Origin of the sequence: Aurantiacibacter marinus (assembly GCF_001021555.1) — a bacterium.
Classification (GTDB): Bacteria; Pseudomonadota; Alphaproteobacteria; order Sphingomonadales; family Sphingomonadaceae; genus Alteraurantiacibacter; species Alteraurantiacibacter marinus.
Genome location: NZ_LDCP01000002.1, coordinates 114,089 through 227,274 on the forward strand (window position 1 = coordinate 114,089; position 113,186 = coordinate 227,274).

General features: G+C 58.4%; 116 protein-coding genes and 1 tRNA gene (2 of these 117 running past the window's edge). 63 read left to right on the forward strand and 54 right to left on the reverse strand.

Going from position 1 to position 113,186, the window contains the following annotated elements:
• Window positions 1-91, reverse strand: the start of a protein-coding gene (locus AB731_RS13650; protein WP_082126410.1) for a pilus assembly protein TadG-related protein. Its footprint begins 1,502 nt before the window's first position; only the first 91 of its 1,593 coding nucleotides appear in the window; its start codon is at window positions 89-91; its stop codon lies beyond the left edge, outside the window.
• Window positions 92-323: 232 nt separating this feature from the next.
• Between AB731_RS13650 and AB731_RS06885 the strand changes: the two genes are divergently transcribed.
• A complete protein-coding gene (locus AB731_RS06885; RefSeq protein WP_047093946.1) occupies window positions 324-980 on the forward strand; it encodes a hypothetical protein in 657 nt (218 codons plus the stop codon).
• A gap of 29 nt (window positions 981-1,009) precedes the next feature.
• Window positions 1,010-1,480, forward strand: a complete 471-nt coding sequence (locus AB731_RS06890; protein WP_047093745.1) for an EF-hand domain-containing protein — start codon at window positions 1,010-1,012, stop codon at window positions 1,478-1,480.
• A 2-nt stretch (window positions 1,481-1,482) separates the two neighbouring features.
• On the opposite strand, the gene trmFO is transcribed toward AB731_RS06890, so the two are convergent.
• Complete coding sequence (gene trmFO / locus AB731_RS06895) at window positions 1,483-2,850, reverse strand: methylenetetrahydrofolate--tRNA-(uracil(54)-C(5))-methyltransferase (FADH(2)-oxidizing) TrmFO (RefSeq protein WP_047093744.1); 1,368 nt, start codon at window positions 2,848-2,850, stop codon at window positions 1,483-1,485.
• Between the two features lie 81 nt (window positions 2,851-2,931).
• Here trmFO and AB731_RS06900 point away from each other — a divergent pair, with 81 nt between their 5' ends.
• Complete coding sequence (locus AB731_RS06900; RefSeq protein WP_047093743.1) at window positions 2,932-3,618, forward strand: lysoplasmalogenase family protein; 687 nt, start codon at window positions 2,932-2,934, stop codon at window positions 3,616-3,618.
• Between the two features lie 14 nt (window positions 3,619-3,632).
• Here AB731_RS06900 and AB731_RS14120 read toward each other — a convergent pair whose 3' ends face one another.
• A complete protein-coding gene (locus AB731_RS14120) occupies window positions 3,633-3,806 on the reverse strand; it encodes a hypothetical protein (protein WP_164474694.1) in 174 nt (57 codons plus the stop codon).
• 76 nt (window positions 3,807-3,882) lie between these two features.
• Window positions 3,883-6,726 carry a DNA gyrase subunit A gene (gene gyrA, locus AB731_RS06905; RefSeq protein WP_047093742.1) on the reverse strand — a complete coding sequence of 948 codons (2,844 nt, stop codon included), beginning with the start codon at window positions 6,724-6,726 and terminating at the stop codon, window positions 3,883-3,885.
• 299 nt (window positions 6,727-7,025) lie between these two features.
• Here gyrA and AB731_RS06910 point away from each other — a divergent pair, with 299 nt between their 5' ends.
• Window positions 7,026-8,297 (forward strand): tetratricopeptide repeat protein, encoded by a 1,272-nt coding sequence (locus tag AB731_RS06910; protein ID WP_047093741.1) that lies wholly within the window; start codon window positions 7,026-7,028, stop codon window positions 8,295-8,297.
• Between the two features lie 138 nt (window positions 8,298-8,435).
• A complete protein-coding gene (locus tag AB731_RS06915; RefSeq protein ID WP_047093740.1) occupies window positions 8,436-9,326 on the forward strand; it encodes a DUF2167 domain-containing protein in 891 nt (296 codons plus the stop codon).
• On the opposite strand, the gene ychF is transcribed toward AB731_RS06915, so the two are convergent.
• Window positions 9,316-10,416: a redox-regulated ATPase YchF gene (gene ychF / locus AB731_RS06920; protein WP_047093739.1), complete on the reverse strand. Its 1,101-nt coding sequence runs from the start codon at window positions 10,414-10,416 to the stop codon at window positions 9,316-9,318. The two genes, AB731_RS06915 and ychF, sit on opposite strands and share 11 nt — an antisense overlap.
• Window positions 10,417-10,566: 150 nt before the next feature.
• Here ychF and AB731_RS06925 point away from each other — a divergent pair, with 150 nt between their 5' ends.
• Complete coding sequence (locus tag AB731_RS06925; protein ID WP_047093738.1) at window positions 10,567-12,084, forward strand: tetratricopeptide repeat protein; 1,518 nt, start codon at window positions 10,567-10,569, stop codon at window positions 12,082-12,084.
• A gap of 87 nt (window positions 12,085-12,171) precedes the next feature.
• Here the strand turns inward: AB731_RS06925 and AB731_RS06930 are convergent, their stop codons facing one another.
• Window positions 12,172-12,915: a cistern family PEP-CTERM protein gene (locus AB731_RS06930; protein ID WP_047093945.1), complete on the reverse strand. Its 744-nt coding sequence runs from the start codon at window positions 12,913-12,915 to the stop codon at window positions 12,172-12,174.
• A gap of 161 nt (window positions 12,916-13,076) precedes the next feature.
• On the opposite strand from AB731_RS06930, the gene AB731_RS06935 reads away from it, so the two are divergent.
• Window positions 13,077-14,198, forward strand: a complete 1,122-nt coding sequence (locus tag AB731_RS06935; protein WP_047310202.1) for a tetratricopeptide repeat protein — start codon at window positions 13,077-13,079, stop codon at window positions 14,196-14,198.
• Here AB731_RS06935 and pth read toward each other — a convergent pair.
• From pth to AB731_RS07005, 15 genes are all read right to left on the reverse strand, one after another.
• Window positions 14,195-14,773: an aminoacyl-tRNA hydrolase gene (gene pth, locus AB731_RS06940; protein WP_047093736.1), complete on the reverse strand. Its 579-nt coding sequence runs from the start codon at window positions 14,771-14,773 to the stop codon at window positions 14,195-14,197. The two genes, AB731_RS06935 and pth, sit on opposite strands and share 4 nt — an antisense overlap.
• A gap of 93 nt (window positions 14,774-14,866) precedes the next feature.
• A complete protein-coding gene (locus tag AB731_RS06945; RefSeq protein WP_047093735.1) occupies window positions 14,867-15,565 on the reverse strand; it encodes a 50S ribosomal protein L25/general stress protein Ctc in 699 nt (232 codons plus the stop codon).
• Between the two features lie 102 nt (window positions 15,566-15,667).
• On the reverse strand, window positions 15,668-16,543 hold the full coding sequence (locus AB731_RS06950; RefSeq protein ID WP_082126411.1) for a TraB/GumN family protein: 876 nt from the start codon (window positions 16,541-16,543) through the stop codon (window positions 15,668-15,670).
• The gene (locus tag AB731_RS06955) at window positions 16,537-17,481 is read right to left on the reverse strand and encodes a TraB/GumN family protein (protein WP_047093733.1); all 945 of its coding nucleotides are present in this window, start codon (window positions 17,479-17,481) and stop codon (window positions 16,537-16,539) included. Before AB731_RS06955 ends, AB731_RS06950 begins: the two co-directional genes overlap by 7 nt.
• 42 nt (window positions 17,482-17,523) lie before the next feature.
• On the reverse strand, window positions 17,524-17,952 hold the full coding sequence (locus tag AB731_RS06960) for a hypothetical protein (RefSeq protein WP_047093732.1): 429 nt from the start codon (window positions 17,950-17,952) through the stop codon (window positions 17,524-17,526).
• Window positions 17,949-18,260, reverse strand: coding sequence for a hypothetical protein (locus AB731_RS06965; protein WP_047093731.1), 312 nt, complete (start codon window positions 18,258-18,260; stop codon window positions 17,949-17,951). The genes AB731_RS06960 and AB731_RS06965 overlap by 4 nt, the downstream gene beginning before the upstream one ends.
• Window positions 18,244-18,441 (reverse strand): helix-turn-helix transcriptional regulator, encoded by a 198-nt coding sequence (locus AB731_RS06970; protein WP_047093730.1) that lies wholly within the window; start codon window positions 18,439-18,441, stop codon window positions 18,244-18,246. The genes AB731_RS06965 and AB731_RS06970 overlap by 17 nt, the downstream gene beginning before the upstream one ends.
• On the reverse strand, window positions 18,438-18,863 hold the full coding sequence (locus tag AB731_RS06975; RefSeq protein WP_047093729.1) for a hypothetical protein: 426 nt from the start codon (window positions 18,861-18,863) through the stop codon (window positions 18,438-18,440). The genes AB731_RS06970 and AB731_RS06975 overlap by 4 nt, the downstream gene beginning before the upstream one ends.
• Window positions 18,864-18,909: 46 nt before the next feature.
• Window positions 18,910-19,362, reverse strand: a complete 453-nt coding sequence (locus AB731_RS06980; protein ID WP_047093728.1) for a hypothetical protein — start codon at window positions 19,360-19,362, stop codon at window positions 18,910-18,912.
• A gap of 1 nt (window position 19,363) precedes the next feature.
• A complete protein-coding gene (locus tag AB731_RS06985; RefSeq protein ID WP_047093727.1) occupies window positions 19,364-19,807 on the reverse strand; it encodes a hypothetical protein in 444 nt (147 codons plus the stop codon).
• Window positions 19,807-20,262, reverse strand: a complete 456-nt coding sequence (locus tag AB731_RS06990) for a hypothetical protein (RefSeq protein ID WP_047093726.1) — start codon at window positions 20,260-20,262, stop codon at window positions 19,807-19,809. The genes AB731_RS06985 and AB731_RS06990 overlap by 1 nt, the downstream gene beginning before the upstream one ends.
• Entirely contained in the window at window positions 20,262-20,672 is a 411-nt protein-coding gene (locus AB731_RS06995; protein ID WP_047093725.1) for a hypothetical protein, read from the reverse strand. The genes AB731_RS06990 and AB731_RS06995 overlap by 1 nt, the downstream gene beginning before the upstream one ends.
• Before the next feature lie 79 nt (window positions 20,673-20,751).
• On the reverse strand, window positions 20,752-20,901 hold the full coding sequence (locus AB731_RS13980; RefSeq protein WP_156167405.1) for a hypothetical protein: 150 nt from the start codon (window positions 20,899-20,901) through the stop codon (window positions 20,752-20,754).
• 115 nt (window positions 20,902-21,016) lie between these two features.
• The gene (locus tag AB731_RS07000) at window positions 21,017-21,346 is read right to left on the reverse strand and encodes a UrcA family protein (RefSeq protein WP_047093724.1); all 330 of its coding nucleotides are present in this window, start codon (window positions 21,344-21,346) and stop codon (window positions 21,017-21,019) included.
• Between the two features lie 274 nt (window positions 21,347-21,620).
• On the reverse strand, window positions 21,621-22,634 hold the full coding sequence (locus AB731_RS07005; RefSeq protein ID WP_162199473.1) for a TraB/GumN family protein: 1,014 nt from the start codon (window positions 22,632-22,634) through the stop codon (window positions 21,621-21,623).
• 93 nt (window positions 22,635-22,727) lie between these two features.
• On the opposite strand from AB731_RS07005, the gene AB731_RS07010 reads away from it, so the two are divergent.
• The 3 genes from AB731_RS07010 to ppdK all read left to right on the forward strand — a co-directional run bounded on the left by AB731_RS07010 (window position 22,728) and on the right by ppdK (window position 28,570).
• Window positions 22,728-23,627, forward strand: a complete 900-nt coding sequence (locus AB731_RS07010; protein ID WP_047093722.1) for a glycine--tRNA ligase subunit alpha — start codon at window positions 22,728-22,730, stop codon at window positions 23,625-23,627.
• Window positions 23,624-25,750: a glycine--tRNA ligase subunit beta gene (glyS, locus tag AB731_RS07015; RefSeq protein WP_047093721.1), complete on the forward strand. Its 2,127-nt coding sequence runs from the start codon at window positions 23,624-23,626 to the stop codon at window positions 25,748-25,750. Before AB731_RS07010 ends, glyS begins: the two co-directional genes overlap by 4 nt.
• Window positions 25,751-25,888: 138 nt before the next feature.
• Window positions 25,889-28,570 (forward strand): pyruvate, phosphate dikinase, encoded by a 2,682-nt coding sequence (gene ppdK / locus AB731_RS07020; RefSeq protein WP_047093720.1) that lies wholly within the window; start codon window positions 25,889-25,891, stop codon window positions 28,568-28,570.
• Here ppdK and AB731_RS07025 read toward each other — a convergent pair.
• On the reverse strand, window positions 28,553-29,320 hold the full coding sequence (locus tag AB731_RS07025; protein ID WP_047093719.1) for a methyltransferase domain-containing protein: 768 nt from the start codon (window positions 29,318-29,320) through the stop codon (window positions 28,553-28,555). The two genes, ppdK and AB731_RS07025, sit on opposite strands and share 18 nt — an antisense overlap.
• A gap of 43 nt (window positions 29,321-29,363) precedes the next feature.
• On the opposite strand from AB731_RS07025, the gene AB731_RS07030 reads away from it, so the two are divergent.
• Together AB731_RS07030 and hisI are read left to right on the forward strand one after the other, a co-directional pair.
• Window positions 29,364-30,134 (forward strand): ComF family protein, encoded by a 771-nt coding sequence (locus AB731_RS07030; RefSeq protein WP_047093718.1) that lies wholly within the window; start codon window positions 29,364-29,366, stop codon window positions 30,132-30,134.
• A gap of 363 nt (window positions 30,135-30,497) precedes the next feature.
• The gene (gene hisI, locus AB731_RS07035; RefSeq protein WP_269429526.1) at window positions 30,498-30,884 is read left to right on the forward strand and encodes a phosphoribosyl-AMP cyclohydrolase; all 387 of its coding nucleotides are present in this window, start codon (window positions 30,498-30,500) and stop codon (window positions 30,882-30,884) included.
• A 9-nt stretch (window positions 30,885-30,893) separates the two neighbouring features.
• Here the strand turns inward: hisI and AB731_RS07040 are convergent, their stop codons facing one another.
• The 5 genes from AB731_RS07040 to tyrS form a co-directional block, all read right to left on the reverse strand.
• Window positions 30,894-31,730, reverse strand: a complete 837-nt coding sequence (locus tag AB731_RS07040) for an FkbM family methyltransferase (protein WP_047093716.1) — start codon at window positions 31,728-31,730, stop codon at window positions 30,894-30,896.
• Between the two features lie 73 nt (window positions 31,731-31,803).
• Window positions 31,804-32,724, reverse strand: coding sequence for a cysteine synthase A (gene cysK, locus AB731_RS07045; RefSeq protein ID WP_047093715.1), 921 nt, complete (start codon window positions 32,722-32,724; stop codon window positions 31,804-31,806).
• Window positions 32,725-32,727: 3 nt separating this feature from the next.
• The gene (locus tag AB731_RS07050) at window positions 32,728-34,041 is read right to left on the reverse strand and encodes an MFS transporter (protein WP_047093714.1); all 1,314 of its coding nucleotides are present in this window, start codon (window positions 34,039-34,041) and stop codon (window positions 32,728-32,730) included.
• Between the two features lie 62 nt (window positions 34,042-34,103).
• Window positions 34,104-34,442, reverse strand: coding sequence for a PilZ domain-containing protein (locus tag AB731_RS07055; protein WP_047093713.1), 339 nt, complete (start codon window positions 34,440-34,442; stop codon window positions 34,104-34,106).
• Between the two features lie 68 nt (window positions 34,443-34,510).
• The gene (gene tyrS / locus AB731_RS07060; protein WP_047093712.1) at window positions 34,511-35,746 is read right to left on the reverse strand and encodes a tyrosine--tRNA ligase; all 1,236 of its coding nucleotides are present in this window, start codon (window positions 35,744-35,746) and stop codon (window positions 34,511-34,513) included.
• 56 nt (window positions 35,747-35,802) lie between these two features.
• Between tyrS and AB731_RS07065 the strand changes: the two genes are divergently transcribed.
• The 3 genes from AB731_RS07065 to AB731_RS07075 are packed head-to-tail and all read left to right on the forward strand — an operon-like array spanning window position 35,803 to window position 38,510.
• Window positions 35,803-36,348, forward strand: coding sequence for a DOMON-like domain-containing protein (locus AB731_RS07065; protein ID WP_047093711.1), 546 nt, complete (start codon window positions 35,803-35,805; stop codon window positions 36,346-36,348).
• Window positions 36,345-37,547 carry an exo-beta-N-acetylmuramidase NamZ family protein gene (locus tag AB731_RS07070; RefSeq protein WP_047093710.1) on the forward strand — a complete coding sequence of 401 codons (1,203 nt, stop codon included), beginning with the start codon at window positions 36,345-36,347 and terminating at the stop codon, window positions 37,545-37,547. The genes AB731_RS07065 and AB731_RS07070 overlap by 4 nt, the downstream gene beginning before the upstream one ends.
• Before the next feature lie 54 nt (window positions 37,548-37,601).
• Window positions 37,602-38,510 (forward strand): class I SAM-dependent methyltransferase, encoded by a 909-nt coding sequence (locus AB731_RS07075; protein ID WP_047093709.1) that lies wholly within the window; start codon window positions 37,602-37,604, stop codon window positions 38,508-38,510.
• A 2-nt stretch (window positions 38,511-38,512) separates the two neighbouring features.
• Here AB731_RS07075 and AB731_RS07080 read toward each other — a convergent pair whose 3' ends face one another.
• The 4 genes from AB731_RS07080 to AB731_RS07095 form a co-directional block, all read right to left on the reverse strand.
• The gene (locus AB731_RS07080) at window positions 38,513-39,226 is read right to left on the reverse strand and encodes a hypothetical protein (RefSeq protein ID WP_047093708.1); all 714 of its coding nucleotides are present in this window, start codon (window positions 39,224-39,226) and stop codon (window positions 38,513-38,515) included.
• A 129-nt stretch (window positions 39,227-39,355) separates the two neighbouring features.
• On the reverse strand, window positions 39,356-40,642 hold the full coding sequence (locus tag AB731_RS07085; protein ID WP_047093707.1) for a serine hydrolase: 1,287 nt from the start codon (window positions 40,640-40,642) through the stop codon (window positions 39,356-39,358).
• 154 nt (window positions 40,643-40,796) lie between these two features.
• Window positions 40,797-42,773, reverse strand: coding sequence for a DNA topoisomerase IV subunit B (parE, locus tag AB731_RS07090; protein ID WP_047093706.1), 1,977 nt, complete (start codon window positions 42,771-42,773; stop codon window positions 40,797-40,799).
• A gap of 60 nt (window positions 42,774-42,833) precedes the next feature.
• Entirely contained in the window at window positions 42,834-44,000 is a 1,167-nt protein-coding gene (locus tag AB731_RS07095) for a penicillin-binding protein activator (RefSeq protein WP_047093705.1), read from the reverse strand.
• A gap of 38 nt (window positions 44,001-44,038) precedes the next feature.
• On the opposite strand from AB731_RS07095, the gene rsmI reads away from it, so the two are divergent.
• From rsmI to AB731_RS07115, 4 genes are read left to right on the forward strand one after another with little or no spacing between them, the layout of a single operon-like run.
• Window positions 44,039-44,881, forward strand: a complete 843-nt coding sequence (rsmI, locus tag AB731_RS07100; RefSeq protein ID WP_047093704.1) for a 16S rRNA (cytidine(1402)-2'-O)-methyltransferase — start codon at window positions 44,039-44,041, stop codon at window positions 44,879-44,881.
• Window positions 44,878-45,228, forward strand: coding sequence for a YraN family protein (locus AB731_RS07105; RefSeq protein ID WP_047093703.1), 351 nt, complete (start codon window positions 44,878-44,880; stop codon window positions 45,226-45,228). The genes rsmI and AB731_RS07105 overlap by 4 nt, the downstream gene beginning before the upstream one ends.
• 10 nt (window positions 45,229-45,238) lie before the next feature.
• A complete protein-coding gene (gshB, locus tag AB731_RS07110; protein ID WP_047093702.1) occupies window positions 45,239-46,201 on the forward strand; it encodes a glutathione synthase in 963 nt (320 codons plus the stop codon).
• Between the two features lie 22 nt (window positions 46,202-46,223).
• Complete coding sequence (locus AB731_RS07115; RefSeq protein WP_047093701.1) at window positions 46,224-46,838, forward strand: DedA family protein; 615 nt, start codon at window positions 46,224-46,226, stop codon at window positions 46,836-46,838.
• On the opposite strand, the gene AB731_RS07120 is transcribed toward AB731_RS07115, so the two are convergent.
• Window positions 46,835-47,734, reverse strand: coding sequence for a tyrosine recombinase XerC (locus AB731_RS07120; protein WP_047093700.1), 900 nt, complete (start codon window positions 47,732-47,734; stop codon window positions 46,835-46,837). The two genes, AB731_RS07115 and AB731_RS07120, sit on opposite strands and share 4 nt — an antisense overlap.
• A complete protein-coding gene (gene hemW / locus AB731_RS07125; protein ID WP_047093699.1) occupies window positions 47,731-48,882 on the reverse strand; it encodes a radical SAM family heme chaperone HemW in 1,152 nt (383 codons plus the stop codon). The genes AB731_RS07120 and hemW overlap by 4 nt, the downstream gene beginning before the upstream one ends.
• Here hemW and AB731_RS07130 point away from each other — a divergent pair.
• Complete coding sequence (locus tag AB731_RS07130; RefSeq protein WP_231638876.1) at window positions 48,859-49,455, forward strand: CAP domain-containing protein; 597 nt, start codon at window positions 48,859-48,861, stop codon at window positions 49,453-49,455. The two genes, hemW and AB731_RS07130, sit on opposite strands and share 24 nt — an antisense overlap.
• Before the next feature lie 17 nt (window positions 49,456-49,472).
• On the opposite strand, the gene rdgB is transcribed toward AB731_RS07130, so the two are convergent.
• Window positions 49,473-50,099, reverse strand: coding sequence for an RdgB/HAM1 family non-canonical purine NTP pyrophosphatase (gene rdgB / locus AB731_RS07135; RefSeq protein WP_407921641.1), 627 nt, complete (start codon window positions 50,097-50,099; stop codon window positions 49,473-49,475).
• Window positions 50,099-50,812: a ribonuclease PH gene (gene rph, locus AB731_RS07140; RefSeq protein WP_047093697.1), complete on the reverse strand. Its 714-nt coding sequence runs from the start codon at window positions 50,810-50,812 to the stop codon at window positions 50,099-50,101. Before rph ends, rdgB begins: the two co-directional genes overlap by 1 nt.
• Window positions 50,813-50,889: 77 nt before the next feature.
• Between rph and AB731_RS14310 the strand changes: the two genes are divergently transcribed.
• The 3 genes from AB731_RS14310 (at window position 50,890) to grpE (ending at window position 52,812) form a co-directional block, all read left to right on the forward strand.
• Window positions 50,890-51,012, forward strand: coding sequence for a hypothetical protein (locus tag AB731_RS14310; RefSeq protein WP_269429513.1), 123 nt, complete (start codon window positions 50,890-50,892; stop codon window positions 51,010-51,012).
• Between the two features lie 149 nt (window positions 51,013-51,161).
• Window positions 51,162-52,205 carry a heat-inducible transcriptional repressor HrcA gene (hrcA, locus tag AB731_RS07145; RefSeq protein WP_047093943.1) on the forward strand — a complete coding sequence of 348 codons (1,044 nt, stop codon included), beginning with the start codon at window positions 51,162-51,164 and terminating at the stop codon, window positions 52,203-52,205.
• A 10-nt stretch (window positions 52,206-52,215) separates the two neighbouring features.
• Window positions 52,216-52,812 (forward strand): nucleotide exchange factor GrpE, encoded by a 597-nt coding sequence (gene grpE / locus AB731_RS07150; RefSeq protein ID WP_047093695.1) that lies wholly within the window; start codon window positions 52,216-52,218, stop codon window positions 52,810-52,812.
• A gap of 72 nt (window positions 52,813-52,884) precedes the next feature.
• Here grpE and AB731_RS14125 read toward each other — a convergent pair whose 3' ends face one another.
• The 4 genes from AB731_RS14125 to AB731_RS07170 all read right to left on the reverse strand — a co-directional run bounded on the left by AB731_RS14125 (window position 52,885) and on the right by AB731_RS07170 (window position 56,031).
• Window positions 52,885-54,324, reverse strand: coding sequence for a hypothetical protein (locus AB731_RS14125; RefSeq protein ID WP_064971819.1), 1,440 nt, complete (start codon window positions 54,322-54,324; stop codon window positions 52,885-52,887).
• Window positions 54,325-54,446: 122 nt separating this feature from the next.
• Window positions 54,447-55,025 (reverse strand): hypothetical protein, encoded by a 579-nt coding sequence (locus AB731_RS07160; protein WP_047093694.1) that lies wholly within the window; start codon window positions 55,023-55,025, stop codon window positions 54,447-54,449.
• Window positions 55,022-55,525, reverse strand: coding sequence for a vgr related protein (locus AB731_RS07165; protein ID WP_231638877.1), 504 nt, complete (start codon window positions 55,523-55,525; stop codon window positions 55,022-55,024). The genes AB731_RS07160 and AB731_RS07165 overlap by 4 nt, the downstream gene beginning before the upstream one ends.
• A complete protein-coding gene (locus AB731_RS07170; protein WP_047093693.1) occupies window positions 55,522-56,031 on the reverse strand; it encodes a copper chaperone PCu(A)C in 510 nt (169 codons plus the stop codon). The genes AB731_RS07165 and AB731_RS07170 overlap by 4 nt, the downstream gene beginning before the upstream one ends.
• A gap of 174 nt (window positions 56,032-56,205) precedes the next feature.
• Between AB731_RS07170 and dnaK the strand changes: the two genes are divergently transcribed.
• Together dnaK and dnaJ are read left to right on the forward strand one after the other, a co-directional pair.
• On the forward strand, window positions 56,206-58,140 hold the full coding sequence (gene dnaK, locus AB731_RS07175; RefSeq protein ID WP_047093692.1) for a molecular chaperone DnaK: 1,935 nt from the start codon (window positions 56,206-56,208) through the stop codon (window positions 58,138-58,140).
• 72 nt (window positions 58,141-58,212) lie between these two features.
• Window positions 58,213-59,343: a molecular chaperone DnaJ gene (dnaJ, locus tag AB731_RS07180; protein ID WP_047093691.1), complete on the forward strand. Its 1,131-nt coding sequence runs from the start codon at window positions 58,213-58,215 to the stop codon at window positions 59,341-59,343.
• Window positions 59,344-59,345: 2 nt separating this feature from the next.
• Here dnaJ and AB731_RS07185 read toward each other — a convergent pair whose 3' ends face one another.
• On the reverse strand, window positions 59,346-61,658 hold the full coding sequence (locus tag AB731_RS07185) for a patatin-like protein (protein WP_047093690.1): 2,313 nt from the start codon (window positions 61,656-61,658) through the stop codon (window positions 59,346-59,348).
• 109 nt (window positions 61,659-61,767) lie between these two features.
• Here AB731_RS07185 and radA point away from each other — a divergent pair, with 109 nt between their 5' ends.
• The 8 genes from radA to AB731_RS07225 all read left to right on the forward strand — a co-directional run bounded on the left by radA (window position 61,768) and on the right by AB731_RS07225 (window position 69,747).
• Entirely contained in the window at window positions 61,768-63,135 is a 1,368-nt protein-coding gene (gene radA, locus AB731_RS07190; protein WP_047093689.1) for a DNA repair protein RadA, read from the forward strand.
• Between the two features lie 10 nt (window positions 63,136-63,145).
• Window positions 63,146-63,685: a CvpA family protein gene (locus AB731_RS07195; protein WP_047093688.1), complete on the forward strand. Its 540-nt coding sequence runs from the start codon at window positions 63,146-63,148 to the stop codon at window positions 63,683-63,685.
• Window positions 63,682-64,113, forward strand: coding sequence for an iron-sulfur cluster assembly scaffold protein (locus tag AB731_RS07200; RefSeq protein WP_231638878.1), 432 nt, complete (start codon window positions 63,682-63,684; stop codon window positions 64,111-64,113). The genes AB731_RS07195 and AB731_RS07200 overlap by 4 nt, the downstream gene beginning before the upstream one ends.
• Window positions 64,114-64,144: 31 nt before the next feature.
• Window positions 64,145-65,779 (forward strand): MFS transporter, encoded by a 1,635-nt coding sequence (locus tag AB731_RS07205; protein WP_047093687.1) that lies wholly within the window; start codon window positions 64,145-64,147, stop codon window positions 65,777-65,779.
• Entirely contained in the window at window positions 65,779-66,825 is a 1,047-nt protein-coding gene (gene alr, locus AB731_RS07210) for an alanine racemase (RefSeq protein ID WP_047093686.1), read from the forward strand. Before AB731_RS07205 ends, alr begins: the two co-directional genes overlap by 1 nt.
• Before the next feature lie 76 nt (window positions 66,826-66,901).
• Complete coding sequence (gene phaR / locus AB731_RS07215) at window positions 66,902-67,474, forward strand: polyhydroxyalkanoate synthesis repressor PhaR (RefSeq protein WP_047093685.1); 573 nt, start codon at window positions 66,902-66,904, stop codon at window positions 67,472-67,474.
• A gap of 113 nt (window positions 67,475-67,587) precedes the next feature.
• Window positions 67,588-69,132 carry an aminoacyl--tRNA ligase-related protein gene (locus tag AB731_RS07220; RefSeq protein ID WP_047093684.1) on the forward strand — a complete coding sequence of 515 codons (1,545 nt, stop codon included), beginning with the start codon at window positions 67,588-67,590 and terminating at the stop codon, window positions 69,130-69,132.
• A gap of 24 nt (window positions 69,133-69,156) precedes the next feature.
• Entirely contained in the window at window positions 69,157-69,747 is a 591-nt protein-coding gene (locus AB731_RS07225) for a DUF805 domain-containing protein (RefSeq protein ID WP_052769001.1), read from the forward strand.
• A gap of 28 nt (window positions 69,748-69,775) precedes the next feature.
• Here the strand turns inward: AB731_RS07225 and AB731_RS07230 are convergent, their stop codons facing one another.
• Window positions 69,776-71,767, reverse strand: coding sequence for a M3 family metallopeptidase (locus AB731_RS07230; protein WP_052769000.1), 1,992 nt, complete (start codon window positions 71,765-71,767; stop codon window positions 69,776-69,778).
• Between the two features lie 116 nt (window positions 71,768-71,883).
• On the opposite strand from AB731_RS07230, the gene AB731_RS07235 reads away from it, so the two are divergent.
• From AB731_RS07235 to AB731_RS07245, 3 genes are read left to right on the forward strand one after another with little or no spacing between them, the layout of a single operon-like run.
• A complete protein-coding gene (locus AB731_RS07235; RefSeq protein ID WP_047093683.1) occupies window positions 71,884-73,314 on the forward strand; it encodes a M28 family peptidase in 1,431 nt (476 codons plus the stop codon).
• A gap of 18 nt (window positions 73,315-73,332) precedes the next feature.
• Complete coding sequence (rnr, locus tag AB731_RS07240; RefSeq protein ID WP_047093682.1) at window positions 73,333-75,636, forward strand: ribonuclease R; 2,304 nt, start codon at window positions 73,333-73,335, stop codon at window positions 75,634-75,636.
• Between the two features lie 48 nt (window positions 75,637-75,684).
• Window positions 75,685-76,200 (forward strand): redoxin domain-containing protein, encoded by a 516-nt coding sequence (locus AB731_RS07245; protein ID WP_047093681.1) that lies wholly within the window; start codon window positions 75,685-75,687, stop codon window positions 76,198-76,200.
• 3 nt (window positions 76,201-76,203) lie between these two features.
• On the opposite strand, the gene AB731_RS07250 is transcribed toward AB731_RS07245, so the two are convergent.
• On the reverse strand, window positions 76,204-76,656 hold the full coding sequence (locus AB731_RS07250) for a universal stress protein (protein WP_047093680.1): 453 nt from the start codon (window positions 76,654-76,656) through the stop codon (window positions 76,204-76,206).
• Window positions 76,657-76,799: 143 nt separating this feature from the next.
• Between AB731_RS07250 and AB731_RS07255 the strand changes: the two genes are divergently transcribed.
• The 5 genes from AB731_RS07255 to AB731_RS07275 all read left to right on the forward strand — a co-directional run bounded on the left by AB731_RS07255 (window position 76,800) and on the right by AB731_RS07275 (window position 81,616).
• Window positions 76,800-78,080 carry a pyruvate dehydrogenase complex dihydrolipoamide acetyltransferase gene (locus AB731_RS07255; RefSeq protein WP_047093679.1) on the forward strand — a complete coding sequence of 427 codons (1,281 nt, stop codon included), beginning with the start codon at window positions 76,800-76,802 and terminating at the stop codon, window positions 78,078-78,080.
• A 26-nt stretch (window positions 78,081-78,106) separates the two neighbouring features.
• The gene (locus AB731_RS07260) at window positions 78,107-78,454 is read left to right on the forward strand and encodes an acyl-CoA thioesterase (protein WP_047093678.1); all 348 of its coding nucleotides are present in this window, start codon (window positions 78,107-78,109) and stop codon (window positions 78,452-78,454) included.
• Between the two features lie 69 nt (window positions 78,455-78,523).
• Complete coding sequence (lpdA, locus tag AB731_RS07265; protein WP_047093677.1) at window positions 78,524-79,939, forward strand: dihydrolipoyl dehydrogenase; 1,416 nt, start codon at window positions 78,524-78,526, stop codon at window positions 79,937-79,939.
• A gap of 16 nt (window positions 79,940-79,955) precedes the next feature.
• Window positions 79,956-80,897, forward strand: a complete 942-nt coding sequence (locus AB731_RS07270) for an aminotransferase class IV (RefSeq protein ID WP_047093676.1) — start codon at window positions 79,956-79,958, stop codon at window positions 80,895-80,897.
• On the forward strand, window positions 80,894-81,616 hold the full coding sequence (locus AB731_RS07275) for a sulfotransferase-like domain-containing protein (RefSeq protein WP_052768999.1): 723 nt from the start codon (window positions 80,894-80,896) through the stop codon (window positions 81,614-81,616). The genes AB731_RS07270 and AB731_RS07275 overlap by 4 nt, the downstream gene beginning before the upstream one ends.
• An 8-nt stretch (window positions 81,617-81,624) precedes the next feature.
• On the opposite strand, the gene AB731_RS07280 is transcribed toward AB731_RS07275, so the two are convergent.
• Window positions 81,625-81,714, reverse strand: a tRNA-Ser gene (locus AB731_RS07280).
• A gap of 164 nt (window positions 81,715-81,878) precedes the next feature.
• Between AB731_RS07280 and AB731_RS07285 the strand changes: the two genes are divergently transcribed.
• The 10 genes from AB731_RS07285 (at window position 81,879) to mazG (ending at window position 90,995) form a co-directional block, all read left to right on the forward strand.
• A complete protein-coding gene (locus tag AB731_RS07285; protein WP_047093675.1) occupies window positions 81,879-82,913 on the forward strand; it encodes a lytic murein transglycosylase in 1,035 nt (344 codons plus the stop codon).
• A 13-nt stretch (window positions 82,914-82,926) separates the two neighbouring features.
• Window positions 82,927-84,015: an SPOR domain-containing protein gene (locus AB731_RS07290; RefSeq protein ID WP_162199471.1), complete on the forward strand. Its 1,089-nt coding sequence runs from the start codon at window positions 82,927-82,929 to the stop codon at window positions 84,013-84,015.
• Between the two features lie 43 nt (window positions 84,016-84,058).
• On the forward strand, window positions 84,059-85,210 hold the full coding sequence (locus tag AB731_RS07295; RefSeq protein ID WP_047093673.1) for a D-alanyl-D-alanine carboxypeptidase family protein: 1,152 nt from the start codon (window positions 84,059-84,061) through the stop codon (window positions 85,208-85,210).
• A complete protein-coding gene (gene tmk / locus AB731_RS07300) occupies window positions 85,207-85,842 on the forward strand; it encodes a dTMP kinase (protein WP_047093672.1) in 636 nt (211 codons plus the stop codon). Before AB731_RS07295 ends, tmk begins: the two co-directional genes overlap by 4 nt.
• Window positions 85,839-86,810, forward strand: a complete 972-nt coding sequence (locus tag AB731_RS07305; RefSeq protein WP_269429516.1) for an AAA family ATPase — start codon at window positions 85,839-85,841, stop codon at window positions 86,808-86,810. Before tmk ends, AB731_RS07305 begins: the two co-directional genes overlap by 4 nt.
• A 13-nt stretch (window positions 86,811-86,823) precedes the next feature.
• Complete coding sequence (metG, locus tag AB731_RS07310) at window positions 86,824-88,386, forward strand: methionine--tRNA ligase (protein WP_047093670.1); 1,563 nt, start codon at window positions 86,824-86,826, stop codon at window positions 88,384-88,386.
• Window positions 88,386-89,162: a TatD family hydrolase gene (locus AB731_RS07315; RefSeq protein ID WP_047093669.1), complete on the forward strand. Its 777-nt coding sequence runs from the start codon at window positions 88,386-88,388 to the stop codon at window positions 89,160-89,162. The genes metG and AB731_RS07315 overlap by 1 nt, the downstream gene beginning before the upstream one ends.
• Window positions 89,159-89,926 (forward strand): MBL fold metallo-hydrolase, encoded by a 768-nt coding sequence (locus AB731_RS07320; RefSeq protein ID WP_047093668.1) that lies wholly within the window; start codon window positions 89,159-89,161, stop codon window positions 89,924-89,926. The genes AB731_RS07315 and AB731_RS07320 overlap by 4 nt, the downstream gene beginning before the upstream one ends.
• Window positions 89,927-89,938: 12 nt before the next feature.
• On the forward strand, window positions 89,939-90,115 hold the full coding sequence (locus AB731_RS14130; RefSeq protein ID WP_164474693.1) for a hypothetical protein: 177 nt from the start codon (window positions 89,939-89,941) through the stop codon (window positions 90,113-90,115).
• A gap of 127 nt (window positions 90,116-90,242) precedes the next feature.
• A complete protein-coding gene (gene mazG / locus AB731_RS07325) occupies window positions 90,243-90,995 on the forward strand; it encodes a nucleoside triphosphate pyrophosphohydrolase (RefSeq protein ID WP_047093667.1) in 753 nt (250 codons plus the stop codon).
• Here the strand turns inward: mazG and hflX are convergent.
• The 7 genes from hflX to dusB all read right to left on the reverse strand — a co-directional run bounded on the left by hflX (window position 90,992) and on the right by dusB (window position 100,302).
• Window positions 90,992-92,269: a GTPase HflX gene (hflX, locus tag AB731_RS07330; protein ID WP_231638879.1), complete on the reverse strand. Its 1,278-nt coding sequence runs from the start codon at window positions 92,267-92,269 to the stop codon at window positions 90,992-90,994. The genes mazG and hflX overlap by 4 nt on opposite strands.
• A gap of 68 nt (window positions 92,270-92,337) precedes the next feature.
• Window positions 92,338-92,916 carry an RNA chaperone Hfq gene (hfq, locus tag AB731_RS07335; protein WP_047093936.1) on the reverse strand — a complete coding sequence of 193 codons (579 nt, stop codon included), beginning with the start codon at window positions 92,914-92,916 and terminating at the stop codon, window positions 92,338-92,340.
• A 172-nt stretch (window positions 92,917-93,088) separates the two neighbouring features.
• On the reverse strand, window positions 93,089-94,474 hold the full coding sequence (gene ntrX / locus AB731_RS07340; RefSeq protein ID WP_047093665.1) for a nitrogen assimilation response regulator NtrX: 1,386 nt from the start codon (window positions 94,472-94,474) through the stop codon (window positions 93,089-93,091).
• A 20-nt stretch (window positions 94,475-94,494) separates the two neighbouring features.
• On the reverse strand, window positions 94,495-96,723 hold the full coding sequence (locus tag AB731_RS07345; protein WP_231638880.1) for a sensor histidine kinase: 2,229 nt from the start codon (window positions 96,721-96,723) through the stop codon (window positions 94,495-94,497).
• Between the two features lie 58 nt (window positions 96,724-96,781).
• Window positions 96,782-98,188, reverse strand: a complete 1,407-nt coding sequence (locus AB731_RS07350; RefSeq protein WP_047093664.1) for a sigma-54-dependent transcriptional regulator — start codon at window positions 98,186-98,188, stop codon at window positions 96,782-96,784.
• A 24-nt stretch (window positions 98,189-98,212) separates the two neighbouring features.
• Window positions 98,213-99,283 carry a two-component system sensor histidine kinase NtrB gene (locus tag AB731_RS07355; protein WP_047093663.1) on the reverse strand — a complete coding sequence of 357 codons (1,071 nt, stop codon included), beginning with the start codon at window positions 99,281-99,283 and terminating at the stop codon, window positions 98,213-98,215.
• Complete coding sequence (gene dusB, locus AB731_RS07360; protein WP_047093662.1) at window positions 99,280-100,302, reverse strand: tRNA dihydrouridine synthase DusB; 1,023 nt, start codon at window positions 100,300-100,302, stop codon at window positions 99,280-99,282. The genes AB731_RS07355 and dusB overlap by 4 nt, the downstream gene beginning before the upstream one ends.
• 75 nt (window positions 100,303-100,377) lie before the next feature.
• Here dusB and AB731_RS07365 point away from each other — a divergent pair, with 75 nt between their 5' ends.
• Window positions 100,378-101,553: a bifunctional 2-C-methyl-D-erythritol 4-phosphate cytidylyltransferase/2-C-methyl-D-erythritol 2,4-cyclodiphosphate synthase gene (locus AB731_RS07365; RefSeq protein ID WP_047093661.1), complete on the forward strand. Its 1,176-nt coding sequence runs from the start codon at window positions 100,378-100,380 to the stop codon at window positions 101,551-101,553.
• Window positions 101,550-102,047: a CinA family protein gene (locus AB731_RS07370; RefSeq protein WP_047093660.1), complete on the forward strand. Its 498-nt coding sequence runs from the start codon at window positions 101,550-101,552 to the stop codon at window positions 102,045-102,047. The genes AB731_RS07365 and AB731_RS07370 overlap by 4 nt, the downstream gene beginning before the upstream one ends.
• Here the strand turns inward: AB731_RS07370 and AB731_RS07375 are convergent.
• Window positions 102,008-102,469, reverse strand: a complete 462-nt coding sequence (locus AB731_RS07375; RefSeq protein ID WP_047093659.1) for a type II toxin-antitoxin system RatA family toxin — start codon at window positions 102,467-102,469, stop codon at window positions 102,008-102,010. The genes AB731_RS07370 and AB731_RS07375 overlap by 40 nt on opposite strands.
• The gene (lipA, locus tag AB731_RS07380; protein WP_047093658.1) at window positions 102,469-103,419 is read right to left on the reverse strand and encodes a lipoyl synthase; all 951 of its coding nucleotides are present in this window, start codon (window positions 103,417-103,419) and stop codon (window positions 102,469-102,471) included. Before lipA ends, AB731_RS07375 begins: the two co-directional genes overlap by 1 nt.
• Window positions 103,420-103,504: 85 nt before the next feature.
• On the opposite strand from lipA, the gene AB731_RS07385 reads away from it, so the two are divergent.
• Genes AB731_RS07385 through AB731_RS07410 form a run of 6 tightly spaced genes read left to right on the forward strand, consistent with a single transcriptional unit; the run spans window position 103,505 to window position 107,852 of the window.
• Window positions 103,505-104,488, forward strand: coding sequence for a sodium-dependent bicarbonate transport family permease (locus AB731_RS07385; RefSeq protein WP_047093657.1), 984 nt, complete (start codon window positions 103,505-103,507; stop codon window positions 104,486-104,488).
• Window positions 104,485-104,793 (forward strand): P-II family nitrogen regulator, encoded by a 309-nt coding sequence (locus AB731_RS07390; protein ID WP_047093656.1) that lies wholly within the window; start codon window positions 104,485-104,487, stop codon window positions 104,791-104,793. Before AB731_RS07385 ends, AB731_RS07390 begins: the two co-directional genes overlap by 4 nt.
• Window positions 104,793-105,434 (forward strand): carbonic anhydrase, encoded by a 642-nt coding sequence (locus AB731_RS07395; protein WP_047093655.1) that lies wholly within the window; start codon window positions 104,793-104,795, stop codon window positions 105,432-105,434. The genes AB731_RS07390 and AB731_RS07395 overlap by 1 nt, the downstream gene beginning before the upstream one ends.
• Window positions 105,435-105,484: 50 nt before the next feature.
• Window positions 105,485-106,198: an NYN domain-containing protein gene (locus AB731_RS07400; RefSeq protein WP_047093654.1), complete on the forward strand. Its 714-nt coding sequence runs from the start codon at window positions 105,485-105,487 to the stop codon at window positions 106,196-106,198.
• 58 nt (window positions 106,199-106,256) lie between these two features.
• Window positions 106,257-107,072 (forward strand): DUF1206 domain-containing protein, encoded by an 816-nt coding sequence (locus tag AB731_RS07405; RefSeq protein WP_047093653.1) that lies wholly within the window; start codon window positions 106,257-106,259, stop codon window positions 107,070-107,072.
• A gap of 36 nt (window positions 107,073-107,108) precedes the next feature.
• Window positions 107,109-107,852, forward strand: a complete 744-nt coding sequence (locus AB731_RS07410; protein ID WP_047093652.1) for a MauE/DoxX family redox-associated membrane protein — start codon at window positions 107,109-107,111, stop codon at window positions 107,850-107,852.
• Window position 107,853: 1 nt separating this feature from the next.
• Here the strand turns inward: AB731_RS07410 and AB731_RS07415 are convergent, their stop codons facing one another.
• The gene (locus tag AB731_RS07415) at window positions 107,854-108,354 is read right to left on the reverse strand and encodes a hypothetical protein (protein WP_047093651.1); all 501 of its coding nucleotides are present in this window, start codon (window positions 108,352-108,354) and stop codon (window positions 107,854-107,856) included.
• Window positions 108,354-110,180, reverse strand: coding sequence for a DNA mismatch repair endonuclease MutL (gene mutL, locus AB731_RS07420; RefSeq protein WP_047093650.1), 1,827 nt, complete (start codon window positions 110,178-110,180; stop codon window positions 108,354-108,356). The genes AB731_RS07415 and mutL overlap by 1 nt, the downstream gene beginning before the upstream one ends.
• A 184-nt stretch (window positions 110,181-110,364) precedes the next feature.
• Between mutL and AB731_RS07425 the strand changes: the two genes are divergently transcribed.
• The 4 genes in view from AB731_RS07425 to mrdA are tightly spaced (at most 35 nt apart) and all read left to right on the forward strand, a layout consistent with a single transcriptional unit that may run on beyond the window.
• On the forward strand, window positions 110,365-111,411 hold the full coding sequence (locus AB731_RS07425) for a rod shape-determining protein (protein ID WP_047093649.1): 1,047 nt from the start codon (window positions 110,365-110,367) through the stop codon (window positions 111,409-111,411).
• Between the two features lie 35 nt (window positions 111,412-111,446).
• Complete coding sequence (gene mreC, locus AB731_RS07430) at window positions 111,447-112,373, forward strand: rod shape-determining protein MreC (RefSeq protein WP_047093648.1); 927 nt, start codon at window positions 111,447-111,449, stop codon at window positions 112,371-112,373.
• Window positions 112,373-112,927, forward strand: coding sequence for a hypothetical protein (locus tag AB731_RS07435; RefSeq protein ID WP_047093647.1), 555 nt, complete (start codon window positions 112,373-112,375; stop codon window positions 112,925-112,927). Before mreC ends, AB731_RS07435 begins: the two co-directional genes overlap by 1 nt.
• 4 nt (window positions 112,928-112,931) lie before the next feature.
• Window positions 112,932-113,186 carry the start of a penicillin-binding protein 2 gene (gene mrdA, locus AB731_RS07440; RefSeq protein WP_047093646.1) on the forward strand. Its footprint extends 1,773 nt past the window's final position, so the window shows 255 of its 2,028 coding nt (coding positions 1-255); its start codon is at window positions 112,932-112,934; its stop codon lies off the right edge, out of view.

Sequence of the window (113,186 nt, forward strand, 5' to 3'; positions counted from 1 at the left end):
GAACTGGCATCCCCAATGCGACAAGAAGCGTGGCGTTCCCGCTGGAACAACCGGTCATACGAGCAATGTTTCGACGGATCCTGGTGATCATAATGATGCCTGTCTGTTACAAGTCTTCTGATATAACCGAAGGGAAATAGCGGCCGCGTAGTAAGCATTCTCTAAAGCAGGAAGGTTAACAGGCCTTTCACCATCACACCCAAGGCGTTGCGCCATTTGTGTTGGCAGGGAAAAGTTACTCAGATCGTAATTCGGCTGGCATCAGGGCCGGAAATTACCTTGCCGCTTGACGGGAGGCAGGTGTGCAGGGCACCGGCGGCGGCATGGACGAATCGCTGCTCGATACTCTGCCGCTCTCACATCGGCTTGCGCTGAGCTACGCGCCCGCCTCTGCAAAACCCGACATACTGGCACTGCTGGCGCTGGACGCGCGACTGGCCGGAATTGTGCGCGGCGATGGTGAGGCAATTATTGCGCAGATGAAACTCGCGTGGTGGCGGGACAGGCTCGGCAGCGAACCTGAGAACTGGCCGCTTGGAGAGCCTTTGCTGGCCCGATTGCAGGATTGGTCCGGTGACGTCTCACGCCTGGTCGCATTGGTAGATGGTTGGGAAGTGCTCCTTTCCGAAGTGCTGGATCGCAGCGCAATCACAATATTTTGCCGCGGCCGGTCGATGGCATGGTCCGCGCTCGCGGATGGTCTTTTAGAAACCGGCACAAACGCTCCGATTGAACGGGCGGCCAAAGAAGCTTCGCTTCTCGATCTCAGCCAGAACCTTTCGCAAGGCGAGGAAGCCGATCTGGCCCGTGATCTTTGCGCCAAGGAAAACTGGGAGCATATAATGCTGCCGCGCAAACTTCGCCCACTGGCAGTGCTCCACGCACTGTCGCGGCGGGCGCTTAAGGATAACCGTCCGCATCTGCTGGACGGCGGCGGGGCAATGGCCCTCGCTATGAGGGTTGGCATCACCGGGCGGTAGCGTAGAGTGGTGAGCTAAGGAGACGCACGGTGAATCGGATTTTGTTGGGCGCTTTCGGTGCTTTGGTGCTCGCAGCACTAGGACTGTTCTGGATGCAGGGCAGGGCGCAGGTGGAGCAGGCCGCCCCGCCGCCAGACCCTGATACCATGGCCAGGGAAGCCGAAGACCCCAATGCTCTGCCGACCGCCGATGTCGGTGCGATGGAAGGCCCTGCACCTCCCGAGGCGAGCGAACTTACCCGCGAACAGCGACGGTTCTTCCGTTATGACCGTAACCGCGATTTGAAGATCACCCGCAACGAAATGCTCTCCACGCGCACCAATGCCTTCCGCGATCTGGATGCCGACGGCAACAATTTGCTGACGTTCGAGGAATGGGCTGTCACCACCGCATCCCGTTTCGACGAAATGGACGGTAATGGCGATGAAGAGCTGACTGCGGCAGAATTTGCAACCAGTGCGCCAGCCCGCCGCGCGCCAAGCCCGCGCTGCAACTGCTAGGATCAGGCAGGAACGGCCTGCAACCCATCCAGCCAGGTGCCGAAATCCGCCTTCGCACGGTTCGTATAGGCTTCTTTCCGTTCCTTCTTCTTCACTTCGTGCAAAGGAGGGAACAGCCCGAAATTGACATTCATCGGTTGAAAGCTGGCAGCCTCGGCATCGCCGGTAATGTGGCTAAGCAACGCGCCCATAGCTGACGTACGGGGTGGGGGGCTCCACGCCTCGCCCGCCAACTCCGCGGCCGCCATCATGCCCGCCATCAGCCCGACTGCACTGCTTTCGACATAACCCTCGCAGCCGGTGACTTGCCCGGCAAAACGGATATGCGGCGCCTGTTTCAGTCGCAATTGCCGGTCCAGCAGTTCAGGCGAGTTCAGGAATGTGTTGCGGTGCATTCCGCCAAGCCGGGCAAATTCCGCATTTTCCAATCCTGGAATGGTCCGGAACAGCTCAACTTGCGCGCCATATTTCATCTTCGTCTGGAAACCGACCATGTTCCACAGCGTGCCAAGTTTGTTGTCCTGCCGCAGCTGCACGACAGCATAGGGCCAGCGGCCATCCGGAAATTCCTCACAAGCGGTGCGCGGATCATCCAGGCCGACACCTTTCATCGGGCCATAGCGCAGGGTTTCCCACCCGCGCTCTGCCATCACCTCGATCGGCATGCAGCCATCGAAATACGGCGTATTGGCTTCCCATTCTTTGAATTCACCCTTCTCGGCATCCATCAGACCCTGATGGAAGGCGAGGTATTCCTCCTTCGTCATCGGGCAATTGATGTAATCGCCGCCTTCGTTGGAGGCAGAAGTGGTCTTGTTCCAGCGGGACTGGATCCACGCCTTGTCCATGTCGATACTGTCGCGGTAAACGATCGGCGCAATCGCGTCGAAAAAGGCGAGCCTGTCTTCGCCGGTCACTTTGATAATGCTGTCCGCCAGCGCTGCGGCGGTAAGCGGGCCCGTGGCGACAATGGTCATGCCCTCTGCGGGCAGCACCTCCACCACTTCGCGCACGATTTCGATATTCGGATGCCCTTCCAGCGCCTTTTGCACCTCTGCACTAAACAGATCGCGGTCCACGGCCATGGCGCTGCCTGCCGGAACCCGCGCCATTTCGCCTGCACGCATGATAATAGAATCAAGCCGCCGCATTTCGTGATGCAGAAGACCCACGGCATTCTTCTCATCATCGTCAGATCGGAAGGAATTGGAACACACCAGCTCCGCCAAACCGTCGGTCTGATGGGCATCGTTTGATCCGCCGCCGCCGCGCATTTCGGACAATTTGACGCGGACCCCGCGCTGGGCCAGCTGCCAGGCGGCTTCGCTTCCGGCAAGGCCGCCGCCGATGATGTGAACCTGATGTGTCATGCCAGTATTTCCATAATGATGCGGCAGATAAGTGTGATTGGGCGCTGGCGCAAATGCTGTGTGACGATTAGGTCTATCGGCATGTCACGCCTCGCTCTTGCTGATAAACGTCCCTACCTTGTGCTGAGCGTCATTGCCGCTCTCGCCTTCTACTATCTTAGGGCAAGCGATCTGCCTGAATTCTACCTCGTGCCGATCAAGGGCAGCGCGGTGGGTTTCCTCGCACTTTATTGCTGGTTGCGTCATTCATCGAAGTCAGCGCATCTGCTGGCAGCTGCACTGGTCGCGGCCGCAATAGGTGACATGGCCATCGAATTCGGCCTGATTGCTGGCGGGGCGGCGTTCTTCGTGGCGCATGTGATTACCATCACCATGCTCCTTCGCCATCGTCGCCCACCGCTGGAAAGCGGCGAAAGCCTTGTATTCATCGGGTTGTTGCTGGGCACACCCTTCGCTGCGTATTTCCTGCCGTACGATCAAAACCTGTCATTGCCAGTCGCGTTGTATGCTCTGGCATTGGGCGGAATGGCCGCAGGCGCATGGGCAAGCGATTTTCCGCGCATGCGTGTGGCCGCAGGCGCGATCCTGTTTGTCATTTCAGATTTGCTGATCTTCGCAGGGCTGGGGCCGTTATCAGGCAGCCCGATACCGGAATATCTGGTCTGGCCGATCTATTACCTTGGCCAGTTCCTGCTGGCGGTTGGGGTAATTACCACGCTGCGCAAACGCGATCCTGAATTGCGCGTTGTACCTGGCGGTGTGAACTAGGCCGCAATCTGCGGCTATTCTCCGCCAACCTGTGCTGCAATATCATCGATATTGCCTTCGACCAGCAGCGGCGTAGATCCCACGATCCCGACCTTGGTCTGGCCATTTTCGTCTGTCCGTAGCCACGCGATATTCTGAGCGACAACAAGGTAATTTCCGCCGCGCGACTTGAGCGATACAAACTTCATGAAAGGTCTCCAGTGGTGAGACCCGCTATGGCATCCAATACCTTAAGGAACTGGGTTCAGCTGCGCAGTTTAGCGCTTAATCCGCGTCCCGCTCCTCGGTCATATCGCTATCCGATTGCGGTGTAGTTTCTGGCGCAGTTTCATCACCGCCGGCGCGGCGATGCAGCATTTCCTCGACCACCAGTTCCTCCGCTTCGTTTTCCGGGCTTTCATCCTCGTCGATACGCGCGGCACCTACGATGTGTTCTCCCTTTGCAACGTCGAAAATCCGGATGCCGGACGATGTCCGGCCATAGACCGCCCATCCTTCATGGTTTTCGAAGCCACCTTCCGTCATGTGACGGAAATTGATCGGCAGGCGGATCAGCTTTGCGCGGTCTGTCACCAGCATCAACTGCATACCGTGGCGAACGGGGAAGCTGGCGACAACCGGGCCGTTGCGATCCGGATCACTGCCTGGCGTGCCGATATTGGTCAGGCCCTGACCACCGCGTCCAATCGTACGGTATTCATAGGCCGATGAGATCTTGCCATAGCCGTTGGCCGTGATCGTAAGGAGAAACTCCTCGCCATCATGCATGGCTTGTAACTGATCTGCGGGCAGAGTGGCTTCCGCATCATTGTTCTTCCATCCGGCCGCACGAAGATATGCCTCGCGCGTCTCCATATCGGCATCAAGCCGGTTGAGCACAGCCATGCTGACGACCTTCGCGCCGTCCTTGAGCGCCATCCCGCGCACACCGATACCGGTACGGCTTTTGGTTTCACGCGCATCCGTAGCAGCGAAGCGGATGGCCTTGCCGGAATCAGAGGCGAGGAAAATCTCCTGCTCTTCCGAAAGCAAGCGCACGCCGATAAGGCGGTCACCGCTGTCTTCGACAAAGCCCATCGCATATTTGCCTGCCGTGGGGACATTGGTGAACGCATCCATCGAATTGCGGCGCACCATGCCTTGTTCTGTCGCAAAAACGATATTGAGTGCAGCCCAGTCGGCTTCGTCCTCGGGCAGCGGCAATACATTTGTTACGCGTTCGCCGTCGCCAAGCGGCAGAAGATTGACCATCGGGCGACCCTTGGTCGTGGGGCTGCCCTCGGGCAATTTCCACACTTTCAGGCGGTAAACCCGGCCCGTGTTCGTGAAGAACAGCACAGGATTGTGCGTGCTGGTGACGAACATTTCGACAACGGCATCTTCGTCTTTCGTCGCCATGCTGGAACGGCCCTTGCCGCCGTGACGCTGGGCGCGAAACGCTTCAAGCGGCGTCCGCTTGATATATCCGCCATGGGTGACCGTAACGACCATTTCCTCACGCTCGATCAGGTCTTCATCATCCAGTCCGTCCCACGCAGGCGCGATTTCGGAAAGGCGCGGCGTGGCGAACTGGTCGCGCACGTCCTGCAATTCTTCGCGCATCACTTCGTAAAGCTTGATGCGGTCGCCCAGCAGAGAGAGGTAGTATTCGATCTTGTCAGCCAGTTCCTGCAACTCGCCGCCGATTTCATCGCGGCCAAGCGCGGTCAGGCGGTGAAGACGCAATTCCAGAATGGCGCGAACTTGCCGTTCGGAAAGCTGGTAAGTGCCGCCTTCCTCGGTATCACTCGGCTCGATCGCTTCGACCAGCGCGATATATTGCGCGATGTCGCCGATGGGCCATTTTTTCTCCAGCAGCTTTGCCCGCGCAATTTGCGGATTGGAGGAGCTGCGGATCATCACCACGACTTCGTCCAGATTGGACACGGCAACCACCAGCCCGAGCAAGATATGCGCACGATCACGCGCCTTGTTCAGTTCAAACTTGGTGCGACGGGTGATGACCTCTTCGCGGAAATTGATAAAGGCCTGGATGAAATCGCGCAGCGCCAGCGTTTCGGGCCGACCGCCGCGAATGGCGAGCATATTGGCGGGAAAGCTCGATTGGGCAGGGGTGTGCCGCCACAACTGGTTAAGCACCACTTCGGGCGTGGCATCGCGCTTCAGATCGATAACAACACGCACACCGGCGCGGCTCGATTCGTCGCGGATATCGGAAATGCCCTCGATCCGCTTCTCCTTGGCGGCATCGGCGATCTTCTCGACCAGACCGGCCTTGCCGACCTGATAGGGAATAGCCGTCAGCACGATGCTCTCGCGGTCACCGCGGCCGACTTCAATTTCATGGCGGCTGCGCATCATTACAGAACCACGGCCCGTGGTGTATGCAGAGCGCGCGCCGGCCTTGCCCAGTATCAGCGGCGCGGTCGGGAAATCCGGACCCGGAATAATCTCGTGCAGCTGTTCGGACGTGATGCCAGGATCGTCCATATAGGCGAAACAGGCATCGATCACTTCGCCCAGATTGTGCGGCGGAATATTGGTCGCCATACCCACAGCGATGCCGCCAGCGCCATTGACCAGAAGGTTGGGATAGCGGGCGGGAAGGACTGACGGCTCTTTCTCGGAACCATCATAATTGTCGACGAAATCGACCGTATCCTTGTCGAGGTCAGCCAGCAGCGAATCTGCGGCCTTCGCCAGACGGCTTTCGGTGTAACGCATGGCGGCAGGCGGATCGGGATCCATGCTGCCGAAGTTGCCCTGACCATCGATCAGCGGCAGGCGCAGCGACCAGGGCTGCACCATCCGGGCGAGCGCATCGTAAATGGCGCTGTCACCATGCGGGTGATAGCTACCCATGACTTCACCGACGATTTTCGCCGATTTGCGGTAAGGCTTGTTCGAGGTGTATCCGCCAACCTGTGCGGCATACAGAATGCGGCGGTGCACCGGCTTCAAACCATCGCGCACATCAGGCAGCGCACGGCTGACGATCACGCTCATCGCGTAATCAAGATAGCTGGTTTTCATCTCATCGACGATGTCGATGCGTCCAAAAACTTCAGGTGCCGCTGGCGGCGTGAGATTATCGGTCTCGTCGCTCACAAAATGGGGGTATCCGTAGCTGTTTTATTTACCCCCAAAACCTAGGGGAACGGAGGAGGGAGTGCCAGTTTTTACTCCGATCAGATGGGGAGAAAATCGGGCTTTTCCACACAAAGGGGCATTGCCAATGCCAAACACCGGCGGCGCGCGCGCCAGATTGTTTTACATTTACGTTAAAACGCCATTCAGCGACATTTTTGTAGGACAGATTTGCAATCTCGGGCGTTGAAACACTAAACCGCCTTCGAACGACGCGGCAGCAATGGCTGCCATAAGAAGTTTTTCAGGAGAGAATATCAATGTTTGCCGCCTTCCGTTCCGCTCGCCGGAAATCCTCGAATTTTGCTTTGGCCATCGCTCTGGCGGGTGGTGCCGCATTCAGCACAGCTGCGTTCGCACCTTCTGCCTACGCGCAGGACCAGGATTATTCCCCAGCTTTCGTGGCAGCTTATCAGCCCGTAGCTGCAATGACCCAGGGTGAAACGCCTGACCATGCCGGTGCCCGAGCCCAGATCGAAACCGTTCTGGCTGCAGCAACGACTGCTGATGACCGTATGGCTGCGGGTAACCTCGCACTGATGATCGGCCAGAACACCAATGATGACGTCCTTCGTCGCCGTGGGATCGAAATCATGATCGCCAGCGGCAAGGTGCCGGCAGATCAGCTTGGGCAGTTTCATTATTACGTCGCCAACTTTGCCTTTAACGCAGGCGATTACCCCGCTGTCCGGTCAGCCGTCACCGCAGCTTTGGCAAACGGATATGTCGACAATGACGACAATTCGTCCAACGATCCGGAATATCTCTATATGCAGAGCTATTCTTCCGAAGAGAATGCTCCGGCAGCAGTAGCCTATGTCGTAAACCTTGCGGCAGAGCGTATGGCGGCTGGCCAGAGCATACCAGAACGGTGGCTGCTTCGCGGATTGCAGGATTCTTACGATGGCAATCTGGGTTCGGAAGCGACGAGCGTTTCCGAAATGCTGCTGCGCGCTTACCCGACACAGCAGAACTGGATTAATTCCATGCAGGTCATCGCTGCTCTGAACGAGCTCGACGCGCCAGCCCGTATCGACCTTTCCCGCCTGGCACTGGCCAACAACGCGATGACCACTCGCCGCGAGTTCGTTTCGTATATTGAAGACCTTGATCCGCGCATCATGGGTTCGGAAGTGGTCCGTGTGCTTCAGGCTGGTCTGGCTGCCGGCCAGTTCGACGCAGGCGATGCCTATTACATCGAAGTCCGCGATATCGCGACGCCGCGTGCCGCAACAGACCGCCGCCAGATTGCAACCTACATCAGAGAGGGCGAGACCGGCGATGCCCTGGATGCTTTGGCAACCGGTGATGTGCTTTATTCACTGGAAGATTACGTTCAGGCAGAACGATTCTTCCAGCTCGCACTGGAGCGCGGAATGAACGCTAATACCGCGCATACGCGCATCGGTATCGCTCAGGCCATGCAGGGCAAGTACACAGAGGCAAAAGAGCATTTCGCTCAGGTTACGGGCCCACGAACCGCAATTGCAAAGCTGTGGTCGGTTTATGTCGATCAGATGATGGCGATGTAAACAACTGGACGCCGGGCACGGCAACAGACGAATTCCGGCGCGGAAGGCTCATCGCTTTCCGCGCCGTTTTCTTGCCTGCCGGACCGGTGTTTGTGCATATGCACCGAACGGTAAACTTTACCCGCTAGGCCGCGCATTATGCGACGCCTGATAATCGCCTTCCTTGCACTTGTGCTGATCATTGCACCAGCCAACGCGCAGCCTTCCGGCGGCGATGCCAGCTCTCTTTCGCCAGAGACAGGCCGGATTGCGCTGACGGAAGCGGACGCGGTGATCGACCTTGGCTCGGATTATCGATTCTACGGCCCTTCGGATGCGCACAATATACTCGTGAACATGTGGGGTAATCCGCCGTCCGAAGCTGAAGGCGTGCTCGGCATCATCATGCCCGCGAATGCCACGCCAGATCAGCGATCATGGGGCGCAATCATCACTTGGGAACCGATAGGCTGGGTCGCGAGCGATGATGCGCGCGGCGCAGACTATGACGGTCTGCTCGCGCAAATGCAGGCCGATACGCGGGAACTTAACGCGCAGCGCCGCGCTAATGGCTTTGCGCAAGTGCAAGTGATGGGCTGGGCGCAGGAGCCGCAGCATGACAGCGTCGCCAACACAGTTTCATGGGCGCGCGAACTGCGTTTTTTCGACGGCGGACAGCATACATTGCACTACGATCTGCGGCTGTTGGGGCGGTACGGCGTATTGAGCATGAATGCCGTTGGAGAAATGGATCAATTGGCTGAAATCCGCGCAGGGGCCATCGCCCTATCACGCCGTGCCAGTTTCAACCCCGGCGCGCGCTACACCGACTTCGATGAGAACCGCGATATGGTCGCAGGTTATGGCGTCGCCGGACTGGTGGCAACGGGTGCCGGCGTAGCAGTCGCCAAGAACGTTGGCGTTCTGGCGCTACTGTTAAAGCTGGCGCAGCCAATCGGCATTGCATTGCTGGTGCTTGCGGCAGCACTGGTAACGCCTTTCCGCAAGCTGTTCAGGCGAAAAACGGGGCAGGCGCCCGCTACACGTTGAACTTGAACATCAGCACGTCGCCGTCCTGGACGACATATTCCTTGCCTTCCTGACGCAGCTTTCCGGCATCCTTCGCAGCGTTCTCGCCGCCCAGGCTGACATAATCCTCGTAAGCAATCGTCTCTGCCCGAATGAAGCCCTTCTCGAAATCGGTGTGGATTTCGCCTGCCGCCTGCGGAGCGAGAGCGCCATCGGGGAAAGTCCAGGCTCGCGATTCTTTCGGACCGGCGGTGAAGAATGTCTTCAGGCCAAGCAGCTGATATCCAGCACGAATAACACGTGCGAGGCCGCTTTCCTCCAGACCCAGCTCAGTCAGGAATTCGGCGCGATCTTCTGGGGGCATTTGCACAAGTTCTGATTCGATGGCGGCAGATACGACAACCGCCTGCGCGCCTTCGGATGCGGCCTTGGCGAACACGAGTTCTGACAAGGCATTCCCTTTCGCTGCTTCGTCTTCTGCAACGTTGCAGACATACAGCACCGGCTTGGCGGTTAGCAGCTGCGCCTGTTCCAACAGGCGAGCCTCTTCATCATCCTTTGGTTCGGTAAGGCGGGCAGGCTTGCCATCGCGCAGCAAGGCCAGCGCCTGACCGAGCACACTAGCAAGCGCCTTGGCTTCCTTGTCGCCAGCGGTCGCACGCTTGGCGGCGTTATCAACACGCTTTTCGAGGCTTTCCAGATCGGACAGCATCAGTTCGGTTTCCACCACCTCCGCATCGGCGATCGGGTCTACCTTGTTGGAAACGTGCTGGATATCGTCATCTTCAAAGCAACGCAGCACGTGCACAATAGCATCAACCTCGCGGATATTACCGAGGAACTGGTTGCCCAATCCTTCACCCGCACTCGCGCCCTTCACAAGGCCGGCGATGTCGACAAAGCCAAGCTGTGTGGGGATGATCTTCGCGCTCTTGGCGATCGCGGCAATCTTGTCGAGCCGTTCATCCGGCACTGCGACCTGCCCGACGTTGGGCTCAATCGTGCAGAACGGATAGTTCGCAGCCTGCGCGGCCTGCGTTTCCGTAAGAGCGTTGAAGAGGGTGGACTTGCCGACATTGGGCAGGCCGACGATCCCGCAGCGGAATCCCATGGATCAGTTACCTTTGGTCAATTGAACGAGCGCAAATTTGCGTTGCGCGCCCCTTAGCTGCCAGCGGACGGTTTTGCCAGTGCCCGAAAGCACCTGAGACGAAACTGCGCGTAAACGGCTTCGCAACCGGCTTGGGCTATAGCTGTACAGATGAAAAACCTCGCCCGTGCCCTATTGGCGTCAGCACTCACCCTTGCCTTGACCGCTTGCGGACTTTCGCCGGAAGAGCGGATGGACCGCGCCGAAACGGCATTTGCGGAAAACCGCTTTTCGGTTGCCAGGCTCGATCTTGCCAGCGTGTTGCAGGAAAATGCCAACGATACCGGCGCGCTTGCCCTGATGGCGCGCACGCAATTGCAGCTTGGCGACGGGGAGGGCGCTGCATCCACTCTTGCGCGGTTGGAAAACCTCGGTGCCTTGCCAGAAGATCACGCCGCGCTGATGGCAGAAGCGAACTTGCTGCGCGAAAATTTTGAAGCCGCCCTGGCCCTTGGCGAGCGCCTGCAAAGCGCCGAAGGTCGCCGCATCGAAGCACTGGCCCATATCGGGCTGGCTGATCCTCGTGCAGCACAGGCGGCATTCGAAGCCGGGCTGTCCTTGCCGGGAGACAAGGCGCGGCTGCAATCGGATTATGCCTTGTTTATGCTGCAAGCCGGTGATGCCGATGCTGCGCAGCGACTTGCAACAGCTGCACTGCGTGCTTCGCCGACCGGGCTTGATCCACTGCTGGCGAGCGCGCGTATTGCCCAGGCAAGAGGGGCACTCCCAGGCGCGCTCGGGTTTTTCCAGCAGGCAGCGCGCACGTGGCCGGAAAGCCGCGGCGCGTTGCTCGGTCAGGTCGGGATCCTTGGCGATCTGGGCCGGCTGGAGGAGGCACGGCCCCTTGTTTCGGACATGGCAAGGCGCACACCCGGCGATCCCGAAGTCCTGTATTTGCAGGCGCGACTCTTTGCCGAAGATGGCGACTGGACCGCGGTTCGGCAAACCTTGCAGCCTATCGAAGGACGCGACGATGCGCGTCAGCAACTGTTGTATTCGCGCGCGCTTGTCGAACTTGACCTCACGGAGCAAGCACTGCCCCGTCTCGGCGCACTGCTGCGGCGCTCACCTGCCAATGCAGAAGTCCGGCGAATGCTGGCACGCGCACAGCTCGCAACCAGCGATGGCGCGGCAGCCTTTGAAACTATCCGTCCGCTGGCGATCAGCGCCCGGGGTACGTCGCAGGACGTGGCCCTGTACCGAACGGCGGCCAGACAGGCGGGCCGCGCCGATCAGGCCAGCACAGCTATGGCACAGGCATCGCCGGCTGAACGGCTCGCCACGCTCCTTGCAGAAGGGGACAGTGCCTTGCGGGAGGAAAACTGGCGCGCTGCAATCGACGCCTATGAACAGTTGCGAAGCTGGACGGGCAATTCCAACGCCATGGTCCTGAACAATCTTGCCTTCGCGCACAGCCGGGCAGGAAACACCGCTGATGCAGTGCAAATTGCAGAAACAGCCCTTGGATTGGCACCCGAAAATGCCTCTGTCATGGACACGCTGGGGTGGCTTCTGGTCGAATCCGGAAGGGACCGGTCACGCGGTTTGCTGCTGCTGGAACGTGCGGCCAATGCTGCGCCGGACAATGCGGTTATCGCCCGACATCTGGCAGAAGCGAAAGGCGGCTGACAGCAATCGCGTTGTTGACGAACAGAAAAGGCGCCGTCCCGTGGAGGACGGCGCCCTTTCGCGTAGATTGAAAGTCGCTTGTTTGCCTTAGGCGAAAGCCGGTTGCCCCACGTGGGCATCGCCAAACTGGCGGCGCCGGCGCATGAAGCAAAGCGAGGCAAGCGCGAGACCAAGCAAGCCAAGAATGCCGGGCTCTGGAACAGGGGTTCCGCTGGTCGATCCGCCAGTTGTGGTAGAAGTCGTCGACTCTCCCGTCGCTGAAGTGACACCGCCTGCACCTGTGATGCCCTGATAGCGCACAAAGAAGTCGCTCAGTGTGATCTGCGGCGCATCGGCACCAAACAGCAACGAAAGAGAGCCGGTTCCGGTATTCCCTTGCGATACTCCGCCACTGTTGGAGCACGAACCGCTGTTGCTGGCTTTGAAGCAAACATCGACTGCGCCGATCTGGTTTGGATAGCTGGGGTCACTGCCATTCCCGTCAGCTACGAAAGCGAACTGGTAAGCTCCGTTCACTGCCGCACCGGTGATGTCCGGATCAACATTGAAAGCAAAGCTGGAGATGTTCGACGTAACGCCGCTGCCAGTCGTGTTGGCAACCACATAAGAGAAATCATATCGATCGCTGGTGACGCTATCGAGAGTGAAGGTCAGCGTACTGGCGAGACCATCAACCGTGTTCGTATTGCTGCCGGAAAAGCCGTTAAGGTCGATCTGGAATGTCGTGCCAACGTCGCCCGCGTCCAGCGTGATCGGATCGGCAAGCGCCGGAACGGCAATCGCCATACTCATCATCAGTGCAAAGCCGGTCGCAAATTTCTTCATAATCATGATCATTCCAAACAAAACGAGTTATCGTCTTGGTAAGCAATAACCGCGCCAGTCCATGATTTGCGCCATTTCTGTGGTTAACGGTGCATTTTTCAGCCCCGCACTGTAAAAACGACCGACGTTTCACCGTTTATTTGCGGTTTGCATATTAAGGCCGCGCAATGAAGTCGAGAATACTCACTGCTTTGGCGGTTGCTGGCTTGCTGACCGGTGGTCTGGGCGCGTGCTCGCTGATCGCGCCTGATCCGATGGAGCAAGCGCGGGAAGCGTTTGAGGCGCAGGATTATCATGCTGCCCGCGAAGAGGTCTTGCGCGCACTGCAGGTGAACACCTCCGACACCGCAGCGCTTGAATTGCTCGCCCGGATCCAGTTGGCAATGGGGCTGGGGGCAGATGTCCCGGCCACGTTGGAGCGGCTGGAGAATGCCGGAACGCTCCCCGTCGATGCCAAGCTGATCGAGGCCGAGGCCTTGCTTCAGACAGGAGACCACGCCTTGGCTGTCGCCGTGTTGGAAGGGGAAGATAGTGCTGAAAGCTGGCGACTGCGCGCACTTGCCGCCAACATGGCCGGGAATGTCCCCGCAGCCGAGGCAGCATTCGTCAGCGGCCGGAGCGCAGATGGTGACAAGCGCAAGCTTTTCGTCGCAGCGGCCAATCATCACCTTTCACGCGGCAACGCAGACGCAGCGCGATTTGCTGTCGGTCAGGCGCAGCAATTGTCGCCCGGCAGTATCGAAACACTATTTGTATCTGCAAGGCTGGCGCAGCTCGACGGGCAACCCAATCTGGCAGCGCGCGCATATCTGGCCATTCTTGATCTATCGCCGACAGACCGCCCCGCGCTGCTTGGCGCGATTGCCGAACTGGACAGGCTGGGCCGCATCGACTTGATCCCCGACCTTATCCAGCGCGGCCGAACGGCATACCCGCAAGACATAGAATTTATCTATCTGACGGCCAGCCTCCAGGCATACGAGGGCAACTGGCAAGCTGCGCGTGACCTGCTGCAGGAACACGAAAGCGCAGCGGCAGAACATGACAACGCACGGGGATTATATGGTCAGGCGCTGCTGGAACTGGGGCAATTGGAATTGGCCCGGGCACAGATTGCGCCGCTCAATCGCCGCTATCCGGACAACGCCGCCTATGCGCGGGTGTTTGCACGCATTCTGATCGAATTGGGCGAGCACAGCCAGGCGCGCAGTGTCATACGGCCGATTGCTACGCGCTCCGATGCGCAGCCGATCGACCGCGAACTGGCGCAACTGGCTGCACGCGGTTAGTCGGCACTGTCCTGCATCCGCAGTGCAATATTGCTCATGAACCGGGCGTCATCGCCTTTTGCCAGCCATTCTGCTTCGCCGCCAATCGCGCCGAGCATATTGGCCAGACCATCCATTTCCGACTTGGCATAATTTCCCAGCACATAATTGTGAACGCGGTCCTTGTGGCCCGGATGACCTATGCCGATGCGCACTCGGCGGAAATCCGCACCGCAATGCTGGTCAATGGATCGCAGGCCGTTGTGGCCAGCATGGCCGCCGCCGTGCTTCACTTTGATCTTGAACGGTTCCAGATCAAGCTCGTCATGAAAGACCGTCAGGGCTTCGACCGGCAGTTTGTAGAACCGCAAGGCCTCCCCGACGCTGCGCCCGCTTTCGTTCATGAAGGTCGCCGGTTTCAGCAGCAGGATTTTTTCCCCGCCAATCCGGCCTTCCTGCGTCCAGCCTGAGAACTTCTTCTGGACGGGACCAAAATCATACATGTCGGCCAGCAGATCGCAGACGATGAAGCCCACGTTGTGCCGGTGCATCGCATACTGCGGTCCGGGATTTCCTAGGCCAACCCAAATTTGCATGGCAAACCCTCTAAACGCCAACACCGCAAATGCAAACGCCGGCCCCGTGAGGAGCCGGCGTTGCTGTAGTTATAAGAACAGTGGAGCTGTATGTTAGCTCTTGTCTTCCTGTTCCTGAGCTGCGTCGGCATCGGGACCCTGTTCGGTCGCGGCAGTTTCACCTGCTTCCATGCCTTCACCGGTCTGATCATCACCGTCGCCAGCTTCACCTTCCGAACGCTTGAGCGCGGACGGTGCTACCAGAGTTGCGATAGTGTAATCGCGGTCCGTAATGGCGCTTTCGGCACCATCGGGCAGCGTGACCGAGCTGATGTGGATCGAATCGCCCACTTCCTTGCCGGTGACGTCGATCTCGATTTCGCCGGGGATCTTGTCCGCGTCGCAGTTGAGTTCCAGTTCGTGGCGCACAACGTTGAGAACGCCGCCCTTCTTGAGGCCGGGGCTGTCTTCTTCGTTGACGAATACCACAGGGACGTTGACGACGATCTTCGCGCCTTTGGCAAGTCGCAGGAAGTCCACGTGAATGGGGCGATCCTTGACCGGATCAAGCGCCACATCCTTGGGAATGGTACGGATGGCCTTGCCGCCCGTATCGACCATCACGATGGAGTTCATGAAGTGACCGGTCATCAATGCCTTGACCAGCGCCTTTTCTTCCAGGTGAATGGTTGTTGGTTCTTCCTTGCCGCCATAGATTACAGCGGGAACGCGGCCATTGCGGCGCAGTTCACGGGAGGCTCCCTTGCCAGCCCTTTCGCGCAATTCAGCCGTCAGTTTCAGAGCTTCGCTCATAAGACTTGCCTTTCAAAAAGTTGATATACTCCCTCCATCACGCCTCCAGGGATGACCATGACAGGGGAGGCGCGCGTCTAGCAGGAGCGGCGCAAATTGCAACTATTGTATGCGGCGCACCCGATATCCGCGTGCAGACAGCAGGGCAGGGAGGCCCGTTTCACCCAACATATGCCCCACGCCGACTGCCACCAGCAGATCCTGGCCGGGGTCCGAAGCCTGAAATTGCACGATCTGGTCGGCATAACCTGCATTGCGATCATCGACGAGGTTTTCACGCAAATCGGTATTGCCGCGAAAGCTGGTAAGAATTGAAGTTTCTATCGCTTGCAGGTCACCCGCCAGCCATGCAGCTCTGCGCGCGTTTCCGGCGCGGCAATCGCTTTCCTCTGCAACACTGACAAGCAAGTCGGCCTGCGCATCATCTGGCAGGCCGTCAAATACAGCAAATTGCCTGTCGAAACTTTCAAGCGACCGGGCATTGTCAAATCGGGCAAGCAATGCCCGGTCCACGCCATTGGCCGCATTGGAGCACCGCGCAGCATTGCCCAGTTGCAGCGCTGCGGCCCAGGTTTCGGTATGGATCAAGCTGGCAGGATCAATGCCGGCAGCATCCAGAGATGCGGCAAGCATCGCCTTCTGCCGCCCCGGAACGCGGTCGAGAATAGGAACAAGGCCGACATCGTAGGCACGCGCTTCAAACGCAAGGGCCGCTTGTTCACGCTCACCCAGGTCGGCGATTTCGACCAGCAGCAGGTCGGTTTCGGCCAGCACCCGTTCCAGTGCAGGCGTGCGCCATTCGGTGTCATCGGGCAGTGCGTGAATCGTACCGAACAGCCAGACACGTTCGCTTTCAGGCCCGGTCGCTTCCCAAAGGGCGGGCGAGGGCGGGGGCAGGTCCTCGCCGGAATCCTCAAGGGCGCCGCAGCTTGTCAGCCACAGCGCCCCCAGGATCAGTGTGAGTGAACGGATCAGTATTCGACCCGCTCTGCCACATGGCCGCGCTCTGCCAGCAGATCCTGCACGCTGTTTCGGCCGCCAAGATGGCCAGCGCCAACCGCGATGAACACCGTGCCGGGCTGGTCCATCCGGTCATCGATCCAGAACGCCCAATTCGCGTTACGCTGGGTGAACAATACGTCGTAAAGCACCGGATCGCTTTCCATCGCATCATTCATGATATCAGCGAGGCCTTCTGGATCACCTTCCACCCATTCGGAAACCATCTGGCCAAACATTTCTTCCATTTCACCAAGGCCGCCAATCGTGTCGTCGAGCATTGTCAGCTGCGCTTCGATAGGCAAGCCATCAAAAAAGCCCAGTTGCTGCGCGACGGTTTCGAATGCGGCGCGGTCCTTGTCCGCGATCATGTGGTCGAGTTGCATCTCGACGCCGTTTGCCGGATTCAGGCCTGCTTGCATCATGGCCACTTGTGTCAGGGTAAGAAAAGCAAACCAGGGCTCGAAACCATCGAGCGCGGCTTCTGGAATGTTCAGCCCGGTCATCGCGGCTTCGTATTCTGCCCGGTCTTCTTCATTCATCAAATCTCGCAAAGTGCCGCCAGTGGTCAGCTGGGCGAGGCCCATTTGCATTTCAGCGAATTCTGCCGGATTTTCCATGAGTGCGCTGGTGTCGATCTCGCTCACGAACTGGTCGGAACTTGTCAGCGCCTGCTCGACCGTGGGCTTCAGCCAATCGAGGCCTTCAGGAAGCACGTGGACCGTTCCGAACAGATAAATCGTGGTGTCTTCATCGGTCACGCGCCACAGGGCGGGGCCGCCCGCTGTGGCCTCGCCGGGCATCGCATGACCTTCATGACCTTCATGGCCTGCATGATCCTGAGCGAGCGTCGCGGCCGGAAATGCGCAGGCCGAAAGAGCGATGGCAGAGGCGGACAGAATTAGGTTCTTCAACATGGGGGGATTCCTCTCAAAAGATCAGTAAAATGGAAAGCAAATTCAGCGGAAATTGAGTTTTCTCAAACCGTAAGCGATGCCGGTCGAAAGAAGCGCGAAGAAGACTATCGCCATCGCAGACGGTGTGCGGACGATTTCCATATCCGCGAGAAGGAACCATGCGAGATACGCCAGCACTCCTGCATAAAGGCCGATTGTGTGGGCCCAGAGATTGTCCATCAGATCAATCTCGTCGATCCGCCGAAAGTACTGCCAGGTCGCCCAGATCATACCCGCGACAACTGCAACTATGGCGGCAATGGGCAACCACAGCGGGATTGTGCCGTTCTGATAGAGCTTTGACGCCAATCCGCTTGCGAATCCTGCAGTCACGGAAACAAGCATGGCTAAAGTAAAGTACAACCAGAACTTGCGGCGACGCGCTGCCAGGCGGGCTTCACCAGACAATTTCGGCTTGTTATCGTCCATCATCCGACAGTTCCTTGTAGGGTTTCCCGGTTGGCAAAAAAAGAGCTTGAGCCATTTGGCCGCTTCCAGACATTCATGATCATGACCACAGCAACCGCGGCAATGTAGTGCAGTATCGCGTCAGGTTTCGAGAGAAGCCCCCAATCGCCGGAATACGTATCGCCGGCCAAGGTATTCAAAGCGGCGAACGAAGCCGTCAGGGATCCGATGAGACCGAATGTCAGCACAACGCCCCAGCCCATCAAGTGAACGAAACTCCGCGCGAAGGAAGGCTGCGCATCGTTTTCGGGCCAATCAGACTTCTGAGTCATCGAAGATCTCCTCGATTGGCATTTCAAATAGTCGAGCGATGCGGAAGGCGAGGGGGAGGGACGGATCGTGCTTGCCCGTCTCGATCGCGTTCACTGCCTGGCGCGAGACATCGAGATGCCCCGCCAGCTCCGCCTGGCTCCAGTTGCGCATGGCGCGCAGGACTTTCAGCTTGTTGATCAAAGGATAGTCCCGCGCATGCGATTGATCGCGTAGGCTGTCGCCCAGCTTGCCATCAGGACGCCGACCATCACGTCCTCGCTCGGCTTCACCATCCAGCTTCCCAACAGGGGCGCAAAGTCCAGCAGGATTGAGGCAACAAGGGTGACCAGCACCGCGACAAAAGCCGCGTTGACCATCGCCTGAAACACACATTCGTCATTTCTGCGGCGATCGATTTTTGATGTGAGTGTAATTGCCCAACTGAGAACAATCACGCCGACCAGAAGCACTCCGCCCATAAGCGGGGGATTGGACGAGGGCGAGATTGGCTGAACGGTGTCGAACCCTTCACCAAACAGCATCACGAAAGATGCCGCTCCCAACAGGATGAACAGAAAATCTAGCATAACAAAAGGCCCGAAAGACCACGTTTTTCTGTTCATCGTACTATCCTCCATAATTCCAGATTCAGGCTCGTTCCTTCGGAAATCATATCCGCCCCCTGTGGTGATTGAACAAAAAGCCAGCGTGGAAGGCGGTGCTGCACATACCGGCCAGAAAAAAAGCGCCGCTAAAGGGGGAGGGGATTGCAAGGTTGCGCTTTCCTTCGGAGAATTCGCCGCCGACCGCCATGACGCCAACCCCGCGTCCGGTGTCATAAACCGTCAGCAAACCTTGCAATACCAGCCACAGACCCAGCGCTGCCAAGGCCCAGACCGCTCCGGTTTTGACGAGGCTCACGAAGTAATCGTCGAACTGGTTGTAAACCGCGAAGGTCACGAACCACACGCCCACCACGATCGCCGATACATTGGGTATCACCTCCCACATCGGAATGAACTGGGCGATGACTATGGCGACGCTCGCAATGACAGTAAGCCATAGCTGCCAATAGGCATTTTCGCGCTGTTTCTGGTCCATGGAATTGGGTGTGTAGGGCATGTCAGTCTCCCTTGCTTGTGATGAGATCGCGCAGATAGGCGAAGGCATAACCGGCGTGGAATACCAGGCCGAGGATGAGCGCGAGCAGATACGCATCGCCGGTCAAGGTTTCGAAACCTGGTATCAGCCGCCGAAAGAGCGAGGTGTTGTTGTCAGCCCAAAGGAGAAGGAGGAAAACGCCAAGCGCGAATGCGGTGCACCGCGTACCGAAAGCGACGAGGTCTTGATAATAGCCATCCGTGCGGCCCCTTATCGCAGCCACCAATAGCGATCCGGCCACGCTTCCAATGATTACTCCGCTGAGCAGAAAGTCGTCAGCGTCAATCCAGTGCAGGACAAGCGCAGCGATATTGCCAAGGCCAGATACCAAGGTCAGCCAGTAAAGCCTCTCGCGCTGAGCGATAACGGCCTGTTCGGGATCGTGCGTGTAGGGTTCGTAAGGCATCAGAAATTCCCCCTGAAGCGCTTGAAGTGAAAGCCGATAAAGTATGCGGTGAGGGCGATTTCGGTCGTCCAGCCCGACACGGTGCGCTCTTCATGCGGCCTGACGTCCGATGGATGTCTCAGCAAACCTTCGATTGTACTCTCGATCAGCAGGCCGAAAAGGGACCAGGCGATGATCGCGAAGAAAGCCAAGGTAACGCCGCTGTGCCACATGCCGAGTGTGAAATCGTCCGTTCCACGGCGGAAGAACATGTATGCAAACGCGCCCATGACGGTGAACACGACAATCATGATGATCGGCAGGAGCCAACCGGGAACATCAAGCTCCCCATCCGGCCCGTAGAAAAGGGCGGCGATGACGAAAACACCAATCAGTGCCAAAGTGCCCGCGTCTGCCGCACGCAAATAGCGATCAGCAAGTTTCTGGCGATTTGAAACGCTTGCGGGACCAGACATCACAAAGCTCCCGTCAGGCGCTTGATGTTGAACACGACATAAAAGGCGATGATCGAAAAGCCGCTACCCGCTGCGTAGGAGAAATTTCTTTCTGCCTCCCGGCCTTCGTGGGCGGCATTGAAACCTTCCATCACACCTGCGGCGAATGGACCGATTATCAGCCAGCCTATAATCGCGGCAAATGCAGCGTTGGTACCAGCGCTCCACAACGCCAACGTGTATTCGTCACTGCGACGCGTGAAAAACATGACCGCCAGCGAAATGATCATCGCTGCCGCACAGATCGGAACGATCGCTTTTGGAAGCGCCAGAAGCTCGGCGGCGATGATCGTGAAAACGCTCAGCAGTCCGACAAGCCCCATTGCCAGATTGAGCGGGGCGCGGTTCTTGCGGGATTTTACGGTAGCCATAATTTCTGTCTGCTTTCCTCAGGTGCCCCTCGCCGCAATCAATTAGGTGGACGATGCGGCGAGGGACTGGCTTATAGCCTTATGAATTGCGAATTTCTGCAGGCGCATCATCAGTGAAGTTAATCACCGCCTTTGCGCCGATACTTCCCACACCATATCCGGCGAAATAAACCAGCGCGACTATACCAATGAAGGCGATCACGCGGCGCGGAGTAATCTGGGTGGTCATGGACTTGGCTCCTTAAAAGCAGTGGTCGATATTCACGCAGGTGAGGGCGGCGGCTGACGGATCCATTGGGGGGAATGAAGCCATTGGGGGTGCGCCGCCCCCATTGCGGTTGGCATTACGCTTCGAATGAAAGCTCGATGGAAGCGAAGCGGGTTTCGTTGGCCTGTGCAATCGCCAGTTCAACCCGCGGGCTGATCGCATCGGCCAGCGTGGCGCGGCACGCAGTTTCAACCTGGCGGGAAGCCAGATCACGTCCGCCGGTCCGGCAGGCGCGGCGGATCGCGGTTTCAACGCGGTTGTCGAGACGCGTCTGGTCGGTGGCATTGGCCAGATCGAGGTCGTCGGTCTGGACGGTAATAGTGACGTTCTCGGCGGTGGTCGTCGCGGTGGCAGGTACTGCCAGAAGAGTGACGGCGGAAGCGATGGCGATGAGGGTCTTACGCATGATGAAGGTCCTGTTTTCGAGTTGCGGTGTCTTGCCAACCTTCCGTTATGTCAGGTTGCCCTTACTTTATGTCGCACCTTCTTTCCCATGTCAACAAGACCTGACAAAAAGTCACTATCCCACGACTAACCGAAAAGATAGCGATGATATTTCAGTGATTTAATAATCCGAACAGATCATCGACCGGAAGCGCGTCCGTCACGCCAAATTTCCGGATTTTCATGAAAACTGACCCGAATCGCGGCTGTCCGCAGCGATTCGTGCAGCATGCCGATCACTCGATTCGATCTGCTTCCAGTCCGCGCGCCATCAGCATGTTCAGCAGCGAGCTTTCACCTTCGAAGTGTCCGGCACCAACAGCAAGCAGCACGGTCCCCGGCTGTTCCAGCCGTTCTTCGAGCCATATGGCCCAAGCAGCATTCCGCCGATCCAGCAGATTGTAATCGAAGGCGCGGCCAATCGCGCCGCTGCCAAGGCCAAGTTCAAAATCATCCGCCACGATGCCGCGTGCCCAATTGTGCTCGGCCTCCCAATAGGCATCACCGTATCGCTCGGCGTAATCCTCGTCGAAGAATTCGCTGAGTGATTTCCCATCCCACGCGGTCAGGCTGGTATCCAGTTCCCGGAGGATTTCCGAATTGTCGAGCCGGAGGAGGCTGTACATCACTTCACCCGAATCCTCGATTGTCCGGATCGGGCGACCACTGCGCATAAACTCCCGCTCCAGCACGGTTTCCACGCCGTACAACGTCGATGAAGTATCAAACTCGCCCCCGCTCATACCGACGGTCAGCAGGCCGAGCAGGACGGGCATTGTATCTATCGAAGCGAAATCGAGTCCGGACATACCGACCAGTTCACGCCAGCGTGTATTTCCTGCGTTCGAAAGGCGGTTGGAAGTCGGCAGACGGTTCGCGATGCGGGCCACCAGTTTGGAGTCCAGATCAATCGCATCCGGCACTTCGGCATAGGTGCTGCTTTCGACCACCAGCACATCAGCCGTGTCGATAATCTCGTTCAGGCGTTCGCTCCGCCAGCGGAAGCCACGTGGCAACGCATGGATTGTGCCGAGCAGGTAAATCGTCGTGTCTTCATCAGACAGTTCCCAAATCGCCGGCGAGGGATCGTAATCCTGCGTGAATTCGAACTGGCGCTGCTGCTGTTGAACCTGCTGCCCTTGCGCGGCTGCGGGCAGGGCGGGCAACAGGGCGGAGAACAGCGCGAGCAACAGCGCAGTAAGGGGGCCTGCGGTGCGGATCATTGTCCGGCGTAGATCGTGCCATTGCATAGGGCGCAGTTGAGCCGCCATTCCATCTATCTGTCAAGCAACCGGCGTAGCTGGCATTGACGGTTTGAAAGCCATAAGGCACTGCGCCGCACCATGGAACGTAAGCCCCAATCCTCTTTTCAGGACATGATCCTTGCCTTGCATGATTTCTGGAGCGCGCAGGGCTGTTTGATCCTGCAACCTTATGACATGCGCATGGGCGCCGGCACCTTTCACACCGCGACCACGCTGCGCGCGCTTGGTCCTGAGCCGTGGAACGCCGCCTTCGTGCAGCCATGCCGCCGCCCGACCGATGGCCGATATGGCGAAAATCCGAACCGCCTCCAGCATTATTACCAGTATCAGGTGATCCTGAAGCCGAGCCCGTCCGACATCCAGGAGCTTTATCTCAAAAGCCTCGGCGTGATCGGAATTGATCCGCTGAAACACGATATCCGATTTGTGGAAGACGACTGGGAATCGCCAACGCTGGGTGCGTGGGGTCTTGGCTGGGAGGTCTGGTGTGACGGCATGGAAGTCACGCAATTCACCTATTTCCAGCAGATGGGCGGCTTCGACTGCAAGCCCGTTGCCGGAGAACTGACCTACGGGCTGGAACGCCTCGCCATGTATATCCAGGGCGTGGACAGCGTGTACGATCTCGATTTCAACGGACGCGGCGTATCGTATGGAGAGGTGTTCCTCGAAAACGAAAAGCAGATGTCGAAGTGGAATTTCGAGGTCGCTGAAACAGGCGCCCTGTTCGATCTGTTCGCCAAGGCGGAGGCCGAATGCCAGAACGCCATCGCCAACGACGTGCCCATCGCCGCTTACGAGCAGGCGGTGGAAGCCAGCCACGTGTTCAACCTGCTGCAAGCGCGCGGCGTGATCAGCGTGCAGGAACGCGCCAGCTATATGGGCCGAGTGCGCGATCTGGCGCGCGGTTCCTGTGAGAAGTACGCCGAGGTCATGGCGCCGCAATGGCAGGCCAAATATCCGGAGTGGTCGCTATGAGTGACTTCCTCCTTGAAATCCGCTCCGAAGAAATCCCCGCACGGATGCAGGCCGGTGCGCGGACAGAGCTGGAAAAGCTGTTCCGCCGCGAAATGGATGCGGCCGGTGTTGCGGTGGGCGAGCTTACCATCTGGTCCACCCCGCGCCGACTTGCGCTTATTGCGCGCGATCTGCCGGAAGCTACCGAAGCGGTGAGCGAAGAAGCCAAGGGTCCGCCCGTTGGCGCTCCCGATCAGGCGGTGGACGGGTTCTGCCGCAAGCTGGGCGTCGAGCGCGGCGATCTGGAAGTGCGCGACATTAAGGGCCGTGAGACGTATTTCGCCGTCAAGAATGTGCCGGGCCGCGCGATGACGGGGCTGCTGGCCGAAGCCATCCCCGCGATTATCCGCGATTTCAGCTGGCCCAAATCGATGCGCTGGGGCGAAGCCTCCATCAGCACCGAAAGCCTCAAATGGGTGCGTCCGCTCTCCGGCATTGTCGCGCTGCTGGGCGATACGATTGTGGAATGCGAGGTCCACGGCGTGACAAGCGGCGCGGTGACGCTGGGCCACCGTTTCCACCACTCCGGCGATATCACGATTGGCGGCGCGGACGATTACGCGGTGAAGCTGCGCGCAGGCCATGTGATCGTGGACCACGAAGAACGCGCCGCGATGATCCGCACCGGCGCGGCAAAGGCAGCGTCTGACGCTGGCCTGACACTGGTCGAGGATGAGGGGCTGGTGATCGAAAACGCAGGCCTGACTGAATGGCCCGTGCCGCTGCTCGGCCGGTTCGAAGACGACTACCTCGACGTGCCGCCCGAAGTCATCCAGCTGACCGCGCGGGTGAACCAGAAGTATTTCGTGTGCGAAGACGGGCAGGGCAAACTTGCGAACGCCTTTATCTGCAACTCCAACATCGATCCGGTTGATCCCGCAGTGGTGGTGGACGGCAACCGCAAGGTACTGGCCGCCCGGCTGAGCGATGCGCGCTTCTTCTGGGAGCTTGATCGCAAGACTTCGCTTTCAGACCACGCGAAGAAGCTGGAGCGGATTACTTTCCACGAGAAGCTGGGCACCGTGGCCGACAAGGTCGAGCGTGTTGCAAAGCTGGCCGAATGGCTGGCGACCGAAGGCATCGTGCCCGAGTGCGATCCGGCATTGGCCCGTCAGGCTGCGGAATTGTGCAAGGCCGATCTGGTCACCGAAATGGTCGGTGAATTTCCCGAACTACAGGGCCTGATGGGCGGCTACTACGCCCGCGCCGAGGGCTTGCCCGATGCAGTGGCCGACGCGATCCGCGATCACTACAAGCCAGTAGGGCAGGGCGATGATGTGCCGACTGCTCCGGTGACGGTGGCGGTGTCGCTGGCGGATAAGTTGGACAATTTATTCAGTTTTTTCAAAATTGACCTTCTACCAACCGGTTCCAAAGATCCATTCGCGCTTCGTCGCGCGGGTCTTAGTTACCTCCGATTGTCTCAAGAAAACCAACTTGAGTTGCTGTTAAGTTCTGCCGCTCGTGCGTGGGGTGATGCCTTTGAGGGATCACTCGGGTTGCGAGTTGCGGATTTTCTCTTCGATCGTCTTGGAGTTCAACTCAAAGACGAGGGAGTCCGCCATGACTTAATTCAGGCTTCGCGAGCGTGGGTGGCAGGCAGCGATACTGACGGAAGGCTTGACCGAGTTGAGGCACGGGCGCGCGCTCTTGCAGATTTCTTGCGAGGCGACGACGGCACCAATCTCCTCTCCGGATACAAGCGTGCAGCGAATATCCTCAAGAAGGAGGACTGGTCCGCAGAGCCCGAGCATACCGGCGACGAAGACCCGATGGAAAATGTCGACGATCCCGAAATGCGCGAGGTCTATGCGCAGCTTTCCTACACACGCGAAGCGGCCGAAAAGGCGCTGATCGATGCGCTGGACGAAGCCGAGCCGCAGGCTGCCGCTGCCATCACCGGGGAAGATTTCGCTGCCGCCATGGCCGCGCTCTCCAGTCTTCGCGGGCCGATCGATGCGTTCTTTGAGGAGGTCACGGTCAATGATGAAAACCCCTCCAAACGGTCGGCACGTCTGGCGCTGCTTGCGCGTTTCCGTGCTGCAGTGCACAATGTGGCGGACTTCTCCAGGATCGAAGGATAGGGGCAGGTTTCTCCGCGCAAAGTGTCACCCGGCCTTTTGGCGCAGTTTGACCATGTAATTCAGCGGGTTGAAAGCGACAGTTGAAAGTTACAGGGTGTCACCTTTGTCACCCTACAATTCAGGAAAGCGGCTTTACGGATGAACACAGTCTACAATTTCGGCGGCCCGAAATCAGACGGGGCGGCGCATGACGATCCCCGGCAGAAGGACAAGACTGTAACCGGAGGCAAGGGCGCAAATCTTGCAGAAATGGCGGGCATCGGCCTGCCGGTCCCTCCCGGCTTCACCATCACGACCGAGGAATCGGTGCGCTATCTGAATGAAGGCGAGGCTTTCTCCGACAAGCTGCGCGCCGATGTCGCTGCCGCACTGACCCATATCGAACGCGCGGTGGGCAAGAATTTTGGCGATCCGGCAGACCCGATGCTGGTGTCCGTCCGCTCTGGCGCGCGGGTTTCCATGCCCGGCATGATGGACACCGTCCTGAACCTTGGCCTGAACGATGCAACTGTGGCCGGCCTGGCCGATATCAGCGGCGATGCGCGCTTTGCGTGGGACAGTTATCGCCGCTTCATCCAGATGTATTCCGACGTCGTGCTCGGCCTTGATCACGGCCTGTTCGAAGAAGCGATGGAAATCGCCAAGGAAGACCGGGGCTACTTCACCGATACAGAGCTTTCGGCGGAGGATTTGCAGGAACTGGTCGGTCAGTACAAATCCATCGTCGAAGAAGAGCGCGGCGCGCCTTTCCCGCAGGACGTGCACGAACAATTGTGGGGCGCCATCGCCGCTGTGTTCGAAAGCTGGGATGCGGACCGGGCCAAGGTGTACCGTCGGCTTAACAATATTCCGGGCGATTGGGGCACAGCAGTAAACGTGCAGGCCATGGTGTTCGGCAACATGGGCGAAACCAGCGCCACCGGTGTCGCCTTTACCCGCGACCCTTCCACCGGAGAGCGTTCCTATTACGGTGAATGGCTGGTCAACGCGCAGGGTGAGGATGTGGTGGCAGGCATCCGCACACCGCAATATCTGACCAAGGCCCGCCGCGTGGCAGCAGGTGCAGATTTGCCGAGCATGGAAGAAGCCATGCCCGCTGCCTACGAAGAACTGGCCCGCGTGTTCGACCTGCTGGAACTGCATTACAAGGACATGCAGGATATCGAATTCACGGTAGAGCGCGGCAAGCTGTGGATGCTGCAAACCCGTTCTGGAAAGCGCACTGCCAAGGCTGCGCTGAAGATGGCGGTCGATATGGCAGGCGAAGGTCTGATCGACGAAGAAACCGCTATCCTGCGCGTCGATCCGATGGCGCTTGATCAACTGCTTCATCCGACACTGGACCCGGATGCGCCGCGCGATATTCTGGCGAAAGGCCTTCCTGCCTCTCCCGGTGCAGCTTCCGGCAAGATCGTGCTTGATGCCGATACGGCGGAACTTTGGGCCGGGCGCGAAGAAGCGGTTATTCTGGTGCGCGTGGAAACCAGCCCCGAAGACATTCACGGTATGCACGCGGCCAAAGGCATTCTGACGGCGCGCGGCGGCATGACGTCACACGCCGCCGTGGTGGCGCGCGGCATGGGACGGCCCTGCGTATCCGGCGCGTCGGCGGTCTCGATCAATCTGGTTAACCGAACCCTGCGCATTGGCGACAGGGAATTGCAGGAAGGCGATATAATCACGCTGGACGGTGCCAAGGGCGAGATCATGGCGGGGCAGGTGCCCACGATAGAGCCGGCGCTTGACGGCGATTTCGGCGTGCTGATGGAATGGGCGGACAAGCACCGCCGCATGGGTGTTCGCACCAATGCTGAAACACCTGCCGATTGCCGCACCGCACGCGGTTTTGGGGCAGAAGGCATCGGCCTGTGCCGCACCGAACACATGTTCTTCGACGCGGGCCGGATCAGTGCCGTGCGCGCGATGATCCTTGCCGATGACGAGACTGGACGGCGTACCGCTTTGGCGCGTCTGCTGCCCGAACAGCGCGGCGATTTTGGCGAGATTTTCCGCACGATGGCGGGCCTGCCGTGCACCATCCGCCTGCTCGATCCGCCGCTGCATGAATTCATGCCGACCCGCGACGAGGAATTTGCCGATCTGGCCAATGATCTGGGCGTGGCTGTCGATCACCTGAAACGCCGCGCGGATGAATTGCACGAATTCAACCCCATGCTCGGCCATCGCGGCTGCCGACTGGGCATCACTTTTCCCGAAATCTATGAAATGCAGGCACGCGCCATCTTCGAGGCCGCTTGCGATGTGACCGCCGAGGGCGGCGATGCAGTCGTGCCCGAAGTAATGATCCCGCTGGTGGCGACGCGCAAGGAACTCGAAATCCTGCGCAAACTGGTCGATCGCGCGGCGGAACAGGTTTTCACCGAGAAGGGCGCGCGGGTCGAATATCTGGTCGGTACCATGATCGAATTGCCACGCGCCGCGTTGATGGCAGGCGAAATTGCTCACGAGGCGAAGTTCTTCAGCTTCGGCACCAATGATCTGACGCAGACCGCGCTCGGTGTCAGCCGGGACGATGCAGGCCGCTTCCTCGGCCCATATGTGGAGCAGGGCATCTACGCCCGCGATCCATTCGTCAGCCTGGATATTGATGGTGTGGGCCAGCTGGTCGAAATCGCGGCTGAACGCGGCAGGGCAACCACGCCGGAAATCAAGCTGGGCATTTGCGGTGAGCATGGCGGCGACCCGGAAAGTATCGCTTTCTGCGAGAAAGTCGGCCTGGATTACGTCAGCGCATCTCCCTACCGCGTGCCGATCGCGCGGCTGGCGGCAGCGCAGGCCGCGCTACGTTCCGGCAGGTGACCTGCGGCCAGTAAGAGTGATGATCTCGAAGGTCTCGCTGACCTTTCCGTCATCGTCCGCCATCGCCATAAATGCTTCGCGGGCCCGCTGAAATGCAGTTCGACCAAGCGGCGGAGCGGGAGAGGCCAGGACATTGCCAAGCGCTTGTTCGCGCAAGTCCTGAACCAGGCGATCGAATGTTGAATACCGGACGGTCAACATATGGCTGTCTACCACTGGATTGGTCCAACCGGCACGCTGCAGAAGACCAGGGCATGAACGCGGATCAATCAACGGATGCATACGGGCAGCCGGACGTTCCGGTTCCGCTTCGAACATTGCACGGCGCAGCTTCGCCAGGCTCGCCCCGCCGACGAAACTCGCAATCGCCAAGCCTCCGGGCTTCAGCAGTTCGCGCATCTGGATCAGAGCGCCGGGAAGATCATTGACCGTTCCAAGGCTGTTGATGCTGGCAACACAATCGAAAGAGGCAGAGAGCAAATTGGAGGGCACATCGAAATCGTGCAAACCGGTCGAATCGAAGGCTGGCATCTGCCGCCAATCCACGCCGCGCATCTGCTCGCTGCCGAAACCGTCTAACAAAACGGTTTCCGGCTCGAACCGGATGAACGCCAGGCGATCTTCGATGTCAGCTGAGATATGGGCGAACAGAAACGGGTCAGCAGCGGACCTTCTGCCCATGATTTCCGCACGCTTTCTGCGCACTGCTTTCCGGCGGTTGGAAAAGATTATCGGTGGTGCATTGGCCATGTGCGCTTGCCTACAGTCCAACCGCGGGGCAGCATAGCCCGCAATGCAAGCTTCGCGCATCGTTTCAGAGACTTTCGCTCCATTGGTAGATTTGATCTACCCACCTCGCTGCCCCCTGTGCGGCGACGGACTGGCTGCGCAAAAGGGGCTGTGCTTCAGTTGCTGGGAAACGCTTTCCATTCCCGGTGAACCCGCCTGCCGAAAGTGCCAGCGGCCTTTTACCGATATGAAAATGGTCGGAGGCAGCACGGTTGAATTTCTGCCCGGTCATACCTGCGCACCGTGTGCGGCGTATCCACCAAAACATGACGGTATCGCTGCTGGAACACTTTACAATGATACCGCCCGCCAACTTGTCCTGTCCTTCAAGCACGGCCGGCGGATAGCTCTGGCCCCGATGCTCGCGCGGTTGATTGCAGCACGTTTGCCGGAAATGCAGGGAGAATGGCTCGCTGTGCCAGTACCGCTGCACCGCTTTCGTTTGTGGCGGCGCGGCTATAACCAATCTGCACTGCTAGCGCGGGAGATCAGCAAGATTACCGATATGCAATTGCTGGTGGACGGCCTGCTACGAACCCGCGCTACACCGGCATTGGGAGGACTGGGAAGAGAACAACGCGCACAAACTCTAGGTGGTGCCATTACGCCCAATCCCCGGCGGCAAACGGCGATAGAGGGCGCGAATGTCCTTCTGGTCGATGATGTCCTCACCAGTGGCGCAACCAGCAACGCTTGTGTGGCAGCGCTCAAGGCCGCCGGCGCGAAGAAGGTGATGATCGGTTGCTTTTCCCGCGTGCTCGATGACGCTTCGTAGCCGTATCATGGCATCCCGAATGCAAGACGCCCGTAACAAGCAAAACGCCCGGAGGTTTCCCCCCGGGCGTTCGCGTGACGATATCGCTGAAACCTCGCGTCACCCCCCAGCGGCGCGGCAGTTCCAAACCCTCATGAACCGGGCCGGAATTTTCTCCGTTCCCGTTTCCTCCCATTCCTTGGCACGCAATGTGTCATGAAACGACAGCCGGCCCGTCAAGCCGAACACCTCTCTTTTCATTGAAAGGTTTCCGATTAAACCAGTTTTTGACATATGATAGATTTTGATACGGTTCTGTGATTATCGTGCAACAAAAGGGTACGCACAGTGAAACCGGGTTTCCCATTCTTAAAGGTCCAGATTATCTCCAGCAACGATCAGAATGAACAGCGCGTTCGTGAACTAGGGTCTGCTTTCATGCCAAAGTACGATTCTGCCGGTCTGCTCAGCGCGGTCGTGCAGGATGCAGCCACGGGCGATGTTCTCATGGTGGCCTTCATGGATGCAGAGGCGCTTGAGGCGACTCGCTCCACGAGAGAGGCACACTTCCATTCCCGCAGCCGCGGCACGCTTTGGAAGAAGGGTGAAACATCCGGCAATGTCCTCAAGGTCGAGGAAATGCTTGTAGATTGCGATCAGGATGCGCTGGTTCTGAAGGTCCGGCCCGCCGGTCCCGCCTGTCACACCGGAGCGCGAAGCTGCTTTTACCGCCGCATCGACGGTGACGGACTGGCCAAAATAGATACGTAATAGTGCGGTTCAGCCATTTTTGGACGCGTGGTAATAACTCTGCTCCAAAGCGTCGGCAGAAGCTTTGCCCCCGTGCACGGATATTTCCGACAGGATGTATCCAATTCCGCGCAGCCATTCGAGCAAATCAGTAGCATCGTCGCCGTTTTCCGTCAGCAATTGTGGGGTCAACTCGAACAACAAATCGGGCGCAGAACAGCCTGTCAGCAATGCTTCTGCCCCTCGTAATGCTTTCGCCTCGCCGCCCTCGATATCGAGTTTTATCAATGTGATGGAAGTATTCGCCAACACAGTATCGAGCCGTTCCATCCGGACCGTGCTGCCTCTATCCTCAGGCTTTGCCGCCATCGCCATATCGCGGCCTGCATTGCCCGGTTCGCAGTGATGGATTACCGCGCTACCGGCCTCGTCGCTTACCGCCAACAAATGTGCCGACACGTTTGTGGCAGAGTTGCGGGCCATATTTTCCGACAACAGCGCATGTGTCTGCGCGTTTGCTTCGAAGGCGTGGACGTGGCCGGCGGGCCCGACGATATGGCTGGCCAAAAGTGTAAAGTAACCAATGTTCGCGCCAACATCCGCGAAGGTGGCTCCGGGGCGAAGGATGCGCTGGATCACCTGGGTTTCATGCGGCTCCCATTCACCCGTGCAATAGATTGTCCGGTCGATGAATTGCCGCAAGTCCAGTCCCATGGTGAAGCCATGCCGGGTCGTCACAATCTGGTGGTAATCCGCTGCGCCCGGATCGACCAATTTGTAGGCAAGCGAGCCAAGCCGCCATCGCCCGCGTTCAAACGGGGCAGTGCGGCTGGCGCTCGCCACGAGATGTCCGATATTGTTACGCATGCCTGGGAGCCCCGGAAGTTGAAAGGCCTCTTTACCCCCTCAACATTAAGGATCCCCAAGCACGCCTTGTAAATTACTCTGTCGGCAGGAAATCCGGGACCGAGAGATATCGCTCTCCGGTGTCGTAATTGAAGCCGAGCACGCGTGTACCTTCATCCAGATCAGGCAGCTTTTTGGCGATGGCAGCCAGCGTTGCGCCGGAACTTATGCCGACCAGCAAACCTTCTTCTGCCGCACAGCGGCGCGCCATGTCCTTCGCAGCCTCTGCCTCCACTTTTATCGCGCCGTCGATAGACTGCGTGTGAAGGTTGCCGGGTATGAAGCCTGCGCCGATGCCCTGAATAGGATGCGGGCCGGGCTGACCACCGGAAATGACCGGCGATAGTTCGGGCTCGACAGCGAATGAACGCAGGTTCGGCCAGCTTTTTTTCAATTCTTCTGCGCACCCGGTCAGATGACCGCCGGTGCCGACGCCAGTGATCATCACATCGATAGGGGAATCCGCGAAGTCGTTCAGGATTTCCATCGCGGTCGTGCGGGTATGCACTTCTACGTTGGCGGGGTTTTCGAATTGCTGCGGCATCCATGCGCCTTCGATTGTGCCGGTCAATTCAGCCGCACGTTCCAGCGCACCCTTCATACCCTTTTCCTTCGGCGTCAGGTCGAAGCTGGCCCCATAGGCAAGCATCAGGCGGCGGCGTTCCAGGCTCATGCTTTCAGGCATGACGAGGATCAGTTTGTAGCCCTTGACCGCGGCGACCATTGCAAGACCGATGCCCGTATTACCGCTTGTCGGTTCAACAATCGTGCCGCCGGGCTGCAATTCGCCAGACTTCTCTGCCGCCTCTACCATGGCGAGCGCGATGCGATCCTTGATCGAGCCTCCGGGATTGGCGCGTTCGCTTTTTACCCAGACTTCATGGTCCGGAAACAAGCGTGACAGACGGATGTGCGGCGTGTTGCCGATGGATTGCAGAACAGTATCGAACTTCATGGGTCAGGCCCCTTTTTTCGCAGCTTCGGTGGTCGGATCGGTTGGTGTATTGTCTTGCAACTCTTCAGGCGGGTCGAAGGTCCGCGTGGTGCGCAAGACAGGAAACAGGCCGGTCCATGCAGCAACCGTAACAATCGCCCCGGCGCCACCTGCAACCACCGCCGCTACCGGACCGATAAGGAAGGCCAGACTACCGGAAAAAAAGTCGCCGAATTCATTGCTGGCGCTGATTGTCATCAGCGAGACGGCGGAAACACGGCCACGCTTGTCATCGGGAGTGTGAAGCTGGATCAGTGATTGGCGGATATACACGCTGAACATATCTGCCGCGCCCACGATAAACAGCATGGCAAGCGAGAGCGGCATGGAGGTGGACAGGCCGAACACGACCGTCGCGCAGCCAAATATCGCCACTGCTCCCAGCATTTTGGGCCCGACGTTGTTCTTCAGCGGGCTGAAAGAGAACCACAGCGCCGTCAATGCCGCTCCGATAGCCGGAGCCATAGCGAGCTGGCTGAGACCGCTGGCACCGACTTGCAGGATGTCTCTTGCATAAACCGGGAAAAGCGCCGTTGCGCCCGCCAGGAACACAGCGAAAAGGTCGAGCGTGATAGCCCCAAGCACCATCTTGTTACGCACGACATAGACCAGTCCTTCACGTATCTGGCGCAATGGCTTGTCTGTACTGCGCGGCGATCCGCGTGGGACTTCGCCGATAAAACTCAGCGCGATGATGGAGCACGCAAACAAGACCGCAGCTATCGCATACGGCAGGAACGGCGCGACTTCGTACAGGACACCGCCAACTGCCGGCCCGACAATCATACCGACCTGCCATGCGATTGAAGAAAGCGCGATGGCGTTGGGCAAGATCGCCTTGGGCACAAGGTTGGGGGCGAGGGCGGAGAACGCAGGGCCGGCAAAGGCACGCGCGATGCCAAGGAAGACTGCAACAGTGTACAGGACCGGCAAACCGATCGCATAGTTCCATGTGAACAGCGCAAGCGTGCCTGCGCACAGCAATTGCATAAGAACCATCGCCCGCCCGAGATTGCGCCGATGGAACCGGTCTGCCGCAAGGCCGGTGAAGGGCGTCAGCAGAAACAGGGGAACGAACTGTAGCAGGCCAATCAGCGCAAGCTGGCCGGAGGCTTCTCCAACGCTCATCCCGGCATCGCGGGCAAGGTTGTAGGTCTGCCAACCGATAATCAGCAGCATCGCGTATTGCGCGAGGGTCATCGTCAACCGCGCGGCCCAATAAGCGCGAAAGTTGGCAACGCGGAACGGGTGCGTGTTCTGGGTGTCTGTCGTGGTCACACCAGCGCCATGGCAGCGCCGGTGGATTCTGCCAAGCTACCTAATGTTGGCGCGGGAAAAGTCTAGCGGCGACCGCGAAGAGCCGGGTTGGGCTGCATTTCGGAAATCATCAGTTGAAAATCGTCGAGTCGCAAGATGCGTTCGAACTGGAAACCTGCGCGCTCTTCGGTCAGCCAGATGCAGTATGCCTCTATTCGTCCAACTGCGGGCAAACGAATGATCAGGCGATCCCCGCGGCTTATGTTTTCAGCTTCATCAATCATAAAGCCATGTGCCGAAATATTCGACACATGCAGCTTCACATCGCCGTGCATCAGATGCTCTGCGATAACCATGTAGTCTACCGGATGCCGCGACGCGCGCCGCATATCGGTTACAGACAATTGTGCGCCCGCTGACATAAGCCCCAATACTCCCGTTGATTGGTTGAACATCGGTTATGCGGGAAAATAGTGGATATTTTGTAAAATCAGCCTTTTCGCAGAATAGCGTGGCGTTTCTTCCCAAGGCTCAGGCGCAGTTCCTCGCCGCCCGCAGGTGCCTCTATCAAGAAGCCCGGATCGTCGATCGCTGTGTCATCAAGCTTGACCGCGCCTTCTGCGATCTTGCGCTTTGCCTCCCCGTTGGAAGCTGTGAAGCCAAGCGCAGTCAGCGCAGCACCGATGCGAATACCATCTGGCGGAATATCCAGTACCGGCAAATCCTCGCCCATGCCGCCGCCTGCAAAAGTCTGCTCCGCCGTTGCTCGCGCGGACTTTGCTGCATCCTCTCCGCGCACAAGTTTTGTCACTTCGTCGGCCAGCACAATCTTGGCCTCGTTGATCTCGCTACCCTCGAGCGATTCAAGGCGGGCGATTTCATCAAGTGGCAAATCGGTGAAAAGCTTCAGGAAGCGGCCCACGTCACGGTCGTCCGTATTTCGCCAATATTGCCAGAAGTCATATCCGGGCAATTGTGCCTCATTAAGCCAAATTGCGCCCGATACCGACTTGCCCATCTTGGAGCCATCGGCGCGAGTGATGAGCGGGGCGGTCAGGCCGAACACTTCCTTGCCATCCATGCGGCGGGTCAATTCGATCCCGTTTACGATGTTTCCCCACTGGTCACTGCCGCCAAGCTGTAACTGGCAATTGTACTCCCGAGCCAGCTTCATGAAGTCATAAGCCTGCAGGATCATGTAATTGAATTCGAGAAATGTAAGCGGCTGTTCGCGATCCAACCGCAGCTTCACCGAGTCGAAAGTGAGCATTCGATTGATTGTGAAGTGCTTGCCGACATCGCGCAGCAATTCGACATAGCCCAGCTTGCTCAGCCAATCATCGTTGTTAATCAGGAGTGCGCCGGTATCACTCTGGTCGAAGCGCAATATCCGCTCGAAGCTGCTGCGGATTGACGCGATGTTGGACGCCAGGACAGCGTCCGTCAGCATCTGCCGGGTCTCATCCTTCCCGCTTGGATCGCCCACCTTGGCAGTTCCGCCGCCCATGATCACGATGGGGCGGTGGCCGGCCTGCTGCACGCGCCGCAGAAGCATGATCGATGCGAGGTTACCGATGTGCAGCGATGGGGCGGTGGGATCGAATCCCACATATGCAGTCACGGTTTGCCGCGCGGCTAGGGCGTCCAGTCCCACAGCATCGGTAACTTGATGGACATGACCGCGTTCATTCAGCAGTCGGAGCAGATCAGAATTATAAGTCGTCATCGCAGGATACAGGAGCCTCTTTTTTGCGACGACGGCGCTAGCACGAGGATCTCTGCTTGCAAACGCATGAACTGGTGGCGCACGCCGCCCATCCGCCGCTTTCCATCCGCCGTGTGGAAGCGCGCATACTTTCCATGACAGACGCGTGGATGCGCGTGCGCTGGCGCATCGATGGGCCTGATAAACTGGTCATTCCCCCGTTTGCAGGGCGCGGCCGGGCGGACGAGCTGTGGCAGACCACATGCTTTGAACTGTTCATCATGCCCAAGGATGGGACCCCGGCGTATAGTGAATTCAACATGTCGCCTTCGGAACGCTGGGCGGCCTATGATTTCGATGATTACCGCGACGGTATGCGTCAAAGGGACTTCTCCCGGGAACCGGATTGTGTGATGCGCAGCGGCCAGTCCATCGCAATCTTCGATGCCGCGCTGCCACGCGTGCAACTGCCCGGCCCGCCGTGCGCCATCGGACTTTGTGCGGTTCTGGAAGAGACTGGCGGCGTGAAAAGCTACTGGGCGCTGACCCACACCAAGGATCAGCCAGATTTTCACGATCCTGCTTGCTTCACAGCCGGACTTGCGCGAACCCGGGCGGCATGAAATTTGGAATTGACCGGCTGCTGGCCGAGCCCGAGCTGAGGAAACCACTCGAAGGCAAGCGTGTTGCGCTTGTCGCGCACCCTGCGTCGGTTACTGCGGATCTCACCCACAGTCTGGATGCCTTGATTGCAGCAGGTGTTAACGTCACTAGCGCATTCGGGCCGCAACACGGCCTGAAGGGCGATAAGCAGGACAATATGGTGGAAACCGTGGACGAGACTGATCCCGTCTACGGCATACCGGTTTTTTCGCTGTATGGCGAAGTCCGCCGTCCCAGCGGTCAAATGATGTCGAGCGCCGACGTTTTTCTGTTTGATCTTCAGGACCTTGGCTGCCGCATCTACACCTTTGTCACCACGTTGCTGTATCTGCTTGAGGAAGCGGAAAAGCACGGCAAGAGCGTTTGGGTACTCGATCGGCCCAATCCGGCGGGCCGTCCGGTTGAAGGCACTCTGCTGCAACCGGGACAGGAAAGCTTTGTCGGCGCCGCCGCCATGCCGATGCGCCACGGACTGACGCTTGGCGAAATGGGCCAGTGGTTTGTCCGGCATTTCAACCTGGATGTCGATTACCGGGTCATCTCCATGCATCATTGGTTGCCAGAGGGGCCGGGCTTCGGCTGGCCTGAAAATCGCATCTGGATCAATCCAAGCCCCAACGCAGCGAACCTCAATATGGCGCGCGCCTATGCCGGTACGGTAATGCTGGAAGGCGCAACCTTGAGCGAAGGGAGAGGAACCACCCGGCCACTGGAAGTGCTGTTTGGCGCGCCCGATGTGGATGCGAAAGCGGTGTTGGCGAAAATGCATCAGATCGCGCCAGAGTGGATGGCCGGCTGCGCCTTGCGCGATTGCTGGTTTGAACCGACCTTCCACAAACATGCTGGCACGCTGTGCAATGCCCTGATGATACATGCGGAGGGGCCGTTTTACGATCACAATGCCTTCCGCCCATGGCGTTTGCAGGCGCTCGCGTTCAAAGCTATCCGCGCGCTTTACCCTCACTATCCCCTGTGGCGTGGAACGGACTTCAAATACGAATATACCAATGATGTGCTTGCCATCGATGTCATCAATGGCGGGCCGTCGTTGCGTGAATGGGTGGATGACAACGGGGCGAAGCCGTCTGATCTGGAGGCCCTTGCTGTTCCCGATGAAGCAAGCTGGCGCGAAACGGTGGCGGACCTGCTGCTTTACTAAGCGGTCTTACGCCAATTAACCTGAATTTTGGGGATTTCGCGTTAGGCACGCGGCATGAGCAAGTGCCTACCCATAAATGCGGCAACCAGCGCGCCTGTCAGATGCAATCTGTGCGGGTCAAACCGCCATAGGCACCTGTTTGCAAAACGCGACTATGATCTGGTGCGCTGCCAGGATTGTGATCTGGCCTATATCGCCAACCCGCCGGACCAGCAGGGTATCAAGGCGATCTACACGGCCAGTTCCTCCTATCACGATCGGCTGCTGGACCGCTCTTCTCAGGAATTTGCCACGCAAAGCGCCATTGCGGAACAGCACCTCGCGATGATGCGTCACTTCCGCACCGATCTTGCAGGCCTGAAAGTACTCGATATCGGGTGCTCTTCCGGTATCTTTCTGGATACTGCCCGTTCAGCGGGAATGGAGACTTTCGGCGCAGAGTTATCGCCTGAAACATCTGCTTTTGCGCGCGGTGAGTTCGGGCTTCATGTCCATCACGGCGATTGGCGCGATGCGGGTTACGCGGACGGGAGTTTCGACGTCGTCACCCTGTTTGACGTGATCGAACATCTGCCTGATCCGGCAGGCGAGCTGGTCGCAATCCGCCGCCTGATCAAGCCCGGCGGCCTACTTCTCCAGTCCACGCCCGACATCGACGGGCTGTTTCCGAAAGCATCGTATCCACTGGCGAAAACCCTCGATTACTGGCCGCATCCGGAACCGCCGCACCATTTGTTCCAGTTCTCCCAGGCAACGTTGACAGCCATGGTGGAAAAAGCGGGCTTCACGGTCGCGGGCGCGCGGCACACGGCAATTGATCTGGCATACACGTTTGGAACGCCGCAAAGCTGGAAAGCCAGCCCGAAGATGCTCGCGTATGCTGCGCTGTTCGCACCGGTTGCAATTATCGGCAATTGGCTCGGCAAGGGCGACTGGCTTTATCTGGGCGCAACGCGCTCGTAGAATCACTCAATTGAGGCGGAAGAAGCCGGTCCATTGTCTGTGCGGAAAACCACGCGCACGAGGACCTCTCGCTGGGCCGCCTGGGGTTCCACCGACATTTGCGTTTCGGCATCCGTCGGAGGTACTTCGCCTTGCTGCTTATCCTGCTGGTCCGCGGTGACAATCACAGGCCTTGCGATTGGCGTAGAACCTGGCTGGTTTGCGAAAGGTTCAAACTGGGCACGTTCACGCAAAGCGCGGCAAACCCCGACAGCAGCAGGGCGCAGGAAACGCGCAGGATCTACTTCACTGCTATTGCTCACTGTGCATGCCGAGACGGAGCCTTCGGGACGCACAGTCAGATAGGCGGCTATCATTCCGCTAACAGTTTCGCCGCGGAACAACTCGCGCGGCAAATCATCCTGCCCGATCCATTGTCCGGCGCCGATCGCCCGCACACCGCTGCTTGGCGAAAGTGAAGTTGCGATGGATATCGCGGGCAGCTCATCGGCCACGGGCAAAGCTTCCTCCACGTTCGGGGATGGATCATTCAAACCCGAAGACACTGTGGATGCAACCTCGCCTGACGAACTGACCGCTTTCACTTCACCTTGCGAAAGCCCGGCAAATTCGCCGAGCATCATCCCGCCAAACACAGCCATGGCAGTCGCCGCTATCAGGCCAAGCACGATCCATGTAACCTTGCGCCGGCCGCTGCGCTGTTCTTCAGTTTGCACTTACGATCCCTCCAGCTTTTCCAAATCCGGCCCAAGGCGCGTCAGCCCTTCTGCGGTGAAACGGATGCGTTGATCCGGATGCACCGACCCATCGCGGGACGGTATCAAGCATTCAGCGGCGGACACCCATCACCGCACAAGTGCGATTGCGCGCATGGCGATCAGATTGAACTGCTGCTGATCGACCTCCGCATCCGGATTGTTCCAGCCCATTGTCACAACCGACCAATTTCCTTCTGTGTCCTGCAGCAGATAGCTGAAATTCAGTACGCCCGGCTCCGACCCGCCCTTGAATCCGACATAGTCCCAATGGGTCAGTTCACTATCGGGCACAGCAGGATTGACGCCCATGATGCCCAGCGCAATGCGATCTTGCGTCGAACGCAGGCGTTCGAATATCGCAGCGATGTCATTTGCTGATGCAAACCATTCAATATCAATGGCATTGGGGCCGTTTGAAAATGCCGCCATGATATCGTTTTCGGAAGGGATCATGGTGCCCAATGCCTCAAGCAATCGCCGACGGTCATCGGGTGCGGCATCGCGAAATCCGTCTATGCCCTCTGGCCCGCCGGATTTCAGGACGAACAATTCGCGTGTATTCATGAAGGGCTGCATTCGGGCCGGATCAGAATGCCCCGATGCAGCGATTTCCGCCTCGATTGCGTCTCGGCCCAGCACAGCGATCAATTGATCGGTTGCCGTGTTGTCGCTGATGGAGATCATCAATGTCGCCAGCGTATGGAGCGTTACCGGCGAACCCTCCGGCCATTCCTGCAGAATGCCGCTCGGGAAACTGCTTTGCGACAGCGGCACGATATCGTCCCAGCTGTGTTCTCCGGCAGCGATTGACTGGTTCAAGGCGGACAGGACATACAGCTTGAAGGCCGACCCAAGCCCCAACGGAGTATCCGCGTTGTAGGAAATGATAGGGTCGCTGCCATCCAATCGGGTCGCCAGCAGGCTCACATTGCCGGGTAGGGCCGCCAAAGCTTCTTCGACTGATTGCGTAGTATCATTGACCGGCTCGACACCCCTGATCAGAAAGCCAAAGACATAATTGGGTTCGGCAGGCTCAAGCTGAATGACGGTATCGGCACGCCCGCGTTCAAACCGGATGTTAAGCTCGGCCGCATTATCGGAAACGGGATTGATAGTTTCCAGCCCGATCAATGGGCCAAATTGCGCCTGTAACTGCGCGTTAATGCTGCGAAATTGTTCCTCCGGAACCTGATCGCGGAATGACTGCGCAAACACTGCATCATACGCCATTTCTTCGCGCATCGCTGCGATAATGTTCTCGGCACGTTGCGCCAATTGCGAAGACACCGGCGCAGCCGTTTCCTGCTCGTCTTGCGCGTGAGCCACGGCTGGCGAGAGCATAAGGGCGGGCAGGGCAAGCATAACGCGGTACATTGGCGGGACTCCGTTAAACAGGATGCCCACATGAAGGTCATATGGGCGGCCGGTCAATCGGCACCGGGTTGATCGGGCACATTTCCTGGACACCAGCAAATCCACATTGACCGAAGCCGGGGCGTAGCAATCGATCTAGCGTTGGTGCTCCCGATCACGCATCGATCATGTCGCGATCAATTTCGCCAGCGCGATTCTGGATGAAATTGAAACGGTGTTCCGGATTTCGGCCCATCAGCTGTTCGACCAGTTCCTTGACCGCAAAACGCTGTTCGTTCTGTTCCGGCAGGGTAATGCGGATCAGGCTGCGTGTTTCCGGCGCCATCGTGGTTTCGCGCAATTGACCCGGGTTCATTTCGCCAAGCCCCTTGAACCGGCTGACTTCGACCTTTTTGCCTTTGAATTCGTTAGCCTCGATTTCTGCTCGATGAGCATCATCACGGGCATAAAGGCTCTCTTTACCAGCGGTCAGGCGATACAGTGGGGGCTGCGCGAGATAGAGGTGCCCCTTGCGCACCAGATCGGGCATTTCCTGAAAGAAGAATGTCATCAGCAACGTTGCGATATGCGCCCCGTCGACGTCAGCATCCGTCATGATCACGACGCGGTCGTAACGCAGATTTTCCGCGTCGCAATCCTTGCGGGTGCCGCATCCCAACGCCAACGAGAGATCGGCGATTTCGCTGTTGGCGCGGATCTTGTCATTGGTGGCGCTGGCAACGTTCAGGATCTTGCCGCGGATAGGCAGGATCGCCTGCGTTTTCCGGTTGCGCGCCTGTTTGGCGCTACCGCCTGCGGAATCCCCTTCGACAATGAACAGCTCCGTCTCGCCATCGGTTTCGCCGCTGCAGTCCGTCAGCTTGCCGGGCAGGCGCAGCTTCTTCGCATTGGTGGCAGTCTTGCGCTTGATTTCGCGTTCCTGCTTGCGCTTCAGCCGTTCCTCCATCCGTTCCATGACGGAGCCGAGCAGCGCTTTGCCGCGTTCCATGTTGTCGGTCAGATATTGGTCAAACCGGTCACGCACGGCATTCTCTACAAGCCGCGCTGCTTCCGGGCTGGTGAGCCGGTCCTTGGTCTGGCTTTGGAATTGCGGATCCCGGATAAAAACGCTGAGCATGATCTCTGCGCCGGTCATTACGTCGTCGGCAGTCAGATCCTTCGCTTTCTTGACCCCGGTCAGATCGCCGAAAGCTCGCAGGCCTTTCGTCAGCGCTGCGCGCAGGCCCGCTTCATGCGTGCCGCCATCGGGCGTTGGCACAGTGTTGCAATACCAGCTGGTCGCGCCATCGGACCACAGCGGCCAGGCGATGGCCCATTCCACACGGCCGCTTTCCTCCGGAAAATCCTGAGTGCCGGTGAAGAACTCCGCCGTGACGCACTCACGCGAGCCGACCTCTTCTCTCAAATGATCGGCGAGCCCGCCGGGGAATTGAAATACGGCCTCTTCCGGCACATCTTCAGATGCCAGCGACGGCACGCATTTCCAGCGTATTTCGACGCCGGCAAACAGATAGGCCTTGGACCGGGCCAGTTTGAACAGGCGTGCGGGCTTGAACTTGCGGTCGCCGAAAATCTCTGTGTCGGGGATGAAGGTGACGCTGGTGCCGCGGCGATTGGGGGTGTCACCGATCTTGGTCATCTTGCCCAGCGGCAGGCCCTGGGAAAACTCCTGCGCGTACACTTCCTTGTTGCGCGCCACTTCGACCCGGGTGAGACTGGAGAGCGCGTTCACAACCGACACGCCAACGCCGTGCAAGCCGCCGCTGGTAGCATAGGCTTTGCCGGAGAACTTGCCGCCAGAATGCAGCGTGGTCATGATAACTTCCAGCGTCGATTTGCCGGGAAACTTCGGATGCTCGTCAATTGGCATACCGCGGCCATTGTCGGTGATGGTGAGCCGGTTGCCTTCTTCCAGATACATCTCGATCCGGTTGGCGTGTCCTGCCACGGCCTCATCCATGGAATTGTCGAGAACTTCAGCGGCGAGATGATGCAGCGCACGGTCATCAGTGCCGCCAATATACATCCCGGGTCTGCGCCGGACAGGCTCAAGCCCCTCCAACACTTCGATGGAGGAGGAATCATAGTCGCCGCCACTGGACGGCATTTTTTCAAACAGATCGTCGCTCATAGCTGATGCTATAGGCCCGGGGAATCCCGGACCACAAGCAATCTGAAGCGGTTATCCGACCTAGAAGCCGGTTGGGGCAGCATCCACAACTGTGAAAGCGCCATTGCCCACCTGCCGCACCTCGAACGCGCGTTCACCAATACCGTTGGCACCGAACCGGAACGGGCCGTCCAGCCCGAGAAAACCACCTTCGTCGGTAAGCAGGTTTGCCGGAAGATTCCGGCCAGGTCGCCAATCGCGCGTCAGGCGCAAGGTGAGCAACACCGCATCATAGCCAAGCGTGGCGATGCGGAACGGCTGACTGCCAAAACGCGCGCTATAGCTTTCTGAGAATTGGCGATAACGTTCGTCGGGAATGGCAGAGAACCATGCGCCGCGCATTGCAGCTGTACTGGTGAGTTCGTCTTCGCGGCTCCACAGTTCGGTTCCAATCAACGAAGGCAGCGCATTACCGGCGCTTTTCAAACGGCCGGCAGCCATTGCCGAAAGCCGCGCCCCATCGGCGATCAGGACAGTGTCAAAACCGCCTGTCTGGGAAAGCCTGTCCGCTGCGCTGAGAATTGACGTATTGCCGCGGTCATACCGTTCCACTGAAACTACAGTGCCGCCATGCGCAGTCGCAGCGCGGTCCAGTGCGGCAAGCGCGCGGTTGCCATAATCGCCGCGCGGAGCGAGGGCACCGAAATTGCGGGCACCCTGCGATATCGCGAATTCCACTGTCCGTTCTACTGATTGGTCAGGGATATGGCCCATGACAAACACATCGTTGCGTGCGACGGTGGTATCGTTGGAGAAGGTCAGCAGCGGCACATCGGCCGGACGCGCCTGAGCCAGCACATCGCCAACATTGTCGCGCAACAACGGGCCGAGGATCAGTCGATTTCCATCATTGATCGCGCGACTGGCGGCGGCGCCCGCTCCGCCAGCGGTATCATATGTGGTGATGCGCAGGTTTTCCGCACCCGTATCAAGCAGCGCCATGGTGGTCGCATTGGCGATCGCCTGACCGACATCTGCATTCGCACCTGACAAAGGCACCAGCAGCGCAACCCTGTGCCGCTCTGTATCAGTTGGCAATACACCAGCGCTGGGACCAGCGACCGGGGCATCGGCAACAGGCGGCGCATTGCCTGCCATATTGCCATCTGCATTGGGAATAACCGCACAGCCAGCCAGGGCGATACTGCCCAGGCCCACCACAAGGAGGCGCTTCAAATTACCGAACATGCTTGCCGTCTCCGCTATGTTTCGTTCAAGAGGCGCGCGTGACCCATGACGGCGACCCTCTTTCTCCCGGCCTCTATATAGTTGCCACGCCGATTGGCAATCTTGGCGACATCACCGTGCGAGCAAAGGATATCCTTGCGCGGTGCGACGGGATTGCCTGCGAGGATACGCGTGTCACGCAGAAATTGATCCGTCATCTGGGCATCTCTAAGCCGCTGTGGCGCTATGATGATCATTCCGCCCCAAATGATCGCGCCCGCCTTGTTCAATCCATGCGCGACCGTGCTGTCGCGTTGGTTAGCGATGCAGGAATGCCGCTGGTGTCCGATCCCGGATATCGGTTGGTAAAGGACGCGAAAGCTGCGGAAATTCCGATAACCGCACTGCCGGGGGCGAATGCTCCGCTAACTGCATTGGCGCTTTCAGGCCTGCCCAATGATCGCTTCATGTTTGCAGGATTCCTGCCCAACAAGGACAAGGCCCGGCGCGATATGCTGGCCGAACTGGCCGATATTCGCACGACGTTGATCTTCTTTGATACTGCCCCGCGTCTGACCAAAAGCCTTGCCGTGATCGACGAAGTGCTGCCCGGCCGCGAGGTCGCGGTCGCACGGGAATTGACGAAAATTTACGAGGAATGCCGCACTGGCAGCGCGCAGGAACTGATCGCGCATTACACCGCGCACCCGCCACGCGGAGAGATCGTCCTTCTTGTAGGACCGCCGCCAGAGGTGGAGACCAGCGTTGATGATTCTGATGCCATGCTGCGCGAACTGCTGGAAACCGAAAAGGCATCAAAAGCCGTTGCACAAGTTGCCAAGGCAACCGGGCTGGACCGCAAGGTGCTATATGCCCGCGCGATGGAGCTGAAAGGCGAATGAAGCGCCAGGCAGCAGAGGCGCGCGGCCGGAAGGCTGAGGATGAGGCAGCCGATTGGCTTGAAGCGCAAGGCTGGGAAATTCTTGCCCGCCGCGTGAAGGTCAAATCCGGCGAAGTCGATTTGATTGCCCGCCGAGATAGCCTGATAGCTTTTGTCGAAGTGAAATGGCGCGCCAAACCCGCCGATCTCGATCACGCAATAGACGAATACCGCCTGCGCCGCGTCGCCGCCGCTGCCGAAGCGGTTGCGCATGAGTATGCGCAAGATGGCGAGGACTTGCGGGTAGACGTAATCCTCCTTGCGCCCGGCGCGCCGCCTCGCCACATCGAAAATGCCTGGATGCCTTAAGGAAACCAACATGTCGCTACGTGTCGCCGTCCAGATGGACCCGCTTGAAAGTATCAATATCGCCGGAGACTCCAGTTTTGCCCTGATGCTGGCGGCGCAGGATCGCGGGCATTCGGTGTGGCACTATGACGTCAAAACGCTTTCCTGGCAGGACGGCAAGGTCTGCGCCTGGGCGCGGCCGGTTACCGTGCAGCGCGTGGAGGGCAATCATTTCGACGCAGGTGCCTTGGCAAAGATCGACCTTGGCAAGGACATTGACGTTATCCTGATGCGGCAGGACCCGCCGTTTCATCTTGGCTACATCAGTTCAGCCCTGTTGCTGGACCGGCTGAAGGGCAAAACGCTGGTCAGCAACGATCCGCGCGAAGTCGTGAATGCACCAGAGAAAATGTACGTCCTGGACTATGCGCACTTTATGCCGCCAACGCTCATCACCCGCGTGCTGGATGATGTGCGCGATTTTCAAGCCGAACATGGTGCGGTGGTGGTCAAACCGCTGCATGGCAACGGCGGCAAGGCAATTTTCAGGATCGATGCCGATGGCACGAACATCTCTGCCCTATTCGAGGTTTTCAACCAGACCTGGCCGGAGGCGCATATGGTGCAGCCGTTCTTGCCCAGCGTATCGGAAGGAGACAAGCGTATCGTTCTGATTGATGGCGAAATTGCTGGCGCGATCAACCGCAGGCCGGGCGCGGGAGAGTTTCGCTCCAACCTTGCGCAAGGCGGATCGGCAGAGGCAACTCAGCTGACTGAGCGGGAGCAGGAAATCTGTGACGCCATGGGACCGGATCTGAAGCGGCGCGGCCTGACATTCGTCGGCATTGATGTGATCGGCGGTGAATGGCTGACCGAGATCAATGTGACTTCGCCCACAGGAATTGTTGCGATCGACAAGTTCAACGGGACCGACACGGCAGGCATGATCTGGGACGCGCTGGAGCGCCGACATGCTGAAATGGGGAAAGACTAACCCTTCCGCGCATTAGCTCTCCATGGATACTCTCATTATCGACCTGATCGAGCGCGGGGGGTACTTCGGTATTTTCCTGCTCATGATACTGGAAAATGTCATTCCGCCTGTGCCGAGCGAGGTCATCATGGGCGTTGGCGGTCTGCTGGTACAGCGCGGCGTCATGGATTTCTGGCCGTTGCTCCTGATCGGAACCGCTGGCACCACGGTGGGCAATTATGCGTGGTACTGGATCGGTGACAAGTGGGGATATGAACGGCTTGAACCTTTTGTCGACCGATGGGGGCGCTGGCTGACCGTTGATTGGGAACACATCGCCAAGGCACAGGTGTTTTTTGTGCAGCGCGGACATTGGGTGGTCTTCTTCCTGCGGTTCAGCCCGTTCCTGCGCACGATCATCTCGCTACCAGCGGGACTGGCGCACATGCCCAAACTGAAATTTCTCGGCTACACTTTTGCCGGATCGCTGATCTGGAACGCGTTGTTGATCAAGGGCGGTGAATGGCTTGGGCACTATCTGGCGGATTCACAGGAAATCATCGGGTGGATAATCGCTGGCTTGGTCGTGCTGACCATTGCCGGGTACCTATGGAGAGTGTTCACCTTTGTGCCGCGCGCAAATCGGGGCGCGGACTAGCCATCCTCTCGCGGGTGGGCAGAACGGTACGCCTCCAGCATCTTCGCCGCATCGACCTGAGTGTAGATTTGCGTCGAACCAAGGCTCGCATGGCCAAGCAATTCCTGCAGGCTACGCAAATCCGCGCCCGAACCGAGGAGGTGAGTGGCGAACGAGTGGCGCAGAGCGTGGGGCGTCGCTGTATCGGGCAGACCAAGTGCCCGCCGCGCTCTTGCCATCGCCTTTTGAACGATGCCCTGACTGAGCGGGCCGCCTTTTACACCTCGAAAGATCGGTGCGTCCCCGCTTACCTCAAATGGACATTCTGCAACGTAAGCCGCCACGGCATCACGCACGACAGGGAGCAGCGGGACAACGCGCTGCTTGTTGCCTTTGCCGGTCACCACCAGTGTCTCCCCCAGCGGCAAGTCACTTGCCTTGAGCGAGAGCGCCTCCGCAATACGCAGGCCTGCGCCGTACATCAGCAGCAGCACAGCCGAATCGCGGAGGCCCGCCCAGTCTTCGGCTGCGCTTTCCGCTACGGTCGACACCATGTTGGTCGCTTCATCGGGAGTGATGGGGCGGGGCAGGCCCTTCTTTATGCGCGGCCCCCTGATACGCGGCGCAGCCCCCGGCTCGGCACCGGTCAGATCGCGGGCATGGGTGACAAAGCTTTTGAGCGCGGACAATTCGCGCGCAGCAGAGACATTGCCGATTCCCTCGGCACGCCTTTCGGCAAGGTGGCCCCGCAGGTCCCGCGTGGACAGGTCCGCGACTTGCTGCCAGCTTTTTATATGGCGATATTCCAGCAGCCTTGCCGCCGTAGCGACATAGGCTCGCACGGTATGCGGTGATCGTCGCCGGGCGATGGCGAGATGTTCGCGCCATTGATCGATGATATCGCCGGTCTCGCTCATGCTGTTACAAGATCGTCTGCCACCAGACGCGCCAACAACGCATCGAGGAGCGGCATTCCAGCCTCTGTCACACCGAGGCGCGAACCCTCTCGCCATACGAAGCCAAGTTCTTGGTGGCGTTCCACCTCGCGCAAATCCAGAAGCGCGTTTTCCGGCATGGCGAAACGCGCCGATAGGCGATCAAGATCGATCCCCTCTGCGAGGCGCAGCCCCATCAGCAGCGCTTCAGAGGCCTGCTCAGCAACCCCCAACTCGCGCTCTTCCTGCAAACCGGAACCGTTGCGCTCGACAGCGGATAGCCAGTTCTCCGGCTTCTTGTGCCGCGTCGTCGCCATACCGCCGCGCCGTCCGTGCGCCCCCGGCCCAATGCCGCCATAATCTTCGTATCGCCAATAGGTAAGGTTGTGACGGCTTTCCTCACCGAGCCGTGCATGATTGCTGATTTCGTAAGGCGGCAATCCCGCCGCGTCGGTGAGTTCGCGGGTTATCGCAAACAGGTCCGCTGCCTCATCGTCATCCAGTGGCGTGAATTCCTTCCGCCGCACCATCGATTCAAATCGCGTCCCCGGTTCGATCGTCAATTGGTATAGCGAGAGGTGGCCGGTGCCGAAACTCAGCGCGCGGCGCAGCTCGTGTTCCCACGACACTGCAGTGTGGCCGGGGAGGGCATAGATCAGGTCGAAACTGACCCGGCTAAACGCCGCTTGGGCTGTCTCAAGTGCCTTTAGACCCTCTTGAGCCCCGTGAAGTCTGCCGAGGAATTTGAGCGCCGTATCGTCCAGAGATTGCAGACCGAGCGAGACGCGATTGACGCCCGCAGTGGCAAGATCGGCAAACTTGGCCGCCTCAACAGAGGACGGATTGGCCTCCAGCGTGATCTCGATACTAGGCGAAAAACCCCACAGCTTTTCCGCCTCTTGCAGCAAGGCGCTGACCAAAGCAGGCGGCATCAAGGAAGGCGTCCCCCCTCCGAAAAACACCGAATCCAGAGGTTCGCCGCCAGAGATCGCCGCTTCATGTCGTAGTTCCGCAAGCAAGCTGCGCTGCCACAAATCAGCGTCGACGCTGCCGCGAACATGCGAATTGAAATCACAATAGGGGCATTTGGCTAGGCAAAAGGGCCAATGGATATAAAGGGCTCGGGCCATGTCGGGTTTCAGGCTCCGTTAACGCCTGCAAGTCAAGATGCAGCCATGGAAAAGGGTCGTATTCTCACAGTCGCATGTGCTGGTCTCGCCGGATTGTTCGCTCCGATTGCTGCGCAGGCCGAGCGTCCGGAAACAAACACCTTTGCCGAACAGCTGCTCGAAAACCACAACGACGCCCGGGATAATGTAGGTGTCCCGCGCCTTGAGTGGAGCCAACGACTCGCTCGCCAAGCGCAATCTTGGGCCGAACAGCTCGCGCAAGAAGGCCGCATGCGCCATTCTACACACGAACAGCGGGCGCAGGCAGGTGAGAACCTGTGGATGGGTTCGGCAGGTTATTTCGGCGCAGATGTAATGATCGGGTCATTCGTGGACGAGCGGCGGTACTTCCGCCGCGGCACATTTCCCAATGTCTCGACAACCGGACAGTGGAGCGATGTCGGCCATTACACACAAGTCATCTGGCGCGAGACCCGTGAAGTCGGCTGCGCGGTGGCGCGCAACGATGAAAATGATTTCCTGGTCTGTCGCTATTGGCCCGCAGGCAACACCTATGATCGGCCAGTGTATTAGGTGCCGCGCCTTAGGCGTCAGGCCGAGAACTGATCCGCGACAAGTTTCGCGAACGCATCGGCGCGGTGGCTGATCGCGTGTTTTTCTTCAGGCGCGATTTCCGCAAACGTCAGTTCGCTATCCTGCGGCACAAACACCGGGTCATATCCGAAACCCATCTCGCCGCGCGGTGGCCAGGTCAAAGTTCCATCCACACGACCTTCATAAACCGCGTACTCACCGTCAGGCCACGCGATTGCGAGGACGCAGGAGAACCAGGCATCACGCGAAGCATTCGGCCCCTTGCCTTGCAACAGGCCTTCGACCTTTCCCATTGCCATATACCAATCACGCCCCGGCTCCCCTTCAAACCACTGACGCTCCGCCCAATCGGCAGTGTAGACACCGGGCCGCCCGTCAAGCGCGGCCACTGACAGTCCGCTATCGTCCGCCAGCGCCGGCAGGCCGGAAGCCGCCGCCGCCGCGCGCGCCTTGATCAGCGCGTTGGCAACGAAGGTTTTTCCAGTCTCCGGCGGTTCTGGCAGACCGAGCGATCCGGCTGATATGCAACCAAGCCCGAAAGGCGCAAGCAGGGCGGAGATTTCCTTCAGCTTGCCCGCATTATGCGTGGCAATCACAAGTTTTCCGCCGCCCAGCTTTCGCATTATTTGGTCGCCTCTTCCTGTGCCTTGAAGATGTCTGCACAGCCCATCTGGGCAAGACGAAGCAAGCGCAGAAGGCCTTCTTCGTCATATGTCGCACCTTCGGCAGTCGCTTGCACTTCAGCGATTTGGCCGCCTTCGATCAAGACAAAATTCGCGTCCGCATCGGCGTTGGAATCCTCATCATAATCGAGATCGAGGACCGGCGTCCCCTGAAAGATACCGCAGGAAATCGCAGCGATTTTGGCCGTGATCGGATCTTCCTTGATTGCACCTTCTTCCATGAGTTTGTTCACCGCGAGTCGCAGTGCAATCCACGCGCCCGTAATGGACGCCGTTCGCGTACCGCCATCGGCCTGGATAACATCGCAATCGAGCGTAATTTGCCGCTCACCCAGTTTCTGCATATCGACTACCGCGCGCAAGGAACGACCGATAAGCCGTTGAATTTCCTGCGTACGCCCGCTCTGCTTGCCGCGAGCGGCCTCTCGGCTGCTGCGCGTATGCGTGGAACGCGGCAGCATGGAATATTCACCAGTCACCCAGCCTGTACCTTTGTTGCGCATCCACGGCGGAACCGACCGTTCAACGCTGGCAGTGCACAGCACTCGGGTATCGCCAAAGCTGATGAGGCAGGACCCTTCGGCGTGCTTTGTGAAGGCTGTTTCTATTGTAATAGCGCGCATTTCGTCTGGCGCGCGGCCTGATGGTCGCATTGGTAAACTCCTTTGGAATGCGGCGCGGCATAAGCTAATCCGGCATACTATCAAGCGCTATGGCGGAGGTTTTCCCGATGAAGCCTCCAGTGATGGCGAGCCAGTTTGCCGTCAGCCTGAGCGCATACATGCCGGGTGTAAGCGTGACCTGGCATCATGGCGGCGGGACCGGCGCGCGGATGAATTTGCACATGGGCTGACGCCAATCCGGCTTGTCTGATCGCAGCGACGACATTTGCCGCGCGCGAGAGAAACTGCCGGTTGCATAACTGGTGGGAGCCAACGAAGATCGGAAATGGTTGCATCCGTCATGATTGCAACACCGCTGTGCGGACACCATAAAGGTCCCATGGCATCGCCCCCGATCACAGAGCTGACAGACCGCGCACGCGACATTTTTCGCCTCGTCGTGGAAGACTATTTGGCAAGCGGGCTGCCGGTGGGCTCCAAGGCGTTGGCGCAACATGAGGCCGTAAATCTTTCATCTGCCTCAATCCGTTCGGTCCTCAGCGAGTTGGAACAGCTAGGCCTGCTGGCCGCCCCGCATACAAGTGCAGGCCGAATGCCGACCGAAAGCGGGTTGCGGATGTTTGTCGATGGCATCATGCAAGTCGCCGAACCCACACGGGAAGAGCGCGCAGCGATCGAGCAGCAGCTATCCGCGCCCGGTCCGATTGAGGCTGCCCTCGAAAAGACCAGCGCCATTCTCTCCAACATATCGGGCGCAGCGGGAATGGTCATGGTACCTCGCCGCGAGCCGACCTTGGCTCAGATGCGACTCGTGCCGTTGGACGAAACGCGCGCGCTGGCCGTTCTGGTGGGAGAGGATGGCCATGTCGAAAACCGTGTACTGGAACTTGGTCCCGGAATTTCTGCCAGCGCCATGCAGGAGGCCGGCAATTATGTCACCGCCCGGCTCGCCGGACGAACGCTGGCAGAAGCGGCGCGGGCGATGCAATCCGAAATCGCTTCCGGCAAAAGCAAGCTGGATGATGTTTCCAGCCATCTCGTCGAAGCGGGCATTGCGGTCTGGAGCGAAGATTCTGCAAGGCGTCCCGTGTTGATCGTGCGGGGGCAGGCCAATCTGTTGGATGACGCAGCACTGGGCGATATCGAGCGAGTGCGGTCATTGCTTGACGATTTGGAAAACAAGCAATCGGTCGCACAACTGCTCGATAGTGCACGAGAAGCCGAATCAGCGCGCATTTTTATCGGTGCGGAAAACCGGCTTTTTGCTCTCTCCGGTTCATCGGTAATAGCCGCGCCGTACCGTGACCGGGAAGGCAAGGTTGTGGGAGTGCTGGGCGTGATAGGCCCGACGCGGTTGAATTACGCGCGCGTCGTGCCCATGGTGGATTTCACAGCCCGATCATTGGGCAAGCGAATTGGTTAGACAGGAAGAAATGACAGACACCGATAAGAACCGCGACGACGCGGTCGATACCGAAATTGCAAAAGAGCTTGATGGCGTACCGGAGGAATTCCTCAGTGATGAGGATGATGACGATGCCGGGGATGAGGACACGGCAGCTGAAGAGCTGGCTGCCCTGCGTGAAGAGCTGGAAAAGGCCAAGCAGGACGTCCTTTACGCCAAGGCAGACACGCAAAACGTACGCCGCCGAATGGAAAAGGATATTACCGACGCGCGCAGTTACGCCGCGACCGGCTTCGCCCGCGATATCCTGAGCGTTGCAGACAATTTGACACGCGCAATCGACGCTATCCCAGAAGATCTGCGCGAGGATTCCAAATTCAAAGGGCTGGTGGCCGGCATACAGGCAACCCAGCGGGAAATGGAAAAGGCTTTTGAACAGCACGGCATCAGCCGCATCGCCGCCATGGGCATGCCACTTGATCCGAACCAGCATCAGGCAATGATGGAAATCCCGACCGATGATGACGAACCGGGCACGATTGTGCAGGAAATGCAGGCCGGTTACATGATCCGCGATCGCCTGCTGCGCCCCAGCATGGTGGGTATAGCCAAAAAGCCCGAATAGGCGCGGTTACCGATTGAAACGAAAAAGGCGGGACCGCGAGGCCCCGCCTTTTTTCTGTCAATTATTGAATGCTTACTGGCTGTAAAGCTCTGAAATATTCAATTCTGCGGCATGGCTGTTGGATTCCCCATAGGTGCCAACCCAAATCTCGTAACGACCTGAAAGCGGGGTCTGGAACCGGACGCTCGGGTTCATGCCTTGCCCGCCATCATCGTTGCAATACCACTGGCCGTTGGGAGCATTGATGACGAGAGTCGTGTCCGCCATAGAGGTCGCCGAAATGATCAGCGGAAGTGAACCAGCATCAAATGTCAGCCGCACATCCGGCGAAGTGGCGATAAATCCGTCACAGGCAGAACTTAATCTGGATGCATCATTGGTGCCGCCCGATGACATTCGCACCACATAAGGGTCGGGCGTGAAGCCGCTAGAAAGCCTTACATCCTCATAAATCGGGCTCGCATTTATATCCGGTCCTGCGGGCTGGACGGGCTGCGGGGCTGGACGGAAGATGGGCTGCGGAGCCGGTTGCGGGGCTGGCTTGTAGTTCGCCTGCGGGCGTGGCGGTGCCGGCCTGTAATTGGGCTGCGGGCGTGGCGGCGGGGCCTGCACCTCGAACCCGGCATCGATCTCCGATATCCGAAGTGAGGCCTGGCTCGAGCTGGTGTCGCCGAATGTACCCACCCAAATCTCGTATCGTCCGTTCAGAGGCCTATCAAAAGTGATAAGAGGGTTCATTCCGTCCCCGCTATCATCATCACAATACCATTGGCCGTCCGGCGCATTGACCACCAGCGTAGTGTCGGCAGACGATTCAGACGTGATGAACAGCGGTAGCGAACCGGGGCTGAAGTTCAATCGAACATCGGGTGCCATCGAAACATATCCCGCACATTCAGGGCTTATATTCGAGGCCGGGATTGACCCGCCAGACGATACGTAAACGACATAGGGATCGGGCGTGAAGCCGCCCGAAAGCGAGGCGGTCTGGTAATTCGGGTTGGCGCTAACATCCGGAATAACGGCAGACTGATTGCTGACGGAACCGGACGAAGACGAATAAAGTTCTGAAATGTTGACACGAGCTGCATGCGAACCGGTGTTGCCAAATGTACCAACCCATACTTCATATCGACCGGACATCGGTGAGTTGAAGCTTACTTCTGGATCAAAGCCGTTGCCGGAATCATCGTCGCAATACCATTGTCCGTCGGGCGCATTTACCACCAGAGTGGTGTCTTCCGACGAAGTTGCGGAAATGATCAAAGGAAGAGCGCCGGCCGTGAAATTGAGACGGACATCAGGCGCGTTGGCAATAAAGCCATCGCAGCCAATGTTGCCTGCATCTGTCGTTCCGCCAGAATACACATCTATAGGATAAGGGTCCGGCGTGAACCCGCCCGAAAGCGTTACTGTTTCATACGTCGCGTTGGCATTTGTATCCTGCGCCTGTGCGGCAGCAGTGGTCAGGCACAGCGAAATTGCTGACGCCGCGAAAAGTGACTTGTTCATTTCAATTCCCCCCCTTTGGGTGTGTCAGGCTTTAAAGCAAACGCGTACAGCCGCAATGACGATGTTGGTTTTGGCGGCGGCTGCTCGGCCATCACCTTGATGATTGTCGTGCCAGCTACGCTTCAAGACAGGTACAACGCCAGATATCTCGCACTCAGGGCAACCAGCAAGACTGCCTGTACGTGGCGATTTCGAAAAATCATCGCCGCCGCCATCATCACCACAAACAGCACGGTCACACTGATCGCAACGGGCGAAAGGACTGCATCCCGGACAGCCGGTATCGATAGCAAATAGGCCCATTGGACAAAGACCAGCGCAAGCAGAATGCCGAAAATCGTACGCGATACGCGAAAGTAATGTGTATCCAGCTTGCGAAAACGATCGGGATCGCTGGGAAATACCAGCCGCGCGGCGAGATAATAGGCGCTGGCAAATGCCATTACCCCAAGCAGCATTATCGGGGACACGCTAACCAGTGGGCGGATCGTCCATGCAAACATCCAGAAGGACATCAGGTCCAGCATCACGAAAATCGCCATCAGCGGCGTCAGCCAACCGATTTTAAAGCTGTCTTCTGCGCCTTCTGCATCACGCGCGAATTCAAGTTCCAATGTGCGGCCCAAACCGCTCAGAAGCTCAACCAGCGAAAGGCCCAGAATAAGTGCGTAAAGAACGAATATGAATTCGAAATCGGTCATGTCGTTGCCCCGGGGAAGCTGACCAGAACCGCGTAGGGTTCGGCATTGGCCACACCTGGCAGCATCATGCCGTTGCGCAGCAGGAAGGCATGTTCCACAATGCGGGCCTGCTGTTCAATGCCGTACTGTTGCAATTGCCAACCGGGCTTTAGTGAATAATCATATCGCGCCCATGGCATCCGGTTCAGCACCAGATACCAATCTCCGCGTGTCTGGGTCTGCCAAACATGTGTCATCTCATGGATGAAATGCGCCTGCCGCCGAAGCGGCACGCCAGCGAAATCATCGCAATAGGCGTTCCCCTGAGGGTGAAAGTGGATGTGTCCCCGCGGAGCCATGGTCACGCCTTTCGGCTGGAAGAATGCCCATTTGCGGCGACGGATCTTGACTGGCGCGTAATCGATTGCGGTGCCAAAAATCGTGCGCGCAAGGCTGATTTCGCCCGCACTGAGCGGGCGCTCCCCACCGATGGGGCAGGAAAGCGCCCCGCTGACCGTCAACCCTCGCCAGCCGCTTCTCGCGGATCTTCACCGGCGGGATAGGCTGTAACCGGGAAGCTGCATTTGTCTCCGCCGACGAAAGTCAGCGTAGTTTCAGTCTCTCCGCCAGGTTCTGTGCCTTCGCCCATGCCGAACGCCATCACATGTTTACCGCCGGGCTCGAAAGTGATCGTCTCACCTGCCAACACCGGCTGGGTGAACAGTTCCTGCATGTCCATTTCACCGCTCCATTCAGACGTTTCATGGAGCATTGCACTCTCCGCGCCAAGAACGTCGGCCGAACGAATAGTCACCTGATCCGCATTTTCGTTTGCGATCGTGAAATACACGGCTGCCGGATTTCCAGAGACAGCGGGAAGCGCCAGCCAGCCGCCTGTCACGGTAATGCCAGGCGCACAATCGCCGATGGCCTCTTCTGCCGGCGCTTCCACCTCATCCCCGCAGGACGTCAGGCCAATAGCCATACCGGCAGCTGCCATGGCACCAAAAACACGCATCGACTTCATAATCTATCCCTTTCGACAATGCTGATTTTCTAGGCGCTGGCGGACCTTGTGCCAAGCGAAACCGCACCTATATCCGGCGTCGTTACACAGCTTTTTTGAGCTGCCGACAGGTCTCGCCGGGATGGCGGGGGGCCGAAGGAGCAGCGTCCAACGTATGAAAGAGAGTGGGGAATAATGAGCAAGATTATCGGCATCGATCTGGGTACAACCAACAGCTGCGTCTCCGTTATGGAAGGCGGCAAGCCGAAGGTTATCGAAAATTCCGAAGGCGCCCGCACGACGCCTTCCATCGTAGCCTTCACCAAAGATGGTGAACGCCTGATCGGTCAGCCTGCAAAGCGGCAGGCCGTAACCAACCCGGACAATACCTTATTCGCGATCAAGCGCCTTATCGGCCGCCGTTTTGACGATCCAACTACGAAGAAGGACATGGATCTCGTTCCCTATGACATCGTCAAGGGCAAGAATGGTGACGCATGGGTAGAAGCGGGCGGCGAAGAGTATTCTCCCAGTCAGGTTTCGGCCTTCATCCTGCAAAAGATGAAAGAAACCGCGGAAAGCTACCTTGGCGAAACCGTCACCAAGGCAGTGATCACAGTTCCTGCTTACTTCAACGATGCCCAGCGTCAGGCCACAAAGGATGCTGGCCAGATCGCAGGTCTCGAAGTCGAGCGCATTATCAATGAGCCGACTGCAGCTGCACTCGCCTATGGCATGGACAAGGACGAGGGAAAGACCATCGCCGTTTATGACCTTGGCGGCGGCACGTTCGACGTCTCCGTTCTCGAAATCGGGGATGGCGTGTTCGAAGTGAAGTCGACTAATGGCGACACCTTCCTGGGCGGCGAAGATTTCGATAATGTAATTGTCGAATATCTTGCGGCAGAGTTCAACAAGAAGGAAAACATGGACCTGAAGACCGACAAGCTCGCTCTTCAGCGCCTGAAGGAAGCCGCGGAAAAGGCGAAGATCGAGCTTTCGAGCTCTGCCTCGACCGAAGTAAACCTGCCGTTCATCACCGCCCGCATGGAAGGCGGCAGCTCTACGCCGCTGCACCTCGTTGAAACGATCTCCCGCTCCAAGCTGGAACAGCTTGTTGGCGATCTGATCAAGCGCACCCTGGAACCGTGTAAAAAGGCGCTGGCGGATGCTGGCGTGACCAAGGACCAGATCGACGAAGTCATCATGGTCGGCGGTATGACCCGCATGCCCAAGGTCCGCGAAGTCGTCGAAGGCTTCTTTGGATCCAAGCCGCACACGGGCGTGAACCCCGATGAAGTTGTCGCCATGGGCGCAGCAATTCAGGCAGGCGTTTTGCAGGGTGACGTGAAAGACGTGCTGCTGCTCGATGTGACCCCGCTTTCGCTGGGGATCGAAACGCTGGGCGGTGTGTTCACCCGCATGATCGACCGCAACACGACAATCCCGACAAAGAAAACGCAGGTCTACTCTACCGCCGAGGACAACCAGAACGCGGTGACGATCCGGGTTTTCCAGGGCGAGCGTGAAATGGCGGCGGACAACAAGATGCTTGGCCAGTTCGATCTGGTTGGCATTCCGCCAGCACCGCGCGGCGTTCCTCAGGTTGAAGTCACGTTTGACATTGATGCCAACGGCATCGTGAACGTGTCGGCCAAGGACAAGGGCACGGGCAAGGAACAGCAGATCCGCATTCAGGCATCGGGCGGCCTCAACGAAGCTGACATCGAGCAAATGGTGCAGGACGCAGAAAAGTTCGCCGATGAAGACAAGAAGCGCCGTGAAAGCGCCGAAGTCCGCAACAACCTCGATAGCATGGTCCATGCGACCGAAAAGCAGATCGAGGAAAATGGTGACAAGATTGATGCTAGCCTCAAGGGCGAAATCGAAACCGCCATCACCGAAGCGAAGACCGCGCTGGAAGGCGATGAAGTCGAAGCAATGAAGGAAAAGAGCGAGAAGCTCACCGCAGTCGCCATGAAGATGGGTCAGGCTATTTACGAAAAGACGCAGGCCGAAGGTACAGATGCATCTGCCGATGCGGCCGCCAGCGAAGACGCTTCCAAGCCTTCAGAAGAAGAAGTTGTCGAAGCCGAGTTCACCGAAGTGGACGACGAAAACAAGGATTAAGCAGCCTTTTGACAAGCGCAGCCGCCACCGACGCCACAAGCGCCGGTGGCGGTTCGATTTGGGGGTCCCTGAATGTCCACCGGTGAAATTGATTTTTACGAATTACTTGGCGTTGCCCGCGATGCGGATCCAGCGGCGCTGAAGGCATCTTATCGCAAAAAGGCCATGAAGTATCATCCGGACCGCAATCCGGGCGATGCCGACGCTGAAGCGCACTTCAAGCAGATCAGCGCTGCATATGAGATCCTCAAAGATCCTCAGAAGCGCGCTGCTTATGATCGTTATGGTCATGCTGCTTTCCAGAACGGCGGGCCCGGCGGCGGTCAGGGTGGGCAGGACTTCGGTGATCTTGGCGATATTTTCGAAACGATCTTCGGCAGCGCTTTTGGTGGCGGTGCCGGTGGTGGTGGCCGCGCGCGTCCGCGCCGCGGTGCTGATCTGCGTTATGATATGCAAGTCAGTCTGGAAGAGGCCTTCCACGGCAAGACCACGCAAATCGAGGTAGAAGTTTCCACCGCTTGCGACACTTGCACGGGAACCGGCGCAGAACCGGGAACCTCGCGCCGCCGCTGTGAGCTTTGCCACGGCGCAGGCAAGGTACGCGCCAAGCAGGGCTTCTTTGTTATCGAACGGCCATGCCCCAATTGCCATGGTGCAGGTGAAATTCTTGAATCAGCGTGCATGGATTGCCGCGGCGAGGGCAGGGTCGATACCCCGCAAACGCTGGAAGTCGAAGTTCCTGCCGGCGTCGACAATGGCACCCGCATCCGTATGACGGGTCGCGGCGAAGCGGGACCACGCGGTGCACCCGCAGGCGATCTTTACATATTTGTCCACGTGACTCCGCACGAGGTATTCCAGCGCGAAGGCACAGCTCTGTTCACCGAAATTCCGATTAGCTTCACCAGTGCAGCGTTGGGCGACACGATTGATATTCCGGGACTCGACGGAATTACTCACTCTATCGAGATTCCCGCTGGTATTCAGTCAGGCAAGCAGCTGCGCAAACGTGGAGCCGGGATGCCTGTACTCCAAGGGCGCGGACGCGGTGATCTGGTGGTAGAAGTGATGGTCGAAACACCGACCAGGCTAAGCGCTCGGCAGAAAGAAATCCTATGCGAATTCCGCGAAACGGAAACAGGTGATGAATGCCCGGAAAGCCGCGGTTTTCTGAACAAGCTGAAAGATGTGTTCGGCGGATAAGGTCAGCCCAGCTTCGCGAGGATTTCATCGCGCAGCTTGGCAACCAGATCGGCGTTGCACAATCCGCGTTGCTGTTCCTCATCGCAAATTGCAAGAAAGGCATCGCGTTTCACTGATACGCAACGGGCAGCGTCGAAACCGCCTGGCACTGTAGAGCAGATGAGGTCGATCATCCGCTCCGCGCCGTGAAGGCGGCCCCAAAGGTAGTCGTTCTCGCGATAAAACCGGCTGAAGAACGCGCCAAAATTATAAAATTCGGTGCCGCGCAAAGTTGCTGCCGTGCCGCCTTCCCTCAATGTGCGCGCGTCGTCCGGGCTGATCCGGTCAACCTTGACCGGATCGGATTCAGTCAGACCTTCGTTACGCAGCAATGGCAACGTAGCGACATCATAGAAGGGGAAACCGAGATACGTTAACAGCACCCTCCGGCGCAGGTCCTTGGACATGTCTTCCAAGGCCGCGGCGAGGATTTTTTCAGCCTCGATATCCGTTTCCCGCAACGATCTGCGCTGTGCCAGTGCATCAAGCAACGCATCGGGATGTTCTAACCCGCGCGAAGCGATTGCCGGGAAATCAGGACCTAGAGCGCCCAAGTCTTCGCGCATACTGTAAAGCGAAAGCGCGCGGTAAACCTGTTCTCTGGCGGCTTCCAAATCTTGGTCCGAAATATCCGGGTCAGCATCCCATTCACGCGACAATCGGCGGGCAAGCAGCCTGAGGCGGCGGATCCTGAAGCCCAGATCGTGATCTCGCAGGAAGGTAATCGCCTCGGCACTAGCGCCGCCGCCCGGCGCGCTGAGCGTATCAAGACCGCGCGCATCAATCGCTGCACGCAGCCTGATCGCCAAGGCATCGAAATCAGGGCGCAAGGCATCTGGTGAAACCGTACACGCCAGTTCTGCAATTCTGTCGACGATACCGGTGAGCTTGGCCTGCGCATACGAATGGAAGGCGTATCCTGCCCGTTCCGCTGCTGCTTGCTGTGCCTTGGTCCGCCAGGTAGCGAGCCGTTTGGGGGAAGGCCGGTCGAGAAACAGCGTCCTGCCGAACAACTTCTCAACCGCGCTTTCCACTTCGGGCCGCAGCGCATTCACGATCTTGCGAAGGCTATGTGCCTCTCGCGATTGTGCCTCCAGCGCTTCCAGATTGTCACGAATCGGCTGTTCGCGCGGAATGGTAGAGAGTGAACCAATAATGGCGGCGAAAAACCCGACAGGCCGCACATCGTCTCCGCTTGTCGATGCAGGCCGCCGCGGACTGGGATCGATGTACACAAACCGGCGGTCGACCTCGCGCTGCGCCGGACGCGCGCTCAGCCCCGCCATGGCCCCCTCGAAAGGTGCGTTTACCAACACCGATCCGTCAATCAGCGCAACATGATCGACCGTCCCCCGCTCTACATTGGTAGGCATGATGCGCTGTAGGAACTGATCCCGACTGGCCCAATCTCCGGCGGCAAGATCATCAATCTCCTTTACCTGGAGTGGCGGGAACGCCCCTGGGAAACTGGCAGTGGCGCGCGCCGCTAATGTGAGCTCGCACAGATGCGCAAGGCTTTGCCCGCCGGTTGCCGGCGTGCGCACACGAAAATCGATCGGCATCCGGTGTTCGGTTTCTTCAACGATGGGCGGACTGTTGAGCCGCAACACCTCGCGATGGCCGCGATAATCCGTAGCGGTAACAAGCAGATCGAGAGGATGACCGGGCGGCAAGAGCGGTTCGTCCACTTCCTCGGCAGCCATAGCTGTCAGCGCATCATGGAGAAGTTTGGTAAAACCAACGCCGGAAAATGGTGGCTCAAACCAGCGGCCACGCACGAGATTTGACAGTTTGCGACGGACTTCGGCGCGGGTTTCTAGCGCCACGCTTTCGCTCACCGCATTTCCGGGGCGGTTGCTGAGATACCAGACGAAGGGCCGCATGAACGGCTTCGCAGCAATATCCGACCACGGCCGCGCTTCCTCATCCACCAATTTTTCAACATCGGCATTTGCCAGCCATAGCTCCGTCAGAGGCTCCAGATCCTGACCCGAGTGAATCGCCTGCGCGAGGAACACGGCATTGATGCCGCCTGCACTTGCTCCTGTAATTATGTCGGGAAGCATCCGCAGTCGCAGCTCACATTCGGATTCAATGGTTTTGAGCAAGGACAGATAGACCGCCTCTACGCCGTCAGTCTGCTGTTCTCCGGCGCTGTGAAAACTGCGGCTGGCCCGTGCAAGCTTCCAAATCTCTTTGGTGACACCGTGCATATAGACTGCAAGGCTGACACCGCCGTAACAAACCAGCGCGATCCTGAGTTCTTTTTGCCGCATTCCCCCATAATTGGCAGATGCAGCGCCGGATGCCTAGGGGGCGCAAGAAGCTATCCTCCGCTGCAAACACGGCTTGTGTTCCTTTTCTGTTCCAGCTAACCGGCAATCTATGGCAAAGCCCAAAAGACGCTATATTTGCACTGAGTGCGGCGGCGTTTCCTCGCGCTGGCAAGGCCAGTGTCCGGATTGCAGCGAGTGGAATACTCTGGTGGAAGAAGCGCCGGAGACCAAGTTTACTGCCAAACATGATTTGTCGAGCGGTGGGCGTGCGCTTGCGTTTGAATCCCTGGATGCACCCACCAAACCTCTGGACCGGCGCAGCACCGGACTTGCCGAATTCGACCGTGCCTTGGGTGGCGGGCTTGTTCCGGGGTGCGCCATCCTGATGGGCGGGGAGCCAGGTATCGGCAAATCCACTTTGCTGCTGCAAGCCGCCGCCGCAATTGCCAAGGCCGACGGCGATGTCGTTTATGTAAGCGGGGAAGAGGCGACCGGCCAAGTCAGGATGCGCGCCAAAAGGTTGGGGCTGGCGGATGCACCGTTGAAGCTGGCTGCTGCGACGTCGGTGCGCGATATTCTTACGACGCTGGGGAAGGGAACTCCGCCCGATTTGCTGGTCGTCGATTCCATCCAGACGATGCATTCGGACATGATCGACGGCGCGCCCGGCACCGTCAGCCAGGTGCGCGCCAGTGCTTTCGAACTGATACGTTATGCCAAGGAAACCGGCACATGCCTTGTGCTTGTTGGTCACGTGACCAAGGATGGGAATATCGCCGGGCCGCGCGTGCTCGAACATATGGTCGATGCCGTGATGAGCTTTGAAGGTGAGCGCAGCCACCAATATCGCATCCTGCGCAGCCTCAAGAACCGCTTTGGTGCGGTCGATGAAATTGGCGTTTTTGCGATGGAAGGCCACGGATTGGCTGAAGTTTCCAATCCTTCTTCGCTGTTCCTTTCCGGCCGGGAAGAACCCATCGCAGGCAGTGCGGTTTTCCCTGCAATGGAGGGCACGCGTCCCGTTCTGGTAGAAATACAGGCACTGATCGTACGGCTTCAATCGGGCGCAACACCAAGACGCGCAGTTGTCGGTTGGGACAGCGGGCGACTGGCGATGCTGCTCGCAGTGCTCGAGTCGCGCTGCGGGCTGAGCTTTTCGACTGCTGAGGTCTATCTTAATGTCGCCGGAGGATATCGTCTGTCGGATCCGGCAGCGGATCTCGCCGTCGCCGCTGCGCTTGTCTCTGCCTTGGCGGACAAGCCGCTGGCCGCCGACACAATCTGGCTCGGAGAAGTCTCTCTGTCGGGCGAAGTGCGGCCCGTTGCACATTCGTCGCTAAGATTGCGAGAGGCGGCCAAGTTAGGCTTCAAGAGCGCTAGCGGGCCAGTGGATGGCGGGCAGGAAGTGAAGAAACTCCGCTACACTGATGTTGGCGGCGTGGCGTCACTCGTTGACCGGGTGATGGCCACCGCATAAACAATGCGCCATGACGGGTTTTGATCTGATCGTACTCCTGATTGTTGGGGTGGGGGCCATAGGCGGTTTCATGCGCGGTTTCGTGCAAGAAATCCTGTCACTTCTCGCCTGGTTGCTGGCAGTGTTTGCCATTCGTTATCTACACACCGATCTTACTGCTGCGATCTATGAATTCATGGGCTCGCCGATCACGGCCAGCATTTTCGCATTCGCACTGCTCTTGTTGATACCTTATGCGGCGATGAAGCTGATCGCGAGGATAGCCGGGCGCAAGTCGCGCGATTCCGTGCTGGGTCCGATTGATCGTGTTTTGGGCTTTGGCTTCGGCGCTGTGAAAGGCGTTGTCATTGTAATTCTGGCATTTTCGCTGCTGGTTCTCGGCTATGATACGGTCTGGGGCTCCAAAGGACGCCCGGTCTGGATTGCCGAAGCGCGCACTTATCAACTGGTCGATGCGGGCTCTCGCGCAATGGTTCAACTCATCGCCGAGCGGCGCGCGCGTGCCTTGACCGGTGCCGAGATCAAGGATGAAGGCGCTTCCGCGACGTGAGCGTGGAGAAGCTTTATACAACTGAAATGCTCGGTGCGGCGATGGAACTGGCGATTCATCCACGCATCTACACTGCCGTCATTCATGGCAGCGCACGGTCTGAGGTTTGCGGGTCATCGCTTGATCTGGACATCGAGCTCGATCCGCAGGACCACATTGAGCGGCTTGGGCTCCGTGTCCGGGCCTGTGCAGTCGGGCAGGCCGCCGCGGCAGTTTTTGCGCGGCACGCCAAGGGCAAAAGCGGGGCGCAAATCGAAAATTCCTACAACGCACTAGTGGCATGGCTCAGCAGCGATGGTCCCGCGCCAGACTGGCCCGATATCGGGCTGATCGAACCAGCACGTGCGTACCAAGGACGACATGGTGCAATACTGCTTCCGTGGAGGGCAGCTATGGCAGCCCTTTTCAGTGTGGCCGCTTCGGGCTAATCCCTCCCCGCTACGAACCCAGGGGGAACGCATGGCGGAAACTGCCGCAGAAGTAATTCACGAACCCAGCGCGAAAGAAATTCGCCTCGTTATCGGCGCGAGTAGCGCCGGTACAATTTTCGAATGGTACGATTTCTTCATCTATGGAACGCTGTTTGCGCTAATCGGGCAGGCGTTCTTCCCCAGCGATAACGAAACGCTGCAGATCCTGCTGGTATGGGCGGGCTTTGCAATAGGTTTCGGCTTCCGTCCACTGGGCGCGATCCTGTTTGGATACCTGGGCGATAAGCTCGGTCGCAAATACACATTCCTGGTCACCGTTACGCTTATGGGAATTGCCACTGCCGGGGTCGGGCTTGTGCCAAGCGCGGAGAGCATCGGCCTGTGGGCACCGGCCATCGTCATCGTATTGCGCATCCTTCAGGGCCTCGCACTTGGCGGTGAATACGGCGGAGCGGCGATCTATGTCGCTGAACATGCGCCTCCCGAAAAGCGTGGATTTTACACCAGTTTCATTCAGGCCAGCGTTGTTGGCGGATTTGTTCTGAGCATCGTGGTCGTACTGGTTTGCCGTGCGCTAATTCCTGAAGAACAATTTGCCGATTGGGGCTGGCGCGTGCCGTTCCTCCTTTCGGTCGTCCTTCTCGGGATTTCGTTGTGGATGCGGTTGAAGCTTAATGAAAGTCCCGTGTTCCGCGCCATGAAGGCGGAAGGCAACATGTCGGGAAATCCCTTTGTCGAAAGCTTCACCTACCCCGGAAACAGGAAACGTATCCTGATTGCTTTTGGCGTGTCCGGTATTCTTACGACAATCTGGTATTCTGCGTTTTTTTCCAGCCTGTCTTTCCTCCAGCGCGATATGCGGTTGGAAGAGAGTATTGTTGAAACCGTGCTGCTTATCGCAGGATTTCTGTCGATGGGCTTTTACGTTCTTGTCGGAAAATGGTCCGATAAAGTTGGCCGGAAAAAGCCCATCATGATCGGCGCGCTGTTAACGCTCATCCTGATATTCCCGCTGTTCTGGGGCCTTGGCAAACTGGCCAACCCCAATCTTTCCGAGGCAGCTGCTGCCAACCCTGTCGTCGTCTCCGGCCCTGAATGCACAACTGATCCGTTCGCTGACCTGTTCGATCGGGAACAGACTGCTTGCGGAAGCATCCTGGAAGCGCTGACCTCCAGCGGAGTGCGGTATGAGCGCGTTCCGGCGGAAACCCTCTCATTGTCGGTTGGCGGTGAGGAAATCACAATCGTAGACGAATGGCTGGAAGATAGCACTGCGAGGCGAAATGGTATCCAGAGCGCTTTGACCGAAAGGGGTTTTGATTTTTCCCGTCAGTCCCCGCCGATGATCAATCTGATCGGTATCCTTGGAATATTGCTGGTTACGGCGTTCCTGTCAGCGCTGACATATGGCTCGGTTGCCGCGCTGTTGACGGAAATGTTCCCGCCAAAGATCCGGTACAGTTCCATGTCGATCCCTTACCACTTCGGGGCAGGCTTCCTGGGCGGCTTCCTCCCGCTCATCTCCGGCTTCATTGTTGCGCGAACAGGAGATATCTTCGCAGGTCTCTGGTACACTTGGGTCGTGGTTGCGATCGGGGCAGTTATCGCAGGGTGGGGCCTGAAAGGCGGACCGCCGGAAGACTTCAAAGATGACCCTGTCTGATGACTCTGCCTGAAGAACCACCCCGCAGTTTGCGTCTGCGTTTGGACCGGATGGCGTTGGCGGCGAACTGGCGGGCGCTGGACCGTCTGTCTGGCGAAGCCATGGCTGGCGCGGCAGTGAAGGCAGATGCGTATGGCCTGGGTGTCGATGCCGTCGTCCCCGCATTATGTGACGCCGGTTCTCGGCATTTCTTTCTGGCGCACTGGAGCGAAGTCGCCGCTGTTCTGGAGCATGTTGCGGGCAGCGCGATCAGCGTGCTGCACGGCGTGCGCAATGCAGAAGAAGCCGCATTCGCACAGGCAACCGGAGTGATCCCCACCATCAATTCGCTGCGGCAGGCGAAGCTATGGACTGAAAGCGGCGGCGGCACCTGTCATCTGATGGTAGACACAGGCATCAACCGGCTCGGCATGGCACTGGCAGAACTGGGCGATCCGCTGGTGCAATCGCTCGACGTGGACATACTCATGTCGCACCTCGCCTCGGCAGACGAGGCTAGTCCCCAGAACGCGCGTCAACTTGGTCTTTTTCATCAGGCTACGCAGCAGGTGCAGGCAGGCCGCCTCAGCCTCGCAAACTCTGCGGGGATCATGCTCGGGACCGACTATCATTTTGATCTGACGCGTCCGGGGTTGGCATTGTATGGCGGCATCGCGCATCCCGGTCTGGCCGGGCATATCGCACAGGTCGCCTACCCGCAGGCAGCGATAATTCAAACGCGCCAACTGACTGCTGGCGACTCGGTCGGATACAATGCCCTCTGGACCGCTCGGCAGCCAACGCGTGTTGGCACTGTATCTATCGGTTATGCCGATGGATTTTTAAGGACGATGGGCCCCGGAAGTGCGCTGCAACATGCCGGTGACCTCCTTCCTGTGCTTGGCAGAGTATCAATGGACATGATCGTGGTCGATCTTACAGGTAGCGATGCAGAAGAAGGTGATTTCATTGACTTACCTGGAGATTTGCCGGCGCTTGCGCAGAGCAGCGGTCTTTCCCAATATGAAATCCTGACGTTGATGGGGCGGCGTTTCGATCGGGGTTAACGCAGCTGTCATACCGCAATTGCAAACTGCGTGCTGCAAGTGCTAAGTCAGGGTAACGCAATTAAGGTAATTCCCTATGGCCGAAACGGCTGACAAGAACTCAGATCTCGTGATTATCAAGAAATACGCTAACCGGCGGCTCTATAACACGCGATCTTCAAGCTACATCACGCTCGACGATCTGGCTGTGATGGTCCGCGAAGATGTCGATTTTCAGGTCCTCGACGCGAAGACCGGTAATGACATTACGCATTCCATCCTGACGCAGATCATCATGGAGGAAGAGGCCAATGGTGAGCACATGCTGCCGGTCAGCTTCCTGCGCCAACTTATTGGTATGTATGGCAATTCTATGCAGGCGATGATGCCGCCATACCTTGAAGCCGCGATGGTCAATTTCGAAACGAACCAGAGCAAGCTGCAGGATGCATTCAAGTCCAGCATGGGGACGAATGCTCTGACACGGATGGCAGAAACGAACATGGCAATGTTCCAGGCTGCCACCCAGGCATTTATGCCGGGTGCAGCGGAACAGCCAGCTCCGGCGGCGGCTCCCAAAGCCGGCAATGACAGTGGCCGCGACGATATCGACTCGCTGCGAGCGCAGATGGCCGAAATGCAGAGAAAGCTCGATCAGATCGACGACTAGCGCGATTTGCTTCCCGCAAGTCACGCTATTTTCCCACGCCAACCTCTCGACTCGGCGCATGGCTCGCGTCATTGGAGAATCTTGTCATTTGTCCGAGCCGGGGAAGTTTTTGCATGTCCGCCATTCGCCACGCCCTTTCAATCAAGCGCGAAGATGATTTCGCCCAGTGGTATCAGGAAGTTATTTCAGCTGCCGATATGGCCGAAGAATCAGGTGTACGCGGCTGCATGGTGATCAAGCCTTGGGGTTATGGGATCTGGGAAAGAATGCAGCGCTTGCTGGATGACCGCATCAAACAAGCTGGCGTGCAAAACGCATACTTTCCGCTCTTCATCCCGCTGGCCAATTTTGAACGCGAGGCTGCCCACGTCGAAGGCTTTGCCAAGGAAATGGCAGTTGTCACTCATCACCGGCTGATCGCCGACGGAGAAGGTGGCCTCGTACCCGATCCTGCAGCCAAGCTGGAAGAACCGCTTGTTGTGCGCCCAACATCGGAAACGATCATTGGCGACGCCATGAGCCGCTGGATCCAGAGCTGGCGCGATCTGCCGCTGAAGCTGAATCAGTGGGCCAATGTTGTACGCTGGGAAATGCGCACTCGCATGTTCCTGCGCACCAGCGAATTCCTGTGGCAGGAAGGGCATACAGCCCATGCGACTGCGGAAGAGGCGAAAGTGGAAACGATGCGCGCGTTGGAAATGTACCGCGCGTTTGCCGAAGAAGATGTCGCTCTGCCTGTTATCGCAGGAGAAAAACCTGAAAATGAGCGGTTTCCCGGTGCACGGGAAACGTGGTCGATCGAAGCTATGATGCAGGATGGCAAGGCGCTTCAGGCAGGCACCAGCCACTATCTCGGCACCAATTTCGCAGAGGCTGCCAATATCCGGTACCAAGATCGCGAAGGCGGCCAGGAGCTGTGCCATACGGTCAGCTGGGGCATGTCTACCCGCATGGTTGGCGGGCTCATCATGACCCATGGTGATGATGATGGATTGCGGGTTCCGCCTGCACTGGCACCATTTCAAGTCGTTATTCTGCCAATGCTGCGGGATAAGCCTGAAGATGCTGCACTACTGGAATACTGTGAAGCCTTGCGCGCGAGTTTAGCAGGGCAGAGTGCCTTGGGTGAACCTTTGCGCGTCCTTCTTGATACGCGGCCGGGCAAGGCCGCGGCGAAACGGTGGGACTGGGTCCGGAAAGGCGCGCCGGTTATCATCGAAGTTGGCGGACGCGACATGGAAAATGGAGTCGTCAGTCTGCTGCGCCGTGATGCGCTGTGGGATATCAACACCGGCAAACCTGCCTTCGAAAATCCGACCTGCGAAGCAGCGGCGCAAACAGTTCCCACGATTCTTGCCGGGATGCAAAGCGGCCTATTCACAGAGGCGCGCGACCGCCGGGAAGCCAATATTATCCGCGACATCACCGACATGGCCGGACTTTCAGAATATTACGGCGAAGATCAGCACCGTCCCGGCTGGGTAGAAGTGCAATGGTCCAAGCCAAGTGGGGAAGGGCTGGAGGCGGTCATATCGCAGCTAAAAGCGCTCAAACTGACATTCCGCAATGTGCCCATGAACACGCCGCCGGCAGACGGCAGCTGTATTTTCACCGGAAAACCTGCAGTAGAGCGAATATACGTCGCACGCGCTTATTGAACAAAACCAAGGGGGGCCATTTCGATGATCGACGCCATCAAGTACAATTTCGGCAAACTGGGTGACTTTTCCGGGCGCGATGGCCGGCCAACCTTTTGGTGGTACGTTCTTTTTCTTGTGGTAGCGCAATTCGTGCTCGGCATGCTAGCCAGTATTCCGCTCATCATTGCTGGAATGGGAACTGCACTTGATGCGGCTCAGTCCGGTGCCGGTCAGGAACAGATGCAGGCAGAAATGTTTACCGGGATGGCGGATGCGATGGGGACGCAGATCTATATCTCGGCAGCGATTTCAGTGGTCTTCATTCTGATGCTCGCAGCATCATTTGTGCGGCGGCTGCACGATGGTGGCTTCTCCGGGTATCTTGCGCTTGTTCCGATAGCGCTCCAGATTATCGCAATCGGCGGAAGCATCGCAATGATAGACAGCATGGGCGCAATTTTCGCCGCTGCCGCCGACCCCGCTGAAATGGAGCGATTGCAGGCCCAATTGACACTACATTGGTCCAACATTGCTGGTTGGCTCGCCATGTTGTTTGTGATCGGTTTTGGCGTGATGAAGTCGCAGGATGGGCCCAACCGCTATGGCGAGATGCCGGCAGCGCCGGGACGGTAAAGCCCGGGCTCCTCACCAAGTCGCTGGGCTATTCTCCCGGCAGGCCGCGCTCCAAAGTTTCGCGGAAAGCGTCGAAGGATATGGTCCGCCCGGTAAAATCACGAACCAGTTGCGCCGCTGGTTTGGTGCCACCCGGCTCCAGCACCAGCCGGCGATAGTCCGCCGCAGTCTCCGGGTTGGTAATACCTTCGGCAAGGAAGCGGCTGAACATTTCGGCCGCAATCACGCGGGACCAGCCGTAGGTGTAATAGGCCGCGCCGTAGCCATCCAGATGGCCGAACGCCGCCTGCATTTCCTGCGTCGGAGAAATCGGCGTCAGCGAGTAATCCTGCTGCCAATCACGCGCCGCCTCGCCCAAATCGCCTGGAATGGGCTGGGTGTAGAAATTATACGATGTCGCAGTCAGGCCCAGCTGCCGCATCTCGCCCATACCCTGCCCAAAGTAACGGACCGCATTCATACGTTCCACCAGATCGCGCGGGATAGTCTCGCCTTCAGCGTTTACCGCGAAGCTGGCCAAAGTGTCATAATCGTAAACCCAGTTTTCAAGGATCTGCGACGGAGCTTCGATGAAGTCCCACTCCACCGTGAACATGCTAGTTCCAGCCCAGCGGTGACGGCTGCCGAAGATGAAATGCAGGACATGGCCAAATTCGTGCAGGAAGGTTTCGACCTGCCCGTGTTCCATGAGTCCATCGGGCATATTCTGGACAAGCGCCGCGACTGGAATGCCATCAACGGGTGTCCCGACATACAGCGGTACGACATTGTTGTGGGTGTATTTACCAGGGCGCGGATGGGAATCGAGATAGAAGCGGCCAATCACCTCGCCATTTTCAATGAGCTCATACGCTTCGGCATCTTCATGCCAGACAGGCGTATCCCAATTGCGCACTTCCACACCGAACAACTGCTGCGTCAGAGCAAAAATGCCGTCACGCACGTTGTCATGCTGGAAATACTCGCGCGCTTCCTGGCGGTCGAAGTCATAATTGGCCTGCTGCACTTTGGGCGCAAGCCAGCCCAACTGGTGCGCCTCGATCTGCTCTGCACCTGGCTGCAACTCCTGAAGCATTGCGAAAAGCTGCGCGTAATCCGCTTCTGCCACCGGACGGGCCGCGGCTTCGGTTTCAACGATCAGGTCTTCAACCTTGTCCGTGGTATTTAGCATCCGTTCGGCAAATTGCAGCTCGGCGTAATTGTCATAACCGAGCAGATCGGCAAGCTCTCCGCGCAGAGTGAATATCTGCCGCAGCACTTCGTCATTCGCTGGCCACGCGCGCTGGGAATAAACATCCAGAACACGGCGGCGCAGATTGTCATTTACTGCGTAGGACAGGATCGGGCTCACATCGGGGGAAGCGGTCGTGATCGTGATCATCCCGTTCTCTCCGACTTCGCGCGCGTCGATATAGTCTTGTGGCAAACCGTCCAGCTCGTGCGGAGCGATTTCGATTGTGCGGCCGTCTTCCGCGATGTTCCGAGCGAACTCCACGCTGAGTGCGGCAAGCGCATCGTTGATTTCCTGCACACGGGCGCGCCCGGCATCATCCAGTGCCACGCCGGCGCGGCGGAATTGGCCGAGAATGTCAGCATGATAGTTCTGGGTAGTCGCATCGGCATCCGAGACATCAAGCGCCTCGAGCCGTTCAAACAGCGGTCGCGAAAGGCTGATTTCGCTCTGCATTCCGATGATTCGCGCCGCGCAGGCCCCGCCTGCCGCGCGCAGTTCCGGTGTGCCCATCACCTGCGCATAGAGGCCGCCTTCAAACTGGCCTGTGAATACCGTGGAGGTGATGTCGTCGTAACGCTGCAGTGTCGTTTCAACGGTTGGCTCGGCCGCATCGCCTATGATCGCATCGCGATTGAGGTCGATCAAGCTGGCGTAATAATGGCAGCGCTCCTCAATATCCTCAACGGTAGGGTTCGCCATCACCGGCCCGACCAGATTGCTCACCTGCGCGAAAGCTGGTGTCGCAAGCATCGTGGTTGCGGCGAGTGCGATTGCGATATGCTTCATTGATGTGTCCCCCAAGAGCCTTCAATCAGGCTGTAAAGCTAAAGCTTAGTGGTGCATTCGATCACGTGCAATCGCCCCGCTTGCCATATGCCGCAAATTGCGCGACGACCCTTGCTATGCGCTATCTTCTTATGACTGCGGCAGTTATCGCCGCTCCCATCGCTCCCGCCACCGCGCAGGATGACCCCGCCGCTCCCGTTTCGCAGGAGCGATTGCAGTCCAATGTCGAGACAATGATCTCCTTCGGTACGCGCCACACGCTTTCCAGCTACGACGATCCGGAGCGCGGTATTGGTGCTGCTCTCAATTGGGGCAGGGCAGAATTTGACGAGGCCAGCGTTGCGTGCGGCGATTGCCTTGAAACGCTATTCGTAGAGGATATGCGAAGCGGCAGGCGTATTCCGGAGCCTGTGCTGATCCGTAACGCTTTAGCGATCCAGTGGGGCAGCGAACGGCCCAATGAAGTCGTCATTATCCAGGGCCACATCGACAGCCGCGGATCTGACGTCATGGACGCAGATGTTGAAGCCCCCGGCGCGAATGACAACGCCAGCGGCAGCGCGCTGGTACTGGAAGCTGCGCGAGCACTCAGCCAGCGACAATATCCCACCACCATTATCTACGCGCTTCTCTCTGGCGAGGAACAGGGCCTGTACGGCGGCAACGTGTTGGCCGATTATGTGACCTCGCAGGGCTGGACGGTGAAGGCCGTGCTCAACAATGATGTTGTCGGCGGATCATGCGGGTCGGACGGTGTGTGCGATGCCGATCATGTACGCGTATTCTCAGAAGGCGTGCGCGCCGATGCTGACGACGCAACCCGCGCCGCAATGCGCAGCCGCGGCGGGGCGAATGATTCGCCAAGCCGCAACCTTTCGCGTTTTCTGGATACACTGGCAGAGCGGACCGAAGGCGGGCTGGATGTTCGCCAGACATGGCGAAGCGACCGTATGGGGCGCGGTGGTGACCATTTGCCATTCCTGGATCGTGGCTATCCAGCCATCCGCCTGTCGGTCGCCATCGAGGATTACGACCACCAGCATCAGGACCTGCGGGTCGAAGACGGCGTGACCTATGGCGACACTGCCGACGAGATGGATTTTCCATATCTCGCGCAGGTGACACGCCTGAACGTGCGCGCTGCAGATGTGCTGGCGCGTGCACCGATGCCACCGGTTGTGACAGCCGCAGGTGCGGTGCGGACATCGACCTTGTTGCAATGGGATAGCGCCCCTGATGTTGCAGCTTATCGCATATATCGACGCCGGACTGATGAAGCTTATTGGGGCAACGAACCGGTTCTTACCGTCGACACGGGAACAGAAGCCATGGATGAGTACCGGACGTCAGGCAGCGCGTCGGTTGAATCCGATGCGACAGTGATCCTCACCAGTGATGAAGGTTTGTCGGTTGAACTGGTAGCGCAGCGAGGCGATGACTGGATATTCGGCGTTAGCTCAGTAGCGTCGGATGGTTCCGAAAGCCCGGTGTCCAGCGCAGTCCCCGGCGGGGGTTTCTATCCGCTGCCCATCGACACAGAGGACTAAGCCCCCATATAGCGGGCCATGCAGAAACGTCCCAATACCCGCAAATTCCAAGGTCTTCCCAGCAAGGACCAGATTCTGGAGTTCATCAAGAACGCCGATGGCCCTGCTGGCAAGCGCGAGATTTCCAAACATTTCCGCCTGAAAGGGCAGGAAAAGATCGCGCTCAAGGCGCGGCTTAAAGACATGGCCGAGGAAGGCCTGATCGATGGCCGCAAAACTGCGTTTCACCGGATGGGTGGCGTGCCCAAAGTCACCGTCCTGCGCATTGTCGAGATCGACGAGGGCGAACCCGTCGCCGTTCCCGAAAGTTGGCAGCCCGATGATGGCGCCGCGCCGCCGCGCTTGCGCGTGATCGAACGCAAGAAGCAGGCAGCTCTCCGAGTGGGCGATCGCATCCTTGCGCGCACTGAAGAGGCCGGGAAGGGCTTCATCGCGCACCCGATGAAGAAGCTGCCCAATGAAGAGGGCGCAATGCTGGGCGTGATCGAGATCGACAAGGGTGGCCAGGCATGGCTTGCGCCCGTCGACAAGAAGATCCGCACGTCCACCAAAGTCAGCGACAAAGGCGGGGCAGAGGCCGGCCAACTGGTGCTTGCCGAACCTGCCGGTCGCGGGCGCAATGCCAGCGCGAAAGTGATAGAGGTGCTGGGCGATCCGCTCGCGCCGAAAAGTTACAGCCTCATCGCCATCCACAAATTCGGCATCCCGCACACTTTCCCTCAGGACGTGCTGGACGAGGCTGAACTGGCCGCGAAACTGCCGCTGCACGAAGAGAAACGTGAAGATCTTCGCCATTTGCCCATCGTCGCTATCGACCCCGCCGATGCGCGCGACCATGATGACGCGATCTGGGCCGAGCCGGACGGGAAGGGCGGCTTCAAGGCTCTCGTCGCGATTGCCGATGTGTCTTACTATGTGCGTCCCGGAAGCAGGCTTGACCGGGAGGCCCGCAAGCGCGGCAACTCCGTTTACTTCCCCGACCGCGTCGTGCCGATGCTTCCTGAAGTGCTGTCCGCAGATGTCTGTTCCTTACGCGAAGGCGAAGACCGAGCGGCGATGGCCTGCCACTTCACTATCAATGAAAAGGGCCAGATCAGCAACTGGCGCTTCACCCGCGCTATCGTGCGGATTGCGGAAACGGTGGCCTATGAAGTCGCCCAGCAGCGTATTGACGAGGAAACCGCTGGCGATAATCTGAAAAACCTCTGGGCCGCATGGAAGCTGCTTGCCTCCGCCCGCGCCGACCGCGACCCGCTCGATCTTGATCTGCCCGAACGCCGCGTTGTGCTGAACGAAGCAGGGCAAATCGAGGAAATCGCGGTCCGCGAACGGCTGGATGCACACCGGGTGGTGGAAGACTTCATGATCTCCGCCAATGTCGCGGCGGCAAAGGCGCTGGAAAGCAAGGTCCAGCCCGTTGTGTACCGCATCCACGAACCGCCTTCCCGCGAAAAACTGATTGCCTTGCGAGAGTATTTCGATGCCATCGGAAAGAACCTCGCACTGGGGCAGGTCATCACCCCCGGCCTGTTCAACCGTATGCTGAAGGATATCGCCGATCCGTCTGAAAAGGCGTTGATAATGGAGGCTGTTCTGCGCAGCCAAACGCAGGCTTACTACGGGCCCCAGAATGCCGGCCATTTTGGCCTCGCACTCGGTTCGTACGCGCATTTCACATCGCCAATCCGCCGCTATGCCGATCTGCTTGTCCACCGCGCACTGGTGGATGGCTTCGGGCTGGAACTGCCCGCGCCCAAGGGAGCTATTCCCGATTCCAGCGGCCTTGCCGACCGTGACCGAGACGATTTGAGCAAGATCACAGATGTCATAAGCGTCACTGAACGGCGCGCAATGGAGGCAGAGCGCGACACAGTCGACCGCTATGTCGCCGCATGGCTTTCCGCTCGCGTCGGCGAAGTTTTCCCTACGCGTATCACCGGGGTGCAAAGCTTCGGTTTCTTCGCCACCATCGTAGGTCTGGGCGGAGATGGGCTTGTGCCAATCTCCACGCTTGGCCGGGAATATTTCCGCCATGACGACGCTGCCCGCGCACTGATCGGTAGCGATAGCGGCACGAAGTTTGCGGTTGGCGATACGCTGGACCTGCGGTTGGGGGAGGCCAATCCACTGACCGGAGCGCTGAAGTTTGAGCTGCCCGATGGCGATGGCGGCCAGAAGGTGCAGCCGCGCGGAGATCGCCCAGCGCCGCGAAAGGACCGTTCGTTCAAGAATGGCCCCCGGAAAGACAAACAAGGCAAGCATCAGGTCGGCCCGCGTGGACGCCCTGGCAACATACGACATCAGGGTCGCAAGAAGAAATGACGGAACGCCTTGCCCTGCCAATCCATTGGTTGGGAAAGGAGAATTTACATGTTAACCCCCGGCCAACCGGTTCCCGATCTTGAGCTTCCGCTGACCATAGATGCCCGTTTTCACCTGTCCAGGCAGGAACCTGAAAACTACACCATGCTGGTGTTCTACCGCGGCAAACATTGCCCGGTTTGCAAACGCTATCTGGAAGAAATTGGCGGTCGGCTGGAGGATTTCACTTCCCGCGGTGTCAATGCATTCGCGATTTCGATGGATAGCGAAGACCGCGCGATGGTCGTCGATTCCGATTGGGAAACGCATGACTTGCCGCTGGTACATAGCTTGACCGAAGATCAGGCCCGGCAATGGGGCCTGTATATTTCCGGCAAACGCGAAGGCAGCGAAGAGCCGAAGATTTTTTCGGAGCCTGCGCTGTTTCTGGTGAAGCCAAACATGTCGCTGCATTTTTCGGTCGTGCAAAGCGCACCGTTCACACGCCCGCCGCTGGACGAGCTGCTGCAAGGCATCGATTACACGCTGGATAATGATTATCCGACGCGCGGAACGCTCACCTGACTGTCAACTCAGGCGATCGACTTCCTCGTTCGACAGACCGCCCGGAATGACAAACAACGGGCAGCTCAGGGCACCTGCATGCGCAGAAAAGTGCGATACCAGTGGTCCCGGTGCACCCTCCGGGGCCGCTCCCAGCACGAGAGCGGCAACTTCCGGGTGCTCTTTCAGATAATCGGAAATGACGTCCTTGCCGTCTCCGACGCGGACCGCGATTTGCGGCATCTTTCCGCTTTCATAGGCTAGTTCGCCAGCGGCAGAATTGGCCAGTACTTCGGCACGGTCACGCGCCTCTTCCTCGATTGTCGCTTGAATACCACCAAAGGCGCTGAAGGCCTGCCGCGGCACAAGGGCGAGCAGATGCACCATGCCGCCGGTTTTCGCCGCACGGCGCGATGCGAAGCGCAGCGCCACATGCGCCTCTTCGGTTTCGTCAACGATGACCAGATAAACGCGCATTCGTATTTCCCCGTCCCAAGCCTTGGGTATCCAGCCATTTGGCTTCATACGCAAGATGCCTTGCCCCAGCGGCGCAAATTGGCCAAGAACGCCAGCAGAAATAATAGCAGACCAGCTAGCAGATAAGGGAGCCTGCTTCACCCATGCCGATTGCCATCAAGATGCCCGCACTTTCACCCACGATGGAGGAGGGCACCCTCGCCAAATGGCTTGTGAAGGTTGGGGACAGTGTTTCCGCCGGTGACATCATGGCCGAGATCGAGACCGACAAGGCTACGATGGAATTCGAAGCTGTGGATGAAGGCGTGATTGCGCACATCCAGGTCGATGAAGGCACCGAAGGGGTGGCTGTTGGCACGGTAATCGCAACTCTGGCCGAAGAGGGCGAAGATGCTGGCAGCGTGGCTCCGGTTGGCGATGGCGCTTCCGCCGCGCCTGCTGCGGCTGCTGCTGAGGAAGCGCCATCTGCTGCGACCGCACCATCTGCGCCAACGCCTGCACCTACACCTGCGGCATCCCCGGGCAATCGCGTGATCGCATCCCCATTGGCAAAGCGCATTGCCGAACAGAAAGGTATCGACCTTGCCGGCGTGACAGGCTCCGGCCCCAATGGCCGCATTGTGAAGGCCGATGTGGACAGCGCGAAACCAGCTGCCGCTGCTTCCGCCAGCACCGCCGCTCCTGCCGCTGCTCCGGCCCCTGCTGCCGCACCGGTCGAAGCACAAGATTTCGGCATCCCGCACGAGGTCGAGAAGCTTTCCGGCATGCGCAAAACCATCGCGCGCCGCCTGACCGAATCCAAACAGACCGTTCCGCACATCTACCTCACGGTCGATATCCGCCTCGATGCACTGCTCAAACTGCGCGGCGAATTGAACGCTGCGCTGGAATCGCAGGGCGTAAAGCTCTCGGTCAATGATCTGATGATCAAGGCGCTGGGCAAATCACTGGAAGCCGTGCCTGCCTGCAATGTGCAGTTCGCTGGCGATTCCATGCTGAAGTTCAGCCGCGCCGATGTGTCGGTTGCTGTCAGCATTCCCAATGGCCTTATCACCCCCATCATCACCGATGCGGGCAGCAAGGCGATCAGCAAGATTTCGACCGAGATGAAAGACCTGGCCACGCGTGCCAAGGACGGCAAACTCGCGCCTGAGGAATATCAAGGCGGCACCGCCAGCCTTTCCAACATGGGCATGTTCGGCATCAAGCAGTTCGAAGCGGTCATCAACCCGCCGCAGGGCATGATCATGGCCATCGGCGCGGGCGACAAGCGCCCTTATGTCGTCGATGACAGCTTGCAAATCGCATCCGTGATGAGCGCCACCGGCAGCTTCGACCACCGCGCCATCGACGGCGCAGACGGCGCGCAGCTAATGAAAGCCTTCAAGGAAATGATCGAGGCACCGCTGGGGCTGGTGGCATAGGCACCGTTGTGTCGCGTGACCCCGCCATGCGCACAGTCGCCATGCCCGCCGATGCCAATGCATATGGCGACATCTTCGGCGGCTGGCTGATGAGCCTGATGGACTCCGGCGCGGGTCTTGTCGCGGCCCGCAGGGCAAAGGGCAGGGCGGTTACCGTTGCAATGGACGGCGTCGAGTTTCACAAGCCAGTGAAGGTGGGGGACGAAGTCTCCGTCTATGCCGAGATCACCCATGTCGGGCGCACCAGCATGGTGATCGCCACGGATGCATACCGGCGGGAACGTCATTCTGAAGAGGACGAAATCGTCACCTCGGCCAAATTCACATTCGTTGCGATCGATGACGCGGGCAAGCCGCGGGCGGTTGATATCTAGGATACACGTAATAAACCTGCGCACCCTTCAACAGGCTCAGGGTGAGCGGAATACAGTTGGAGTACCAAAATGGCAGACAGCAATTACGACGTCATCGTTCTCGGTTCCGGCCCCGGCGGCTATGTTGCGGCGATCCGCTGCGCGCAGCTTGGCCTGAAAACCGCCATTGTCGAACGTGAAAACCTCGGCGGGATCTGCCTCAACTGGGGCTGTATCCCGACAAAGGCGCTGCTGCGTTCTGCTGAAATCCTGCATTACGCGCAGCACGCCGCAGATTACGGCCTGAAAATCGCAGGCACGATCGAGGCCGATCTGGAAGCTGTCGTGAAGCGCAGCCGCGGCGTTGCCAAGCAGCTTAGCTCTGGCATCGCGCACCTGATGAAGAAGAACAAGATAACGGTACACATGGGGGAGGGCACGCTGACCGGCCCGACCAGCCTTTCCGTGAAAGGCGACAAGGGTGAGGAAAAGCTCACCGCGAAACATGTGATCGTCGCCACCGGAGCGCGCGCCCGCGACCTGCCGTTCGCGAAAGCAGACGGCAAGCGCGTATGGACTTACCGCACCGCCATGACACCTCCGGAAATGCCGAAGAAACTTCTGGTCATCGGCAGCGGCGCAATCGGTATTGAATTTGCCAGCTTCTACAATGACATGGGCGTCGATGTTACCGTGGTCGAAATGCTCGACCGGGTGGTTCCGGTGGAAGACAAGGACGTGTCCGCCTTCCTTGAAAAAAGCCTGACCAAGCAGGGCATCACAATCATGACCGGCGCTGGTGTTGATGACATCAAGGTGACCGACAAGGGCGTGACTGCCAAGATCAAGGCCAAGGATGGCAAGGTCGAAACCAGCGAATTCTCCCACTGCATCACCGCCATCGGCATCATGCCCAACACCGAGAATATCGGCGCGGACAAGCTGGTGGAAATGGACCGCGGCTTCATCCAGATCGATCCCTATGGCCGCACGAAGTCCAAGGGCCTTTGGGCGATTGGCGATTGCACCCCCGGCCCTTGGCTGGCGCACAAGGCAAGCCATGAAGGCGTTACCTGTGCCGAAGCCATCGCGCAGGAAATGGGCAACAAGGATGTGCACCCCCACCCGCTCAACCGCGATGCGATCCCCGGCTGCACCTACTGCCACCCGCAAATCGCCAGCGTCGGCATGACCGAGGCCAAGGCGAAGGAAGCGGGCCATGAGGTAAAGGTCGGCATGTTCCCGTTCATTGGCAACGGCAAGGCCATCGCTCTTGGCGAGGCCGAGGGCTTCACCAAGACCGTGTTCGACGCCAAAACCGGCGAATTGCTGGGCGCGCATATGATCGGCGCAGAAGTGACCGAGATGATCCAGGGCTACACCATCGGCAAAACGCTGGAGACGACCGAGGCGGAGCTGATGGGCACGGTATTCCCGCATCCGACCATCTCGGAATCGATGCACGAGAGCGTTCTGGCCGCATACGGCCGCGCCTTGCATATCTGATCCCGTGGCCAAATAGATGGAAGGCAAGGGCACCCACAGCTACATCCCTGATCCGCGCAATGCAGGCATAATGATCGACGTAAACGGCACGCATTTCCCGCGTGACGAGGCGAAGGTCAGCGTGTTTGATAGCGGCTTCATGTTGGGCGACGGGGTATGGGAAGGCCTGCGACTTCATCAGGGTCGGCTTGCATTTCTGGACCGGCACTTCGACCGGCTCTGGCGCGGGGCAAAGACCATTGCGATGGACCTTGGTGTTTCGCGTGAGGAGCTGGAGCGGCGGCTTTACGCCGTGCTCGATGCCAATGGCATGACGGAAGATGGCGCGCATGTGCGGCTGATGGTGACGCGCGGTGTGCGCTCCACGCCCTATCAGGACCCGCGCGTGGTGATCTCTCCTGCTACCATCGTGATCATTCCCGAGTGGAAGGAACCTGCACCCGAAACTGCGACGCGGATGCTCGATCTGTTTACCGTCCACGTACGGCGCGGATATCCCGATGTGCAGGATCCGATGCTTAACAGCCATTCCAAGCTCAATTGCATAACCGCTTGTATTCAGGCGACTCAGGCAGGCGCGGACGAGGCGCTGATGCTGGATCCGCACGGCTTTGTCGCTACCTGCAATTCCACCCATTTCTTCATCGCGAGAGATGGCGAAATCTGGACCTCCACCGGTGATTATTGTCTTGATGGTATCACGCGAGGTGCCGTGATCGAGGCTGCACGCGGAGCCGGTATCACGGTCCGCGAACGCAATTTCTCGCTCACCCACGTGTACGGAGCGGACGAAGCTTTTACCACCGGCACCTTTGCTGGCGTCGCGCCGGTCGGAACGGTTGATGGGCGGCTGCTCGGGACCGAGCGCGGCCCGATGGTGGAGCGATTGCAGCGCCTCTACCTCGAATTGCTCGCCAATGATGTGAAGGGCAGGGCACGGCCCCAAGAGAAGGCATGACAATCCGGATCGCCATGTGGTCCGGCCCGCGCAATATCTCCACCGCGATGATGCGCAGCTTCGGCGCGCGGCCCGATTGCGCAGTCTCTGATGAGCCGTTCTATGGCGCTTTCCTGAAGGCAAGCGGAGAAAATCATCCGCTCGGCGCAGAGACCATTGCGGATATGGATTGCGACTGGCGCTCTGTGTTGGCGGCCCAGTCCGGTGAGGCACCAGTCGGCGCTCAAATTTGGTATCAGAAGCACATGCCGCACCATATGGTCGGCCCGGTCTCAATTGCTGACATGCCAGACCATCGCCACGCTTTCCTGATCCGGGCGCCCGAGCGGGTTGTCGCGAGCTATCGGAAAAAGAACGAATTGCGCCGCGCCGAAATGCTCGGCTTCGCGCAGCTTCGTCGTTATTTTGATCAGGAGGCTGATCGCAACGGCAACCCTCCGCCCGTAGTCGACAGCGATGCAATCCTGCGGGATCCACCTGGCGTTTTGCGAAAGCTTTGCACCGCGCTTGGCATAGCTTGGGACCCTGCAATGCTCAGTTGGCAAAAAGGCCCGCATCCGGAAGACGGCGTCTGGGGCGCTCACTGGTATGACAAGGTCAATGCCTCAACGGGCTTTGGCACCGCTCCGCAAGACATCCCGAAGCTAGAAGGCGAATATGCCGCAGTCGCAGAGGAGTGCATGGCCGACTACGAGGCACTCGCCAGATTTGCGCTGTAAGGGGCTGTTGGCGGACAGGGTGGGATTCGAACCCACGGTAGGCTTGCACCCACGCTAGTTTTCAAGACTAGTGCATTCGACCACTCTGCCACCTGTCCGACTGAGCGCGCGCCGATTAGCGCGAAATTTGGTCTCTGTCACCACCACTTGTTGTGTCGGGGCAACGCAATTCATCTTCTGTCCGTCGCAGATGCATGCAATTTGGTCGTTTAGTGCAAATCAGGGGATTCCACCCGTCCGCGCAATCGCTTAGGGTACCATCATGAAATTTCCTCGAATTCGCCATTTCGGCCTCGCCATCGCCGCCTGCCTTCTCAGTGCCAGCCCCGCCTCGGCTCAACAGGAAAGCTTCCAGCAATATATGCAGACGGTCGGGCAACATGCTCGGTCAGAGGGGGTCAGCCAGCAAACGATCGACCGTGTTCTGGGCAGCCTTACGCCCAACAACCGCGTGCTGGAGCTGGACCGCGACCAGTTATTGTCCAGCGGCAGCACCAGATCATCGACCGGTTTCCCGTCAATGGCTGCCTATATCGCGCGGCATAATACGCAGGCGCGCATCAATGGCGGTGTGCGCACATTGTCCCGTCTTCGCCCGCTCGCCTCGCAGGTGGAGCGGCAATATGGCGTTCCTGCTGAAATCATCATTGCCATATGGGGGCATGAAACCGCCTATGGCGCGGTCATGGGCAGTTTCGATCTGCCGCGCAGCCTTGCCACGCTGGCGTGGGACGGGCGCCGCCGTGACCTGTTCGAACGCGAATTGATTGACGTTCTGAAGATGGTTGATCAGGGCGTATCGCGCAATCAGCTGGTAGGCAGCTGGGCCGGAGCCTTCGGCAATGGGCAGTTCCTGCCGAGCGTCTATCTGCGGCTCGCGGTTGATGGTGACGGCGATGGAGATCGCGACATCTGGAATTCCGATGCCGATACACTGGCTTCGATCGCAAATTATTTCCGTGATGCCGGTTGGCGACAAGGCGAACCCTGGGCGGTGCGGGCGTTTGTGCCAAATTCCGCCAATCGTTCGGGCATCGAGAACCACGTCAACTCACCGATTTGTCCGCGGGTCCATGAACGTCACAGCCGCTGGCTAACCGTTCGGGAGTGGCGTGAAAGAGGAATAACACCGCAGGCGCCGATCGCTGAGGATACGCTGGCTGCGCTGTTCGAACCGGACGGCCCGGCAGCTCCCGGTTACCTCTTAACTCAGAATTATAGGGTTATCCTCGAATATAACTGCTCGAATTACTACGCCATGAGTGTGGGGTTGCTTGCAGATGAGATTACCAGATGACGTCCGTTTCGCCGTGCTCAAGCGCGGGGTTTTAACCGTATTCCTTACTGCTGGCCTGTCGGCTTGCGGCACATTGGGAGGTGGAGGGTCCGATTCGGGACTCGCCTCGGCGGGTGACCAATCAGCCACTGCAATGCGCGGATCAAACGGCCCGCGCGCTGATTATCCCGTCCTTGTAGGTGAACCTTATCGCGTTGCCGGGGTTGAATATATACCCAGCGATACGCTGAACTACGACCATGTCGGCTACGTTGCCGTGGATCTGGGGGCGGTCGGATATTCGGGCGCGCACCACACATTGCCGTTTCCAAGCTATGTCGAAGTAACCTCGTTGGAAACCGGACGAACAGTGCTGGTGCGGCTTGAACGGCGCGGTCCGATGACAAGCAATCATCTTTTGGCTTTATCGCCCGCAGCACTGGCGCAGCTTGGCGCGACTGCCGAAACACCGGTGCGGGTCCGCCGTGTCAACCCGCCCGAGACAGAACGGTTTGTATTGCGTGGGGGTGAACCCGCTTCGCTGCGCATGGATACGCCGCAATCCTTGTTGACTGTGCTGCAACGCCGTTTGCCCGCTGACGGCGGGGCTTCGCTGCGTGCGGAAAACGCGGCCACGCCCGCCGCTTTGTCTGCCGTGCCGGAAAGCAGCATCGAAACGGTGGCACTTGCTGCGTCGGATGCAATGCCGACACCGCGAATACCGGATTCTGCCCCACCGGCACCTATTGAGACAGCCAGAGCAGAACTGCCGCCTGTACCGGGAACACCGCTGACGCTTCCGCCGCTCGATGCTTCTCCAGGCGATGCTAATCCAGGCGATTCTCTGGGCGAAATGGCGCAGGCTTCTATCGCACCAATCGTCGAACCAGCTACCGCACCAGCAATTGCAGCAGAAGGAAATTTCGTGGTTCAGGCGGCTGCATTTTCGACAATTGAGCGCGCAGAACGTGTGGCCAATGTCCTTGGTGGACAGATCACCCAATCGGGCCGCTACTACCGCGTACGGACCGGCCCGTTCCTCACCCGTGGAGAAGCCGAGGCCTCGCTCGCCAACGTTCGCCGTGCAGGGTATAGCGACGCACGAATCCTAACCAGCGGCTGACCGGCATTCCTGCCTGTTCGCTGCTCAAACTGGCGGAACGGGCGTGAAGCAAAAGGCAGCGATGATATTGGCGGCAATGCCGCTGGCATTGGCAAGTTCGCCTGCGATCCCGGCTGATGCTCCGGTACCGGACGAAATCCCCGTAGCCTTGCTGATTGACCTGTCCAACGGTCAGGTGTTGTTTGAGCGTGAAGCGCATCGCCGCTTCGTGCCCGCCTCTGTCACGAAGGTGATGACGGCCTACACCGCTTTCAAACTGGTCGATGAAGGCGATCTGCGGCTCGACATGCCCTACCTCTACAGCGCGGCGCTTGAGGATGAGTGGTATGCCGAGGGGTCCAACATGTTCCTGCGCGCTGGCGACCGGCCAACTGTCGCTCAGTTGTTGCTTGGCATAACCACCATCTCCGGCAATGATGCCAGCGTGGCAATGGCGATGGCGGCTACCGGTTCGCTTGATGAATGGCTGGACCTGATGAATGCCAATGCACGTGATCTTGGGATGAGCGACACGCATTTCGGCTCTCCCAATGGCTTCCCCGATGACGGGCAGACCTATACCACGGCAAGCGACCTTGCGATCCTCGCGGAGGCCATCACGCAGCGCTATCCCGGACTGTATGGCCGCTTTTTCGGTCACCGTAGCCTCCGTTGGCGCGATATCGCCCAGGCAAACCATGATCCTGTCACAGGCCGCGTTGAAGGCGCTGACGGATTAAAAACCGGCTACACCAACGAAGCAGGCTACACTTTCCTCGGATCGGCGGAGCGCGCCGGCAGGCGACTGGTGATGGTGATTGCAGGGTCACCTGACCAGACCTTGCGTGATGAGGCATCACGTGCACTGCTTGAATGGGGCTTTGACGGGTTTGACCGGCGCACTCTGCTGGCTCAAGGATCCCGGATAGGAAGCGCAGAGGTGCAGGAAGGCGCACAGGCGCAGGTTAATCTGCAACTGCCCGCCGATTTTACGATTGCAATACCCGAGGGCGCAGAAACTGGACGCTGGCAAATCGATATTGTCTATCGCGGGCCGATACAGGCACCCATTGCGGCAGGCGATACAATCGCACGGCTACGCCTGACAATTGATGGCGAGAGCGTGCTTGAAGCTCCTCTGGAAGCCGCTGAGGACGTCTCGAAAGCCAATGCTTTCCAGCGAATAGCAAACGCATTCTCGAGGTGGATTGCATGAGCAGCGGACGTTTCATCACTTTTGAAGGCGGCGAAGGAGTTGGCAAATCCACGCAGGCCCGGATGCTAGCCGATATTCTTCGTGCGCGCGGGCTCGGCGTGCTGCTGACGCGCGAACCTGGCGGGACGCCGGGCGCAGAGGCGATCCGCACACTTCTGCTCGACAAGCAATATGACTGGGATGCAAGAGCAGAGGCGCTGCTGTTCGCCGCTGCAAGGTCCGACCATGTCAATCACGCCATCAGACCAGCGCTCGACCGCGGTGACTGGGTGGTGTGCGATCGATTTATCGATTCTTCCCGCGCCTATCAGGCCGGGGGAAGCGATTTGTCCGACGACGCCATCCTTTCAATGCATACCATCGGATCTCATGCGCTAATGCCCGATGTGACCTTCCTGCTTTACGCCGAGACTGATGACGTTGCGGCCCGACTGGCTGCACGTGATGGTGACGAGACAGACCGGATCGGCGGACGTTCTGCGCCGTATCACGCCCGTGTCGCGGCCCGTTTCCGTGATCTGGCGGCGATGGACCCGGAACGTTTTGTGCTGATCGACGCATCCGGCACAATGGACATCGTTCATGAACGGGTATGGCGCGCCATTGCCCCACTGCTGGGGGAGGGAGGTTGAGCCTTCTGCCCGCCGACTATATCGGCCATGAAGATGCCTGGGGTGAATGGCGCCGCGCTCTTGGCGGAGAGCGCATGCATCACGGCTGGATTCTGTCAGGTCGCAAGGGCGTCGGAAAATCCGCATTTGCACGGGCCGCAGCGCGTGAACTGGTCGCTGAAATCGGGCTTGCGCAACCTGCTGGCGATCATCCAGATATTCTTTATCTCTCACATCCTCCCAGGAACGATGCAGAGTCCAAGAAGGCCAGTGACGGTAAACCCTATGAACTCGCGCGCAACATCAAGATCGACCAGATCCGCAAACTGCAGCAGCGGCTCAACACACGGCCCACCATGGGTTCGCGCCGGGCGGTGATTATTGACCCGGCAGATGATATGGAAGGCGGAGCCGCCAACGCGCTGCTCAAAAGCCTGGAGGAACCACCGCAGGGCACATTCTTCATCCTGATCGCGCACCGTATCGGGCGCTTGCTTCCCACCATCCGATCCCGCTGCCGCGTGTTGAGTTTTCCGCGCATTTCGGATGCGGATATGGACGCTGTTCTTGCCCGGGAATCTCCACAGGCAAGCGGAGAAATGCGCGCCGCCGCCATCGCGGCTGCCAGTGGGTCCCCCGGCGCTGCGATTGATTTTGTCGAACTTGATCTGGGTAAAATCCACATGCTGATGCAGCAGATCGCGAAGGACGGTGATCCCGATTTCAGTCTGCGTGGCAGGATGGCCGGCGCGATGGGCATGCGTCCGTCACGCGAGAAACAATTGGCCGCTATTGAACTCGCCCGCGCGGTTGTATCTGCACGCCTGGCGGGCGTTTCGCACACTGAAATCCCCGCCATCACGGAGGCGCACGGCGCGCTTGTGCGGCTGTCTGCTCAGGCACCGACGGCCAATTTCGATGCGGGATTGCTCATAATGGAAGTAGGGACGCTGCTCGCCAGCCTTGCGGCATCCCGGAGCGCGTCCTAGGGAAGCGGCCATAATGGCAGACCCTTTTTATCTCACCACCGCGATTCACTATCCCAATGGCAAGCCGCATATCGGCCACGCCTATGAGACGATCGCAGCTGACGTCCTTGCACGTTTCCACCGCCAAATGGGCCGTGAGGTCCGCTTCCAGACGGGAACGGACGAACACGGCCTTAAAATGGCGCAAAAGGCGCGCGATCTGGGCACCACACCGCGCGCATTGGCAGACGAAATGTCCGGTTATTTCCGCGACTTGTTTGACGCGCTGAACATTTCGTATGATCGCTTCATTCGCACGAGCGAGGATGAGCACCACCGCGCAAGCCAGGCGCTTTGGCAGGCTATGGAAGCCAAAGGTGATCTGTATCTCGACCGGTACGAAGGCTGGTACTCTATCCGCGATGAAGCCTATTACGACGAGAGTGAACTGGTCGATGGTGAGGGCGGCGATAAGCTTTCACCCCAAGGCACGCCGGTAGAATGGACCGTCGAGGAAAGCTGGTTCTTCCGCCTGTCTGCCTATCAGGACAAACTGCTAGCGTTATTCAACGAACAGCCCGATTTCGTCCGTCCGGAAAGCCGCCGCAACGAAGTGATGCGCTTTGTCGAGGGCGGCCTGCGTGATCTTTCGATCAGCCGCACCAGCTTTGACTGGGGCGTAAAAGTTCCAGGAGCGGAAGACCACGTGATGTATGTGTGGGTCGATGCGCTCACCAACTACCTCACCGGCCTTGGCTATCCTGATCCTACCGAAGATATGGCAAAGTTCTGGCCGGCAGACCTTCATCTGATCGGGAAAGACATCACCCGTTTCCACGCAGTCTATTGGCCAGCCTTCCTGATGAGCGCCGATATCGCTTTGCCCAAGCAAGTGTTCGCGCACGGCTTCCTCCTGAACAAGGGTCAGAAGGAAAGCAAATCGCTTGGCAATGTCACCGATCCGGGCGAGCTTGCTGATTTGTACGGCGTCGACACGCTGCGGTATTTCCTGCTGCGCGAATTCAGCTTTGGGCAAGATGGCAGCTATTCACCGCAAGCCATTGTAAATCGGTCTAATTCGGAATTGGCGAACAGCTTCGGCAATCTTGCACAGCGCACGCTTTCGCTTGTTTTCAAGAACTGCGATGCGGCGCTTCCACCCATCAACGGCCATACAAAAGCAGACAATGCCTTGTTCGAACATGTCGGACGAGTGGTGCGTGATGAAATGCCGAAAGCTTTCGCCGACTTGGCCTTCGCTCAAGCGCTTGAATCGTGGATGAGCGCCGTTTTCGCCTGCAACGCCTATGTCGATTCAGAAGCGCCCTGGGCACTCAAGAAAACCGATCCGCAGCGCATGGAAACAGTCCTTGCAACGCTGTACATCTGCATCGCGCAATTGGCCGTCGCGGTCATTCCGGTGATGCCGGAATCAATGACGAAGCTGCTTGACGCCATGGGCGTCGGCGCGGATCTGCGCACGCCGGAAGCAATCGGCTCGCAGTGGTATTCGTCCCTAGCGGAAAGCGGTTTCACTCTGGAAAAGCCGCAGGGCCTTTTCCCGCGCCTCGATATGCCTGAAGGCGAGGGCGGCTGATGCTGATCGATAGCCACTGCCACCTGAATTACGAAGGCCTTGCTGAACGTCAGGGCGAGGCACTTGCCAATGCGCGCGCTGCCGGAGTGAGCGGCTTCCTCAATATATCTACGCGTGAACGTGAATGGGGCGATGTTGTCGCTACGGCAGAGCGGGAGAGCGATGTCTGGGCGACCGTTGGCATTCATCCACATGAGGCCGATCAGCACGCCGATCTGGGCCGCGAAGTCTTGCTGGAAGCAAGCCGGCACGCCCGCGTCGTCGGCCTGGGCGAAAGCGGATTGGATTACTATTATGACAAATCCGATCGCGCGGTGCAGCAGGACCTGTTCCGCATGCACATCGGCGTGGCTCGCGAAACCGGACTGCCTCTGGTGATCCACACTCGCGATGCCGATCAGGACACTGGCGATATTCTGGAAGATGAAATGGGCAATGGGGCATTTCCCGCACTCATCCATTGTTTCACCGCTTCTCCGGAATTCGGGCGGCGCGTGCTGGATATGGGTCTCACCATATCGCTTTCAGGCATAGTTACTTTCAAGAATGCCAGAGAACTACAGGAATTTGCTAAGGAAATCCCTGCTGACCGGCTTCTGGTTGAAACCGACAGCCCGTTCCTTGCACCTGTCCCGCACCGGGGAAAGCCGGGAGAGCCAGCATTTGTGGCCGACACGGCTGCTTTCGTCGCAGACTTGCGTGCCACCAGTATCGAAGCCCTCGGCGATACAACGACGGCCAATTTCTTCAATTTGTTTACGAAAGCCAAGGCGTGAAGCTGATTGTTCTTGGTTGCGGAACGTCGACCGGAGTTCCCCGCATTGGCAACGACTGGGGGGCCTGCGATCCCGACAATCCGAAAAACCGCCGTACACGTGTGTCGATTTTGGTGGAGAGCGATGCAGGAATGCGCTTGCTCGTCGATACCTCGACCGATCTACGGCAGCAATTGCTCGCCAACACGGTGGACAGGATCGATGGCGTATTCTGGACACATGACCACGCCGATCATTGCCATGGGATCGATGACCTTCGGCCATTGCGGTTTGGGCGGACCGCTGCAATACCCGGCTTTGCTTCCAAGGTAACCGCGCAGCGGCTGCGGCGGCGGTTCGATTATGTGTTTGCAGGCCAGTATGGCTATCCCACGATCGTAGAGCTTGAAGAACTCGGCAACAAACACATGCACGCCGGGTTTGGGTTAGAGTGGATGGAAATGCCGCACGGGCCGATTACGACAACTGCATTTCGATTCGATGCTGACGGAAAATCAATCGGTTACGCAACGGACTTCAGCGAATTGACTGACGAAATGGTCGAGTTCTTCGCCGACATCGACATTCTGGTCACCGATTGTCTGCGCCGACAACCACACCCGACACACGCACATCTTGGCATGGCGCTGGAGATGGCTGAGCGAACCAATGCCGGAATGACTGTGCTATCCCATCTGGATAAGAGCATGGATTATGATGCAGTCAGCGCGGAGATTCCATCAAATGTCCTGGTCGGTTTCGATGGCATGCAATTGATCGCGTAAGGAAGACCTGACATGAGCAATTTTAGCGAAGCACATTGGGTTTCCATCATTGCGATGCTTGGCTGGCTGGTCCTGATGGCCGGCGCGTATCGTTCGCACCAGATTGACACCAGCAAGACGATCCGCATGGCGTTGATCTGGGCATCAATCTTCGCAGCAGTCGTGTTTGTGTTCAGCCTGATCGATTAGACTGGCCCCGAAACCACGTTGATTCATGGCCTATAATTTAACATAATATATATTATCAATCTGAAATCACGCTAGATTGAACGGCAATCCTTCGCCCCGCTCGATTTACAAACCATCGGTAAAACAAATGTCCGACCAACTTAACCGTCTACTCTCCATCATGGCGCGTCTCCGTGATCCGGAGCGCGGATGCGAATGGGATGTCGCTCAGACTTTCGCAACGATCGTTCCATACACCATCGAGGAAGCCTATGAAGTCGCCGACGCCATAGAGCGCGCCGATATGGATGACCTCCGCGGTGAGCTTGGTGATCTGCTTCTACAAGTGGTGTTTCATGCGCGCATGGCCGAGGAAGCCGGGCATTTCGCGTTTGCCGATGTCGCTCGCGCAATATCTGACAAGATGGAGGCCCGCCACCCACACATCTTTGGTGACGAAGGCGGTCAGATGGACGGTGATCGATGGGAAGATATCAAAGCTGCGGAACGGGCCTCGACAGGGTCCGAGAGCGCCATGGACGGCGTGGCAAACGCCTTGCCCGCACTCTTAAGGGCGCAGAAGCTCCAGAAACGCGCCACGCGCGATGGTTTTGACTGGCCCGATACGCAAGGCCCTGCAGACAAGCTTGCGGAAGAATCCGAGGAACTTCGGGAAGCTTCGCCAGAACATAAGTTCGAAGAGGCAGGCGATCTGCTGTTCGCAGCTGTCAACCTTGTCCGCGCCCATGGCATTGCACCGGAAGACGCCTTACGCGCAGCAAATGCTAAATTCGAACGTCGTTATCGCGCAATGGAAGAATTGGCTGGGGGTGATTTCGCAAAACTGGATATCGGCGCACAGGAAGCTTTGTGGCAACAGGTAAAAAGGTCAGAGGTTTAACCCGCAAGTCCTTCAAATCGGCCATATTCCTTGTCGGTCAAGCGAACTTCAATTCTGCGAACAAGGTCCCCTTCGATCTCACCCTCACCTGCCTCAACCTCGCTTAGAACTTCACCGTGGGCATGAAGCCAAGCGATACGTGCCCCGTCGCTAGCGGACAAAAGGAAGGAATAGGTTCGCGCACCCTCTGTCAAAACGGCACCTAGCCGAGAGGCCAGCGCTTCGATACCCTCGCCAGTTATCGCCGATATGGGTAGGACACTATCGTCATTCGTGGCAATCGCTGCCAAATCCTCGCGGTCCTCTTCAGAAAGCAAGTCCAGCTTGTTCCAGACTTCGATGACAGGCGCGTCTACGCCGTCACCATTCTCATCGACCACGCCCAAATCCTCAAGCACAGCAAGCACCTGGCGTTTTTGCTGGGCAGTATCCGGATTGGCGATATCGCGGACATGCAGCACAATGTCTGCCGCAGTCACCTCTTCCAATGTGGCACGGAATGCAGCAACAAGCTGTGTAGGCAGGTCAGAGATAAAGCCCACCGTATCGGACAGAATGGCTTTCTCCACACCGGGCAGGCTAATGGCGCGCATCGTGGGGTCCAGCGTTGCGAACAGCAGATCTTCCGCCATCACATCGGCGCCGGTCATTCGGTTGAAAAGGGTCGATTTCCCGGCGTTGGTGTAACCGACCAGCGCGATAACGGGCCAAGGCGCCCTGCCCCTGCGTTTGCGGTGCAATTCCCGGGTCTTCCGGACCTGCTCCAACTCGCGGCGCAGTTTACCCATGCGCTCACGGATCATCCGGCGGTCAGCTTCGATCTGGGTTTCACCCGGACCGCCAAGGAAGCCGAAGCCGCCGCGTTGGCGTTCAAGGTGGGTCCAGCTGCGTACAAGGCGGCTTTGCTGGTAATCGAGATGGGCCAATTCAACCTGCAGGCGACCTTCAGCCGTCGCTGCGCGTTCGCCAAATATCTCGAGGATCAGTCCGGTGCGATCGATGACCTTGCGACCGATCTTTTCCTCCAGATTGCGCTGCTGGATAGCGGACAGAGCTCCGTCGACAATGACAAGCTCTGCCTCGTGCAGTTCACAATCAGTTGCGATGCGCTGCACCTGCCCTTCCCCGAAAAGGGTATTCGGGCGTACATCGCGCACTTTGAGGACATAGCTTTCGGCGACGACAATGCCGATTGCGAGTGCCAGACCGCGCGCCTCTTCCAGGCGCGCATCCGGATCTTCCCCGCTGCGCTGCCCGCGAATTTCTGGAGACACGACAAGAGCCCGCGCACCGCGCGTTACCTCGCCTTCGATATCATCATCTACAATCAGCCGATTTCGCCTTAGGTTTCGTCTTCATTATCATCCAGGCCATCGGTCAGATCGACCGGTGTGGCAGGCTGGATCGTGGAGACCGCGTGCTTGTAGGCCAGCTGTACATAACCATCGCGTTCCAGCAGCATACAAAACAAGTCATAGGCAGCGATGCGTCCCTGGAGCATGACCCCATTGACGAGAAACATGGTCACCTGAACACCTGCGTCACGTACGCGGCTGAGAAATATGTCCTGCAGCAGACGCTGCTTGCGGTTGCCATCGAAGCCGGTGTCGAAGCTGTCGGCATCCACTGGGTCACCGGGCATGATCGTGGAGATTGCGTGCTTGTAAACCAGTTGCGATTGGCCATCACGGCGCAGCAGGATGGAAAAATTGTCGAACCATGTGACGATGCCTTGCAGCTTGACGCCCTTTACGAGGAACATGGTCACAGGAATTTTTTCGCGGCGCAGGTGATTCAGGAAAATATCCTGCAAATTGCCCTGTTTCGCGCCTACGGCGACGGACGTTGCCGCGACGGGTGCGTCGTCAGCTGGGATTTCCGGTTTGACGACTGGTTTTGCCGTTAAAGTGCCCTTGGCCATTGTTTTGACTCCGTTCTTTTTGGCCGCCATTTCTGATGGCAGCATTCTGGGCGGTTGAAAACAAAAGCATTTTCAGAAGCGCCCGTGCATATTGTGCGTTGCAATATGCCACAGATATAAGAACTATTTAAGTCTGGAAAAGGTTTCTTTGGAAATGAAAGTTTTGTCAGAACTATTCTTTTTCGCCTTCGCCGTTGCGATCGTTCATGCCCAGAAGCTTCAGCTTACGATGCAGTGCCGAACGCTCCATACCGATAAATCCGGCAGTCTTGGAAATGTTACCGGAGAACCTGCGGATCTGGATACGAAGGTATTCCCGTTCAAAGCTCTCGCGCGCCTCCCGTAATGGGACGCCCATCAGATTGGACATGCCGGATCCGGTTTCAGAAGAGCTGCCGGTAATTTCTTCGGGTAGCATGTCCGGCGTAATCGTCTTGAAATCTTCATGCGGTGCAAGGATCACCGTTCTTTCGATCACATTGCGGAACTGACGGACATTGCCCGGCCAATCATAGGCCTGCAAGGCAGCCATGGCTTCTGGTTTGACGCCCGGAGGAACAAGGCCCTGTTCACGTGCGTATCGGGTGAAGAAATGCTCGGCCAAAGCCGGAATGTCATCACGCCGGTCAGCGAGAGGAGGAATTTCGATCGGCACTACGTTAAGGCGATAGAACAAGTCTTCGCGGAAGCGCTTTTCCTCGATTGCGGAGAGCAGATCTCGCGCCGATGAGGAGACAACGCGCACATCAACACCAACCTGGCGATTGCCGCCAACGCGCACGAAGCTCTGATCGGTCAGCACTCGCAGGATACGGGCCTGTGTGCTTTCCGGCATATCCGCCACTTCATCGAGATAGAGCGTGCCCCCATCAGCGAGCTCCAGCAAACCCGGGCGCACCAGCTTGCCATCGGCCTCCTCGCCAAACAATTCGTGTTCAAAACGGTCAGGCGTGATGCGCGCAGAGTTGACGGTGACAAAGGCCTTGCTGGCCCTCGGGCTCCAGGCATGAAGCAGTCGCGCGGCAACTTCCTTGCCAGCCCCTGCCGGGCCGCTGACAAGTACGCGGCTGCCGGTATTGGCAACCCGCTTCAGAGTTGCGCGCACCTGATTGATGACAGACGAGTTGCCGGTGAATTCATCCGGCGACCCCATCCCTTCACGCAAGCGCTCGTTTTCCCGGCGAAGTCGCTCTGTTTCGGTCGCGCGTTCTACCAAATGGAGCAGTTTTCCAGCTTCAAACGGTTTTTCGATAAAATCCATCGCGCCCCGGCTGACGGCGGAAACTGCGGTATCGATGTTGCCATGTCCGGAAAAAATAATGACCGGCAGGCCAGGTTCACGCGCCTTGATGGCATCGAGCACTTCCAGACCGTCACGCGGAGAACCGTGCAGCCATACATCAAGCAGCACCAGGCTCGGGCGGCGCTCGTCGACCATTGCGATCGCGCTTTCGCTGTCGCCCGAAGTGCGGCATTCATAGCCTTCGTCGCTCAGCACCCCGGCAACCAGATCGCGGATGTCCCGCTCGTCATCGACGATAAGAATATCGAGTGCCATTCAGTAATTCCTTCCAGAATTCATTCTTGCCCGTCCCCGCCATCGGTTATTTCGGTCGGGTGCATCGCAAATCGCAAGCTTGCCCGGGTCCCTCCATCATCCAGATGCGTGAAGGCAATGTCGCCGCCATGTTCCTCGACGATCTTCTTCACGATGGCGAGGCCAAGGCCGGTGCCTTTTTCGCGCGTGGTAACATAGGGTTCCATCACGTTGACCCCGCCTTGCGGCAAGCCCACGCCATTGTCTGTCACATCGACCTGGATGAAATCCTTGCCGGTTTTTACCGCCACGCCAATCCGCCCACGCCAATCCAGCGGTGCGTCACGCCTTTTGACTTCAACGGCTTCGGCTGCATTTTTCAGGACATTGGTCATTGCCTGACCAAACTGGTGGCGATCACATTCGATTGGCGGGACATCGTCTTGTGTCGTAAAACTGTATGTATATTCCGGGTGTGCAACTTCCTGCAGGAACAAGGCCTGCCGGACCAGATCGACTGCGTCTTCCTGCCGGAAATTGGGCTTGGGCAGGCGCGCAAAGCTGGAAAATTCATCGACCATTTTGCGCAAGTCACCGACCTGGCGGATAATCGTGCCGGTCAGTTCATCAAACAGCTCCGCATCTTTTTCGATCAGCTTGCCATACCGCCGTTGAAGACGTTCGGTTGCAAGCTGGATAGGGGTGAGCGGGTTCTTGATCTCGTGCGCGATACGCCGTGCCACATCAGACCAGGCTGCCTGTCGCTGATCGACCAGCTGCCGGGTGATGTCTTCAAAGGTGATCACCATTCCTTCGGTCGCGGGGGAGATTTGCACTGCCAGCGTCAGCAAGTCACCGCCGCGGTTGAACTGGATGATTTCACTGGCTGAACCCTCTTGAATCAATCGCCCAAATTCCGGGACAATTGCCTCGAGTTCCCGCCCTATTACGGCGTCGTCAGGCGTTGTAAGCAGCAGGTTCTGTGCCGAACTGTTCATCAGCAGGATGCGCCCTTCACCATCCAGTGAAACGATCCCGGCGGTAACCGATTCAAGCACCGCCTCCATGAATGCGCGGCGCTCCGCGAGTTGGTGATTGGCACCGAGCAAGGCATCGGTCTGCCGTTCAATCTGTGACGTCATGCGGTTGAAGGCCCGGTTCAGCAGACCGATTTCATCCTGACCAGTTCTTCCCGCGACTCTCATCGCGTAATTACCGCTGCCGATTTCGCCGGCCGCGTCGGCCAGTTCCGCAAGCGGTTTCACCTGCCTGTCAGCGAACCGCAGTGCGGCATAAACAGCCAGTCCGACAAGCGCGAGAGACACGAGAAATAGCGCAACGTTGAATTGCAGCTGCAGCAAGCGGGCACGCTGCGTCAGGTCTGCATAGGATGCGACCACCGATTGGGCTTGCTGGTACAGCAGCACCGCTTCTGGCTGCGCATCGCGCGAAACATACAAATATGCGTCCGCCTCCCGGTCGATCATCGCTACCGCCTCAACCCGTTCGGGGGAAGTTCGCACGACGAAAGCATCACCACCTTGCAAACGGTCAACATCTGCCGGAATGATACGGACGCGTTCATAGTCCTCTTCTGGATCGACAATGGCCGGAGTCCGGAATGACCCGTCCTGCGCGCGTACGAGAATGGCGCTATCGCTTAGCTCTCGTGAATAGACTTGCAGAAAATACTGTTCCTGAAATTCCGGACTCGTGATCGGCATTCCCTGGAGGAAGAAACGAACGTCGCCAGCCATGGCGACGACTTCCATACCAACGGCACGCTGGTTTTCGTCGTAATAACCCTCTGCGAGATTGTTGGCATTCTCCATTATCCCGCGCGAATTGTCGGAAAACCAGAACTCCACACCGGACTGAAAAAGGATGGAGGCGAATACCGCGACGAACAGCGTGGGGATCGCAGCAATAAGCGAAAAGAAGAACACCAGATTCACGTGAAGGCGCGAGGTGATGCTGGCTGTACGCCGCTTGGCCAACCGCCGGCCCCACAGGACGACAATGCCCAAAGCGGGGATCAGCGTGCCGAGAAGAAGCGCAGCGGCCTGCTCTGACGGCATCAGATCATTGCTGTTCGCCCGCGCGGCAATGGTCAGATACGCAGTAACCAGCATCACAATAAGTGTGATGGCGCACAATATCTCGAGCCAGAGAAATAGATTGAGGCGCCGCGCCGCCACTTGTGTGCGCCGCCACCATCGCGATCTTTTCGCTGCGGTTATGTCCGCTCCAGAAGCTGGTGAGGATGCCACGTTGCAGACTTACAACAGTGCTGTTGCCCATTTGCAAGTGCTTTCTGGCGGGGTGACATCAGCCGGGGCTGAAAGCTTCTGGGTCTATGCCCAGATCACCCAGCCGTTTGCGCAATGTATTCCTGTTGATCCCAAGCATTTGGGCGGCCTTCAGCTGGTTTCCGCCAGTGCGTTTCAACGCGTGCTCGAATACCGGCCGTTCAAGTTCAGCCATCGATAAATGATACAGCTGCCCATCGCTAAACCGGCTGCGCAGCAGCCAATTCGAAACAGCCTCGCCTATGCTGTGATTATCACCTGTTGTAGCTTGCGGTCGGTCGTCCAGAACATCGGCAATCGTCGCTGCATCAATGGTGTCATCCCGCGCCAGCAAAGCCGCACGGTAGACCAAATTCTGTAGCTCGCGCACATTTCCGCGCCAGCTTTGCTGATCAAGCAATTTCGCCGCATCGGTGGACAAATTGCGCCGCGGCAAGCCTTCCTGTGCTGCGCGAGCAAGGAAATGACGTGCAAGCGGTTCCACGTCGCCCGCGCGGTCTCTCAACGGCGGCAATTTGATCGGCACCACGTTGAGCCGGTAGTATAAATCTTCGCGAAAGCTGCCGGCATCTATCAGCGGCGCAAGGTCGCGATTGGTCGCCGCGATGATGCGCACATCGACTGCGATTTCCTCGCTACCGCCCACGCGCCTGATGCGGCCAGACTGAAGTGCCCGCAACAGCCTGGTCTGAGCCTCTGCGGGCATATCACCAATTTCATCCAGAAACAGGGTTCCGCCATCGGCCTCTTCAAACTTGCCGATATTACGCGCCGTCGCGCCTGTAAAAGCGCCTTTCTCGTGGCCGAATAATTCGCTTTCGATCAATTCTCGCGGAATGGCTGCGGTGTTCACCGCCACGAAAGGGCCGGTTTTGCGACTGCCGAGTTCATGGATAGCTTCTGCCACCAATTCCTTGCCCGTGCCGCTCTCGCCCAGCACCAATACGGACAGATCATTGTGAAGCACACGGGTGATCAGGCGGTAAACATCCTGCATCGCCCGGCTGCGACCTATCAGCGGCAGGCCGTCACCATTCTCGCCCGGGTGAGCCATTTCCTGCGTGCCCGCTTCAGCCGCCTGCCGTGCCGCGTGAACCACGTCATCAAGATCGAACGGTTTGGGAAAATATTCAAACGCGCCGCGATCAATTGCACGCACAGCCGTATCAAGGGTATTTTGCGCTGAAAGTATGATGACCGGCAAGTCCGGGAAGGCACTGCGAACCTTGCCCAGAGTTTCGATCCCGTCACCATCGGTCAGCATTACATCTGTTAGCATAACGTCGTAGCTAGCTTCTGCCAGCGCGCGATCACGACCCGCCACGCTATCTTGCACGTCTACCGTAAAGCCTTCTTCCTCCAACCCGGCTGTCAGGACAGTGGCGATGGCGGTATCATCTTCTACCAGCAGTACGCGGCGGCTCATTATTCGTAATCCTTAATCATTGGCTTATCGCACCATCGGCAAATGGATGCGGAAATGCGTCCATCCACCAGCTTCATCGCGTTCATGGCTTATGCGCCCATCCATATCGCGCATCAGCTTCTGAGCCAGGGCAAGCCCGAGACCCTGTCCATTGGCTTTGCTGGTGACGAAGGGTTCAAAAATGTGATCGCGCAAAGCCGGCTCTATGCCCTTGCCATTGTCGCTCACCTGCACTTCGATTGGCAGCTTTACCGGGCGACCCAAACGAATAACGTTCATCACAATTCCGCTGACAAAGCGTGTGCGGATCATGATTTGCGGAGCGACATTCGCCTGCGCAGCGTCCCGCGAATTGGCAAGCAGGTTTACCAGCACCTGCACCAACGCACCGTCATTGGCGAGCACCATTGGCAACGATGGATCAAATTCCTCGCGCCACGCCAAGGCTTCAGTGCTTGTGAGCTGCACAGTTTCGACCGCGCGCCGAATGGATTGATGCAGATTGATCGGAGAGAGAGGTTCTGAATTTTCCCGTCCAAGCCGCTGCATCCGGTCGATAAGTTGAGCGATCCGGTCCACTTCATCGGTGATCAGTCCGGTTAGTTTGCGTTCACCGGGTTCCAGCTTCCTGCCAAGCAACTGCGCCGCGCCGCGGATGGCAGCAAGAGGATTCTTGATTTCATGCGCCAGCACAGCCGGGCCGCGCAAGGCAGGGCGGCGAGCCTGTTCCTCGAAACGCTCACCCTGACTGGCATCGGATAGGGTGACGATGCGCCAACCGGGATGATTCCCCAAGGTGGAAATCGTCAGATTGATGCGCAGGTTGCGTTCGCCAACGACCATATCCAGGCCGCGGGCAATCATCTGGCTGTCCAGCTCCAGCAACCCGTCCTTGATCCGTTGCTGTTCAATCTGGAGGACATCGATCAGCGCCCTGCCCTTCAATCGTGAAGCGCTTGCGCCCAGCAGCACTTCGGCGCTTGGGTTGGCCTCTGAAATTGTACCATCGGGCGCGATCAGCAGCATGGCGAACGAAAGGCCGGCGATCTGCTCGCTGGCTTCCGGCCCTCCACCCTGCGCCTGCGGATCGTTCACGCAGCGCGGCGCCTCAAGAAAGGATCGTAGAACCGCTCCAGTTCGCCAAGAACCTGTTGCGCATCGTCGATGAAGTTCACCTTATTGCGGAAATCGGCGCTGCCGTGCAGACCCTTTGTGTACCATCCCAGATGCTTGCGTGCGATTTTGACGCCTACATCCTCGCCGTAATGCTCCAGCATACCGTGATAATGTTCGATAAGCGTTTCATACTGCTCGTCGAAGCTGGGGCTTTCCAACGTCTCCCCGGTCTTCCACCAATGCATGACCTGACCCAGCAACCACGGCTTGCCGTAAGCACCGCGGCCAATCATCAGCCCATCAGCGCCTGATTGCTCAAGCGCGTTTGCGGCATTTTCAATCGTACAGATATCGCCATTGACGATGACGGGGATTGAAACCGCATCCTTGACCGTACGGACGAAAGACCAATCAGCCTCGCCCTTGTACATCTGGTTTCGGGTGCGGCCGTGAACGGTCACCAGTTTTACGCCCAGATCCTCCGCGATATGCGCAAGTTCGGGGGCATTCAGGCTGGCATGATCCCAGCCCATGCGCATCTTGACTGTAACGGGCACGTCCACCGCTTTCACGGTCGCTTCCATCAGTTTACGCGCGAGGGGCACTTCACGCATCAGTGCGCTGCCGGCAAGCTGGCCCGTTACCTTGCGCACCGGGCAACCGAAATTGATGTCGATAATCGCCGCACCCTGCTCTTCACTCAGCTTCGCCGCTTCGGACATGCTATGCGGATCGCAGCCGACCAATTGCATCGAAACCGGATCTTCGCTTTCGTGCCAGCGTGCTTTCTGGATCGATTGGCGTGTTTCCCGCAAGGCGGCTTCACTGGCGATCATCTCTGTCACATTGAGGCCGGAGCCATAGCGCCGCACCAGCTGACGGAACGGCATATCCGTCACCCCCGTCATCGGCGCGAGCACGACCGGGCACTCGATCCGCACGGGACCAATATCGATAGGCGTAATCGCCGGTGGTATAGAATTGACGGTTTCTGTCATAACTCGTGCCTAATTTATAGGCAGGCGCATAGTGGATTGCGAGCGGAGGCTCAAGCAGGTAGCGCGCAAAGCTGCATGACCAGTCCGATTCCGACCCCTTCGTCCTTTGCCGCGATCATCGTTGCCGCAGGCAAGGGGCTGCGTGCAGGACAGCCGCTTCCCAAGCAATTCGCAATTTGGCATGGTAAGCCTGTCTTGCGTCATTCGGCAGAGGCACTGGCCCAGGCTGGCGCTGTGAAAGTCATCATAGTCATTCCGGAAAATGCAGATGACGTTGCGGCCAGTGCGCTAACAGGAATTGACGGCATTGTTCTGGTTACCGGAGGAGCAACCCGTCAAGCCAGCGTCCGGCTGGGGCTGGAGGCCTTGGAAGACAGCGCGCCCGATCATGTTCTGATCCACGACGCAGCTCGGCCGGACTTGCCCAAGGCCGTTGCCGTACGATTGCTTGACGCCTTGAGCCGGCATCCTGGCGCCATACCGGTGCTCCCGATCGTCGATAGCCTTGTGACAGCTGACCGGGATCTTATGACCGGCAGTGCCCCGCGTGAACAATTGCGCCGCGTACAGACTCCGCAAGCCTTTCACTTTGCCAAGATTTTGGAAGCACATCGCGCATGGAATGGCACGGCCGACGCGGGTGATGATGCGCAGGTGCTGCGCGCCGCCGGGCATGATATCGCATTGGTGGCCGGGGACGAGAGGCTGCATAAACTGACATACGCAGAGGATTTCATGGATACTTCCGCCCCGCCCCAACCTGCAATACGCGTCGGCACCGGCTTTGATGTCCATCGCCTTGTTTCAGGCGAGGACCTATGGCTTTGCGGCGTAAAAATCGATCACGACAAAGGCCTTGCCGGGCATAGCGATGCCGATGTCGGGCTGCACGCCGTAGTTGACGCTATCCTTGGCGCATGCGCGCAGGGTGACATTGGTGATCATTTTCCGCCCAGCGACCCGCAATGGAAAGGCGCACCGTCATCGCGCTTTGTCGAATATGCAGTGGGGCTGGCAAACGATGCCGGATGGAATGTTGGCAATATTGACGTCACCCTAATGTGCGAAGCCCCCAAGATCGGGCCACATCGTGAAACCATGCGTATCCGCCTTGCAGAGCTGTTGGACGTTCCGGTGCAAATGGTGAGCGTAAAGGCAACTACGACAGAAAAGCTCGGCTTTACCGGACGCGGCGAAGGTATTGCGGCGCAGGCGGTTGCCACCCTCAGCGCAAAGGCAGTCCCTTCATGAGCGATTCCATTCTCCCTAAAGATATTGTCGATCTCGCGCGGCGAGTGGTTGAGGAAAACGCCGCGGCGGCGCGCAAAGTGGTCTTGGCTGAAAGTTGCACCGGCGGTTTGGTCGCTGCTGCCCTGACTGAAATCGCCGGCAGTTCCGTTGTCCTGGATCGCGGCTTCGTAACTTACTCCAATGCATCCAAGCAGGCAGAGCTTGGAGTGCCGCTCGACATCATCGACGCATTCGGGGCAGTTTCGATCGCCTGCGCATTCGCGATGGCGCAGGGAGCACTTGACCGTAGCGACGCCGATGTCGCTGTGGCGATCAGCGGTATTGCCGGACCTGACGGCGGAACAGACCTGAAGCCGGTCGGCACCGTGGTATTCGCCAAGGCTGTGCGCGGGCAGGAAGAACCGATTGCCGATGAACGGCTGTTCGAAGGCGAAGACCGCGCCGGGGTGCGCCGTCAGGCGACGCTTTGCGCGCTGGAACTGCTGCTGCCGTAAAGCTCGCCCGCCCGGGTTTCAAACGCGGCGACCATCTTACGGAATGCTCGGTCAATATACTGGCCCGCAAGTGTTTCGAACATCAGGTTCTTGAAGGCAAAATCGACGCAGAAATCGATCTCGCATCCGCCATCCTCGACGTCGCGGAAAGTCCAGTTGTTGTCCAAATCACGCAATGGTCCGTCGATGTAATGGACATTGATCGAGCTGGGGCGCTGTTTCACAACTTTCGATGTGAATTTTTCCCGCAGCGCCTTGAAGCCAACCAGCATATCAGCTGTCATTTCCGTTTCGCTGTCGTCGCGCACGCGGGTGGCAACGACCCACGGCAGGAATTCAGGATACCTGTCGACGTCGGCAACTAGGTCGAACATCTGCTCCGCACTATAGGGAAGCCGCCGGGTTTCGCGTATTGACGGCATCAGGCCCCTTTCAAAGCAGCCTTGGCCAGCTTCGCCTCGCGCGCGGCGCGCATTTGCGCAAAATCATCGCCTGCGTGATAGCTTGAGCGGGTTAGCGGAGTGGAAGCGACCTGCAAAAAGCCTTTGGCGCGCGCGATGGCGCCGTAGGCATCGAATGCCTTGGGCGTCACGAATTCTTCGACGATCGCGTGCTTTGGCGTGGGCTGCAGATATTGACCCATGGTCATGAAATCGACATCCGCGCAGCGCATGTCGTCCATCACCTGATGAACTTCGAGCCGCTGCTCGCCCAGCCCCAGCATGATACCGGACTTGGTGAAGATCATTGGATCGTGGCTCTTCACCTCCTCCAACAACCGCAGCGAGGCGTAATAGCGCGCGCCCGGCCGGATCGTTGGATACAGGCGTGGCACTGTTTCGAGGTTGTGATTGTAAACGTCTGGCCCGGCCTCACAAATTGCCTCGACCGCAGCGCGCATCTTGCCCCGGAAGTCTGGGGTGAGAATTTCAATCGTCGTGTTCGGTGTTTCCCGGCGCAGCGCCTTGATCACCTTCACGAACTGGCTCGCGCCGCCGTCGGGCAGATCATCCCGGTCGACGCTGGTAATGACGATATGCTCCAGACCCATCTTGCCCGCGGCAACAGCGGTATTTTCCGGCTCCATCGAATCGACGATGCGCGGCATGCCTGTCTTGACGTTGCAAAAGGCACAGGCGCGCGTGCACACGTCGCCCAGAATCATCACGGTCGCGTGCTTCTTGGTCCAGCATTCACCGATGTTCGGGCAGGCCGCTTCCTCACACACTGTGTTGAGGTTGAGCTCCCGCATCAGTTTGCGCGTTTCATGATAGCCCTTGGAAACCGGGGCTTTCACCCTGATCCAGTCAGGCTTTCGCTGGCGCTGCGGACGGCCCTCTTCGGGCTGCGGCGGATTGGATAGGTCTGTCATTGCAAAGCCCACTTAGTGAAGCACTGGTGGACACGCAATGGGGGACCCTTGCCCGTACTGAAAGCTGTGTCTATGCGGCTCGATCATGGACAGCGTCGGCCTTCAGGCACTCACTTCACCCGTCGTTCTTTTCTTCGTGCTTGGTCTGTTGGCCGCACTTGCGAAATCCGATCTCGAAATCCCAGAAGCCTTCGCCAAGGCGATGTCACTATATCTGATGGCTGCGATTGGCCTGAAAGGTGGCATCGAGGTTGCCGAATCGGGACTGGATGCGACAGTTCTTGCGGCACTTGCCGCCGGGATTACTGCCGGCTTCATTATGCCGCTTTATGCCTTCTGGTTGCTGAAGGGCTTCGGGAAGCTTGACCGCATCAATGCAGGTGCCGTGGCCGCGCATTACGGCTCGATCAGCGTCGTGACTTTTGTCACGGCGGTCGAGATTTTTGAAATTCAGGGCAATCCCCCGCAAGGGTATATGGTGGCCGTGATGGCCACGATGGAAAGTCCCGCAATCCTTGCCGGCCTGTTGCTTGCTCGCGGCGGCGGCTCTGGTGGCGGACAAAGCACCAAGGAACTTCTGCACGAGGTATTGTTCAACGCCTCCGTCGTGCTGTTGCTTGGCGCGTTCGCAATCGGCTGGATCGCCGGACCTTCCGGTTTTGCCGATGTAGAGCCGTTCTTCGGCGCGATGTTCAAGGGCGTGCTGTGCCTGTTCCTGCTCGATATGGGTTTGATTGCTGCACGGCGGATGATGGATTCCCGTTCGCTCACCTGGCGCCTTGTGGCTATCGCCATCGGCCTGCCATTGGTAAACGGCGCTATCGGTACTGCATTGGGCGTGGTGATCGGCCTCGATACCGGTTCAGCCGCAGTGCTTGGTGTCTTGTGCGCGAGTGCAAGCTACATCGCAGTGCCTGCTGCCATGCGGCTTGCCCTGCCAGAGGCTGATCCGGGCATATATCTGACAATGTCGCTCAGTATCACTTTCCCATTCAACGTCCTGATCAACATCGGCCTTATCGGAGCTTTTGCGGCGATGCTGACCGGTGGAGGAGCTGCGGTACCATGATCGAAACTGTCATCCGCAAACGGATCGAAGTGCTTGTAGACCAAGCCCAGACAAAGCGCGTCACTGCCGCCATCGACGAGGTCGGAATTACCGGCTGGACAGTGCTGCCGGTATCCTCCGGCAAGGGCCGCGACGGGCGCTGGCGCGAAGAACGTGTGATGGGCACGGACAAGAACCTTGTCGTGACCATTGCCTCGCAGGAAAATGCGCAGCAGCTCGCTGAAAGCCTCGCCCCGATCCTCACCAGCCACGGTCTGTTGCTGACGATGTGGGACGTGGAGGTTATCAGGGGAGAACGCTTCTGATGCCAGAATTCCACGAAATGCTGCGCGGCTATCGCCGGTTCCGTGAAGAAGGATATCCTCTTCAGAGAGAGCGCTATGACAGGCTGGTTGCCGAAGGGCAGAGCCCCAAGCTGATGGTCATCGGCTGTTCCGACAGCCGCGTGGACCCGGCCCAGATTTTCGATGTCGATCCGGGTGAAATCTTTGTTGTTCGCAATGTGGCAGCGCTGGTTCCACCGTTTGAGAAAACTCCGGGACAGCACGGCGTTTCCGCTGCGGTGGAGTTTGCCGTCCAGGTGCTCGGCGTGCGCCAGATAGTCGTGATGGGCCACGGGCATTGCGGAGGCTGCAAAGCGGCGCTGACAAGAGAATTACAGGAAAGCGCGCCCGGCGAAGGCGGTTTTGTAGCTGGCTGGGTCTCCCTCCTTGATAGCGCAAGGGAACGGGTCGTCCCGATTTATGGCACCGAGGGCCGAGAGGCTCAGCGCGCGATGGAAATGGCCGCCGTTGGCACCAGCATCGACAATTTACGCACTTTCCCATTCGTCAGGGAAAAGGTGGAATCTGGCGCCCTAAAGCTGCGCGGCACTTTCTTCGCCATTTCCGAAGGCGTGCTGTATGTTCGTAATGACGAGAGCGGCGAGTTCGAACCCACTACCTAGGCGCTGGCGCAGGGTTGCGCTCCCCCACGAGCTCCGGCATCTAATCTGCCATGCCAGAAGCACACCTCAAGAACATCGCCCTGCTGATAGACGCAGACAACGCCAGCCATGCCGGGATCGATCCTGTCCTGACGGTCCTCGCAGAGCTGGGCCAGGTCAATATCCGCCGCGCCTATGGCAATTGGGCCAAGCCTGCGCTGTCCAACTGGAACACAATCACGCACCGCTTCGGCCTGCAACCAATGCAGCAATTCGACCTCACCAAGGGCAAGAATGCGACCGATATCGCCATGGCGATCGATGCGATCGATCTGCTGAATGCCGGCAAAGTCGATGGTTTTGGCATCATGAGCAGTGACAGCGATTTCACTCCGCTCGTTACACGGCTGCGGCAGGATGGGATGATCGTGTACGGCTTCGGCCAAGATAAGGCACCCGAAGCGTTCAAGTCCGCCTGCACACGCTACATCGATGTCGATCAGCTGATCCGCACCAATTCTGCCGATGACAAAACCGGTAGCGAAACGACGCCGCTCGACAAGGATCTGATCAATCTGCTTGGCGAAGCGTGGAAAGCTGCCAGTCGCGACGATGATGGCTTCGCCAGGCTACAGGAAGTCGGCCAGATCGCTGGCAACCGCTCCAGCTTCGATGTCCGCAATCACGGTTTCAAACGCCTTTCGGACCTGATGCGCGAAGCGCGCGACAATTTCAAAATGGAGCGGCGCGAGGACAAGCAGCTTTATGTGAAGCGCCTACGATAATTCGGGCACAATTTCGCACCTGGCCAGTTGGTTGCTCAAATCTGAACAGGGAAATCCAATGGTCGACAAGTCCGAAAAATTTAATTGGTTGGTCCGCGTTGGCTATTTCAGCCGTGCGATATTGTACACTGTCCTCGGGCTTATCGCGCTTACCAGCGCAGACAAAATCGCAAAGGGCACCAACGGCATATTTGAAGCCATCCAGAGCTATCCCGCTGGTACTGCGATCCTCTGGATCATGGTAATCGGTCTCGCAGCTTACGCCCTGTTCCGTTTCTGCTCGCCCATATTCGATATCGAAAACACCGGCTCCGACGCAAAAGGCTGGGCCAAGCGTGTTGGCCATGCAGGCAGCGGCATCGGCCACTTGGCCCTGGCCTATTCGGCCTACCAGTTTGCAAGCAGCTCAGGCGGGCCAAGCAGCTCCGGCGAAAGTGGCGGCGGCGCGCAGGAAGCCGCATCCGGCGTGTTGTCGATGGATTTCGGCGGCACAGTGATAGGCATCCTTGGTCTCATCTTTTTCGTGGTTGCCATATTCCAGGCCAAGAAGGGTCTCTCGGGCGAATTCATGCACCGCATCAGCGGGCAAGCACCCAGTGCCACACGGTGGCTTGGCGGGGCGGGATATGCCGCACGCGGGGTCGTTTATGCGGTTATCGGATGGTCATTGTTCCAAGCGGGTTTCATGTCGGCGGGCGCTGATCAGATCAAGACGCTTGGAGACGCTGTGGCCAGCTTGGCCGGTGAAGGCGCTGTTTTCACAATCACAGCAATTGGCCTGCTTCTGTTTGGTATCTTCAGCCTTATCCTTGCGCGTTACAGGATCATCCCCGACCTTGATAGCAATGCTGGCGCGCCCACCTTCCGTACGTGAAGTATCAAATACCCGCAGGGGTATCGGAGGTTGGACATGACGAAGACCGCGCAGTTGTACCGGATGGTAATGGACAGCCATGTCTGCCCATATGGGATCAAGTCGAAGTACCTGCTTGAACGCAATGGATTTGCCGTGGAGGATCATCACCTTGCCACGCGCGAGGAAATCGACGCGTTCAAGGCAGAGCATGACGTCAAGACGACCCCGCAGGTCATTATCGAAGGCAAGCGCATCGGGGGATACGATGATCTTCGCGCGCATTTCGGCAAACCGCTGCCGGATCAAAACGCGACAAGTTATCGCCCGGTCATCGCGTTATTTGCCGTCGGCCTCGGATTGGCACTTTCATTGAGTTGGTGGGCGTTTCAAACGCCTTTCACTATCCGGGCGGCCGAATGGTTCGTTGCCTTTTCCATGGCCATGCTGGCGATGCTGAAATTGCAGGATGTCGAGAAATTTTCTTCAATGTTTGTCGGCTACGATCTGCTGGCAAAACGTTTCGTTCCCTATGCCTACGCCTATCCGTATCTGGAAGCGCTGGCGGCGATACTCATGGCTGGACGCGTGTTGCCTTGGCTATCGATCCCGCTTGCTTTTATTATTGGAACCATCGGCGCTGCGAGCGTAATCCATGCGGTCTACATCCAGAAGCGCGATATCAAATGCGCTTGTGTTGGCGGCAGTGCGAATGTGCCATTGGGCTTCGTGTCCCTGACGGAAAATCTGGCAATGATGGCGATGGCCATGTGGATGCTAACCCGCCATTATTTAAGCTGAATTAGGCGCCGCAATTGGTAGTTCCGCTGCCGGTATAAATCACGCGGTCCCAGCGATCATAAAGCCACATGGTCCCTTCGTAGGTCGTGGCTTCGATCTCGCCCTCAGCAACAGTTCCGCCGACATCCAGCCGCAGACTGTATTTCTGGCCATTATAGGACGTGCGTGATTTGGCGGGCAATTCGCGTGATCCAGGGTCAGCGGCAAAACGCACCAATTCGCCGTCGATCTTCATCCAGGCATCCGTCTCCCGTGCGATCACGCGGACGCCCATGCTTGTCCCTGGTGCGTAAGCACAGGCCAGACCGAGCAGATCGTTTGCTTCCATGTCGGGATAGCCGATAGTCTCAGGCACCACCTGCTCTATTGGAGGCCCCGCATCATTGGCTTCCCGAACGCGTTCTGCAAGCGCCGCATTCTCGCTTTCCTGCTCGGCTTCTAGCGGCGCCTCTGTGCATGCCGTGGTGATCAGCAAAATAGCCGGAATTGCGATACGGACCATCAATGCCTCCCAAAAAGTTTCTCAACGTCGTCCATCGACAACTTCACCCATGTCGGGCGGCCGTGATTGCACTGTCCCGATCGCGGCGTCGTTTCCATTTCGCGAAGCAGCGCGTTCATTTCCGCGACATTCAGCGTCCGGCCTGCCCTGACCGATCCATGGCAAGCCATAGTGGCCAGAACATGCTCGATCTTCTCGTTCAAAAGAAGCGATGCGCCATGGTTGGCAATATCATCAGCCAGATCCCGCAGCAGCGCATTGGGATCGGCCTTTTTCAGCACGCCGGGCATAGCGCGAACCAGCATCGCATCGGGGCCGAAACGTTCAATCACCAGACCCAATACGGCGAAGTGCTCAGCCTGTTCCTCCAGCCGATCACAGCTTGGTTCATCCAGTTCAACAACATCAGGCATGAGTAGAGCCTGACTTGCCGCAACCTTGTCGCCTGCACCCGCTGCGCGGAGCCGCTCAAGCACGATCCGCTCATGCGCGGCGTGCTGGTCCACAAGCACCAATCCATCTGCCGCCTCTGCCACGATGTAAGTGTTGGCGACTTGCCCACGCGCGATGCCGAGCGGGTAATCGCTGGCATCTTCAGGGAGCGCTTCTGCTGTTTCCGCCCTTCCCTGCGGCATGGCCCCATCATGCGGGAGGGTTGCGGTACCGCTGTCCCATCCGGCCGGAGCCTCAGCCACACGCCCACCGGACGGGGCTGACCAGTCCCGCTCTGCAAAAATACTTCGCAGCGCCGGTGACGGGTCATCACGAAGAGGTTCTGCCTGCCAGCGCCCCATAGCGCCGCTGTCCGGAGCCTGAGCGCTCCGCCTGTCGCCAGTCGAAAGCGCTTGCCTCAGGCCACTGACAATGAAGCCGCGCACTGCTGCTGCATCGCGGAAGCGGACTTCGGTTTTGGCCGGATGCACATTCACATCTACATCGGCGAAAGGAATTTCAAGGAACAGCGCCAGCACGGCATGCCGATCTCGCGCAAGCATGTCAGCATAGGCGCCGCGCACCGCGCCCGTCAGCAGCCGGTCTTTCACCGGGCGGCCATTGACGAACAGATATTGATGATCGGCCACGCCACGATTGTAAGTTGGCAGACCTGCAATGCCCCTGAGCCGCATCACTCCCTCTGCACTTGGCCGTTCAAGATCGATTTCGACGGCATTATCAGCCAGCTCTCGCGCTACGATCTGCGCAACCCGCTCACCGGCTTCCTGCCCTTCCTGAACCGCAAAGATACGCCGCTCGCCATGTATGAAGGTGAAGGCCACTTCGGGCCGTGCCATTGCCAATCGGCGCACGATATCGTGGCAGGCGGCGTATTCGCTGCGAGCGGTGCGCAGGAATTTGCGCCGTGCCGGGATTTTGGCAAACAGGTTTTCGACCCGGACACGCGTTCCGGGAGGAAGCGCCGCCGGTCCTTCTGCCGCCGGCGCGCCATGATCGACGACTCGCCGCCAACCCTGATCGCTGCCGCGCGGGCGGCTTTCGATCGTCAATTTGGAGACACTGCCTATCGACGGGAGCGCTTCCCCGCGAAAGCCCAAAGTCGAAACCTGTTCGATCGCTTCGTCAGGCAATTTGGACGTCGCATGCCGCTCCAGCGCAAGCGCCATCTCTTCCGGCGTCATCCCGCACCCATCATCGGTGACTTCAATCGCGTCGAGCCCACCTTCGACTATTGAAACGGTAATCCGCCGGGCGCCGGAATCGAGCGCATTTTCAACCAATTCCTTCAGCGCAGATGCCGGACGCTCGACAACTTCGCCCGCAGCGATGCGGTTCACGAGCGTTTCTGGAAGGCGACGAATATTCGGCATTAGCAGGCCTTATAGACCAACTGGCCCTTTTTCGAGGTGAACCGCGACAAAACTGTGTGCTTTTCGACAAAATTTTTGGCGTTTGCTGCGCCAGCGCGTTAAGGGGCATCATCTTCCGCAGCGCAGAGATTTCTCACCGCGGATTCTCGCGCGATCGACGGCAATTCAGAAAACGGGTTATTCGATGGGTTCCTTCTTCTCAAATCTCTTTAAATTCGGTTCGCAAAATATGGCGATCGATCTCGGGACGGCCAATACGCTTGTGTACGTTCAGGATCGCGGCATCGTGCTCAACGAACCTTCCGTTGTCGCAATCGAAACGATCAACGGCATCAAGCGCGTCAAGGCCGTTGGCGAAGACGCGAAGATGATGATGGGCAAAACCCCGGACAGCATCGAAGCCATTCGCCCGCTGCGTGACGGCGTGATCGCCGACATCGAAATCGCGGAGGAGATGATCAAGCATTTCATACGCAAGGTTCACGGCAAAAAGACCCTTCTGCGCTACCCTGAAATCGTGATTTGCGTACCGTCGGGGTCGACCTCTGTCGAACGCCGCGCCATTCGCGATGCCGCAAGCAATGCAGGCGCTTCCGAAGTTTTCCTGATCCTTGAACCCATGGCCGCAGCCATCGGCGCGGATATGCCGGTGACCGAGCCGGTCGGCTCCATGGTTGTCGACATCGGCGGCGGCACGACAGAAGTCGCGGTCCTTTCCTTGCGCGGGCTTGCTTATACAACGTCAGTTCGTACCGGCGGTGACAAGATGGACGAAGCCATCGTTTCCTACGTGCGCCGCCACCATAACCTTTTGATCGGCGATGCCACGGCGGAACGGATCAAGAAGGAATACGGCGTTGCGACTGTGCCGGATGATGGCGTTGGCGAGACCATCGTCATCAAGGGCCGCGATCTCGTGAACGGCGTTCCGAAAGAGATCAACATCAACCAGGCACATGTCGCAGAAGCCCTGTCAGAACCGATTGGTGCGATTGTGGAAGGTGTGCGCATAGCGCTCGAAAACACGGCACCCGAGCTCGCGGCCGACATTGTTGACCAGGGCATCGTCCTGACAGGTGGCGGCGCGCTGATCGCCGGGCTTGATGCTCATATCAGGGAAGAAACCGGATTGCCGGTCAGCGTAGCCGAAGACCCGCTTACCTGCGTGGCTATCGGTACTGGCAAGGCAATGGAGGACCCGATCTACCGCGGCGTCCTGATGACGGCGTAAGGCCACAACACCAATTAAAGGGGGAGCGGGCCGCAATGGCACCGCCTTCGGCGCAAATCTCGGGGTCCAACAAGAAGGCACAGCTTGGCCGCTTTGCCGGCTATGTCTTTGCGAGTGTTGGAGCGGTAATCGGCGCCTTGTTGCTGATCATTTCGCTGTGGCGGCCCGACGCTTTTTACGGTCTGCGCAGCATGGCTACCGATGCGGCGTCTCCGGTTGGCGAGGCCGGGGCCGTAACCCGCACAGGATCACGCAGTTTCTTTGAAGCCATTGCGGGTTATTACGACGCTGGCAACAAGAACGCCGAGCTTGAGCGGGAGAATGAAATCGCCCGGGTCCGGCTGGCAGAAATGCGCGCCCTGGAACAGGAAAATGCCCGGCTGAAGGCTGTGCTCAATCTGCGTGACAGCGAACAGCCGCCCGTTGCAATCGGTCGTCTGATCGGATCCAGTTCGGCCAGCACACGGCGTTTTGGTTATCTGTCTGCTGGCCGCAATGATGGCGTTGCTGTCGGCATGCCGGTGACGTCACCAATGGGTCTGGTCGGGCGGATACTGGAAACAGGGCGCACAACTTCGCGCGTGCTTCTTCTGACCGATCCGGAAAGCATCGTTCCGGTACGCCGGGCGGTCGACGATGTGGTCGCCTTTGCAGAGGGACGCGCTGATGGATCGCTGCGCATCAGACTGATCAACCTTGGTATCAATCCGCTTGAAGAAGGCGATATTTTCGTCACATCGGGCGCTGGAGGACTGTTTCGTCCAGGAGTTGCCGTGGCGATGGTCACACAAATCACCAATGACGGCGCAATCGGCCAATTGCTGAGCAATCCGGCAGCAACCGATTTCGTCGTGGTTGAACCGATTTTTGAACCAGAGGCTATCGAAGCTGCTGATACTCCCCTGCAAATAGAGCAACCTGTCGATGGCGGCACACCTACCGCAGACAGCGAATCGGACTGATGGAGCAGTTCAATCCCAGCGCGCGGCGCGATCAATTCGGCAGCAAGATCAATCGCGACCATTCTCCCGTGCTGGCATATGGCATACCGTGGGTGATGATCTTGCTCGCGTCGCTATCGCCGCTGCTGCCGATCATCGCACCGCTGCCGATCCTTCCACCACTGGGCTACCTTTTCCTGCTGGCTTGGCGTGTCCTGCGGCCGGGGCTTCTTCCGATGTGGGCAGGTCTGCCGCTCGGATTTTTTGATGATTTGTTTTCCGGCCAGCCACTCGGTTCCGGCATTCTGCTTTTCTCGCTGACCATGATTGCGCTGGATCTGATTGAAGTGCGCTTTCCCTGGCGAGGCTTTTGGCAGGATTGGGGAATTGCAGCCATTTTTGTGACGCTGTATCTTTTTCTTGCAACGCTATTTTCCGGATCAGGTCTGCCATTGGTTCAGTATCCGATCATTTTGCCCCAGCTAGCCTTGGCTGTCCTGCTTTTCCCTGTTGTCGCGCAGCTTGTCGCGCTGCTCGACCGCATGCGGCTGACGCGGGTCCGAAAGATCGGCTAGGTAAATGGAACGCAAGTTATCTTCCAACTCGCTCAGGCAAACCTTTGAACGGCGCAGCTTTGTCGTGGGCGCTATTCAAGGCGGCATCGGCTGTCTGCTTGCTGCGCGAATGGGCTATATCGCAGTCGCCGAGAACGAAAAATACGAGATGGAAGCGGAAAGTAACCGCGTAAATCTTACCTTGATCCCGCCCCGCCGCGGCTGGATACTCGACCGGGACGGATCTCCGCTGGCATCAAACCGTGCGGATTTTCGCGTC

Bases quoted from the DNA above. Each gene is read 5' to 3' on its own strand.
- parE (WP_047093706.1), bottom strand. From the start codon at position 42,773: ATGAGCGACGATCTGTTTGAAAAAATGCCGTCCAGTGGCGGCGACTAT.
- radA (WP_047093689.1), top strand. From the start codon at position 61,768: ATGGCAAAGCCCAAAAGACGCTATATTTGCACTGAGTGCGGCGGCGTT.
- AB731_RS06910 (WP_047093741.1), top strand. From the start codon at position 7,026: ATGTTTGCCGCCTTCCGTTCCGCTCGCCGGAAATCCTCGAATTTTGCT.
- AB731_RS07205 (WP_047093687.1), top strand. From the start codon at position 64,145: ATGGCGGAAACTGCCGCAGAAGTAATTCACGAACCCAGCGCGAAAGAA.
- AB731_RS06945 (WP_047093735.1), bottom strand. From the start codon at position 15,565: ATGAGCGAAGCTCTGAAACTGACGGCTGAATTGCGCGAAAGGGCTGGC.
- mreC (WP_047093648.1), top strand. From the start codon at position 111,447: ATGGCACCGCCTTCGGCGCAAATCTCGGGGTCCAACAAGAAGGCACAG.
- AB731_RS06995 (WP_047093725.1), bottom strand. From the start codon at position 20,672: ATGGCTACCGTAAAATCCCGCAAGAACCGCGCCCCGCTCAATCTGGCA.
- pth (WP_047093736.1), bottom strand. From the start codon at position 14,773: ATGCAAATTTGGGTTGGCCTAGGAAATCCCGGACCGCAGTATGCGATG.
- AB731_RS07230 (WP_052769000.1), bottom strand. From the start codon at position 71,767: ATGAAGCATATCGCAATCGCACTCGCCGCAACCACGATGCTTGCGACA.
- rph (WP_047093697.1), bottom strand. From the start codon at position 50,812: ATGCGACCATCAGGCCGCGCGCCAGACGAAATGCGCGCTATTACAATA.
- AB731_RS07370 (WP_047093660.1), top strand. From the start codon at position 101,550: ATGAGCGATTCCATTCTCCCTAAAGATATTGTCGATCTCGCGCGGCGA.
- AB731_RS07055 (WP_047093713.1), bottom strand. From the start codon at position 34,442: ATGTCAGCGGGCGCACAATTGTCTGTAACCGATATGCGGCGCGCGTCG.
- AB731_RS14130 (WP_164474693.1), top strand. From the start codon at position 89,939: ATGAGCAATTTTAGCGAAGCACATTGGGTTTCCATCATTGCGATGCTT.
- AB731_RS07405 (WP_047093653.1), top strand. From the start codon at position 106,257: ATGGTCGACAAGTCCGAAAAATTTAATTGGTTGGTCCGCGTTGGCTAT.
- AB731_RS07375 (WP_047093659.1), bottom strand. From the start codon at position 102,469: ATGCCGTCAATACGCGAAACCCGGCGGCTTCCCTATAGTGCGGAGCAG.
- AB731_RS14310 (WP_269429513.1), top strand. From the start codon at position 50,890: ATGAAGCCTCCAGTGATGGCGAGCCAGTTTGCCGTCAGCCTGAGCGCA.
- lpdA (WP_047093677.1), top strand. From the start codon at position 78,524: ATGGCAGACAGCAATTACGACGTCATCGTTCTCGGTTCCGGCCCCGGC.
- AB731_RS07275 (WP_052768999.1), top strand. From the start codon at position 80,894: ATGACAATCCGGATCGCCATGTGGTCCGGCCCGCGCAATATCTCCACC.
- ppdK (WP_047093720.1), top strand. From the start codon at position 25,889: ATGAACACAGTCTACAATTTCGGCGGCCCGAAATCAGACGGGGCGGCG.
- AB731_RS06965 (WP_047093731.1), bottom strand. From the start codon at position 18,260: ATGACTCAGAAGTCTGATTGGCCCGAAAACGATGCGCAGCCTTCCTTC.
- AB731_RS07365 (WP_047093661.1), top strand. From the start codon at position 100,378: ATGACCAGTCCGATTCCGACCCCTTCGTCCTTTGCCGCGATCATCGTT.
- AB731_RS07285 (WP_047093675.1), top strand. From the start codon at position 81,879: ATGAAATTTCCTCGAATTCGCCATTTCGGCCTCGCCATCGCCGCCTGC.
- AB731_RS06915 (WP_047093740.1), top strand. From the start codon at position 8,436: ATGCGACGCCTGATAATCGCCTTCCTTGCACTTGTGCTGATCATTGCA.
- AB731_RS07245 (WP_047093681.1), top strand. From the start codon at position 75,685: ATGTTAACCCCCGGCCAACCGGTTCCCGATCTTGAGCTTCCGCTGACC.
- AB731_RS07270 (WP_047093676.1), top strand. From the start codon at position 79,956: ATGGAAGGCAAGGGCACCCACAGCTACATCCCTGATCCGCGCAATGCA.
- AB731_RS07390 (WP_047093656.1), top strand. From the start codon at position 104,485: ATGATCGAAACTGTCATCCGCAAACGGATCGAAGTGCTTGTAGACCAA.
- AB731_RS07410 (WP_047093652.1), top strand. From the start codon at position 107,109: ATGACGAAGACCGCGCAGTTGTACCGGATGGTAATGGACAGCCATGTC.
- AB731_RS07260 (WP_047093678.1), top strand. From the start codon at position 78,107: ATGCGCACAGTCGCCATGCCCGCCGATGCCAATGCATATGGCGACATC.
- AB731_RS07130 (WP_231638876.1), top strand. From the start codon at position 48,859: ATGGATATAAAGGGCTCGGGCCATGTCGGGTTTCAGGCTCCGTTAACG.
- AB731_RS07255 (WP_047093679.1), top strand. From the start codon at position 76,800: ATGCCGATTGCCATCAAGATGCCCGCACTTTCACCCACGATGGAGGAG.
- mutL (WP_047093650.1), bottom strand. From the start codon at position 110,180: ATGCCGAATATTCGTCGCCTTCCAGAAACGCTCGTGAACCGCATCGCT.
- rnr (WP_047093682.1), top strand. From the start codon at position 73,333: ATGCAGAAACGTCCCAATACCCGCAAATTCCAAGGTCTTCCCAGCAAG.
- AB731_RS07030 (WP_047093718.1), top strand. From the start codon at position 29,364: ATGCAAGCTTCGCGCATCGTTTCAGAGACTTTCGCTCCATTGGTAGAT.
- AB731_RS07185 (WP_047093690.1), bottom strand. From the start codon at position 61,658: ATGCGGCAAAAAGAACTCAGGATCGCGCTGGTTTGTTACGGCGGTGTC.
- mazG (WP_047093667.1), top strand. From the start codon at position 90,243: ATGTCCGACCAACTTAACCGTCTACTCTCCATCATGGCGCGTCTCCGT.
- AB731_RS07120 (WP_047093700.1), bottom strand. From the start codon at position 47,734: ATGAGCGAGACCGGCGATATCATCGATCAATGGCGCGAACATCTCGCC.
- AB731_RS06900 (WP_047093743.1), top strand. From the start codon at position 2,932: ATGTCACGCCTCGCTCTTGCTGATAAACGTCCCTACCTTGTGCTGAGC.
- metG (WP_047093670.1), top strand. From the start codon at position 86,824: ATGGCAGACCCTTTTTATCTCACCACCGCGATTCACTATCCCAATGGC.
- tyrS (WP_047093712.1), bottom strand. From the start codon at position 35,746: ATGACGACTTATAATTCTGATCTGCTCCGACTGCTGAATGAACGCGGT.
- alr (WP_047093686.1), top strand. From the start codon at position 65,779: ATGACTCTGCCTGAAGAACCACCCCGCAGTTTGCGTCTGCGTTTGGAC.
- AB731_RS07250 (WP_047093680.1), bottom strand. From the start codon at position 76,656: ATGCGCGTTTATCTGGTCATCGTTGACGAAACCGAAGAGGCGCATGTG.
- AB731_RS07400 (WP_047093654.1), top strand. From the start codon at position 105,485: ATGCCAGAAGCACACCTCAAGAACATCGCCCTGCTGATAGACGCAGAC.
- AB731_RS13980 (WP_156167405.1), bottom strand. From the start codon at position 20,901: ATGACCACCCAGATTACTCCGCGCCGCGTGATCGCCTTCATTGGTATA.
- ychF (WP_047093739.1), bottom strand. From the start codon at position 10,416: ATGGGATTCCGCTGCGGGATCGTCGGCCTGCCCAATGTCGGCAAGTCC.
- AB731_RS07225 (WP_052769001.1), top strand. From the start codon at position 69,157: ATGATCGACGCCATCAAGTACAATTTCGGCAAACTGGGTGACTTTTCC.
- hfq (WP_047093936.1), bottom strand. From the start codon at position 92,916: ATGGCCAAGGGCACTTTAACGGCAAAACCAGTCGTCAAACCGGAAATC.
- AB731_RS07385 (WP_047093657.1), top strand. From the start codon at position 103,505: ATGGACAGCGTCGGCCTTCAGGCACTCACTTCACCCGTCGTTCTTTTC.
- cysK (WP_047093715.1), bottom strand. From the start codon at position 32,724: ATGAAGTTCGATACTGTTCTGCAATCCATCGGCAACACGCCGCACATC.
- AB731_RS07435 (WP_047093647.1), top strand. From the start codon at position 112,373: ATGGAGCAGTTCAATCCCAGCGCGCGGCGCGATCAATTCGGCAGCAAG.
- AB731_RS07160 (WP_047093694.1), bottom strand. From the start codon at position 55,025: ATGACCGATTTCGAATTCATATTCGTTCTTTACGCACTTATTCTGGGC.
- AB731_RS06960 (WP_047093732.1), bottom strand. From the start codon at position 17,952: ATGATGGACGATAACAAGCCGAAATTGTCTGGTGAAGCCCGCCTGGCA.
- AB731_RS06955 (WP_047093733.1), bottom strand. From the start codon at position 17,481: ATGTTGAAGAACCTAATTCTGTCCGCCTCTGCCATCGCTCTTTCGGCC.
- AB731_RS07170 (WP_047093693.1), bottom strand. From the start codon at position 56,031: ATGAAGTCGATGCGTGTTTTTGGTGCCATGGCAGCTGCCGGTATGGCT.
- AB731_RS07350 (WP_047093664.1), bottom strand. From the start codon at position 98,188: ATGAGCCGCCGCGTACTGCTGGTAGAAGATGATACCGCCATCGCCACT.
- AB731_RS07095 (WP_047093705.1), bottom strand. From the start codon at position 44,000: ATGTTCGGTAATTTGAAGCGCCTCCTTGTGGTGGGCCTGGGCAGTATC.
- AB731_RS07220 (WP_047093684.1), top strand. From the start codon at position 67,588: ATGTCCGCCATTCGCCACGCCCTTTCAATCAAGCGCGAAGATGATTTC.
- hemW (WP_047093699.1), bottom strand. From the start codon at position 48,882: ATGGCCCGAGCCCTTTATATCCATTGGCCCTTTTGCCTAGCCAAATGC.
- AB731_RS06935 (WP_047310202.1), top strand. From the start codon at position 13,077: ATGAAGTCGAGAATACTCACTGCTTTGGCGGTTGCTGGCTTGCTGACC.
- AB731_RS06930 (WP_047093945.1), bottom strand. From the start codon at position 12,915: ATGATTATGAAGAAATTTGCGACCGGCTTTGCACTGATGATGAGTATG.
- AB731_RS07315 (WP_047093669.1), top strand. From the start codon at position 88,386: ATGCTGATCGATAGCCACTGCCACCTGAATTACGAAGGCCTTGCTGAA.
- AB731_RS07075 (WP_047093709.1), top strand. From the start codon at position 37,602: ATGAGCAAGTGCCTACCCATAAATGCGGCAACCAGCGCGCCTGTCAGA.
- tmk (WP_047093672.1), top strand. From the start codon at position 85,207: ATGAGCAGCGGACGTTTCATCACTTTTGAAGGCGGCGAAGGAGTTGGC.
- AB731_RS06985 (WP_047093727.1), bottom strand. From the start codon at position 19,807: ATGCCTTACGAACCCTACACGCACGATCCCGAACAGGCCGTTATCGCT.
- AB731_RS07005 (WP_162199473.1), bottom strand. From the start codon at position 22,634: ATGCAATGGCACGATCTACGCCGGACAATGATCCGCACCGCAGGCCCC.
- glyS (WP_047093721.1), top strand. From the start codon at position 23,624: ATGAGTGACTTCCTCCTTGAAATCCGCTCCGAAGAAATCCCCGCACGG.
- AB731_RS07195 (WP_047093688.1), top strand. From the start codon at position 63,146: ATGACGGGTTTTGATCTGATCGTACTCCTGATTGTTGGGGTGGGGGCC.
- AB731_RS07415 (WP_047093651.1), bottom strand. From the start codon at position 108,354: ATGGTCCGTATCGCAATTCCGGCTATTTTGCTGATCACCACGGCATGC.
- dusB (WP_047093662.1), bottom strand. From the start codon at position 100,302: ATGACAGAAACCGTCAATTCTATACCACCGGCGATTACGCCTATCGAT.
- gshB (WP_047093702.1), top strand. From the start codon at position 45,239: ATGTCGCTACGTGTCGCCGTCCAGATGGACCCGCTTGAAAGTATCAAT.
- ntrX (WP_047093665.1), bottom strand. From the start codon at position 94,474: ATGGCACTCGATATTCTTATCGTCGATGACGAGCGGGACATCCGCGAT.
- AB731_RS07000 (WP_047093724.1), bottom strand. From the start codon at position 21,346: ATGCGTAAGACCCTCATCGCCATCGCTTCCGCCGTCACTCTTCTGGCA.
- AB731_RS06885 (WP_047093946.1), top strand. From the start codon at position 324: ATGGACGAATCGCTGCTCGATACTCTGCCGCTCTCACATCGGCTTGCG.
- AB731_RS07040 (WP_047093716.1), bottom strand. From the start codon at position 31,730: ATGCGTAACAATATCGGACATCTCGTGGCGAGCGCCAGCCGCACTGCC.
- AB731_RS07085 (WP_047093707.1), bottom strand. From the start codon at position 40,642: ATGTACCGCGTTATGCTTGCCCTGCCCGCCCTTATGCTCTCGCCAGCC.
- rdgB (WP_407921641.1), bottom strand. From the start codon at position 50,099: ATGCGAAAGCTGGGCGGCGGAAAACTTGTGATTGCCACGCATAATGCG.
- AB731_RS07425 (WP_047093649.1), top strand. From the start codon at position 110,365: ATGGGTTCCTTCTTCTCAAATCTCTTTAAATTCGGTTCGCAAAATATG.
- phaR (WP_047093685.1), top strand. From the start codon at position 66,902: ATGGCCGAAACGGCTGACAAGAACTCAGATCTCGTGATTATCAAGAAA.
- hrcA (WP_047093943.1), top strand. From the start codon at position 51,162: ATGGCATCGCCCCCGATCACAGAGCTGACAGACCGCGCACGCGACATT.
- AB731_RS06980 (WP_047093728.1), bottom strand. From the start codon at position 19,362: ATGCCCTACACACCCAATTCCATGGACCAGAAACAGCGCGAAAATGCC.
- AB731_RS07105 (WP_047093703.1), top strand. From the start codon at position 44,878: ATGAAGCGCCAGGCAGCAGAGGCGCGCGGCCGGAAGGCTGAGGATGAG.
- AB731_RS07025 (WP_047093719.1), bottom strand. From the start codon at position 29,320: ATGGCCAATGCACCACCGATAATCTTTTCCAACCGCCGGAAAGCAGTG.
- AB731_RS07070 (WP_047093710.1), top strand. From the start codon at position 36,345: ATGAAATTTGGAATTGACCGGCTGCTGGCCGAGCCCGAGCTGAGGAAA.
- lipA (WP_047093658.1), bottom strand. From the start codon at position 103,419: ATGACAGACCTATCCAATCCGCCGCAGCCCGAAGAGGGCCGTCCGCAG.
- AB731_RS07010 (WP_047093722.1), top strand. From the start codon at position 22,728: ATGGAACGTAAGCCCCAATCCTCTTTTCAGGACATGATCCTTGCCTTG.
- trmFO (WP_047093744.1), bottom strand. From the start codon at position 2,850: ATGACACATCAGGTTCACATCATCGGCGGCGGCCTTGCCGGAAGCGAA.
- AB731_RS06975 (WP_047093729.1), bottom strand. From the start codon at position 18,863: ATGAACAGAAAAACGTGGTCTTTCGGGCCTTTTGTTATGCTAGATTTT.
- grpE (WP_047093695.1), top strand. From the start codon at position 52,216: ATGACAGACACCGATAAGAACCGCGACGACGCGGTCGATACCGAAATT.
- AB731_RS14125 (WP_064971819.1), bottom strand. From the start codon at position 54,324: ATGAACAAGTCACTTTTCGCGGCGTCAGCAATTTCGCTGTGCCTGACC.
- AB731_RS06925 (WP_047093738.1), top strand. From the start codon at position 10,567: ATGAAAAACCTCGCCCGTGCCCTATTGGCGTCAGCACTCACCCTTGCC.
- AB731_RS14120 (WP_164474694.1), bottom strand. From the start codon at position 3,806: ATGAAGTTTGTATCGCTCAAGTCGCGCGGCGGAAATTACCTTGTTGTC.
- dnaK (WP_047093692.1), top strand. From the start codon at position 56,206: ATGAGCAAGATTATCGGCATCGATCTGGGTACAACCAACAGCTGCGTC.
- dnaJ (WP_047093691.1), top strand. From the start codon at position 58,213: ATGTCCACCGGTGAAATTGATTTTTACGAATTACTTGGCGTTGCCCGC.
- AB731_RS07395 (WP_047093655.1), top strand. From the start codon at position 104,793: ATGCCAGAATTCCACGAAATGCTGCGCGGCTATCGCCGGTTCCGTGAA.
- AB731_RS06990 (WP_047093726.1), bottom strand. From the start codon at position 20,262: ATGTCTGGTCCCGCAAGCGTTTCAAATCGCCAGAAACTTGCTGATCGC.
- AB731_RS07115 (WP_047093701.1), top strand. From the start codon at position 46,224: ATGGATACTCTCATTATCGACCTGATCGAGCGCGGGGGGTACTTCGGT.
- AB731_RS07235 (WP_047093683.1), top strand. From the start codon at position 71,884: ATGCGCTATCTTCTTATGACTGCGGCAGTTATCGCCGCTCCCATCGCT.